Below are 84,977 nucleotides of genomic sequence, written 5' to 3'. Positions count from 1 at the left end.
CTGGCGGCTTCCGAAACGTGCTCCGCGAGCCAGACTCCTGCGCTTAGTACAAAAAGACCTCCTGGACGGCTTTGCCGACCAGAAGGTCTTTTTCCACTAATGCTCAGAGTCTTAACGGCTCGCTCCGCACTCTTACATCTTCATCCCCATCTTCTCATACGAACTCATCCCGGCCAAATGGAGGTCCTTAACGTCGATGCCGCGTTCCTTGGCAACGGCGTTCATTAAGGTGTCCATGTCCATCAGCTTATAGGTCTTAGGATGGTCTGGATCGTAGGCTTCGATTTGGGCCATCATGCCGCCATCTTCGTGTTCGATGATGTGGCAATGGTACATGTAAACACCGGTATGTTCAAACCAGACCTTGATGCGAACCGTTTCACCGGGGTTCACACCGACCGTGTCCTTGAATCCGTGTTCGTTCGGGTATGGGGCCTTGCCATTTCGCGAAATGACTAAGAATTGCGTGCCGTGCATGTGGAAGGGGTGGACCATGCCGGCGCCCATGTCGTTGGTGTTCGTGACGTCCCACAGCTCAACGTTGCCGACCTTTTGCCGGGCGTCGATCCGTTGCATTTCAAATTTCTTACCGTCGATCATGACCTGTTCGTCCATCCCGGACATGACCACTTTTCTGACGGGCGTGTCTGGAGTGACGTCAGGATTGGGAATATCCACGAGGTGTTCTGGCAAGGTCACGTCTTCGCGTTGGTAGTCGTGGATTCTGAAACGAACCAATGGCACATCATCGCTATACAGCGTGACGGTCTGACCCGGCTTAATTTTGCCAAAGTCCACGATAATTTCCGCCCGTTCCGCGCAGGTCAACATGAGGTGCGTGAACGTCACGGGTTCTGGCATAACGCCGCCATCTGAGGCAATCTGCGTAAATGGCAGGTCGTCACTAAAATGCAGCCGCCATTCACGGCGATTAGCGCCGTCTAAGATTCGCAGGCGTAGCCGTTGGGTCGTCACATCAAAGTACGGATTGATGGTCCCATTGATCATTGCCGTTGGCCCTTGCACACCATCTGGATCATAGTCGGCAGTGTAATCCCACTGATTGTCCTCATGGAAACGCCGGTCTTGCAGGACCAACGGGATGTCATCGACCCCATAATTTCTAGGGAATGGTAATTTTGCTTCTTGTTTGTCAGTCACAATGACCGTTCCCGCTAGGCCATGCCAAACTTGTTCGGCAGTTGATGGACATGGATGTGCGTGTAGCCACAGTAAAGCCGCTGGCTGGTCGACCTTAAAGTCGATGTGCCGCGTTTCTCCGGGGTAAACGGGTGCGTGACAGCCACCATCGGTATACGGTCCCGGTACGTTCAAGCCGTGCCAGTGGAACGTCGTCAACTCTGGCAAACTGTTCTTCAGGTCAATGTGCATGGTCTTCCCCTTGGCAAAAACCATGGTTTGGCTCAACAACGTGCCATTGTAGCCCCAGGTCTTGGTCTTTTTTCCGGGTAAAAGTTGGGTCTCCCCCGCTTGCGCCTCGACCGTGTAATATGTATCCGTCGCCGTTTCTTTGTCCGGCTTTAACAGCGGTGGCACCCGCAAAGGTTGTTGCGGAATATCTGGTTCCTCTAGCGGAATATAACCCCCGTCGTGCGTGTTAAATGCCGCTTTATCAAAGAAATAATCCGTGTAAATTGATTTTGTCATCCTGTAGACTCCTCCACAATTTATTTGGTCATTAATCGGCCGTGTCCCTTACATAATTATGATACCGCATTCAGCCGAACTGAGGAAATGACTCATCAAAATTTCCATCACAAATTAAAAAGTGACTGACCAACATCATGGCCAATCACAAGTTAATTTTAAACGGTCAAGCTAAAGGCTGAAAAACAACATACCCGCTTCGTTCCAGTATGGGTAAGCAGTCACACACACCGTTGAATTGGTTTAAATCGGACGCACTGCGGCTGCTAGGGATTCCGCCCTGCTATGGGGACGCTTCAGACTGGAAGAACACCAGTCTTCTCACTCGCCCCATCCCTGGCCTCCGCCAGCACCGACTGTGTTTTATCACGCCAACAGCTGTAAATCACGGTTACCTAATATTTTTCAGCCTTCTCGATAACGATAATTATGGTTAGACTCAGTGTCGTCTAAGAACACCATGTAAGCCGAGAGGTCGGCAGAGATGGGCTCAGGCGCGTCGTTCTACTAAGCCAGTAAGTGATCTGCTTACTGGCTTAGTAGAAAACCAAGCTTGGAGACTCGGCACTTTCGAGACTTCAAGTTGTGTTCGCACCGATCCAGCCCATATCTGCCGACCGGTAAGGCGACCCCAACCACCATGTTGTCCAAATCAAATTCAACCTACTGATCCTTACGGGCACGGAGCGCGTAGAGAATTGTGACCGTATCCACCACTTCTTGGAACACGGCCCCGATGATCGCCGGAATAACCCCAAAGCTGGCAATCACCATCAGCACCGTACAGATAATAATCCCGATCAAGACTGCTTGCCGGGCGATTCGCATGGTCCACTGGGCAATATCACGCGCCGCACTGACCCGGGTCAGGTCATCTTTAAGTACCACGGCATCGGCCGATTCACTGGCCGCCGTTGCTCCATGGGCGCCCATGGCAATTCCCACGTCAGCCGTCGCCAGTGATGGGGCATCGTTGATCCCATCCCCCACCATAGCAACCGGTCGTTGGTCGGCTGGCAACTCAGCCAGCACGTTAATTTTATCCGCGGGCAAGCACTCGGCATGCACTTGGTCGATTCCGACTTCAGCGGCGATCTGCTTGGCAATCGGCTTTCTGTCACCGGAGATCATAACCAAGTTGTGGACGCCTAACCGGTGCAGGTCAGCCATTGTCGTCTTCGCTTCCGGCCGTAATTTATCACTAAAACTAATGTAGCCTTGATAGATTCCCGCTGCTGACACATAGACCGCCGTCTGGTTAGCCTTGTCTATTGGCTGGTCCGTGACGAACTCCGCCTTACCGGCTCGCACCGTCTGACCGTCAATTGTCGCCTGAACCCCCTGGGCCGTCGTTTCATTGACCTCGGTCGCTACCAATAACTTTTCAGTTATCGCGGCCACTAAGGATTGCGCCAACACGTGACCGGAATGCTGTTCGGCACTCGCTGCCAGCTGCAATAGTTCCGCTTGCGGAATTGCCGTCACGGGGACAATCTGGTCGACAACCAATTTTCCTTGGGTAATCGTCCCGGTCTTATCAAACGCAAACGTCTTGACCTGCGCCAATTTTTCCAAAGTCGTCCCGGTCTTCACAATGATGCCGTTTCGACTCGCCCGACTCATCCCAGAAATCAATGCGATTGGCGCTGCCAAAATCAAAGGACACGGCGACGCCACCACGAGGACTTCCGCAAACCGAACAGGATCACCAGAGAATCCCCAGGCGATCCCCGCAATCACGTAGGCCAACAGCGTAAATGGTACCGCGTACCGGTCGGCCATGCGTACGAACTTCGCCGGCTGCGACTCCGCTTGTTTGACCAGCCGCACAATGTTTTGGTACTGACTGTTGTCAGCCGTCTGGTCCGCCTGCAGGTAAACGGAGGCTTCCCCGTTAACACTCCCGGACATGACCGTCTCGCCAGCTTGCTTGTCGATGGGGCGCGCTTCACCAGTCAGTGAGGATTCGTTGACCGTGGTTGGTCCCGTTAGCAACGTCCCATCGACGGGCATGACTTCGCCAGGCCGGACTAGCAACCGATCCCCCACCACGACCTCATTGATGGCCACGTCCGTAATCTCATCGCCCGTAGCCCGGTGCGCGGTTTGTGGTGAATTGTTCAAAAGCTCCTGTAATTCACTATTGGCACGTCGAGCTGCAAAGTCTTCCAGGGCATCGCCCCCGGTCAACATCAGTAACACAATCAGCGCCGCCCAGTATTCGCTCACGGCTAAGGTGGCAATTACCGCCGTAATTGCCAGCAAATCGACACCAAATTTACCAGAACGCAACGTCTTCACCATGTCGACAAACATCAGTAGGGCCAGGAAAACCCCCAGCACAGTCACTAAAATCTGTGCCCAACCCGCCTGATGATTAACAAACTGTAGCCATAACGCAATGGCCCCCAAAACAATCACAAACCAAAATCGTTTATACTCTCGTAATTGCTGCATGAAATCTCCTCCTCGGAAACCCCTATATTAATCGCGGGCGACCATTGCCACTCGTTCATTTTACATCGAGTATACCAAAGCTTATGACACTTTTCACATTTTCATAATCTAACTTGATTATTTATGGTCACCCTTACTGAAGGATAACCACTAAAATCCCGTCTGCACCTCCTTTATCAGGGAGAATTTGAGACCATAACGGGTCGCGATTTAAGTTTAGCCTAGCAATGTTCCTATCTAAAAAACTGATTGGCCTCTCGATAAACACATCTTGAAATTGAAAGACACTCGCTTGACCAGCGTCGGAACAAATTATGCGGAGGCTATCAGCAAAGACCTTAGCTAAATTCGACCTATTGGGTTTGGTGGGCACCACCGCACCATGGTCCTCGTAGATAAAAACGAGCACCCAACACCCGTCCCATCAAGGGTTATTGCCATTTTTCAACTTTCACCCTTGGACTACTCATCAAAAAAACGTGTGCTCACCCATTTCGGTAAGCACACGCGCGATAATTTCAATTTAAATTTTAAAAGTGACGCCGAATGACTGCTGCTGAGCCCAGAACCAGCAAGACGATGCTCCCACTCAAGACCGCCAAACTATTAAGTTGGTCACCCGTTTGTGGCAACTTCTTGTTCGTTTTAGTCGTTGTCTTGCCCGGGTGCTCCGTTGCCGTGACACCAGTAACTTTAGCCGCCTTGACCTGGGCCTTTTTAGCCTTAACTTGATTCTTTTTGGCCTGGTTCTTCTTGGCTGGCTTCTTTGTAGCCTGGTTAGTTGTACTTTCGCCCTCTTTATCTTCACGGGCCGTTTCTTCAGCATCGGTTTCAGTTCCGTCGTCAACATCGATGGTTCCCGTGGTGTCATCCTCTTCCTCTTCAGAAGTTTCGACGCCGTCCGTGTCGCCACCATTGTTTTCGTTGCCGTTATTATTCCCGTTGCCTTCGTTACCACCGTTGTTTTCGTTGTTGCCGTTGCCTTCATTACCGCCGTTGTTCTCGTTACTATTGCCTTCGTTGTTGTCACCGCCACCAATGGCGCCGTTGCCAGTTGATGAGGAAACTTTCCCGTTGGCCTCTTCGGAGTGTTTACCACCAGAGGTTCCGCCACCCCAGGTCATGATGGCCTTGTTCTTAAACTTGTAACCGGAATGGATCAAAGACGGTTCAGTTACCTTGGTATAGTAATCAATTGTCACTAAATTGCTGACCGTATCGTTAAATTTCAACGTGAAGCCCTGGTCGGTATATGTAATTTGGTAATCGGCAGACGTCATGGCTGGCTTCTCCCGCTTGTAGTTTGTTGCATCTACCCAATAGGCATTGCTGACGGTAACGCCATGAATCATTTCTTGATGGTCACCAATCGTATCGGTAATTTCCAAATTCTTCATGATAATTTCTTGCCGGTTGACCAAAATTGTCCACTTAATGGTGCCGTCGTCCTGAAGTACACCCTTCTTCGATAGGTTTGCTTCATTAGTGACGATATTGATGACCGAGGTGCTGGTCTGGTTGTCCTTCAGATCAAAAACAACATCCTTCTCACCGGAATCATCGCCCCGATACTTGGTCGCCAGGTTGACCGTCAGCTTATCGTTGGTCTTGCCTTCGAGGGCGTTGTTCATCGTCATCACAACTTGACCATCGTTAACCACGGCTTTTCCAATAACGGTGCCATCTGTATCCAGCACGTCAAACGTGTCCCCAGGCGTCTTAGCCTTTAAATTAGCGGGTAAGTCCAACGTAATCGTATCTCCATTATGAATGGGGGTACTCCCGAAATCCAACTTATACTGAATATCGATGGTATCGGCGTGCTTAAAGTCCGGTCCGTTCGTGACCTTCGCCGATGTGGTAAATTCAGCCCCCTTATGATTGGTTGCCGCCTTCACTGGGACGGTGCTAACGACCAGCAACACCACTAAACTTACTAGTCCGATTAGTAGTTGCCAGACTTGATTGTTCTTTTTCAAAAAAATCCCCTCCTGTAACCTTTTCTACTCCCGAATTATACCCGTTAGTTGTTTGACTTGGCAATCGAATTTGGCGGATTTCATTGGAAATCACAAAAAAACTGGCCACCACGAGAAAAATCTCGTCATGGTCAGCTTTAGACGCAACACTTTAGCAGATTCGGGTACCTAGCGTTTGCATTTCTTTCTTTAAGTCTAAGTCTGATTTTTCCGCGGCGGTATAGGTAATCAACCCCACCGCACTATCCAAAATACCGGTATCATCGCGTAAAGCCAACTGGTTGTAGACCCGGTCCAAAATTAGCCCGTTGCCCAAATACAATTCAGTATCCGCGTTCGTCATTAAATTCAGCCCGGCATCATTGTCAACGGGAATCGTGTAGTCCGGATCCGCCGCCGTTAGGGAAACGAACTGGAACTTATCACCAATGGCACAGCTCCCACCCAATGTCGAATACCGATTAGAACCATCGTCCAACGCCAACAGAACCGTGGCATCTGGCTGTAAGTGTTGCGTTAGGTAAGCCTTCGCAGCTTCTTTAATTGTGATTTTCATCAAGCTTTCCCTCTTTCTACCAATCAATTGTACACAAGTATTTATACCGCAATTGTCAGGCAAAGTAAACTATTTTGCTTACTAAAAGATAGTTGGAGTCCATCGGGACAACTGACTTCAGTCGCACTGCTAAAGGTTAAAAGTTGAAACCCCTGTCCCGCCCCAGTGGGTGATAAGCATTCGTGCCATTAAGTTAGACTAAATTGGTGCACTACGGCTGCCAGGGATTCCGCCTGCTGTGGGGACGCTTCAGCCTGGAAGATCACCCATCTTCTCGCTCGATTTGAAGCCACGAAAAGCACGTGTCTCCAAAGTCGCCCGTGGTGTAAGCTGGCACTTCAAAAAAGCGCCAGCTAACACCACTTTCACGGCCGGCTCCATCCCTGGCCTCCTCCGGCACTGACTGTGTTTTATCACAACAACAGTTGTAAACACCTACCGTTACTTAGTGTTTTACCCAAAGCGTTAACGACAGTTATAGATATTCTCAGAGTTGTCTGAGCGCACAATATAAGCCGAGAGGTCAGCAGATATGGGCTCAGGCGCGTCGTTCTACTTAGTCAGTAAGTAGTTTTCTTACTGGCTTAGTAGAAAACCAAGCTTGTAGACTCGTGGTTTACGAGGCTTCAAGTTGTGTTCGCACCGATCCAGCCCATATCTGCTGACCGGTAAGGCGACCTAACCACCATGTTGCCCAGTTTTTAGTGCCACTGTTATTACTAGAACAAACATGGCCCGTACATTGGAACCTTTAGTACTAAAAAGACTAGCGAGTACGCCACGTAAAAACGTGGGTGCTCGCTAGTCTTTTTTAGGACGACCCGCAATCACTGTTCGTAACTGTGTCTGACCAGGTCGATCAGCTCATCTTCAGACAAATTGAGTTTCTTAGCCTCAGTCGTGAACCCGTCAACGAAGCGTTCCGAGAACTGGGCCCGGCGTTTTTCTCTGATGGTCGTTTCGGCCGTGGCGGTGACAAACATCCCCACACCGCGGCGTTTCTCGATCACGCCTGCTGTCACCAGGCGATTAATTCCCTTCAAAACGGTCGCGGGGTTGATATGAAATTCCTTAGACATTTCTGTCGTGGACGGCACCTGCTCGCCGGCCTGATAAATGCCGGTAAAGATGGCTTCTTCCACCTGTTCCGCCACCTGCAGGTAGATGGGTTCCGGACTATCGAAATTAAATTTCATCATTCATTTCCCACATTCTTTGTGAACTCGTCTTGTCGGTTAATCCGTCGTGGTTTTTGGCAACACGATCCGCCAGTATAGCGCCAGCGTAATCAGATAGTAAATGACGTACAGGCCAATAAAGATCAGGAAGGTGCTCCCAATCCCCAGATAGGGGCTCATTGGCGCTACCATCAGGGGCTTAAACATCTGTAGACCGAACAAGACGTCGATTACCCCCATGATACCAGGAATTAAGAATAAAATCCCAATTTCTTTTGCAATCCCCCAACGCATGAGGTTTTGCCGAACCCCAACCTTGTAGAGCATCCGGTACCGGCGTTGGTCACCAGGTGCCCCGGAAAGAATCTTAAACATCAGGCAGGACGCGAGCATCGCGAGGAAGGCAATTCCCAAGAAGTAGCCCATGAACTCAAGGCCACCGAAGAACGCGTTCATCATTTCATAACCTTGGTAGCTACCGACCGTCATGTTGGTAGGTGGCGTGAATCGCTGGTTTTCCAGCTTATTCAATTGCTTCAAGGGCTTCATATCTTGCTGCAGGTCCTTGACCCGAATCGTGGTAACCGTCACCGTTTTGCCAGTTTGTTTAGCGAACTGCTCAGCCGATAAAATTTTTGGTGTATAAGCCCCCACTTTGCCTAATGCTAACGCCATGAAGTTCATGTCCTGGGTTCCAGACTTTTTAAATGCTTTCAGTGACTGAGTATACAAGTGCGCTTCTGGTTGACCAGACTTCTTATACCGTTGCTGTTCAACGGGTTGCTTCGCAAGTTCATCGGCGTTGTAGTAGACGGTCTTGCCCTGCCGCTTCTGCGTGTAGGTTGCCGTGTAAGCCACGTGTAGTTGATCCATCAGCTTTTGTTCGGCTGGTGTCTTATCATGAATCGCAATGCTGTAGGTTCCCAGCGTCTTGGCCATCATAGGCAGTTGCTTGTGGTAACCAGAACCGACCGTAATCGCCCCTAACGCCATCGCAAAGAGCAACGACACAATCGTCAGCATCCGTGTATAGTTGTGTACCCGGAAGTTGAGTTGACCCAATAGGAAGCCATTTAAATGTTTCTTGGCCCAAGCCGTGTGACGTAACCCGCGAATGATCACCAGGATCGTTGCCCGGAACAATAGATAGGTCCCTAGCGTAATCGTCACCAAGGCCAATGGGATCGCCGTCATTTGCAGTGTTTTAATGGCTGCCAACGCCCAGTAACCGATCGCCAGGAAGACAATCCCCAGTGTCCCCTGAATCAGTTGGCGGAAGGGCTTGACCTTTGGCTGGTTAGCCTGTTCGTCGCTGTGTAACAATTTCAAGACGGTTGTCCGGGTCAGACGTATCAGGTTAAACAGGGAGGCCAAAATGAATAGCCCCACGTATAACACGGCCGTCGCAATGATTGCTGGCACGTAGACTGCAGACAGGTGGGCCAAATGAAGGCCCAACATGTTCAGCAGAAAGCCAACTAAGAATTTGCTCATCAGGAGACCCAAACCGATACCAATTGCCGTGGCAATCGCCCCCAGAATCAAGGTTTCCAAGAAGACCAATTCACCGACCCGTTTGCGCGTGGCACCCAACATCATGAAGAGGCCATAGTCGTGCTGCCGCATACTAAGCAGAAAGCTGTTGGCATACATAATGTAGACCACCGTAATCAAAATCAACAACACCGCCCCAAAGCCGAAAATGAGGCTGGCTTGGGAAACGACCGCGTTGGCCTTAATGAAGGCCCGGTTGGTGGCCAAGTTGGCAAACATATAGAAGATGGCGGCTGACATGGTTAGCCCCGCCAACAAGACCAAATAGTCTCGACGCCGGTTTTTAATTCCGGCTAGCGCTAATTTTCCTAACATCATCCGTCCCCCTACTCGTTAAACGTGCCCAGTTCATTCAGAATCTGTTGGTAAAAGGCGGCGCGGTCCTGACTTCCCCGTTTGAGTTCAGAACCGATCTGACCATCCTTAATGAACAGAATTCGTTGACAGAAGCTAGCTGAAAATGGATCATGCGTGACCAGCAGCACGGACATCGCTTGCTTCTGGTTGATGGTCGTCAAGAGATCCAACAGCTCACGAGCGCTGGTTGAGTCCAATGCACCGGTTGGCTCGTCCCCCATCAGAATCGACGGATGATGAACGATGGCCCGCGCAGCAGCAACCCGTTGCTTTTGACCACCAGAAAGTTCGGCCGGATATTTCTGTAACAGATCAGCAATCGACAAGGTCTCTGCAACTTCGTGAATCGCTTGGTCCATGACCTTGGAGGCTGTCCCTTTCAGTGCCAACGGTAAGCCAATGTTTTCTTCGGCCGTTAAGCTTTCTAATAAATTGAAGTCTTGAAAGATAAAACCGACTTCTTGGGCCCGAAAATCAGCGAGTTGATTGCCGCGCATCTTGGTCACATCATGGCCGTTCACAATGACATCACCCTTGGTGGGCGTGTCCAGTGTAGACAACATGTTTAATAACGTGGTCTTCCCGGAACCAGATGCACCCATAATGCCGACGAATTCACCCTCGGCGACTGAAAAGTTAATATCTTTAAGCGCCTTGTATTGGCGTTCATTTGCTTTACCGTAAGTTTTTTCTAAGCCGTGGACATCCACGACCGTCGTTGCTGTTGTCATTTTAAAATCCCCCGTCAGTGTATTGGTTAGTTACTTGTGTAATTAACTATAGCGGTTCGTCAAAAATTGTCAACCACTTTTTGCCAAGTCGAAGGGTCAACCCGCGAAATTCCAAGGGATTCGGTGTACAATTATTTTTGTAAAGCGTCTTAACCCCACCGTAACTTTTCCCTTACGGTATGGGTAAATTTGATCAAGAAGGAGTTTTTCTGATGAAGCAATTACGCTTAGGTGGCACCGACTGGCAGGCTTCTGCCGTTGCCTTAGGTATCATGCGAATGGCCACGATTTCCGTTCCGGACGCAGCCAAGGCACTCCAAGCCGCCCACGAAGCTGGGATCACTTACATTGATTCCGCCGACATTTACGCCGATGGTCAATCCGAAAGAGTCTTCAAGGAAGCGTTGAAGGAATCCGGTCTCAGCCGCGATGACTTCTACATCCAATCCAAGGGTGGCATTGTACTAGACCCAGCGCGGAGCCACGATGGCTTAGTCTTTGGCAAACGCTACGACTTCTCTAAGCAGCACTTGTTAGACGCCGTTGATGGTATTTTGGACCGGATGGGACTGGACTACTTGGATGCCTTTCTGCTTCACCGGCCAGACCCACTGATGGAACCAGAAGAAGTTGCGGATGCCTTCAACACCCTACAACGCTCCGGTAAAGTTCGTCACTTTGGCGTATCTAACTTCAACGTGCAACAATATCAGTTGGTCCAAGAAGCCGTTGATCAGAAGCTGATGTTCAACCAACTGCAATTTAGCGCCGCCCACGCCCAAATGATCACAGAAGGCCTGCGCGTCAACATGGACGATGCCCCAGCAGTCACTGACGGTGGCTTGCTAGAATTCTCTCGGCGCAAACACGTCACGATTCAAGCTTGGTCACCTTTCCAATACGGCTTGTTTGCCGGCATGTTCATCAACGATCCGAAGTACCCCGAACTCAATGCGGAACTCCAAAAACTAGCCGATAAGTACGGTGTCTCCAAGAACGGTATCGCGACCGCTTGGATCTTACGCCACCCAGCTAACGTCCAAGTCTTGTTAGGAACCATGACCCCGGCCCACATTAAAGACAGTGCCGCTGGTGCCGATGTTAACTTGACGAAGCAGGAATGGTACGATATCTACTTTGCCGCCGGCAACTACTTGCCATAAATTGCCGCCTTACCGTTCGCCAAATTTGGCTCACTCACGGCTACGTAACTGGTAGGCCAAAACTATGGTTAAATACTGTCATACCACCGATTGATTACATCGGTATTAGGGTAATCAGCTAACGTAACCGGAGGAGGTCAGAGATGTAGCCAGCTGTGTCGACGGTGTTAGCCGATTTTCGGCTTAGGGACGTGTTTGGAGACCGGTGATTTTCCGGGCTTCAAACCGAGCCGGAGGACCGTTTCTCAGGCCGCAGGCGATTGGCTTAGGGTCTGCTACCCCTTGCCGTCTAGGCGCTGGTAAGCATTTTCGAATTTACAACCTTTAAACATTCACAATAATCCCCCGAAAACACCAGTCGTTTACTGGTCATTCGGGGGATTTTTTTCGGCCAAAATTTGCAGCAAAAAAATTTAAAAAAGGGGTTGCCCTTTTTCCATTTGGTGGTAAACTAAAGGTGTTCTTAAGGGCGAGTAAGTACTCGCTCGAAGAAATGGAAAGGGGATTTTAATCATGTTTACCACTACTTTTTGGATTCTAGCGATTTGGTTGGTCGTTAACGGTGTTTGGACTTGTGTTGCTACCGACAATCGAGAGTTGCTGAAATGGTTTGCTTGGATTAACGTGGTTGCAATCATCGTTGGGTTCTGGGTATTCTACGGTGCAGCCGCTGTCGCTGCCCTGAGCGTTTGGTTTACCGTCGTTAACTGGGTCAATGTGGTATTGGCTATCGTCCAGTTCTACCTCGTATACCGTCAAGCAGGCGCCGTTCACCATGCCTAACGATAATCCCACCTCTATTAAAAAGCGGTGATGTCCCGGACACAGACATCACCGCTTTTTGGTCTGGTAATCATTCCCGTCACTGGTAAAATGAGGATATGTACCAATACACTTATACCAGAATTTAACTGATAACGCTTCGGATAGAGCCACCGTGTAAGCCGAGAGGTCGCCGGATATGGGCTCAGGCGCGTCGTTCTACTTAGTCAGTGGGTGGTTTCCCCGCTGGCTTAGTAGAAAACCAATCTCGAAGACTCGGTACTTGCGAGGCTCAAGTTGTGTTCGCACCATTTTCCAGCCCATATCTGGTGTCCGGTAAAGCAACATCCCCACTAGGTTACCGAGAAATAGCTCAAACAATATGATATTTTACAGAAGGTGGTTTTGATCATGGCTAAGAAGAATATTCTGGACGAATTTCCCGCCATCGTCCAGGCGAATAAGGAATTAACGCAGAAACAAAAAGACGTGCTGATTGCCAGCATCCGCCTGTTTGCCGAACAGGGGTATGCCAACACCAGCACGCATCAAATTGCCGTGGCCGCCCATCAATCTGAGGGCACCATGTTTAAACATTTTAAGTCCAAAGCCAATATCTTACGTACGGCTTTGGAACCTTTGATCAAACAGATCATCCCGGATGTTGAAGCCGAATTTAAACAAGATACCTTGAATCACCCGACGGAGAGTCTCCACGAATTTCTGGACTACTTTGTCCGTAATCGCATGGCCTTTGCCGCCGAGAATCAAGACGCCATCAAGGTCTTCTTCAGCGAATTGCTATACAACGAGAGCCTACGCCAAGAGTTCATTGAAACTGCCCGCGAAGAACTCATCGCCGCATTTAAGGACACTGTTGCCGATCTCCAACACCGTCACCTGATGATCGATTGGCCGTTTACGGAAATCTTCCGCTACATCATTGCCGTCATCGTGGGATACGTCATCGACCGGTACGTCCTGTTCCCTAACCGCGACTGGGATGACGACGTCGAGGCGGGGTATTTAGTTACCGAACTAGAAAAAGTTTTACAGCCCTAGTCATTGCGAGTCCAGCAGTCAGCTGACTCGCTTTTTTTCTGTAAAGATTCACGGTGCGTCCGTCAAATGCCAACGAATCTCGCCCTCATAGTTTCCCGCGACCGCATGCCCACTGACCACTATCAGCGGCCCAGACATGTTGGTCCAGCTTTTGGAGATATCGGTGACCTCATTAGCGGCTCTGGTCTGATGCGTCATAACGGTCGTTGGCGCGCTATCAATTTCATATGAGGTATCCTCATGAACGTAGATGAGCTTCCCCGCTAAACGCCGCCCCGTTTTGTCCTGAAAGGCCTTGTCCATACTGACCTGTAGTTGCCATTTATGACCGGCTCCCCGATTATCCTGAACACTCAGTTGCCAGCCCGGACTGGGGTCACGTTGCACGATACTTTCACGTCCCGTCAGCGTTAACGGTACAAAGCCGCAATCCGTTGGAACCGTTGCAAAGGCTAACTTGCTGGCCGTCTTGGAAATTGGAATTTTCAGCGTATTTGAGGTCCGATTCTGCTGATCACTGACGCGGACCGTCACTTCATTTTCGCCTGCTCTTAGCAATCGCGGCGGCACAACCATACCAAATTCTCCTAAATCATGGGTGGTGGTCCACCCCAGCTTCAACTCTTGTGGCTGATAGGACTTGCCATTTACAGCTACCTCGAACCGGCAATTATCTCGGTCGACCGCTTCAATCGGCAGCTTGCCATTCGTCAGTTGCCCTTTGACCACCACGTCATCATCAGCCGTCGTCAACAGTTGGTCGCTGAGACGCGTTAATTTCAGCTCCAGCAATTTATCCACTTTAAAGGTCGGCGTGGGCACGGAAACGTAGTAGTTACGCCCATAGAACAGAGTCGGTGGCGTTCTGATCGTAGTCACTTGATTGCTACCGGAGAAGGTGGCCTCACGTTCAGTTGTCAGTTGCCGGTTCTGCCCCTGATGCGCTAATGCCTGAACGTGACGATCCCCAGTTATCCCAGTATCCGAATGGTCGCGCACGTTAAAAAGAGTTGTTTCCCCGTTCTTAATCGTAATGCCCGTCACAACTGCCGGCCGCGGCAGTCCTGATTCAACGGTTACGGCATTGGAAAGCTGATGATTGCCAGTCAGGACACCCGTATTGAAAAAATCAATTTGGGAACTGAACCGCACCACGTCCTGGGCCGTCAACTGTGCCACGAGGTCGCCCTCCGTAATCTCGCGCGCGTGTTCACCGATTAATTCCACCTTAGAATTGACGCGTATCTGCGGCCAGCGAGGATCTTGGTCCACAATGACCATTTGATTGTCCTGCGACGTACTCGCGCTGGTAATCCCCCAATTAACCCGCGTTGCCCCATCTTCCTGTAGCGCATCCGTCACCCCTGATTGGGCTTTCTGCGCACTTTCCGTCTTGGCGGCTGGGGTTAAAAATTTCGTTTCAATCGTCACTTTATCGGTAATCTCTGGCTTAATTGGTAAATTGGTTGCCACATCCCGATCATGATACGCATAGGTCATCTGCTTAGTCGCCGGTTTCCAACTCATGGTCACGTGTCGCCAGTGGCCATCAGCTGGACTGTTTTTCATGTATCTCAGTTGCTGGTGCTGTAACGCTGGCCGCGCTCTTCCCTGCTTATATATCAGCTTGTAGCTTTCTGTTTTTCCTGGATAGCCGCTCGCAATGTGGGGGCCCAATCTGGCCTGATAATCCAAAAAATCATTAATATTGGTCCCTTCACTACTATTCACGTGCGTATCAAACTCTAGTGCCCAGCTATTACTGAGTCCACGCAGAGCAACCGTTTCAGAACTCACGTGCACACCACTCTCTGGTGCGCTACCCCAAGCGCCGATGGATTGACCGGAAAAGGTCTTGGCGATCGGCACTATTTTCTGGTTCGCATTCTGGAGGACAAAGGCCAGCCCCTCACTTGACTTGTCTCCCTGATTGCCAAAGTACAGCCAAAATCCCCACAACGCATCTTGGGTTAAATCAACCTGATTTGACCCGACCGAATCATTTCCGTTTGCCTTAGACCATAGTGCACTGACTTGCGTGCCGGGACGCACCCCACTGGTCAGTTGCGCGATTGATTGTGCCACTCGGGGCCCGTCTTGACGACTTGCTGAAGAGTTCATGACTTGATCCACCTCATAGAGATCCGTCAGTGGGATACCATTCGGCGCCGTCCGCAAAGCCGTTGTTAACCCATCGTCTTCCATGGCTGCTGCCCGGCACTCCCCACCAATCAGTACCACCAAACAGACGACCAGCGTCCAAATCCACTTCATTCCACGCCCCCATTTTTCCAATCGACATTGCATTATACAGTGATCAGCCACTTTTACCAGCAAATAAGCAGAAATCGCGTCATTGCCACTCTAAATTCACAGTGAAAGCGGCACGCCCACCTTGTGTAATCAGGTGTGTGCCTACGTTTGACGCTACTTCTAAAATCGAAGCCTAGCCGTTAAAAAATGACTTTAGCTGGCCCCCCGGTCTCGCTGCATTCTGATTTTATCCCAGCCACGTTGATATTCTGACTGGCTAACACCGCAGCTTCCGATCCGCTCAGCAACCCCTCTTTTGCAGTGATTACTTCTTTCAATAAATTTCTCAATAGACTTTCCACGACCAAATTATACAGAGATATTTCCACAAGGCTAGTGAAAGTTGCTGATTATAATTATTTAAATAATAAAATACTTATAAAAACACTTTCCTAATATTCGCAAAAAGCGGTGAGAAGGTCGCCCTCTCACCGCTAAAGCCACTCTTTATAAGTGGAATTATTTTAAAATAGTGCTCATTAACAACTATTTTCTAGAATAACTACATCCAACTAGTCGTGATTAAATTTACGAATCAATCGCCGGGCTGGCCGAGCCAACTGGATCAGCCCCCAGGTCAGGACAAGACTAACGGCAACCATGGCTGCCCCAAAGACCGGCGTCATGCCCAATCCGAATTGACTCGTGACTTGACCACCAATGCCAGATCCCATGGCAATCCCCACGTTGAATGCCGAGATATTCAATGCCGATGCCATCGTGATGTCATTGGGCGTCTCCTTTTCCGCCAACTGCACAATGTACAGTTGCAGGCCCGGTACGTTCATAAAGGCGAAGAACCCCATGACCAGTACCGTTAACAGACCCAGCCATTGGCTATTTGCCGTAAACGTCAACACCAGTAACGTGGCAAAGAGCCCCATAAACATTTTTAATAAGGCAGCTAACGGCTTGGCATTTGCCAACCGGCCCCCCACAGTGTTACCCGCTGCCACCATCAAACCATAAACAACCAGAATGATGACGACGGCACTCGCGGACCACCCCATTTTTTGTTCCAGTAAGGGAGACAGGTAGGTATAAACGACAAACGTTCCCCCGTATCCTAAAGCCGTTACCAATAAAGCCAGCAACAATTGTGGATTTCGTAAAACACGGATGATTCCCATGGCCGTGGCCTTGCTAGGAAGTGGTAAATTGCGTGGAACCAAAATATAGTCCGCAACCAACCCAACGACACCAATCAGACTAATGAAGATAAAAGATAAACGCCAACCGCCCAGCTGACCGATCAGGGTTCCCAGCGGTACACCGGTCACAGTAGCCACCGTCAGTCCCGTAAACATCACGGCAATGGCCGACGCCCGTTTAGATGGCGCCACCACGTCCGCTGCAATAACACTCGCCACGGTCATAAAGATGCCGTGGGCCAATGCGGCAATGACCCGACCTGCGAGTAGGATAATAAATGTTGGTGCCGCCGCTGCGACCACATTCCCCGTAATAAATAGCAACATGATTACGATCATCAACGTGTGGCGATTGATCTGCCCGGTCAATAGTGTCATCAATGGCGCACCCACCATAATTCCCATGGCATAAACCGACACCGTCAAGCCGGCCTGGGCCATGCTGACGTGAAAGCTCTGAATCAGCAACGGAATCAGGCCGACGCTAATGAATTCCGTGGAGCCGATGGCAAAGGCACTAACGGCCAGTGCGAGTAATGTAAACGTTGGTGAAATAGATTTTGATTTTGTCATAATGACCTCCTCGTTCTTTCGTTTGCTAACGTGATAAGTAATGATTATACTGGTTAGGAACTTAAGAACAAGAAGCCACTTTAAAGTGCGCTACCCACCAAAAGGTAATAATTAGACAGGAGACGGTTTGATGCCTACAAAAACTTATCATATTGGCGTTGAGGCCACGATGGAAATCATTGGCGGCAAGTGGAAATCCATTATTCTTTGCCACTTACGCCACCACGCCATGCGGACCGGTGAATTGGCCCGTGCCATCCCGCAAATTTCGCAAAAGATGCTGACACAACAGCTGCGCGAATTGGAAGCCGCTAACATCGTGTCTCGCCACGTCTACAAACAAGTTCCCCCACGTGTCGATTACGCCTTAACGGACTATGGTGAGTCCTTGTCTGGCATTCTCCACGAGCTCTGTGTCTGGGGTGAAGATAATATCGACCGCCGTCAAGCCGCGGGAGAACCCATCACGCTCATGAGCAGAGATGACGTTTAAGTTTCCAACAACCAGTAGTGGTAAACATCTGCGCCATTAAATTAGGCTAAATTGGGCGCACTACGGCTGCCAGGGATTCCACCTGCTGTGAGGACGCTTCAGCCTGGAAGAACACCAGTCTTCTCGCTCGCTTTGAAGCCACGAAAACCACGTGTCTCCAAAGTCGCCAGGGTTGTAAGCTGGCTAAAAACACCAGCTAACAACCCCTTCACGGCCGGCTCCATCCCTGGCCTCCTCCGGCGCTGATGGTGTTTAGTCAAGACAACGGCTGTAGACCACTGCTACCTAGCGTTTTTGGATTCGACACGACCGTTATGGTTATTCTTAGAGTTGTCTGAGCGCAAAATGTAAGCCGAGAGGTCGGCAGATATGGGCTCAGGCGCGTCGTTCGCACCGATTCAGCCCATATCTGCCGGCCGGTAAGGCGACTTAACCTCCATGTTGCCCAGTTTTAGTCCCATTGTTGCCAGTGTTGTTAGCACCGGCATGACACCAGTGCTTGAAAACTTCAAACCTTAAAAACAACGCCAAAAGTGGACCGAGAGCATATCCTCCCGGTCCACTTTTGGCTAGACTGATTTACTAATTAAAGATTGAAAGCACCAAACAGTGAAGCCGTCACCATGTGCTTTTCTACCGCGAGCTATCTTCTTCAGCGGCACGCTTCTCATGTTCCCGCGTCCAAATCGTCTTGATAAGACTAGCTAGCGTAATGCGGGCCATTTTAGCTTCTGCAGCCTGTTGAACTTCATCATAGGCCGTCCGCAACGTTTCTTGAATATTTCTGCCCACAATACATTGCAGATTGGTCTTGTCGTCTACGTGCAATAGGCGACCATCTTCTTCGACCGCTTGGTACACATCCAATAAAGAAATTGCTGCAGGATCACGCGTTAGTCGTGGCTGTGCCGTTCCCTGCTGGGTCGTTAGCAACCCCGCTCGCCGCAACGCTACCATCAACCGTCGAACTAAGGCAGGATTCGACTCGACACTGGCCGCAATCGCCGTACTGGACAGATTACCGTCATGATAAATATCTATATAAGCCAACACATGAACTGCGTCACTTAAACGGTGCGAATAGCGCACATCAATTCCCCCTTATACTTACCAAAACAGTATACCTAATTAAGCGTTGGGTGCAAGTTTCGCCGCCAAAAAGTCTGGTAACGACTGCGCGGGCCGATCCATGATTTTGCGGAAATCATCCGTCACAGTGGCCAAAAGTCCTTGTGCACCACCGGCATACATTGAGGCTAACATGTGGCCCTCGTTGCCCTGATTGTACATTTCACCGAATTGCTTTAGCGTGACCGGGGCGTAGCCAATCGGTTGCCCAGACACGTCACTTAATACGCGTGCTAACGCTGGCATCGTGTAGGAACGTTCTTGCGTCAACGTATAGATCGGTTGCGTCCAAAGACTTGGTGTAACGGCTACCTGCGCAAACGCCGCCGCACTTTCTGCCAAGCTGATAAAGCTCAGTGAAGCATCCCCCAATGGATAGATCACATTCTTGCGTTCGATTAATTCAGGCAGATAAGGGACCAGTGGATCGGCGTACAGCGCATTCCGTAAAATCGTATAGGAAAGGTCCGTGGCGGCCAAACGTCGCGGAACGTACCCGTAAAATGCAGACAGGTCAAACGGATTGTTGGCCTGATCGGCAATAAACCCCATCACAATCAAATGGCCGACTGCCGCCTTTTCAGCCGCACCAATGACATTTTCAAACTCCGTCACCCGACTAAAGCTATCGTGACTCTTACTGGGCACGTAAATGGCCACATCCGCAGCCTGCAAGACCGTCACAATACTAGTCTGATCACGATAGTCCAGAGGTCGCACCTGCATCCCCTGCTGCTGAAATGCCGCTGCTTTAGCTGGTGTATGGACACCTAACGTGATGGCCTGTGGGCTGACGCGTTGTCCCAATTGCTTAACGATTTGTTGGCCCAGATGGCCTGTGGCGCCAGTGACTACAATTTTCATATTAAAAACTCCTTTACGATCTAATGTTACTCTATATGTTACAACTGATTCGCCAAATGTCAAAGAATGTGGTCTGGCTGCCAGCATATTAAGCGCTTTCCTTTAGGAGAAAGATTATAATAGACGGTAGAAACATTACCCAAAAACATGTTTTGATAAGGAGTGAGTAACGTGGTTCAACAATTACCAGGTAAAGTTGCAATCATTACGGGTGCCGGTTCTGGCATGGGCCGTTCTATGGCCGAACTGTTTGCCAAGGAAGGTGCCCAAGTCGTTGCCGCAGACATTAATGCCGACCGGTTAAACGAAGTCGTCGCTGCCATTAAAGATGCCGGCGGCCAAGCCGTTGCAAGTATCACCAACGTCACCAAGGAAGCTGATGTTGTCGCTATGGTGCAAACCGCTGTCGATAATTTCGGCCACCTCGATATTTTAGTCAACAATGCTGGCATCATGGATAACATGGCCCCCGTGGGTACTTTGACCAACGAGTTATGGGATAAAGTCATGACCGTCAACACCACCAGTGTGATGTTGGCCACGCGAGAAGCTTTGAAACTCTTCACGAAACAAAAGTCAGGCGTCATCTTGAATATTGCTTCCGTTGGTGGTCTAGGTGGCGGTCGTGCCGGTGCCGCCTACACGGCCTCTAAGCATGCGGTCGTTGGTCTGACGAAAAACACAGCTTACATGTACGAAAACGCTGGTATTCGCACCAACGCCATCGCTCCCGGTGGCATTAAGACCAATATCACGGAGTCCATGACTGGCGTTGACCAGCAGGGAATGGAACGCCAGAGTGTGGGTATGCCACTATCGCCAGCACCCGGGACTGGCGATGAGATCGCCCAAACCGCACTCTTCCTGTGTTCCGACGCTGCCAGTTACGTTAACGGGACAATTGTTCCGGTCGACGGCGGGTGGACGAGTTACTAGTCCAGCGATGGCGGCGGTTTAGCCGCAGGTGGCAGCTATGAGACCATTTAAGAAGTAGCAATCACTGTCAGCTGGGGTTCAATCCATGATTTCCATCTTTCAACTCTATAATCAAGAAAAAGTGCTTAAAAGTCGTTACCACTTAGCCTTCCCTTCGAGACATCAGGAGAACGGGCCAAGTCGTAACGACTTTTTTGTGATCATTTCAGTTTGTTACTTTGTCTAGGCTTGGCTGGCCGATTAACTGGCCATTGTGGCTGGTCACCTGCCAGTACCCGCACGACTTCGCTAGCGGCATCCCGGGCCATCCGCGAACGCGCTTCGAATGTATTCGACGCAATGTGGGGTGTCAGTAAGACGTTATCCAGCTGATAGAGCTCACTCGTCATGGGAAGCGGCTCTTCGTCATACACATCTAGAGCAGCTTGACTGAGCTCACCGGATTTTAGTGCCGCAATCAGCGCAGGAGTATCGATGAGGACCCCCCGTCCCAAATTGATTAGGACGGCGCTCTTCTTCATAAGGGCTAGCGACCGGGCATCAATTCCGCGTTTATTTTCCGGCGTCACCGCCATATGTAACGTGACAATGTCGGCCGCCCGCAAGAGCGTTTCGCGGTCAACCAGCGTCCCAACATCAGTCTGCTGGGCAGTAGGATCGTAAATTAATACGGTCATTCCTAAGACACTAGCCTTCTGGGCAACCAGCCGCCCGATGCGCCCATAGCCCATAATGCCCAACCGCTTACCACTCAAATCAAAACCCATGTGATTGCTGCGATAAGCAAAGTTGCCACGGCGCATCTGGATTGACGCGCGGGTCACGTTTTTAGACACATCGAGAATCTCTGCTAACGTGGTTTCAGCAACCGTCGAAGCGTTGGCATTGGGCGTATTTGTCACCCACACGCCCCTTCTTGCCAGCGCCAACGGATCAACATTATCGATTCCCACACCATGACGAGCAATAATTTTTAAGTTGGGAAGCCGGGCAGCCACGGCCGTATCAAACGGATCAGTTAACAAAATTAAGGCGTCGGCTTGCGGTACCTGAACCGCAATATCGGTTGCCTTCAAACTCGTTAATTCAACTGTTTTTAAGCCGTGCGCCGTTAAATAATCCTTACCAGCCTGCGCCAAGCTTTGGGGAATTCCCACAACGCCATTCATGTAATCGCCTCCATTGTTTTTACCTTAAGCCTACCGCAGACCAGTTGGACCGGCAATTGTCACGCAGACAAAATGTAGAACCGCAAATAGGGCAGCTGCACTGACAGCTGTCCCATTTATGTCGGATTAGGCATCACGCCGTTTAACACGAGCTGTTGCTGACTGGAACGTCGTTGTTTGAAGCCCAAGTTAAGCAGCGTCGCGCCTATCCAATAGTGATCAGTACTGATTAAGTTGACTGATCTTTGTCAGCAGCTCATCAAAGCCAAGTTGGGCACGCGTTTTCCCGGTCGCGTCCGTTGCCACAAATGACTGTGCTTCCAACTGATTAAAATCGTCGACCAGATATTTGGCCATGAGGAAGACTGTCAACCGTTCTTTGAGCTGCGCCTCATAGTCGGACCGATTCGCGGAAATGAACCGTCTGTAAGGCTTGGTAAGCAAATGTATCCGGATCAATTTTGGTCTCTACCGTTGCCATGCTGATCAGTCCTTTGCCGGGTGATTCACTGGCCATTGTGGTTGATCACCGTTTAAGACCCGTACTACTTCACTGGCCGCATCCACTGCCATTCTGGACATGCATTCCTGCGTGTTGGAAGCAATGTGGGGGGTTAATAAGACGTTGTTCAGCGTATAAAATTCACTTGACAGTGGGAGCGGTTCCTCGTCAAAGACATCTAAGGCCGCCCCACCAATTTCACCAGTTTTGAGTGCCGTCAGTAGTGCCGGTTGATCGACCAAAGCTCCCCGTCCCAGATTGATCAAAACGGCTTGCTTCTTCATCGCTGCAAATTCTTTTTGCCCAATACCGTTGGTGTTTTCCGGTGTTACTGCCATGTGTAGTGTTATCACATCCGCCGCTTTAAATAGAGTCTCCCGATCAACGAGACGACCAATATCGGTCTGTTTAACAAATGGATCATAGATGAGAATATCCATGCCAAGACCGCTGACCTTCTGGGCCACCATCCGGCCAATGCGGCCAAAGCCCATGATTCCCAATTTCTTTCCGCTTAGGTCAAATCCCATGTGTTGGCCTTTGTAGTCAAAATCACCCTGGCGCATGTGCGTCGAGATGGCGGTTAGGTTCTTGGACAAATCCAGGATTTCCGCCAAGGTCGTTTCAGCAACTGTTGACGCATTGGCATTGGGCGTAATCGTTACCCAAACACCGGCTTGTGCCATCGTGGCTGGGTCAACGTTATCGTACCCCACACCGTGGCGTGCGACGACTTTTAAATTGGGCATTTTTTTAGCCGTGGCCGCGCTGAATGGGTCCATCATTAGTACAATACCCGCCGCAGCAGGTGCTTGAGCTAAAATGTTTTCTTCACGCAAATCGGCTAACTCTATCGTTGCTAACCCGTGATTTTTCAGGTAATCTTTACCAGCCTGTGAAAGGCCCTTAGGAATGACAACTGTTTGATTCATCATTATTTTCCTCCACTTCGCTAATTTAACGTAATAAGTAACCACCATCGACCGGAATTGTGATCCCAGTCACATAATTCGACGCCGCACTAGCTAGAAAAACGACCGTCCCCATCAACTCTGCTGGATTGGCCCAATGACCGGCCGGAATGTGCGCTAAAATTTCCGTATTACGTTCCTGATCATGCTGTAAGGCCTTCGTCATCGGTGTATCAATATATCCTGGTGCAATGGCGTTCACTTGAATATTTTCCGGTGCCAACGCGTCCGCATAAGCCTTCGTCAGGCCAACAACACCGTGCTTGCTAGCCGTATAAGGGAAAATAAACTTCCCAGCACGGAAGGACTGCATCGACCCAATATTGATGATTTTGCCGCCACCCTGTTTCGCCATCTCTTGCGCAACGACATGCGACAAAAAGTAAACCGCGTTCAAGTTGATTTCAATCACTTTCCGCCAATTTTCATCCTTAAAATCTTGCCAGTTTTCTCGCAACTGGATTCCCGCGTTGTTGACCAGGATATCGATATGGTTAAAGGCGGCTAGAGCGGCCTTTACAATCTGTTGTGGTGCTTCTGGCGCGGTGACATCCATCTTCAGAAAAGCGACCTGACCTTCATTCGCTTCCGCAAAGGCCTTCGTCTCGTCCCAGCCTCGTTCGTCGTAACTAACAATGAAGACAGCCGCACCAGACCGCAGCATGGCCTTGGTATAATAAGAACCTAAGCCAGACGCACCGCCCGTGATAACGGCGACCTTGCCATCCAAGCGAAATTTAGTGGTATCAAAATCTAAGTTTTCCATATTAAAATCTCCTTCTTTACTTACTAACTAAAGTTGAAAGTTCCAAAGTACGGCCCATACCTGTTCTAGCAACAATAGTGAGACTAAAACTAGGCAACTTGGTGGTACCTTCACCTTACCGGCCGGCAGATATGGGTAAAAATGGCATGAATACCCAACAAAATTAGGATGAGGTCTGAATTTCATCTTTCACCCTTTAGTCACTAATCGCCTGACGTGAACAGTGTGGTCATATCCCGTTGAAGATCAGCGGCATTGGTTGGATATTCTAGTGCGACAGGAATTGTCGTACTGAACTTAGCGAGTAACGTTTGCCAATCCAGCGCTCCCTGAGTAAAGGACACCGTGGTGGGCGTCGTGTTCTGCAAAACATAGCTTTTAAGGTGAACAAAACGCGTATCCTTCACCAGCTTAGCCGTTGTCGTTAGTGCATCTTGATCCGTAAAGATCCAATTCCCCAAATCATTGACGAATCCCACACGGCGGTCGTACTGATCAAATAAATCGAAGAACGCCATGAGCTTAGCAACGTCACTGTTGGCACTGGTTTGGTCATTTTCGATGTTCAGCTCCATACCGTTAGGCAACAGAGCTAGCAATTCTGGAATTTGAGTTGCAGAGGTGGTCTGTTCAAAATCACCCAATGTCATTTTAAGATAGCTTGCCCCCAAGAGTTGGGCCTCGCTAATGTACTGTAATAGGTGCTGATTTAAGCGGTGATCAACAAAGAGATTGTCTGGCACGGAATAGAAGTAAATCAGCCGATTAGCCAGTCGTAATTGATTCAACCGGTGAAGCTCACTCACGCCTTGCGCATTATATTCGCGACGGAGCTCAATGTTGCGAATCCCCGTTGTTAGCAAGTCTGTGACCAACTTCAATTGGGACTGGCCTTGTTGCTGCTGTTGCTGTGAAACCAATGTATTTAACACTAAGCGATTACGATCAAACATCCGATCACTCCTTCAAAAAATGGCTTTTCAACGTTACCCCCGTTGGGTAAACGTTTTCCCAACGCATATACTATTACAAATCCTGATAATGTCAATAGCGATGGCGATTTAATATTTTTGTTTGACATTGAGCAAATTCCATGGTTTAATATAAGCGTTTTCAAAAGGTAAACGTTTTCCTAAACTTTATTTTATAAAACTTGAAACGAGGCGTTAGCTCATGGCCAACACAATTATCGGAATTCTACTTATTCTCACCTTTATTGGTTTTATCGCTTTTGTCATGCGGGGCGGCAACATCATGCTTGGCTTCCTAGTGATGGCAATTCTTTGGACCGTCATTGGTGGCATCCCCTATAAGGTCGCCATCAACGACATTTTTTCGCAGCCAGCTCTAGATTACGGGTCCACAATCATGGTCATCGTCTTTGGTTCCTGGTTTGGTCGCGTTTTAGTTGACACTGGCATTGCCGGTGAGATCAGTGAACAGACCGTTAAGATTAGTTATAAACGGCCCATTTTAGCCACTATCTTGATTTGCTTTGTGACTTCATTTATTTTTACCAGTTCCTATGGTGTTGGTGCGGTGATTGCTATCGCTGTCATCTTGCTCCCCATTCTACAATCCTTGGGCCTCTCTAAAAATGTTGCCGTGGTTGCATTTGTCATGTCAATTGGTGCACCCATGTATGTCAACATCGTCATTATTAAGCAATTGCAGTTATTCTTCCCTAAAGTTGTCTACGGTCCAAAATACTTAGTTTATGGCTTCAGCGCAATGGCCGTTCAAATGTTAGTCGTCGTTTTATTAGTTTTGCTGCATGCCAAATCGATTCACAAGAACGAGCAAGCACCCAATCAAGCGGCAACTCCTGAGGTTGACCGCCCCACAATTCCTAAAGTTGCTTACATTCTCCCTATTTTTCCAGTCTTTATGAACTTAGCCTTCAAATGGCAACCGATTCCCGCCCTCATGATCTCGATTTTTCTCGTTCTCCTCGTCACTGGGCACCTTAAGAGTTATACGGGGGCACTCGCCATCATTAACGATACCATCCAAAAGGCGGTCTCCGATATTTCTGGTCTGATTGTCATGTTGCTATTTTTAACTATGTTTAGTGCCGCAGCCGTTAAAAATACGGCCCGGTTCAGCACGCTCTTGCAAGCCATCGTTCCCCACAGTCCCATGGTACTAGCCATTGTCTTTGGCATCTTAGCACCGCTTGCCTTGTTTCGGGGGCCACTAATGGTCTGGGGTGCCGGTTCAGCAACGGCAGCCGTGCTTGCGGCAACTGGTTTCTTCAACCAGTATTTCGCTTTCGCGGCCATCCTTGTTCCCGGCGTCTCCATTGCGATTTCTACTTGTATCACACAGTCCTGGAACCTCTGGGTCGTTGAACACGTCAAGTTGAATGTGAAAAAGTTCTTAATAACTGGGGTACCCTACGGCTGGCTTGCCAGCATCATTAATCTGCTAATAGCCGCCGTCATGTTTAATTAATTTATACCTGATTTCTAGGTAGCCGTGCGTCCATCAAATTTAACGACTTGTAAGTCAGCGGGTTCATCAACGTTACTTCTATTACTAGACGGCCACTATCCGTAAAATCATAGCATGATAGCTATTTTTTCAACTTATAGCTTTTAGTTAATCATTCCTCAAATAATCATCAGCTCACCCTATACGTCAGAAAGAAGTTGTTCACATGAAAATTATCGTTAGCACTTATACTCAAGGCATCTACCAGACCGACTTAACGACGGGCAAGTTTGCAGCGGCAACCTTACTTGCAAACACCTCTCAGCCGACTTATTTTAACTATTCCCAGGATGGCGTTCTCTTTGCCGCTAATCAATCCGGAAAATCTGGGGGCATTTCGACCTTCAAGCTCACGCAAGATCAGTTGCTTCCCTGTCAGGACTACCTCTCATTCAGCCCCGCCCCCGTCCACCTCACCGTGGATAATGCCCATCATTTTCTTTTCGCTAGTAACTATCAAGGCGGATTCACCACAATCTATGCGTTTACGGCCGCCGGTTCCCTTCAACAAACGGACACCTTCGTTAACGTGGGCCAGGGACCACTACCACAACAAAACACTTCTCACGTCCACTTTACCTGCTTGACGCCAGATGGCCACTTATTGGTATTAGATCTGGGTACGGACTGCCTCTTCACCTTTGCAGTCAGTGCTAACGGACACCTGCAACGACTAATGGCAACATACCACTTTCGACCCGGATTTGGTCCCCGCCATCTCCGCTTTGATCCGGCCGGCCACTGTATCTATGTGCTAGGTGAATTGGCTAGTGCCGTTGCCGTTCTGAATTACGATTCGGCTACCGGAACCTTTCAGCAGACCCAGCTAGTCGCGACCCTTCCCGTTGATTGGACCGGGCAAAATGGTGGTGGTGCCATTCACCTCGCTCACAATGGTCACTACCTCTACGTCTCCAACCGAGGACACAACTCCCTCACCGTTTATCGAATTGACGGATTCCCACAGCATCGCCAACTCACGACCATTCAGCACGTCGCTAGTCGGGGAGACTTCCCACGTGATTTTTGTCTGAGTCCTAACGACGACTACCTAGTCGTCGCGAACCAGAAATCAAGTCGCCTCACAGCCTTTCAAATTGATGCAACTACTGGTCAACTGTCAGCCACCCCAGAATCGCTGGGGGTTCCCGAGCCCGTATGCATCAAGTTCATTTCTAACTAGTCCCACCAGACGCTGGCCATTCTGTTTCTTAGAAGCCGGCGCCTTTTTAGGTACGACAGACCGAGACAGCACCCGACGCCAATCTAAGGTATAATTGGTGGAAGACTCAAAATGAGAGAAAGTGAAGTCATGAAAAATAAACCAACCACCATCAAGGACGTGGCTAAGATTGCCGGCGTCTCCATTGCAACCGTCTCCCGTTACCTCAATGGGCACTATGGTAAAATGTCGGCCACCACTCGTCAGACCATCGAACGGGTCATTCGCGAAAATAATTATCACGTCAATACGCAGGCCAAGTCTTTGATTCAAAAACGGACTTTTATCATCGGCATGGTCGTGGCAGATATTGAAAACATCTTTTCGTCGATTCTTTTCAAGGGTGCTGATACCATTCTCGAAAACGAAAATTACCAAATTCTCCTAACGAATTCGGATAACTCACTAGAACGCGAGCGCACCGAAATTGAACGCCTATTGGGCTTACAAGTCGATGGTATTATCTTGCAGCCCATGAGCCAAAGTGCCGCAGACTACCAATTTCTTAAAGACAGTAATACCCCCACTATCATTGTCGACCGTAAGATTCAACCCCAAGTGTGGACTGAAGTGACCACGGATAACTACGCCTACTCCAAGATGATCAGCGAGTACATTTCACGCTTGGGTTACCAACGCTTGGCAGTTGTCAGTGAAGCTATCGATGGCAACTCAGCCCGTTATGAACGGTATCAGGCCGTTAAAGAAACGTGTCAAAAAAAGTCCCTCGACTTAAAATTAATCACCGTTGATAAGCAAACCACTAACGCGCAAATCTACGCGGAAATTATGCGTGCCAGTGACGACCTAGACGTAAAAACCGCTTTCTACGTGCTCAAGGGAACCCTGTTAATGCAGGTTGTTCGGACCTTGTCACAATATCACATCACGTACCCCGATCAGGTTGGTCTGGCTGCCTTTGACGATTGGGACTGGTCGACCTTGGTACAGCCCCAAATTACCACTATTCAGCAAAACCCCCAAGAGCTAGGGAAAAGGGCCGCCAAAGCCCTATTGGCCCTGCTTGCCGATACAAGCTTACCCAGCGATTCCTTAACCGTTCCCAGTGATTTTCAAGTGAAACAATCCTTAGTGAACTAGGGGGAATGATTGCCTTAAGCCCACCTGGAAAAAAGTTGACCCGATCAGGCGCGAGGATAAAGTCAGAAATTTAAAAATTGAAATCCAAGATATATCGTAAATAGCCAGTAAAGCCGGGAATTTTGTCCGCTTTACTGGCTATTCTTACGTCTGAGTGGCGATTCTTTAAATGACGGTTTAGTTTCATTTCCCGCTACCTTTTTAATGCGCATCGGTGTACGCATTTTATCTTCACGATCTTAAAACCACACAACTTATCAACCGTTGCAATCACCAGATTGGGCGTCTACTTAGTACCCAGATCAACACCGCCGTCAACGTGCAGGACCTGGCCCGTAACGAACGCATTTTGCATCAAAAAGAGATAAGCCGATGCAACCTCTTCCGTCGTCGCCACTCGGTTCAGGGGCACGCCCTGCGCAAAGGTGGTAGCTTGCTTGGCAAGCTGCGCAGGGGTCAGTTGCCGCCACAAGCCCGTTGGCGTCCAAGTTGGTGCTACCGCATTGACCCGTAACGTCGGTGCCATTTCGACAGCCAATCCGGTAACCATGGTATTGATGGCTTGATTGCCAACTATGGCCCCAGATGCATCGTATGGGTGACCACCGGCGCCAGAGGTAAAGATCAATGAGCCATGCGCATTTAGATGCGTCGCAGCAAGTTTGGCCAACTGAAGATTCTCAAAAAACTTGTCCTCGATTGCCTGGCAAATCGCCGCCACCGAATTATCCAGAAAACCGCCACCCATTGCACCGCCGAGAAACGATAGAATGTGGTCAAACGAACCGGTTTGCGTAAAAAAAGCGGTCAGTTCTTGTGTATCTTCTGCATCCAACGCCGTACCAACGACCATTGATCCCGGGGTCTTCAATTGCGTAACTGCCCGCGCAACACGTGCCTGGTTGTGGCCAATGACGTGTACATCAGCACCACTTGCTAAAACTCATGCCACGACTGTCTGACCAAATCCGAAAGTCCCACCTACAATTAAGACTCGTTTATATAACTTCAGCAGAAAACCTTTGATTTTAATCAAAGGATGAATGCGAAAGCTTAATCATTTCTGAAACATACGTTCCCCTATCGATGATTAAAATGTGCTATACTGAATCCAATCTTCAGGGGAGGTACATGATGACAACATTAGGTCGAACAGCAAAACTCAGACTCTATCCTAGCGAGATTCAAGCCATTCAACTCTCAGATGAAAGCCAAGAGTATCAGCGATTAGCCAACGTTGTTAGTGAATGGGTCTTTAACCATGGGTTTCCAATGAACTGTTTAAAAATCAATCATGCCCTGTATCAAAAGCTCCGGCAAGAATCTCCTTTGAACAGTCAATTGATCCAGTCAGTCTTCCGGACCGTTGTCGCGCGTTACAAGACCGTCTTAGAGCAGATGAGACAACATCCTTTCCGTTACCAAGATGAGACTAAGAAATGGATTCAAACTCCCAAGGACCTGACCTGGTTGTTCAAGCCTATCCATTTTTCGCGGCCCCAAGCAGATTTGGTCCGCCAAAGCAATTATTCTTTTGTCAACGGACTGACCAAAATTTCACTCACGACCTTGGGTAAAAGAACCAAGATGAGCTTTACCAGCAAAGGCTTCGAACAATACTTTCAGAACGGCTGGAAGATGGGAACGGCTAAACTGATTCATGCTCGAGGCAAGTGGTACTTACACATTGGGGTTACGAAAGAAGTCGCTGATTTTGAATCAACCAAGGCACCTAAAGTCGTCGGTATTGACCGGGGATTGCGTTTCCTAGCAACAATCCATGACCATCTTGGGAAGACGCTGTTTTTCGATGGTAAGAAAATCTTACGCAAACGCAAAAAATTTCAAGATACGCGACGACAGTTACAAAGTAAAGGGACCAAATCTGCTAAGAAAAAACTGAAGCAATTGGCACAACGAGAGAACCGCTGGATGACTGATGTGAATCATCGGTTAGCTAAGACACTCGTTAGTATCTATGGCTCACGTACGCTCTTTGTTTTAGAAGATTTAACTAATGTGACGTTCAACACGGACGATCTGTCTAAGGCTTTACGTAACAGCCACCGTTCTTGGTCCTTTTTCCAACTTGAATCTTTTCTAAGCTATAAGGCAGCAGCGGTTCAAAGTAAAGTTTTGAATGTCAGTCCAGTCTTCACCTCTCAGCGTTGTCCGCAGTGTGGCTTGATTAAGAAAGCTAATCGGCATCATGAGGTTCATGAGTATCACTGTTGCCGATGCCAATATCGCTCCAACGATGACCGGCTAGGGGCCATGAACATTAGGCTGTTAGGTGAAGAATGGTTGCGTGGGGTCAAGCGTCCCCAAATTAAAAAATAACAGCTACCGGGTAAACCTAGTAGCTAAACGGGTACCTGTCAATTACCCGATGATGTTGCCACTACGAGTAGGAGTCCCAAGTGGGATGTTGGACTACTGTGTCGCCAGACACGTGAGCGACAAGCCTCCGAATTCATTCGGAGGTCATTGACGCTCTAATCCCATCATTCATACCTCCTAATCATCTTTAACGTCCATCATACAACAAGTTTCAATCACCAATAAATATCTCACCAAACCAGGAAAAATTGACGGTCCATACTAGAAACAGTACACTAGTCAACATGATTAGACGTTAAGGAGACGACAGTATTTATGGAATGGTTAGCTTTACTTATTACCGGATTTTTAGTTGGCATCTTGGTTATTTCAACGGGAGGGGGCGGTGCCGCAATTTACCTCGGTCTATTGACCGCCGTGTTCAACCTGGCCCCAGCCGTGGCAGCCGCAACGTCGTTAGTCACGGCCTTCCCCTCATTGCTCGTGGGCGCATATGGTCACTATCGAACGGGACAAATTCACTTTAAAGTTGGTAACCAGATGTTATTGGCAGCAGTACCCGCAACCATTGTCGGGGCCCTGCTTGCCCCCTACATTCCGACAACCATCTACACGTGGCTAGTCGCCATTATTTTAACCACCCTGGGAGTTCAGATTCTTTACAAACGTTTCTTTGTCCACCAAAATAAGCCCGCTCGGCACCAAAGTGTCCAAGCTGTTCTATACGGAATTATTAGCGGAATTATGGTAGGGGTCGCCGGTTTGAGTGGCGGTGGTCCCATCATTGCTGGTCTCCTAGTCCTCGGTCTGGATATGATTCCCGCTGCCGCCACCTCCTCCTACGTTTTAGTCGGTAACACATTTGTTGGCCTACTCTTTCACTTGTCAGCGCACAATATCGATTGGTCGATTGGCCTGAGTCTCATGATTGGCGCCATGATCGGTGCATTTTGCGCGCCACGTCTACTGGCCCACATTGATCCGGAAAAATTAAATATCTACGTCAAACCCTTCATGGGAATTTTACTCATGGTCATGGGGCTCAAAATGATTCTGTAAACTATTTTTAAAGCACGTAGACCGAGGCCGATTAGTTACATGGATTAGCCCTTGGTTGCCTGCTGACCCACCTCTCGGCCATATATATGATACGCAATATGGGTAGCTTTTGCCCCAGGCCCATTTATACATAAAGTCCAGGAAACTGTTCGCGTTTAATGCGTAACAGTTTCCTGGACTTTGTTTATGAATTTAACTATCTACGTGACTTAATCTTGGCGCTTCTTTCGGTAGACAAACGTCCCCCCGAGGCCACCAGCTAATAACAAGCCGAGTGCTTGTAGCCAACCTACATGTGCTTCGCCGGTCTGTGGCAGACCAGCAGATAAGCCCATGTCCTTCAACAGTTGTGCACGAATCGCTTCAAGCTTAGCCACTAGTGCCACATTATGTTCAGCTTGCGCCTTGGCAATGGCCGTATCGATTCTGCTCAAAAGTGCTTCGCCATCCGCGTTAGCATCAACGGAATCAGCCGCTTGTTCAGCTTCGAAGTCGACAACTTCATCTTCCAACTCTGACAAGAGTTCCTCTTCGTCCGGGCTTTCGTGTCCATAATCGACATCCGGTTCTTCCGTATTCGGTTCCTCGACGTTGGGTTCTTCTGTAGTCGGTTCTTCAACGTCGGGCTTATCAGTATCTGGCTCCTCAACATCGGGTTCCTCAGTACTTGGCAATTCGACATCGGGTTTGTCGATGTTGGGCTTGTCAGGGGCTTCGGGTTCCTCAACGTTTGGTTTGTCGATATTCGGCTTATCTGGCGCTTCGGGTTCCTCAACGTTTGGCTTGTCGATATTCGGCTTGTCCGGCGCTTCGGGTTCTTCAATGTTTGGCAACTCAACGCTTGGCAATTCCGTGTTTGGCAGATCGAATTCATCTTCCTCATCGACATTCTCGTCTTCGTCCTCTTCGTTGTCCTTGTTATCTTGCAAGTCCCAACGGTGAGTTTCAGCGTTAACGACAACCTTGTCCGCGATAATGTTCCCATCAATATTCGCGTTCGCAATCACCTCAGCAGAAGGTGCTAGAATGCTACCTTGGAATGGCCGGTCAATGTGAACCGTGCCGCCGTATTGCTTATCGCTAGCCGTACTGTCATAAAAGTTCCACAGCAAATGGTTATCACCGAAGTCTTCGGTTTCCTGATTATTACGTTCGCTACCATCGCTGTAGATAATCTTGATCTGTGACTTTACGTGGTAATCTTCTTGACCACCCGTATCCACGTTGATGATGACGGTATCACCATCAGCATCTGGTGACAGTCCAGAAATGGTCAGTGGCGTATCCCCCGCCAACACATCCGGTGACAGGTTGATGACGATGTGGCCGTTAGCGTCTGGCGTCATCTCGCTCACATCAATGACCCGGTTGTTGCGGTCGTCAAAATCAGCATCGCTATAACTGGCATTGCTATTAATCGTCGTTAACTGTTCGTTAAGGGCCTTCAGTTTTGCAAATTCGGCATCGAAATCAATATACGTCTGCCCATTCTGGTCTTGGTACACTTCGGATGCCAACAAGTGATCAATATCGACACCATTCACTTTCGGCCGGTTCGGATTACTGAGGTCAATTTCGTTACCTTCACCGAAAATAACTTTGTTTTCCCGCGTGTCCCCAGCCGAAACGAAGGAACTATTCGCGATGTTCACGATGTTCTGTATGTAAGAAATATCCTTGTCCAGGAGTTCCTCAACGATATTCGTCCCAAAGTTAACGTTCCCGGTCAGATTCTGAACGGCTAAGTTCCCATTGGTATGCGCATTCAGCTCAGCATCCCGCGCAAAGATATGAAAGACCGAGGAGACTCCCAAAATGTTGTTCAGGTCTGGAAAATCATCGTAGACGCTGCCGCCGGCTTGAATACCAGTCTCGGCATACGGTTCGATTGCTGTCGTTGTCGTCGACGTGTCTTCAAGATCCTTAAAAATATCCTTGGCTGGTTGGTCCGTCGTTGCGGTATCAGTATCCGTCGTTGGTGTCGTCACAGTTGGTGTTTGTGGTGTCGTCACCGCTGGCTTCTCTGTCGTTGGCGCCATGGCTGCAAACCGGGCTAACTTTTGCCGCGACTGTAGCTTGGCTTTTGCCACATCATGATTCTCATTCTGCTGCGACTCATCATTGGTCGTTGTCGAATCAGTCGTGCTCGTCTGATTGGCGGCATCCTGCCCAGTCGTCACGTCCGCATTCGTCGCTTGCGTTGCTGGTTGGTCCACCTTGTTTTCCTTTACGGATTCAGCAGAACTGCTGGTTGTGTCATCACTACTAGACTGACTAGCCATTCCACTCAGACTTTCTGAATGGCTCTCCTGTGACTCACCACTGCTAGCTGATGACCCACTGACCGACGTGACAGTTGCATGACTACTGCTGCTATCAGCGGTATCGGCGTGAGCTGTGACCGTGGCGCCACCCAGTGCCAGCACAATAGCACAGGCGAAGACCCATTTGCGGCCATCCTTATACATCTTAAAATGTGTGCGTTTCGTTTCCATATTGAATCAATCCCTACCTTTCCTACTAATTAAAATTCCCCCTCTCCATTCTCGTACTACTAATAGAAACAATCAATATCAACAACGAAATTATTTCAAAAACAAACTACTTATGCCATGATGTTTTATCGCTTGTAACAAGTTACACAATCGTGGTAAAAATTATAAATAGCCGTTGAGATCTTCAATTCTCACGACGTTATCCCTCAGTTATATTATAAGTATGCTAAGTGGTTATAATATTGTAAGCGCTGACAAAAACGTTAAGGTTGGCATTACTCGGCGGCAATGACGATAGCCACTTAAAAAACACATTTGGAGGTCATCACATGAAAGGTTCAACGAAGATTCAGCCCCAAGACGTGGTTGCGCCCATCGACCGACGACTTTACGGCTCATTTATCGAACAACTTGGCCGAGCAGTCTACACCGGTGTCTACCAACCCGGTCATCCTGCTGCCGATGAAGAAGGGTTTCGAACTGACGTGATCGAAGCTGTTAAGGAACTTAACGTGCCACTAATTCGCTACCCCGGCGGCAATTTTCTGTCCCAATACCGGTGGGAAGACGGCATTGGACCTAAGGATCAACGCCCAGTTCGGCTAGACTTGGCTTGGCGTGAACTCGAAACCAACCAGTTTGGCCTCCATGAATTCATGCACTGGGCAGATAAGGTCAACGCTGTGCCCAACATGGCCGTTAACCTCGGGACCCGGGGTATTCAGGAAGCCGCCGATCTCGTGGAATACTGTAACTTCCCTAAGGGCACCTACCTCAGTGATCTGCGCCGCAAGAACGGTGCCGAAGACCCATTTGCCATTAAGACCTGGTGTCTGGGTAATGAAATGGATGGTCCGTGGGAAATCGGTGCCAAAACCGCTACGGAATACGCACACCTCGCCAACGAAACGGCTAAGGCCATGCGTCGAGTCGATGATTCCCTCGAACTTGTGGCCTGTGGGAGTTCTTCCATGGACAACCCGACGTTCGGTGAATGGGAAGAAACCGTCCTAGACGAATGTTATGACAACGTAGATTACCTGTCACTGCACCGCTACTACGGTTACTACAACGATGATGACCCGACTGAACTCGACAATTTCTTAGGTAAAAACCTCGACCTGGATGCCTTTATCAAGGGCGTTGTTGCCATGTGTGATGCCGTTAAGGCCCGCAAGCGCTCTACTAAGACCATCAACCTGTCCTTTGACGAATGGAACGTCTGGTACCACTCCAACGACGCCGACACCAAGGTCACCCCTTGGCAAGTTGGCCCCCATTTGCTGGAAGATGTCTACAACTTTGAAGATGCCCTCTTGGTTGGTAGCCTGTTGATGACGCTGCTACGCAATGCCGACCGGGTTAAGATTGCCTGCTTGGCTCAACTCGTCAACGTCATCGCACCAATCATGACGGACACAGATGGCGGCGTTTGGAAGCAGTCCATCTTCTACCCCTTCATGCAAGTCGCTAACCACGGCCAAGGTGAAGTCCTAGTCGACCACAGCCAGTCTGCCACCTACAACTCACGTGAATTCAAGGACATTCCTTACCTCGACACAGTGTCCACTTATGACGCCGCCAGTCAAACGTTGACGGTCTTCGCTGAGAATAAGCACCAGACGGATACGCTAGACTTCGACATCGACCTGACCGACTTTACGGTCGACCACTTGATTGAAGCCACCCAGTTCTACGGCTACGACGTTAAGGCCGACAACCGTGACGGCAAGATGCAGCTCCAAGCCTTGCCAGTCAATGCTCAGGACCACGCCGCTACAGTGACCCTTCAGCCGCTGTCATGGAATATGCTCCGGTTTAAGGTGAAATAACTAGTCGTATCTACATTCATAAATTAGTTAGCAAAAAAGGCCCGGCAAAATGTCGGACCTTTTTTAATGGTGCTATTGCTGTTATCGGCGCCAACAGACCACCTGTATACACGGAAACACTTTAACTCACGATACAAAATTCCAAAACCAATGGGATTACATTGCATGCAGGTTTCTGACCTTTGAATTTCAGTTGCGGTGGGCAAATGAGCACGAAACATTGGAGAACGTTGCAGATTTCTTTGTAAATTAACATCATCTGCAACTCGGTAATAGGAAATTAGTTGCGTCGAACGTTAGCTATGAAGACACATACTCTCAGCTTCTTAACTCACTCGGGCCTTACCTGATGGAAAGGACGATAAGTGATAACCGTAGACCACAACAAATTTCATAAGTTTACTCTGAATGAACTGAAAATAATGTAGTTTATTTAGGTTCAATAATGTAATTTTTAAATGGATAACCTTTATAGGCCTTAGCCAAATGCTTCTTGTCTGTTTTGGAGATTTGGCTATTTCGATTATTTTTACTCATAACTCCACTTTTTTGGTATGTGAGTCCCATTGCATAGCCAATTTCTCTAGTGGCTACATTTACAATTTGTTTGTCAGAGTATTGGTCACTGTTTAATTTTTCTAGGTTTAAGTAGACTGATGACTTTGAAATAAGTTCTCGACTAGCCTTTTTATTAACAATATTTGTCCATGTATAAGAGTCAACTGAGGTTGCTCCAGTAAGATTGGGTTCTAAAAATATCCCTTTCCATTGATTATTGAATTCATCGACGGTCGTTAAATGGATATCTGCTTTCTTGTTTGTTTTAGCTGAACGAAGACGAACGATTTTCGTGTTGTTCCAGTTCTTAATTGCCTTTCCCCAAATGCTTTTATAATGTCTTGATGAGCTCTTAATTTTATAGGAAATTGTCTTCTGCGTATAATTTGCCCAATAGCCCTTATTAGATGCATTCGCAGTAACACTACCGGCACATAGCAAACTTACGCCGATACCAATCATCGTAATGAACTTTATTGATTCCTTAGCTTTATTTGATAACACGATAATAGTCTCCTCGTAGTATGTAGATTTGTGATTAAAAATATTATGTAATAAGCATATATCATGGCTCTATTCGAAACACCCCCGTATACACGGAGAATACGCTAAACAAGCGCTGATACACCGGCATTTTAATTTTCACTAAGCCTCTAATTTTTTTAACTTGCTTTCTTAAGCATACACCAGCAATTGTCGCCTCACAACCGAACGCTAATCAAAAATGGGACCGTGTTAACTGCACCAGTCCCATCGTGTTTAAACTTATATTGCTGAAATATACTTAGTAGGTGATCCAGTACTGCAGGCCAGCGGCCAAGACGCCCCCAACCAGTGGTCCACACATCGGTACCCATGCATAATCCCATTCGGCACTGCCTTTGTTGGGAATTGGTAAGATGGTGTAGGCCAACCGGGGCGCCCAGTCACGTGCGGGGTTCAGGGCGAAACCAGTCGTGGTTCCTAATCCCATCCCCACGACCATAATCAGGATACCCACAATAAATGGCTTTAAGCCCTGCGTGAAGTTTCCTAAGTTGAGCAGAATGAAAACAAAGGCCCACGTGGCGATCACTTCTGATAGAAAATTGAACAGCGGGCTCTTAATCGCTGGACGCGTTGCAAAAATCCCCACCATGTTGCCGGATTCTTCATCTGGTGTCGCTTTAAAGTGTGGGTAAAATTGAACAGCGACCAAGGCTGCCCCCACGAAAGCTCCGAGAAATTGGCCCAATAAATAAGGGACCACGTCCGCCCATGGGAAATACCCAAATACGGCAAAACCAATGGTCACGGCTGGATTCAAATGGCCCTGTGAGCCTAGTAAGCCCGCAACGTAGACGCCCATGGTGACCGCCATTCCCCAAGCCACACACACAAACGTCCAATTGCCCCCCTTTGCGTAGGTTTTATTTAAGTTAATGCTAGCCCCCGTTCCCGCACCGAGAACCATCAAAATCATGGTGCCAAAAAACTCACCGATAAAGCCGCTCATACCAAACACTCCTTATGTATTAAATAAAAAATAACTGAACCCAGTTTACCATAGCTGAAACGTCAACGCTGGTTTATTTTGAACCGCTTTCAGGCAGAAAAAGAGTGGGCCATCAGGCGGTTAGTTTTCAACATTAACATGAGAACCGGGGTTATGCCTGGTTTTGGCATCATTCCGGTTCTCAGGTTAAGCGCAACAAACTGCCTGGTGACGCACGTTTCGACACGATAATGGCAAAAAAGTCAGTTTTTTCAGAAAAAGATCCGAAAAAACTGACTTTTGAGTTCTGTACCCGACTCATTTCGTTTCATCAATACACTGGTATTAACCGTGAACCCCCAATGATACCTTCGCATACCGAGTCATTTGGCCGATATCCCAGGCCGGTTCCCAGACCAGATCAATATCACAGTGTTCGACACCAGCTACCGACAACGCGGCCGCCGTAATCTGGTCATTTAACAGGTCACTTAATGGGCAACCCATCGTCGTCAACGTCATTTTAACGGTGCATTCATTGCCTTCAACGGTAACCCCATAAATGAGGCCCAAATTCACAATATCAATCGTCAATTCCGGGTCAATGACCCCTTCTAGTGCTGTCATAACGGCTTCTTCTGCCTGTTCATTTTCAGCCATCCGCGTGATCTCCTTTAATGGAAAAACCAATAGCCAGTTTACCAGCTATTGGCCTACCATCTATTCTTTTTAAGTTTTAAGTCATTGGTGCCGGGTTGAAGATGCAGATATCGTTGTACAACTTCAACCGTTCCGCAGCTGGCTTTTCACCACTAGCGACGTCCAGAATGAAGTTGAACAATTCCGTCCCCAGTTCTTCAACGGTCAGGTCACCCGTCGCAACTTTACCGGCGTTAATGTCGATCAAGTCACTCCAGAATTCCTTCAAATCCGTCCGCGTGCAGACCTTGATGACCGGTGCAGCTTGCAGGTTGTAAGGCGTGCCCCGACCCGTAACGAAGACTTCTAGGCCCATTCCAGAGGCCAATTGCATCGGTCCCGTCGTGAAGTCCCCAGCTGGCGTCGCGTTAAAGATCAAGCCGCGTTTCGTTGGAATCTCACCAGCGCTGACCACTTGAGAAATTGGCGCGGTCCCGGACTTCGCAATGGAGCCCATAGACTTCTCAACGATGGTGGACAAGCCGCCCTTCCGGTTACCCGGCGTTGGATTGGCTGAACGGTCAACGCCGCCCTTCGCCAAGTAGTTATCGAACCAAGACATTTCCTTGACCAGCTTATTACAGTTAGGTTGGTCTGGAATCCGTTGGGCGATGAAATTGACCCCGTCACGAACTTCCGTCACTTCAGAGAACATGGCGGTCCCACCACCGGCAACTAACAAGTCAGAGGCATAACCAGCAGATGGATTCCCCGTCACGCCAGAGAAGGCATCACTCCCACCACACTGGAAACCAACGGACAGTTTCGACAGCGGTTGTTCCGTTCGCCGGTGTGTTTCCAAAATGGCCAGTTTCTTGTCAGCCATTTCCATAATCGCCGCAATCATTTTCTCAAAGCCCTTGTAGTTTTGGAGGTACAAGAGGTTGTCGTCGTTGATGTCCTCAGGATCCAAGATTCGATCCGGCGTCAACTTTTCACAGCCCAGGCCGACGACCATGATTTGGCCACCGAAGTTCGGGTTCTTCACGATATTTCTAATCTCACGGATTGGCACCTTGGCTTCGGGGGCATCGATGGCGACCCCACAACCATATTGATGACTGACGACCGTGACGTCATCCACGTGCGGATACTTTGGTAAAAGTTCCTGTTTGATGCGATCCACGGCAATCTTCAAGACGCCGACCACACACTGTACCGTGGTCTGAATTCCCAAGATATTCCGGGTACCGGCGTACTTGTTGCCGGGAACGTCATACCCCATAAATGTCGTCCGCTTAGGCTTGGGCAAGTCCTTACGAATGTTCGTGCCGTATGTCAGCTTGTTCAGGTCTGGCGACGGTGGTAATTCCAGACTGTTTTCATTGATCCAGTCCCCGGCTTGAATATCACTCTTGGCGTAACCGAGCACGACACCGTAACGTAAAACAGCATCGCCTTTAGCTAAATTAACCAAGGCAATCTTGTGGGCTTGGGGAATTTCGTCATTGACGGTAATGTCGCCTTTAATCTTGTCCCCGACGTGTAAATCGTGAACCGCAATGGCAACGTTATCGTTTGGGCGCATTTTCACAACATGTTTGAGCATGGATGCAACCTCCTCAGCTTAGAAACAACTGCAAATTTCGGGATATATCCCTATGTAATCCAGTTTTAATGCGTACTTAGAGATCAGCAGCAGGCGTGCCACCACTCTAATTAAGCGCTTTCAACTTTACGACTATAATGTTAATTCTTTCACGTAGGACGTACAAGAGACAATCGGGCAAGGTTTTCGGCAAAAGTTTAGTCAAATCAACAAAATCCCACGTTGTATCCGCTGGGAACCCAGCTGTAGCCGGCTCCTTGATAAGTTACAGTTGCCGCACAGAACAGTAATGACAATGATATTGCCCCGCAACTATTCTGTAACCCCAAACGACTATCTTAGTAGATGTAGCAACACTAAAAAATACATATGAGGGATGACACTAGTCAATGAAAATTAAACAACTCAGTTTAGCCGTGGCATTTGCCGCAGCCGTCGTACCGGTCCTGAACTTAAGCACCACCGCTCAGGCCAACAGTACGAACACGATTCTCAGCACCACACCCATGACCAACACCAGTTACGTTCGCAAGAGTGCGACCGGCTGGACCTATAACCTGGGGGGCACTGCCAGCAACATGACTTTTGGCAAGAAGACCCACTACCTGAAGAATTACCCTAACACCACTTGGCATGCGACCCAGAAGCGCTATATCGTCAAGAAGAACGGTGTGAAATACCTCTATTACTATGTCACCAACGGTCGCGGCACCGCCGCTGGTTGGATCTGGCACGGTTACCTGACGCCCAAGAGCTACGCCCACACTGCCACGACGAGCACCTCGACCACGGGTAACGGCACGTACGCCGCAATCTTGAGCGCGGCCCAAGCCCAATTAGGGAAACCTTATTCGTACGGTGGCAACGGCCCCAGCGCATTTGACTGTTCCGGCTTCACCAAGTACGTCTTCAACAAAGCCCTCGGCCAAACTCTGCCGCGGACCGCGCAACAGCAGTACGACAGTTACACCCACGTCAGTGCGGCTAACGCCAAGCCTGGCGACCTCATTTTCTTCGGAACCAGTACCGCCAATATCACCCACTGTGGCATTTATCTCGGCAATCACCGAATGATCGATGCGCAACTGAACGGCGTCATCACCGAAGCCACCAATGTCTCTTGGTGGCACGCCGTTGGCTACTCACGACCAGCAAGTTTAAGCTAGGTCGCGGATAAGCATTCACCAGCAAAAAGCTCGCTAAATTTGTCTGTAATCCAGACAGTTTTAGCGAGCTTTTTTGTATTTTTAGGGTGAACCAACACCCTACTCAGCGCCGTTTCGGCTACGTACATTGGCGCACAAAAAAGGCCGAGATATTCATCTCAGACCCTTTCAATCAATACGCTTCTATTAAGCTGGTGAAACGCCCAACTTGTTGCCCCCATTTAAAATCTTGAAGAAACTAGCCAGTTCCTTCTTCCGGTAGGCAGCAGGTACGAATTCACGAATGGTTTCGAGATCAAACCCGGTTGCCAACTTATTACGGTCGACCACAATCGGGTTCTTTAAGATTCCCGGATTCTTTTGCAAGAGATCAACGAGTTCGTTCATCCCCATGTCCTGAACAGAAGCAGGAAGTGCCTTGTAAGCCTTGGACCGCGTTGAAATCAAGTCGTCGGTCCCTTCTTCAGTCAGAGACAACATGTAAAGAATCTCGTCTCTCGTTAAGGGTTGTTTTTTAATGTCACGGGCGGTGAAAATGGCATCGTGGTTGGCAAGCCACTTCATCGCTTTAGTAACCGCCGTTGTTTTAGCATGAAAGTACATTTTAATCATATAGAATCGCCCTCCATTTGTTTGTTTTCGATGAGGTACTTCAGATTAGCACTCTTTTGTTTGAGTGCTAATTATGTTAATCATTGTACACCACATTAGGAAATGATGAAACCCATAACTCTCAGTATTGCGCACCTTTTAATACTTTCTCAAGAAACTCACTGGCTTGCGATCGTCTATAAACCCTAATTCTTCGGGCTCACGCTCACTTTAACAGGTGAATGCACCGGTTTTGCGCCCTAAATTTGATTTTTTTTTGAAGATGTTAAATGCTGCTCTATTAGTATTGTAACAGCTTACATTATTTTTCAAATTGACGCAAATCAATTCACCGATTTTTCGTCAAAAAAGTTCTCCCCAAACAAACTGATGAATTCTGACCAATCGCCGCCACTCAATTCATCAGTCGCACCCAAATCATTAAAATTAACGGAGAACGCCTACTAACTAGAACTGACTTTGAATTGTCACCTACGACTAGTACTGTCAGAGGTGCAGCGTGATAGTCAATTAACGGTTAAAAGTTCCAAAGTACTAGCCATGCCGGTTCAGCAATAACAGTAGCCCCCAAGCTTGGCGGCGTGGTGGTTGGTGCACTTTACCGGCCAGCACAGGTTCTTAGACGATTTAGCCAGCGCTCAACCTTGCGCAAAAAAAAATGACCCACCACTAAATTGTGGTGAGCCATTTTTAAATAACGCTTATGAATCTAAGTCAAAAGCCAATGCCCGTGTCCAGAGACCGTTGGCCATCTGGTAGTAAGTCGTTACCTGACCATTAGAGTCGGTTCGCTTAACCCGGTGCGTAATCGTAACGCGCCGTTCTGCGATATCCGCCGTGGTCCCCTCCTGCTTTGCTAACAGGGGATCATTGAATGGTCGCGTGTAAACGGGGTAGATCTTCATCAAGTTTAAATCACGATCGTAGACTTCGTTATCAAACTCGTCAAAGTCCAAAGCTCCCGCCCGAATCCAGTACTTCGTTGTTGAATTCTTGCCGAATCGAATCCGGTACCACTTACCAGTATCGGCCGTGGCCCGCATGTCAATGTAGGCCCGCTTAGTCTTCAGCTTCTTCCAGTCAAACTTCATAATGTTCCAGTTCTTGTGACCACGAATATGGTTGTACAACGAATACGTCTTATAGGTGCTTGCCAACTGGGCGTGTTGCGTGTTCAACCCGCCCACGTATTGTTCACTCTTGTTGGTCTGCTTACGCTTCTTCAACTTTTGTGACGTTGGCTTGGGTTTTGGCTTACTGTTGCTAGCCGCCGTGTTATCAACTGACGTGTCCGTAATCGTCTGTTGTGACGTGACACTGGTTGAGACGACCTTGCCCACCGTGATCTTGTTCTTACTGATGTTCATGCCAGTTCCCGTCAATGGGAAGTTACCTTCCACAAAAGTTGCACCCTTTTGCTGCGTGGTAACGTTGTTATTCTGAATCGTCACCCCAGTCATTGGCGTGTCTGGGTCTTTCGTATCGAGATAAACGTACTGTTTGGTTGGGTTAACGTTGGTAAACGTGTTATCCGTAATATTTAAGTTCGCCATTTGGTAACCCGGTTCGGAATTGTAGAGATAAATGTAGTTCCCGGAACCCAAGACGTGTTGGTTGATGAATTTGTTCCCGGTGATCCAGAGGTTAGAAACACACTTAAAGTGAATCGTGGCTACCCCATCTGCCAATAATGGCTTAGGATCAACGACCGTGTTATTGGTAAAGTACACGTTGTGGATGATTCCGGCAGCACCGTGACCATAAACCGCATGTTCACCAATTGGATTTGGCGCGTAGGAGTCAACTTGCCCAGACTTCTTTGACACTGGCAAGAATTGGTTATTATCAACCGTCACATCATAACTTGGCAGATTATCATACTTATCGCCAGGGTTCTTATGCGACATTGCCTTTTTGTTTGAGTAGTCAACTTGAATGGCTTCCTTGAAATCTTGAGACCCATTGAATCCAGTGAAAACAGAGTTCGTCACGTTGACATCATGGCTTCCATCGATATCGATGTAGTGCCCAGTTGGTGATTCCGCGTTATCGAACACACACTTATCAAACGAAATGTTCTTCGCGTGGTGAATACTCTGCGTAAAGACACTTTGGCCAGCAGACGTGTTGTCCCCTTGGAACGTCGCGCCCTGCCAAGTCACGTTGCTAATTCCGCCATCGTAGCCCGCTTCAGGACTTGGATAGACGAAGTTCACCCGATTACCGTCCGTAATCCGGAACACAGCGCCCTTATCAAACTTAAAGGTCATATTGCCATGTAGGATAATGTTACCTGCGTCAAACACATAGGTTCCCTTGGGAACGTGCACCGTTACGGCACCATTGTTCCACTTATCAATTAACTTCTGTAGAGCGTCGTTGTTACTCGTCTTGGCATCACCAGTCATCCCTTGGTGAACGGCGTTGACCGTGGTATCAGCGTAAGCAACAGTTTCCCCAGTAGCCAGTCGTGGTGTTACTGAATTGACATTTAGTCCCAGTAACGTTGCTCCCACAGCAACTGTCACGAACAGGCCAAGTTTTGCCCTCAATTTCAAAAAATCCCCTCCAGTTCCAAATTCTTTCTATCGGTTCCATTATAAGCTAAGACATGAAAGCGTTGGGTCATCTTAACCTAATTGTTACACGATTGAAAGATTCCGGACGTAAAGGGGAATCATTTTTTAATTGTAAATTAACTTGGCTTTACATTAATTTGGCAATGTCGTCATGTAAACCGTTTAAACGCGTAACCACTTGGCCGCGCACTTGCGTGTAAACTTTAACACCATCTGGCGTCAACTTTAAATTGTGTTGACGACGGTCTACTTGTGACGCGATGCTTTCAATCAAACCAGCCCGCAGTAACCGCGAGATCTGACCGGAGATCATCGACTTGGACACACCGATTTGGCCGGCAAATTTTGTCGGCGTGAAGTCTTCACGTTGATCGGTGATGGCGTGTAGCAGATTAAATTGTTCCAGAGAAATTGTAATATCCTCCGTTTTGATTGTCGTCACTGGCCGCATAATTTTTTGGAGTTGTGAGAACCATTCCAAGGATTGGTTTAAATCGTTAGTTTGCGTCATTGAATTACTCTTCCTTTCCACATTAAAGACTAGGGCCCAGAACCTGTAGCTGTTACTATTCTGACCCGCTAACCATTCATTATAGCCCTTATTTTCAGTCTTTATGTTACCGATTCATTAATAGTTTATAACATTACGAATGAAAAAACTAGTGATTGCAATCAATTTGTTATATTTACACCAAACTACGGCATTGAATTCCCCGTAACAACCCCTTATGATTAAAGTTAACAATATTTAAACTTTAATCAACTGAGGGAGACTGGTATGACACAAATTAAAATGATTGCAACCGATGTCGACGGGACGTTTCTAAACGACCAGCGACAATATAATCACAAGCGGTTCACCGAACAGCTCAACCGTCTAGAAGCCGCCAACATTCACTTTGTGGTCGCCAGTGGGAACCACATTGGCCATTTGCGCAAGGTTTTTGCTGCCACCCCCGCCGTGCAGACGTTCGTGGCCGAAAACGGTGGCTTGATCGTTGATCAGCACCATACGTTGTTTGAGTCTCCAGTACCAACGGACGTGGCCCACGCCGTCGTGGACACCCTAATGCGTGACGCCAACTTACGACCACAGGCATTCCGTTTATCTGGTGCCCACGGAACCTACATCAGTCGCGATAGCAAGCCTCTCGATTTAGACGCGCAGAACTATTTCTTCAACAATCTGGTCCCCGTTGATGATCTGCGTGAGGTCAACGATACCATCTACAAAGTCAATGGTGAATGGCCCCACAATTCGGTTCAATTTGTTGCTGACCAACTCAACACACGGTTTGCCGGTCAAGTTCATGCGACTCCTAGCGGCTTTGGCAGTATCGACATCATCGCACCACACATGAACAAAGCTGTCGGCGTCACGCAGCTTGCCAAATCATGGGGAATTGACCCGAGTGAAGTGGCGGCCTTTGGGGACAACGGCAACGATAAGGAAATGATCGCTCACGTTGGTCTAGGTGTTGCCATGCGCAACGGGACAGCAGCCGTCCGCAATGTTGCCGATTTAGTAACTCCTACTGATAATAATCACGATGGTGTATTAGACGTTATCGATGCTATTTTAGCAGGTGAAGTTTAAAGTCACCTAAACCTTTCAGTCATTGACCTAATTTGGTCGGTGACTTTTTTAATTCACCCACAGAAGCTGGGCCACCAGCCGATACATCTGCCGTGCCGAATGTAACCGACCGTGACCCAAACCCGCAACGTGCTGTTCGTGGTAACGAACAGCACTGTCAGCGACAATCTGCCGCAGCGCCGTGACCTGTTTCACCGGCACAGAGCCATCCGTGTACCGTCCAGGGAGCGTCCCATAGACGTTAAACAGTTGGGCTTGCGCATTGGCCTGCAGTTGGTGCCGCGCGGCTCTTAGCCGTTCAAAGGTAGCATCCACCGGGTGACGTGCTGTACCCTCATCCACCGGTGCCCCCAGTAGGACTAACCGATTTAGACGGGGAATATCTGCAGCCGGTCCGTGTAAGACCAGACTATTCACGGCTGCACTGCCGCCCCAAGAATGACCTACCAGATTGTACTGACGAACCCCATACTGACGGTAAAGATCTCTGAGAATCGCCGTGATCCATTGCACCTGTGGTTGATAATCCCGCGTCAGGCTGTGATCAAATAACACCTGAATCAGGGGATTAGTTGCCTCCGGGTCCCACTTTCCAGAAAAATGTCGCCTACCAGCCCAATCAACACGTATCGTGACCACCTTATGGCCGTACCCGTGCCGCGCGAACCAGCGCAACATCCCGTTATAGGTAATCGCACCGCCACCCCAACCTGGGATGAATAAGGTCGGCGTTGCCGCATAGCGAACGTCCGCCCGCCGTGTCGTTAAAGGCTCTGGCTGTCCCGGCCGACTTGCCAACCGCAGGCCCAGCCCACTCATCAAACTCAATGCCACAGCAACATGCCATTTTTTGATCATGTTTAAAGCCCCCAGTAGCTCACTTATTATGCCAGTTATTGTGATTGTGTACAAGCGAAAATTGGTTCAGTCAACATTTATGATGGTTAACCTTTGTCAATTGAAATTTATCCGCATAAACCAACAACTGTAAAATAGCGTTATCATTAGTGATTTGACCAACTTTGCCCAAATCTAACCGTCAATTATTGATTTTTAATGGAAGTTCAGTTGACAGTTGTCCGTATAAAAATTTATAATAGAGCTAAATATGAAAACGCTTTATTACATTAGAAATCGAGGACTTACTATGCAAACTACGACGAAACATTGGGATACGTATCAAGATCAAGCTGTAACGGAGTATGCGATTGAAAACGACAATGGCGTCAAATTGGCCGTCTTAAGCTGGGGGGCAACGTTACATGCCCTCTGCGTGCCGACTGACAAGGGCGACAAGAACCTGGTCCTGTCTTACCATAAGATGGCCCACTACTTGGACAACCCCTTCTACGTTTGCATGGGTATTGGCCGAACGGGTGGCCGGATCACCCGTGGGACTTTCCCACTGAATGGCACGACCTACAACGTTGACACCAACGAAGGCCGCAACACGCTTCACGGCGGTCCTCACGGTTTCAATACGGTCAACTGGGCCGGCGAATTAGACGCCAGTGATCCGGCAATTGCCAAGATCGTACTGACCCACACGTTCAAGTCTAGCGAGGACTCATACCCTGGTGATTTGACCGCCAAGATGACATACACGCTAGACAATCACGATGAGGTCACCCTGACTTTCGAAGCCAATTCGACTGACACGACTCTGTTTAACCCAACGTCACACTGCTATTTCAACCTGAGTGACGACCAATTGATCTCCGGGCAGACGCTACAGGTCAACAGTACGGAACACTTGGACCTCGATGATGAGAAATTGCCAACCGGGAAAATGGTCGCTAACGCCGGCACCCCATTTGACTTCGCCAAGGGTCAAAACCTCGGTCAAGCCATTCGGGGTATGCAAGCCATCCCTGAAAAGGGGTTTGACGACGTCTATCACGTCACCCCAGCAGCTGATGACACCATTGCCAAATTGACCGATCCGCAATCCAACCGGTCATTGACCATCAAATCCGACCGCAACGCATTGGTCGTCTTCACCGCCAACTCCTTCACGTCAAACATGAAGCTCGCTGCCGGTGCCGGTCAACCTTACATGGGGGTTGCGCTTGAACCACAGACGTTGCCAGACTCACCGAACCATCCAGAATTTGGCGACATCACCTTACCTGCAGGCAAGACCCAACGTTACCAAATCAAATACGATATCACCTACTAAGACAACAAGTGAAGCGAGTCCGGGACAAAACTCCCGGACTCTTTTTGCGCTCCGCATGGCTATGGCTGAAACGTGGAACCCAAGGCAGTCAACTCCACTTAACCCCGATAGGCAAACAATCCCAGTCCGGGATTATTCGTCTATCGACGCATCGTTCATACTCATTGACTAACCGCCCTTTGTCCCACTCTCGCTTTGGTTATCCAGATAATTATCTCTGTTTAGGCCGTTAACCGTGACAGTGTCAACCTTATCTAACCTAAACATTAAAACTAGCTAATAGTAAAAACACAGTTCTTCAATTAGTCTATCATACGATTTTTGAGAAGTACACTAAAAATCACCCAACCCCTAAACTATTTTACCGTCTAATCGCCGAGTCGAGATGATTGACACTTTTAGGTGTGCATGATAAGTTATTAAAACGTAATTATTATCATTTAATTTGCTTGAATAGCGACTCTAAAAACCGTGCGCTACCCGTGATTGGGTGCCGCACAACCCGTTTTCGTTTCATCATATATTAGAAAAAGGAGACTTCATTACCTTGGCAAAGAAATCCAAAATTGCAAAAGCAAAGCGCATCGCTGCAACCGTTGATCGCTATGCAGAACGCCGCGCAGAACTTAAGGCGACTGGCGACTACGCCGCACTGGCGCTACTCCCACGCGACGCTTCACCGACCCGTATTCATCGGCGTGACCACCTCGATGGTCGGCCCCACGCCTACATGCGCAAGTTCGGGCTATCCCGCTTGAACTTTCGAGAATTGGCCCATGCCGGAAAGATTCCGGGTGTTAAGAAGGCCAGTTGGTAAGCGACATCATGCATGAACTCCTGAGCGCTAGTCACCTCGGACACCCCGCGGAATTCGGATTGGTGGCAGCCCTCAGCAATTAACTATGCTTCCCGTCAACCCCACCCACAGCCGCCACCAATTAGCGGTTGTGGGTGGTTTTTTTTACATAAAGTCACTTTCACCGTCATAATTGGCACGTGTATAATAGATACCATAACGTCCATGACTGGTTGCTTGGTCGTTTAAACGATCAGTACTGCACCAATTCAATCAATTTAAAGGGAGTTTTCAAATATGAGTGAAGTTTTAACGGTAATCCGTGAGTTCGACCTATTTGGCGGTGACTCATCACAGTATGGTATCGAAACACCTAAGATCAACGCCCAATTTGTCGGTGTCGAGCCGGCCATGGCTTTCGACGTTCACAACCAACCCAAGCTGGGCCGGCAGATCGAACGGCAACTGCGTACCATTGAAAATGAAATTCGCGACCAATTCCACGTTGAAATGATCGACATGGGTGGTGGCGACATCAACCAAACCTTCCAAGTCTTTCAGGCCATGATTTCAACCTTCAAGCAACGGGTTGAAAAGGAACTGCTCATCAACAATCAATTGGAATTGGAAAGCCTGACCACCAGTGGGGAATGGCTCCTCTTCTGGCACGAAGACGCGCCTCTCGTCAAAGCTAAGCAACAGCAACAAGAGAACCTCCCTAAAGACTTCTAACAAGGCTAAGATACCGATATTTCACCACCTTAATTGTTAAATGTTCACGCAACCGTGAGTGCGTCAAATCTGGACCCAGTCGTGGGATTTTTCAAGTGTTCTCCTTGAAAAATGGCGTCTTTGAGACCGTGGCCTTCGGGTTCAAAGCGAGGTCAAAGACCGCCCCTCAGGCTTTGGCCGGTCTCCCCACCGCGTTCAGTCCAAATTTATCGAACGGTAAGGCGGTCGTTTAGCCAAATTGAGTCAGAAGTTATCACAATCGACTTGTACACAAAAGAAACGCCTCACCAACCTAATCGTTGATGAGACGTTTCTTTTGCTTCTAAGCTGTGACTCAAATCGTTGTCAGCCCTGACCGATTCAAGGTTTAAATTATCGCCAGTTCTATTATCACCAGCAAAAATTAGGTAACGCAGTGATTGGCATTGGCTTACGTAGTGTACTCACGCAATACTGGACTAACTTTTTAACCGTCGCTATCACTTGACCCCTAAACGCTAAGTAACCGTGTTCTACAGCTGTTTGCCTGATAAAACACAGTCAGCGCCGGAGGAAGTCAGGGATGGAGCTGGCCGTGAAGGTGATGTTAGTTGGCGTTTTTGAAGCCAACTTACATCACGGGCGACTTTGGAGACACATGTTCTTTGTGGCTTCAAATCGAGCGAGAAGACTGGTGTTCTTCCAGTCTGAAGCGTCCCCACAGCAGGCGGAATTCCTGACAGCCGTAGTGCGCCAGATTTAAACTAATTTAAGGGTACGACTACTTACCAATACTGGGTTGAAACCTGAATTTCATCTTTCAACCTTTACTTCAAATTAACATCCGCACCGGCAACGTCGATGGTCAGGGGATCCCCGCTGATCAGCTTGAAGTGTGGACCATCAGCATGAACGCTGACTTCAATCAAGCGACCATGGAAGACCTGACGGAACGTGTAACTCGTCCAAGTCTTCGGTAGGAATGGATCAAAGTGTAGTTTACCATTGCGAACCCGCATGCCAGCGAATCCTTGAACAACGGCAATCCAGCCACCGGTCATGGCTGTGATGTGCAGGCCATCCGTCGTGTCATTGTTGTAGTTGTCCAGGTCCAACCGAGCCGTCCGTGAGTAGAGTTCCACGGCTTTGTCTTCGTAACCCAGGTCAGAAGCCAAGACCGAGTGAATCGCTGGTGACAGACTGGACTCGTGAACCGTCAGTGGTTCGTAGAAGTCAAAGTTAGCCTTCTTTTGCGCCTGCGTGTAATCATCGATGAAGTCCCAGATACCTTGGAGCACATCCCCTTGCTTGATGTAAGGTGACCGCAAGATCTTATCCCATGACCAGTGTTGATTGATTGGCCGCTGGTCAGCAGGAATGGCACTCGCTGGTTCGATGTCCTTGTCGAGGAAGCCATCGTGTTGGACAAAGATATTCAGGTCTTTGTCATACGGCAGGTACATCCGGTCAACAATATCTTGCCACTTGGCCTTTTCTTCCGCGGAAACGTTAAGCTTCTTCGCCGTTTCCTTATCGACTTGGCCCAAGATCTCCAGCGTATACTTCAACGTCCATTGTGCCAACATGTTCGTGTCCCAGTTGTTGTCCACGTTGTTTTCGTATTCGTCAGCACCCGTGACCCCATGAATCATGTACTGTTGGTTCCGCTTGCTGAAGTGAACGCGGTCGGCCCAGAAGCGAGACATTTCGCTCAGAACTTTAGCCCCTTCATGCAAGACATAGCTAGTATCACCAGTGTAACGCGTGTAGTTATAAATGGCGAACGCAATGTCCCCATTCCGGTGAATTTCTTCAAAGGTAATTTCCCATTCGTTGTGGCATTCGATCCCGTCAAATGTGACCATTGGGAACAATGCCCCTTTTAAGCCTTGTTCCTTGGCATTGATGTAAGCCCCGTCAAGTTGCTTATAACGGTACATCAACAAGTTGCGGGTAACTTCTGGATTCGTGATTCCCAGGTAAACTGGAACGGCGAAGGCTTCAGTATCCCAGTAGGTCGCACCACCATACTTTTCGCCGGTGAACCCTTTTGGTCCGATATTCAAACGCGAATCTTTCCCATAATAAGTGGAGAAGAGTTGGAACAGGTTAAACCGAATCCCCTGTTGTGATTCGTCGTCGCCTTTGATAATAACGTCGGACTTTTCCCAACGGGCAGCCCAGACATCAGTGTGGGCTTGGAGAAGATCATCGTAACTTTCCTGAGCGACCTGATCGCTAAGGTCGTGCATGGCCGCCGTGAGCTTGTCCTGCGTATCGTAGTCACGAGAAGTCACAACGATGACCCGCTTTTCTAACTGCGTTTCGGCTTGAGGGGCTAAGTTGCCGGTATAGGCCGTAACAACTTCCTTGTCATTAGGTTGCGTTATGGTCACGTTGGTAAGCGCTGTAACCATCCGCATTTCCATGCCAGACGTAAATTGAGGCGTGCCGAATGGGTTCGGCGTGGTCTTGGCAACAATACTTCCTCTGTCGGCTTGTTGGTCGGTCGCCAAGACATCCCAGAAGCGTTCGTCATAGTTGGCTTCTTCGTTCTTAACATCGGCATCGATACTTGGCTTGATGGTAATGTCAACGTTGGTGTCACTGAGGTTCTTGACACTGACTCGTTGAACGGAGAGTTGTTGTTGACTAACACTCAAGAACCGTTCGAATTTGAAGGCCACCCGGGTCGCCCCACGTTCCAGCGTAAATGATCGGGTCAACACGGCCGTCTTCATGTCAAGGTCCAGGGTGAAATCACTGATCTGGTCCTTGGCAAGGTCGATTGGTTCACCGTTGACTTCAATCGGTAATTTGATGAAATTGACGGCGTTGACCACTTTCCCAAAGTACTTTGGATAACCGTTCTTCCACCAGCCGACCCGAGTCTTGTCTGGATACCAGACGCCACCTAAGTAAATTCCTTGCAGGGAATCGCCACTGTAACCTTCTTCAAAGTCACCCCGCATCCCCATGTATTCATTACCAAGGCTGGTCATGGATTCCTGGAGGCGCTTATCCTTGGGGTCAAACGTGTGGGTAATAACGTTCCACGGTTGCACTTCAAAAATTCGTTTCATGCTATACATTCTCCTTTTCCTACGTTTTAACTATCAATCGTGACCGATGATGCCGGCCAATCTGAATTGTAAATTTTAACTGACTCAAGTAAATTCGCGTCTTTTAATCGCGGACGGCAAGCTCATCACGGGTTTAAATAAGCGTTCAATCCCCATTAGAAATGAGCTTGTGACGACCAAACGCTAACATCGACCCATACATCGCGTACCAGTTAATGTTAACGTCTGTGATTTTTTTAATTCATGCTAAGCGCGGAACGTTTCCTTAATGGTGAAGACGGACAAGGCACCAATGGCCATGATGATCCCACCTAATAAGAACATGTTCGCTTGTGCACCACCCAGTAATGGGAACAGTGCGAAGCTGGCTAAGGAAGCCACGATTTGTGGCAAGCAGATTGAGCCGTTAAACAGACCCAAGTAAGTCCCCATGTGGGCACCAGATAAGGCATTGGTGACCATCGTCAATGGGTAAGTGTTCATCGCTGCCCAAGCAATGCCGACCAAGATGAAGGAAACGATCAAGGCGTATTGGTTGTGTAGGAAGAAGACGGAGATGAATCCGAGTGCACCTAAACCTAAGCTACCCGCGTAACCCAACTTGTGGAACTTGTTAGGCAACTTAGCTAACAAGTAAGACCAAGCAACGGCAGCAATTGATTGTACGGCGGCCAAGACCCCATACCAGTTCCCAGCAGCCTGGTAACCAGCAGAAGCGGCGTTCGTGGTGTGCCAAACGTTAGAAGCAATGGCACCGGCTGAGTAAGTCCACAGGTATTGGAAAGCGACCCAGCAGAAGAATTGAACTAAGGTAACGGTCCAGAAAACCTTTGGTGCGGACTTCAGTAACGTCCACCAGTTTCCACCTTCAGCGTTATCTTCCTTGGTAATCCCATGATATTTCGCATACGTATCTGGATCATATTCCTTGACCCGGAAGATGGTGAACAGACTCGTAATGACTAAGAGAACGGCTCCAACGTAGAAGGCCACCTTAACCGTGGCTGGAACAACACCCTTGCTGGCCGTGTTGGCAATCCCAATAGCGGCGAATAAGAATGGTAGGATGGCGGCTAAAACGGCACCCGTGTTGGATAAGAAACTTTGAATCCCGTAAGCGTAACTCTTCTGGTCATCGTTGACCATGTCCCCGACCATCATCTTGAACGGCTGCATCGCAACGTTAGAAGACAAGTCCAGGAAGGCCACGGTGATGGCCCCAAAGAGCAGTGCGGCTAATGAGGCGTAACCAAAGCCCATACTTCCTGAGTTTGGTAACAGACACATGACGATGACCGCAACAATGGTTCCCAGTAACAAGTAAGGCAACCGGCGACCACCAAATTTTGGTGCCCAAGTCCGGTCGGAATAATACCCGACGATGGGTTGGACGATCAACCCAGCCAGTGGTGGCAAAATGAAGAACCACCCTAAACTGTTCGGGTCAGCCCCAATGGTCTGGAAAATCCGACTCATTTGGGAACTCTGTAATGTAAAGGCGGTTTGGACTCCCAAGTAACCAAAGTTGATCATCCAAATCGTGCTAGCAGACAGTGTTGGCAGACCACTTTTATGCTTTTCAGCTGATGTCGTGGTTGCTGTAGCTGCGTTTTCTGACATACGACTACCTCCTCAAACCTGTTCAATATCTTTTAACCTATAATGGCAAATCACTTAAGTACATGTGTTATTATGGCACCGCTTTCATTTTAATGCAACCGTTTGCGCAAATCTTTTTTTCAAAAATTGGTCTACTGCTTACAAACCGTGACAATTAAAAAAGGCCCGCCCGTTGACTTCACCGCCAATCGAACCGACCTCAAAAATTTATTTAATTTCGTATGGAATTTTAATCTGACCAGGGGTTGCCGTTTCCAATGGTTCGCGGTCGCTAAACAGCAACGCCACGGTTGCCGACCCCATCTTTTCCGGGAACAAATTGACCGAGTGCAAATCGGCATCCGTTAAACCAGCTGGCAACGACTGGTTAAAGCTGACAATGGGAAAATGGCGTACCCCAAACTGTTCACGAACCAACCGATAAAATTCAATCGCGTTGAAATCATCAGTCGCCATGATGCCGTCGATTTCCGGATGCTGTTTGATGAACCGACTGACACGGTCAAGCGGCCCCAATTTACAGGTCAACGGCTCGACGTTAAAACTAGCAGCCACCCGTTCGTAACCGGCGCGGCGTTGCTCTTCATAGGCCCAGTCATGTGTCGACTCGACGAAAACGGGATGGGTTACTCCCAACTGATTCAAGAGGAAATTAGCACCCCCGATACCAGCCTGCAAATTATCATTATCGACGTAATAATCGTTGGCATTGTCTACGGGTTGACCGATTGTGACAAACCGCAACTGATTTTGCCGCAGAAAGCTGGCGATGGGATCGTCCTTGTGCGCATAAAAGAGCACAAAGCGCTTGATTTTTCCTTGGGCGACCATCGACTTGACGTTTTTTAACAGCCCCGCGGCCGTTTTGCTGATCGCCACGGATAGCACATAATGCCGCGCCACTAATTCTGAATTGATGCCCCGAAGCAGATCAATGTAAAACGGATTTTCAGGCGAACTATGTTCAGCGGTCGGGAAAACGACGCCCACCGCGTTAGCTTCACCAGACGTTAAATTTTTAGCATTATAGTTGGGCAAATACCCCTCAGCGGCAGCCAATGCCTGAATGCGCTCACGAGTCGCCTGACTGATGCGCGGATTATTATTAAGTGCCCGCGAGGCAGTCGAGACCGACACCCCCGCCTTGGCAGCAATATCACGAATAGTTAACATTTTAATTTCGAAGCTCCTTATACGCTTAGACAGTTCCGGACGTCGACCACGAGATAACCCCTCATCCCCGTTACCATCTGGCCCGACAAACGGCTGAAACTCGGGCCATTGTGCTTAAGCCCACCGTACTCTTAATGCCTTAAATCTTACCATATAAGCGTCCCCATTGAAACTCTTTCCCATATGGGCCGAACGATTGACCCCCGTTTTGTTCGGTAAGCTTCTTTGCGTGGCCTGCGAAGTTCTAATCGCTTAAATAGATTGCAGCTTGTTCGGGGCGCATGCCGGTTGCCCGCTTCAACCTGGAAGAAGACCTGCCTTCTCGCTCGTTTTGAAGTCACGAAGCCCCCGTGTTTCCCAAGTCAGCCGTGCTGTAAGCCAGCCGCAAAAAGCGTTGCGCTTATCCGCAGTGGACAAGCGCAACGCCTGGTTTTTTGGTGGTCAGCCATCTCAGCTGAGCCACGCGTTAATCTCATTGACGTCATTTACCATGCCGCGTTGTAATCCCGGCATCCGGATTCAGCGGCAGGGTTGTCACAAATTGGCTCCCTTGAGGGTGATTTTCCTTGACCATAATCGTCCCGTGATGGAGATTGACGATCCAGTGGGCAATGGACAGTCCTAGCCCGTTACCGCCGCTCTGACGACTACGAGACGTGTCAACGCGATAGAAGCGGTCAAAGATTCGTTGCCGGTCGGCATTCTTAATGCCAATTCCCTGGTCGGCCACAATCAGTTGCCATTTTCGGCCGACTGGTTTGGCCGAAATCGTTATGGTCCTGTCGCGTGGCGAGTACTTCAGCGCATTGTCGATCAAAATGTTCATGAGCTGGTGAATCAGATTTTGATCCAGCGTTGCCTTAAAGTCAGTTACCGGGGCCAAGACCAGCGTCTTCCCCTGACTCGCGGCAATTTCGATATACGGCTCCACGGTCCGCGTCAAAAATGGGGCCACGTGGGTCACCTCAAAGTTCGTCTGCAGCGTATTGGAGTCTGACCGGGCGAGTGCCAGCAGATCCTGCGTCAACTTCTGTAATCGCTGGCTTTCGCTATTCGCAATCGCAATATTCTCCGCCTGATCAATAATTTTATCGTTTGGCTTTGTGAGGAGAATTTCCAGCTTATTTTGAATGATCGTCAGTGGTGTCCGCAACTCATGTGCCGCATTCCCCACGAACTCGGTCTGACGGCCCCACGACCGTAGAATCGGGCGCATGGTCATCCGCGACATCCAAATACTCATGATGATCGACAGGAGCCAGAAAACTCCCATCGTAATCAGCATGACCCGCACGAAGTTACTCATGGCAGCCTTTTGTGGATCGATATTTTCCATAATCAACAGGTACCGACCGGCAACTGACTTGTCCGTATTACTCTGGGGCACCTTCACCAGTAACGTTCGGAAATTGTACTTGCCACCCACCACGATGGTGTGTAACTGGCCCACCTGCGACCGATTCAAGGTAATTCCGCGTAACGTATCATAGCGGGACCCCAATTGCGACTTATTCATAATTTTCCCGCTATCATTGAAAATCAACGTGGTCGTAATAAACGGATGAATCGTCTGCTTTTGTGCTTGCATCGCCTGCTGGTTGTGCTGAGTGAATGGCTGCAGTTTATTCGTACTTGGCTTAGGTGGTCCCGCCAACCGTGCCGAACGTTCCACCCGTAATGCTTGGTCCGTACTCGTCAACATCGCCCGTCTAAACAGCACGAACACGATGATTCCTAGCAGAATAAAGATAATGGTGAACCCAATAAAACTGCTGAGAAACAAGCGTCGCCGTTGGGCTCGATTGACCTTATTGCTCATCTGGCGCCTCCACAATGTAACCGGCATTACGAATCGTCCGCAACGATAGGTCACTTCCGGCGTGCTTGAGCTCCTTTCGCAGGTTACTCATATAGACTTCGACCACGGAGAGGCTTGTCTCCGAGTCAAATCCCCAAAGGCGATTAAAAATCTGTTCCTTGGTAATGATCGTTCCGGGATTGGCGACGAGGTACGCCAACAAATCAAACTCCCGCCCCTTGAGTGTCAACGGTGCACCGTTAAACGTGGCTAAGTGCCGACTGGTATTGATTTCCAACTGTCCTAAGGTAATTGTGTCACTGTCATTCAAATGGCCGGTGCGCTTCAACAGAGCCTTCATCCGGGCTAGTAATTCTTCGCGGTGAAACGGCTTGGTCACGTAGTCGTCGGCACCATCGTTAAAGCCCCGCAATTTATCGGCAATCGTATCTTTGGCGGTCAGAATCAATACGGGCGTCTTTACCCCCTTACTGCGGATATGCAAGAGCAGGTCCAACCCACTCTCACCGGGTAACATCAGGTCCAAAATGATGGCGTCAAAAACATCTTGGCTCGCTAAAAATTCTCCCTGTTCCCCATCAAACGCAGTCGTGACTTCACAAATCGGTTTAATCAGTTCAACAATGTCCGCGGATAATTCGCGCTCATCTTCAACAACTAACACTTTCGCTGTGGTCGGCAACGGGCATTCCTCCTTTAACATCTCTTGATTTTTCAGGGTGGCCAGAAAAATCATCCTGTCTTTCCCACGAATTAGGAAAAACCGGTTACGTTTTCTGCCCCCCGAAAAGGGTACTTATTTTTACGCTGACTCATTGCATGACTAGAGAGTCGTGGCACCTCTCACGTCATAGTATACCGCTAGTCAGGACCCAATTGCTTTCGCCTAACCATTCTGAGCGTTAATGGCAACTCAACGCCGCTACTTGGCGGCAATCTCTTTGAGGTCGTGACAGTTAAATCGGCAAAACTTCCAGTTAATTTTACAGTTTACAGACCCAACGATAACGGAACCTTAAGTCGGCCCCGACACATCAAATTTCAACCCGTCCCACCTGCACTAAAATAACCCTTGCGTTGACCATGAACCGGGTTGAAAACGTCCTCCTCATTTTATAGTCAAACTTAAAAATATAAACCATTACCACGAGTTGAAATACCGCCACAACAGGCACAATCTTTGGCCGTTACAAGGTGTCAGTTGCTACCACCCGCATCACAGGTCAGCGCCTATGTTTTGTCACCTAACTAAACGCTAAGTTTTTGCCAAGATTAACCCATTGTTCACGGAACTGTTCGAAAAGTGCGGTAGACTTTTGTCAAAGCAGTCTGCATGGTATTCTATTAAGGATAGACATTTTGATTGTCATTAACGGAGGGGTTTTCATGAAGCAACAGCGAAACACCCTCGCGGCACTAAGAGTGAGCCGTTGGGTGTATTTGGGGGCATTTTTCGTACCACTTGCCATCATGGTCGTTATCTTCTGGCAACTAAAGATCACGCCATTCGGCAACCGAAATTTGATGTTTAGTGACATGGGGGCCCAGTATGTTCCGATTCTGGAATATCTGCGATCGACCGTCACAACCGGACAGTTCCATTTATTTTCGTTTTCTTTGGGGACGGGCAGCGGGATCATCCCGTTACTCACGTACTATGTCATCAGTCCGTTTAACCTGTTAATTTTTCTCTTTCCAGCGACGAAACTACCGTTGGCGGTCACCTGGATCGTTATTCTAAAGATCAGTACGATTGGGTTGACCATGGCCGTATTTATTCGCCACACCTTTCTGCGTAGTGGTTGGTCGTTGATTCTCTTCTCCACTGCATTCAGTCTGTGTGGCTTTACCGCCATGTATTTCTACGACATTATGTGGCTGGACGCCCTGATCTGGCTACCTTTAGTCGCGTTAGGGTTGCATCGCTTAGTCAGTCTGCACCATTATGGGCTGTACACGTTAAGCCTCACCGCAACGATCCTTTCCAATTACTATATGGGTTACATGACCTGTCTCTTCTCGGTGATGTACTTCATCTATCTAGTCATCGAACATCAGCCGACCGCAACGCCGTTCAAAGAAGTTTGGCGCATGCACTGGGCAGCAATTCGCCAGTTTCTGATTGGCTCGGTGCTCGCGGGTGGCATGGCGATGATCGTCTTGATTCCGACGGCACTGGGCATGCTGCTGACGGGAAAAAGCACCGTCTTCGTCAACAACTACCTCCCCACCCCACTCTTTGGGCCGGAAGTTCTGGCCCAATTTGGCCTGGGGAGTAGCAACTACGTGACCCACTTGTACCACGCACCAACCCTGTTTATGGGCACCTTGATGTTTTTACTTTTGATCGTTTACTTCGTCTCGCCCAAGATTCTAGCGGTCGAAAAACGGCGGACCATGTGGTTGCTCATCGCGATGGGACTAGGGTTACTGATTACCCTCTTCAACACCGCCTGGCACATGTTCCAACAACCAGCTGGCTTCCCGTTCCGTAACGTCTACTTCTTTACGTTCTTGGCGTTAACGGCGGCCTACCGCGCTTGGCAAACACGCCCAGCGCAGACCATGAATGATCCCCAAAAGGTCCTCGCATTGGTCTGGGGAGCGGGATTATTGACCATTGGCTACCTGTCCACACAGGTCATCCCCCGCATTTGGGAACGGGCACTGCCCAGCTACAATAACGAACTCTACCTACAGAGTCAGCCTGATTTTCATTTGCTATGGCTGTCTTTAGCCCTCTTATTGGTCAACACGATGCTTCTATTCGTGAGTGAATGGCGACCCATTCGAATTGGCCTGCTGGGAATCATTATTTCGTTTGAATTGGGCGGTAATTTTCTCGCAGCCACGCATGGCATTAATTTTGGCTCCCAGACCAAGTTTGAAAAGTATTACCAAGCGGATACTGCCATGCTCCATCAAGTGACGGCCACCCGCCGCAAGCCAAATCTGCATCGCGTTGAGTTCTTACATTCACAGATTGGTGCCGCCTACAGTGATACCTACAACCATTACAACGACCCGCTACTTTACGGGTACGCTGGCAACAGTTCGTATAGTTCCACTCTGGTTGAACAGGCCCGTGTTTTCCAACACGACCTCGGCTACTTCAGTCCTAATGTTCGCCGGATCAGTTCCCAGGGATATACGCACCTGACCGACACGCTGTTTGGGGTGAAGTACCGCCTGAACGCCAATAAGAAGCCAGTGGTTAACGCGCTCAATTCTTACGCGGGAATCGGCTTTACCGTGCCGGACAAGCTGGCTCAGCTGAACTTAGCCGACCAACAGGCACTAGTCAATCAACAGCGTGTGCTGACCGCGCTTGGCGCCCCGCGGAACACCCTCGCCCCCGTCTCTGTGCTCAAAGTAACGACTAAACGAGCCAGTGTGGCGGACCTCGCTGCCATTCCTAAACGAACACAGGTCCCAGGACCGCGGTATCTGCAAACATTTACCGTCCGCGTCAACGCGACTGGCCTGTTACATGGTTATTCGCCATCCGACACACTGATCTATTCGAGCTTGAAGGTCAATGGTAAGAAGGCCAAACCGCTGGTCAATGCCGACGGTTTCCGTTACATTATCAACTTTGGTGAACACACCCAGGGAACGGTCATGACCATCAGTTACGTCACCCGCGACCCCGCAGCGGGCCACAACAACCAATTTGCCACGCTCAATCAGGCCAAATATCTGAAGCTCGTTGCTAGTCTTAAACAGCAACGCTACAAGCTCCGTGTCAACAGTGGGGTGACTTGGCTCTCCGGTGACGTCACCGGGACGGCCAGTCGTAAACTATTGTATGTCTCGATTCCGGATACACCGGGGTGGACGGCTAAGGTCAACGGCAAACCCGTTGCCATCAAGTCCGTCATGCACGCTGAGTCATTGATTCCCGTCAAACAGTCGTATAAGGGCATGATTGGCGTTCCATTGAAGTTGGGGGCCAATCACGTCACCCTGACCTACCAGACGCCAGGGCTCAAAATTGGGGCCCTGATCAGCCTAATCAGTGCAGCGCTGTTCCTGCTCTTCTGGTTCACGGTTGAATGGTTACGACCCGTAGGTAAGCATAAAAAGAATTGAGTTTTTGTGACGCACGTTTCGACACGATAATGGCAAAAAAGCAGTTTTTTTCAGAAGAGATACCTTCTGAAAAAACTGCTTTTTGAGTTATATCCCGGACTCTTTTTAGTCTCATCTAAAGGTCGACAGTTCCAAGCCGGCGGTCATGCCTGCTCTAAGCACCATCATGGCTGGACATCCTACCAGTCGGCAGCTATGGGCTTACTGATCGGTGCGCACACGACTTGCAGCCTAGTGTCGGCCAACTAGTTGCTCGTCTCATTTACCACCCGCAGGCACCCTAAATCCGTCCCACAAAAAAATCGGCTCACCGGCCGACTTTTTATGACCTAATTTCAGTATTACGGCTTGACTATCGCGACGACCAGCAGACTATTCCAAGTTACTCAGCGGCGTCACTGATCAGACCGGTCGTTAAGAAAACCAGCCCCGCAATTAACATTACTAACGTTCCCCACCAGAAGAGGCTATGAATCTGAACCGGCCAGCCGAGTGCGGCGTTTAGGACGATTAAGATCAGCCCCAACCAAAACGACAAACTACGATAAAATCGCCGATTGAAAATCATCGAAGCCGCCCCCTTTTGACTTTATTATAAGGGATAATTAGTCAAAAGGGTAAACTTTCTCATCGGCCAAGCCACCTAAGTTCGGTGACCTAACTTAGCGGCTATTCTGCGGGACGCACCTTCGACTTGTCGACCTGCCCCTTACGGACACGATCCATGTAAAAACGGAGCAGGAATGGGGCAAGTAATGTGGCCAAGATGATGGCCGCCACGATGGCCGAGTAACGAACCGGCGACATTAATTTAGCCTGATACCCAATCTGAGCAATGATCAGCGCCATTTCACCCCGGGAGACCATCCCGGCCCCCACGGCCATCGAACTGCCCCAGTGAAAACCAGCCATTTTGGCACCCAGACCGGCACCAAATTGCTTAGTCAGTACGGCAACAATCGTCAAGACCACAATGAATCCCAGCTGATTGCCCAGTCCCTTGAAGTCCATATTGAGACCAATGCTGACAAAGAATACGGGGATGAACAGCGCGTAACCAATCGGCTCGATGTGTTGATCCACGGTCGATTTCGCCGATGTTTGCGAAATGGCGATTCCGGCGAAGAAGGCCCCCACAACATTACTCAGGCCAACTAATTCAGCCACGTAGGCCATGCCAAAACACAGGATAACCGCCATCAACGTTGCCCCCATTGGAATCATCAGGCGATTGCCAATTTTGACCAAGTACGGGGCCACCCACCGTACGACAAAGTAAATGGCCGCAAAGTAGATGATTTGTTCAAACGTGGTCAGGAGCAGGCTACTGGACGCCGCGGCACCATCAGCGACCGCTGTCCCCGTCGTACTGACCAACACACTCAAAATTACCACAGCGAGGACATCATCGACGACCGCCGCCCCCAGAATCGTGGTCCCCTCACGACTGTTCAAAGCGTTCATTTCCTTTAACACTTCCACGGAAATCGAAACGGACGTTGCGGCGAAAATCACGCTCAGAAACAGACTTTCCGTCATGTTCAACTGGTAAAAGACGCCGACTAGATACGTCCCAGCTACTGGCACCAGAACCCCCATAATGGCCACCAACACGCTAGGCTTTAGGTAGCGTTTCAACAGCTGCAGGTCGCTTTCCAACCCAGCGATGAACATGAGGACAATGACCCCAATTTCCGCAAAGCTCTCCAGGTCATGGGTCAAATGGAGCCACCCCAAAACGGCAGGACCCATCAATACACCGACGACCAATTGACCGATCACGGCTGGAATCCCAATTCGGGTACTATAATGGCCCACAACCGTTGTTGCCAATAAAATTAACGTTAAATCTCTTAATAAGTCCACGCGCTTCCTCCTTTGCAAACAAAAAGCGACCGCCAAAAATGGCCCCCCCAACCCAAGGAGGACACCGTTCTTGAAAGCAGTCGCTTCAACCATCATTAATTTAGTTAGTTTATATTATACGGGAATTTTTCTAGCAAAGCAAACTTCCCGTTCCAGTCAGTTCGTCGGTTAACTTACCCGCGACACGTAATGGTCCTACTTTAATTCGCCAAAATTTCCGACTAGTCACAAGCCCACTCACCATTTTTTGTCTAAAAGAATTCTCGCCAAAACTTAACTACCTGTTGACCGGCAATCGTGGTAAACTAATAACGATTGTGAGGTGACGCGTGTGAAGTGGCTTGAATCTAATTTAGTCGTGATTTTCTGGGCGGTTATCTTCGGAGAAGTTATTGGTTATATCGGTGGTACGTTGAAACAGATGACCTGGCAACCTATGCAAATTGGTGTCATGATGGCAATTGTTGGCGTGATCGCCGTCAATGGGTGGTTCTTACTCAGTCGTGACGACCAGACTTCGAAGAAATAAGCAGTTCATTAAGCATGACCTAAACAACCAACCTTGGCAGCTGCCAGGGTTTTTTATTTTGTGTCTAACCGCTAAAATCTAGGTCTTACTCCAGTATTAGTAAGTAGTCATACCGTTAAATTGGATTAAACTTGGCGCACTCCAGCTGTAGACTACAGCTACCTGGCATTTCTGAATTCGATTGATAACGACCGTTACGGTTATTCTCAAAGTCGTCTGAGAGTAAAATGCAAGCTGAGAGGTCGGCAAATGTGGGCTTAGTCGAAAACCAAGCTTGTAGACTCGTGTTCTTCAAGGCTTCAAGTTGTGTTCGCACCGATCCAGCCCATATCTGCCGGCCGGTAAGACAACCTAACCACCATGTTGCCTAGTTTTAGACCCACTCTGGTTAGAACCAGTCTGAATCGTGCTTTGAAGCTCTCAACTTTTCACCAAAAGGCCGGACACCCTTCAGTTAACGAAGCGTTGTCCGGCCCTTTTAAGCTTGTTAATAATTGGTACACCAACTAGCCTTAGCCAGTCTTTTTAGCTGTCCTGTGCCCGGATCTGATTCTTGATCGCGTTCATATCTTGGTCAAGCTGGTGGACCAGCTCAGCCTTGGCAATCAACTCCTGGCGCAGTTCGTCTTGATGTTGCACGTTCTTCTTATAATTCAGCTCGTGTTCCAAAGATGCCCAGAAATTCATCGCAATCGTCCGGATCTGGACCTCGACCGTGACTTCTGCGACGCCGGCATCCAGATAGACTGGTACGGCTAGAATCAAATGGAGACTCCGGTAGCCATTAGGTTTCGGATTCGTCACGTAATCCTTGCGCCGTAAAATTTTAATATCTGGCTGTTTGGCCAATCGGCGTTCCATGGCGACCATGTCGTCCTCAAAGCGCACGATGATGCGGATTCCTGCAATGTCATGCATCTGTTTGGGCAACGTGTCGAAGTTAAAATCAAAGTGCTTACGCTGGACCTTTTCCAAGATACTTTTCGGCGACTTGATGCGTGACTGCAAGCTATCGACCAGCGTGTGCCCATGTTGAATCTGGTATTCTTGGTCGAGATAGTGAATCTTAGTCGTCACGACTTGAACGGCACTGTTGTAGTTCAGCATCAACGACCGAAATCGGTCAATGGCTTCCAGCGAAGTTGGATCATTGGGAAATTGTGCCGGTAAATTCTGTGCGGGTAAATTCGTGTTCGTCATTATTCTCTCCTAATTAGCCTGCTGACTGCGCCAATGCCGAATGTCCGGCACCAACCACCACAGTAGTAGGAAATTCAGTAACAGAGTGATTGCCGTAAACGTAAAGACCCCATTATAGTTGAACCAGTTGGCCACTAAGCCACCCAGCATGGCACCAAACATACTGCCCAGTGCTTGAAACGATTGATTCCAACTAAAAACCGTCCCCGTCAATGAATGCGGCGAATTCTTAGTCAACATCGTTTGCACGGCTGGGAACAGTGCCCCATCGGACACCCCAATCATAAACCGGAAGATACCCAATAGCCAAACGCTTGTAACGAACCCTTGAGGGAAGTACATGAGGACGGCAAACACATAACCGAAGACCAAGACCCGTTGGGTACCACGGCGGTCACCATATTCCCCTAACCTGGGGGCAGCAAGCAACGTTGACAGTCCTGGCAATGCCGCAATGATTCCCGCCACCAACGTAATTGGCCCGGTATTGTTCATCAGTTGTTTAACGTACAGACTAATAATTGGCGTGATGGAGTTATTTCCCATCTGAATAATCATGGTCGAGACCAGCAACACGACAATCAGGGTCGGATTTTCCACTTGCTTTAAGAAACTACCAGCCTGTGCCTGCTTCTCCTTCGTGATCGGCGTAAAGTGTTCGTGCACTAAAGTTGCGCTCAAGAAGAACACGATAATCAGAAAAATCCCGGTGAGTAAGAAGGTCCAGCGAATGGAAAAGACCTGCGCTAAGATTCCTCCCAATACTGGCCCAATCAGATTTCCACTGACGTACCCCGTTGTCAGGATGCCTAGCGCATTACCACTCTTCTCTGGCGGCGTCTCCGCTGCAATCAGGGCGCTGGCATTGGGGATATAGCCCGCAAAGAACCCTTGTAAAAATCGCAACCCAATCAGTTGCCAAATGTTAGTGACAAAGCCCATCAGACCAATGACGATCGCCATCCCCATTGAGGAACGGAGCAGCATTAGCTTACGTCCCTTCCGATCGGCTAATTTACCCCATAGCGGTGAAACTAACGCGATAACCAGAAAAGTTGCCGCGTAAGTCACCCCACTATAGATGGTCAGTTGACCCTTGGTAAAGGTTCCCAAATCGTCCACATACAACGATAAAAACGGCATGATTTCACTAAACCCCATGCCCGCAATAAATGTTCCTAACCATAGAACAGCTAGGTTGCGCCGCCACTGTTCTGTCTTTCGTGTTCCCACGACGTAATCGCCTCTTCTTTCTCAAACCCACTCCGGATACTTTTGCAATATTACTTATTAGTTTAGCATATCCAGGCAAGTTCGTTCGGGCAAAAAAAGGCAGGCTGTCTAGGCCTCTTGAAAAAAATTTACAAAATTACTTGTCATTTTTGTAAATAAGTTGCATAATAGGCTCATACATGTGAGAGAGTTCACTTTAATTTTATGGAGGTAATTCAGATGGCTCATCGTTTAGACGGAAAAGTTGCAATCGTTACGGGTGGTACGCTTGGTATTGGTTTAGCCATTGCTACCAAGTTTGTTGAAGAAGGCGCCAAGGTTATGATTACTGGTCGCCACAGTGATGTTGGTGAAAAAGCTGCAAAGAGTGTTGGCACACCAGACGTTATCCAATTCTTCCAACACGACTCTTCAGACGAAGAAGGTTGGATCAACTTATTTGATGCCACCGAAAAAGCTTTCGGTCCCGTTTCAACTGTTGTTAACAACGCTGGTATCGCCGTTAACAAGAGTGTTGAAGAAACCACTACTGAAGAATGGCGCAAACAACTTTCCGTTAACTTGGACGGTGTCTTCTTCGGAACGCGTTTAGGAATCAAGCGGATGAAGAACAAGGGTCTGGGTGCCTCCATCATCAACATGTCTTCTATTGAAGGCTTCGTCGGCGATCCTAACTTGGGCGCTTACAACGCATCTAAGGGTGCCGTACGGATCATGTCCAAGTCAGCCGCCCTTGACTGTGCATTGAAGGACTACGATGTTCGGGTCAACACTGTGCACCCTGGTTACATCAAGACACCACTCGTTGATGACCTTCCAGGTGCTGAAGCTGCAATGTCTGACCGGACGAAGACACCAATGGGCCACATCGGTGAACCTAACGATATCGCCTACATCTGTGTTTACTTGGCTTCCAACGAATCCAAGTTCGCTACGGGTGCTGAATTCGTTGTCGATGGTGGTTACACCGCACAATAAGCGCCATTTAAATTTAAAATTGGAAGACCACTGGCGATTGCTAGTGGCCTTTTTTTCGATCCAAAGACATGAAAGATAAAATTCAGGTCTCATCTCGGCGTGGATTAGCAGTCGCACCGTTAAATTAGGCTAAATTAGGCGCACTCCGGCTGCCAGGAATTCCGCCTGCTGTGGGGACGCTTCAGACTGGCAGACCACCAGTCTTCTCGCTCGATTTGGAGCCACGAAGAACGCGTGTCTTCAAAGTCGCCCGTGGTGTAAGCTGGCTGAAAAAAACGCCAGCCAACACCACTTTCACGGCCGGCTCCATCCCTGGCCTCCTCCGACGCTGACTGTGTTTTATCACGACAACGGTTATAGACCACTGCTACCTGAAATTTTTTGATTCAGCTGATAACAACCGTTACATTGCATTTTCATTGTCGTCCGAAAGCACAATGTAAGCCGAAAGGTCGGCAGATATGAGCTCAGGCGCGTCGTTCTACTTAGTCAGTAAGTGGTTTTCTTACTGGCTTAGTAGAAAACCAAGCTTGTAGACTCGGACCTTTCGAGGCTTCAAGTTGTGTTCGCACCGATCCAGCTCATATCTGCCGGCCGGTAAGGCGACCGGACCACTAGGTTGCCTGAATTTAGTCCCACTATTGCTGTTAGAACAGGCCTAGCCGGAACTTTCAACCTTTAGTCATTTAAAATTTCAAACTAAAAAATCCTCCACAGCCAATTCGCCGCGGAGGATTTTTAATCTTCTATTCTACTAAAATTGCTTAACCATTGATTCCGATGACCAGAGCCACCAATAAGATAAATAAGACCAACGTTGTAATTGCCACGTACAGGTGGTCGCGTTCCTTGTAAAAGGCGTAAATGGAGACCACGACTCGTAAGACAGGCGTCAAGATGAGACAGTATACGCCTAGCATCATGATGGCGTACGGTCTTAGCTGCCAGGTGCCAACTAAAATCTGGCCCATACGCCGGGGCACATAACTGCCAGCATAACCCGAAAAGCCAGTTGTCAGGAACATCACGAGGCCAATCAACATGACGATGGCGGAAAAGATGACGCCGACCTGTAAGATCCGACCGATGACCGTTTCCACCTGTGCCATTTCATTTGCAGTCGATTTATTTTGTGCCATTAGAAATGAACCCCCAATCCCTTAAACAGCATCTGTAACCCAATGTATAAAATGATTGGGATGAACACGATACGAATCCATCGTGCTGGCAGGATCTGCATGATTCGCGAACCGATCACCGCTCCCACCAAGATGCCTAATGCCATTGGGACCGCGATTCCTGGCAAAATAGCACCGTTAAAGAAGTACACCGTCGCACTGGCCGCCGCCGTGACCCCCATCATCAAGTTGGATGTTGAGCTGGAAGGCTTGAGCGGCATCTTCATAAAGGTATCCATTGCCATGACCTTGAAGGCACCAGAACCAATACCTAACAAGCCACTGGCTACCCCGGCACCGAACATGACGGAGAACCCGGCCGGAACGTTTTCCACTTGATAATCGATAGTCTTCATCTCGGCCTTGTCGAAATAGCTGCCATTCAATTTCAGCTTGGATGCAATCTTATCCGGTTCGACCCGTTGTAAGACTTCCGACCCCCGCCGTAACTTGCGATACATGTTCCATCCGGAAAAGACCAACAGGCATCCGAACAAGAGGTACAAGTACTTCGGGTCCAGCACCCCCGTCAGTAAAGCACCCACGATGGCACCAGTAGTCGTTGCAATTTCCAAAAACATCGCGACCCGTAAATTCAACACGTTGTCCCGTAAATAGGCAATGGTTGAGCCCGAACTCGTTGCAATCACGGCGATGATACTGGCCCCAATTGCGTATTTAATATTTAATCCCATTCCCAGGGTCAGGATTGGCGTGATGATCATTCCCCCACCGATACCCAGGATTGACCCGGCGATACCAGCGAAGACACCCACGGCCAACATGATTAAGGCTGTTTGAATCATAGCGATTTATCCTCCTCATGAACCAAAGTACAAATCTGATTATCAACTTTTCTGCGAGCGGAGGCAACCTTGGGAGCTGACCCTGAAATAAGTCAGTCGAACTTTTATCACAAGAAATAGTCCCTGTAGAATAAGCATTAAAAAATTCAAAGCCATTCCATTGTGAATTATCACGCTTAGCATTGGTTTCGCCGGTTACCTGGAACTGAATAAGCACCATCATTGCACAGTCCCACCCTGACAACCATTAAACCGGTTACAGAAGAAAACGATTCTCCTATACTAAAAAAGTATGGGAGAATCGTCTATTTTGTATTTCAAATATGATATGGCCACAACGTTTTTTCGCGTCAATAGCTATCAATAAACCGTTGCAGCAGCGGGCTCGGCGCAAGCTGCTCTGGCCACACCAATTTCAGCGTCGTCCGCCATGGCTGATAGCGAATGGGCCGAACCACCGTGCCAACGCCACTGACCCCCTCCGCCACCGACCGGGGCACGATGGCAACGCCCATGCGGTTATTGGCCCACTGGACGGCCGTCCGCGCATCGTCACAAGTGCACGCGATGAACGGCGTCATCTTCTTTTCGGCAAAGGTCGTTTCAAAGAGGTGCTCGAAGCGCCGATAGATGATCAACGGCACCGTTGCCAAGTCCTCCACACGCAACGTGGCCCCCTGGAAGTGATCGTACTTCTGGGGCACGACCGCCGCCATCGACTCAGTGGTCAATTCCTTGCTAGCCAATCCCGGAGCTGTAAATGGTGTTCGGACAATGGCAACGTCAATGAGGCGTTTGTCCAACCGGTCGATCAATCCATACGTATTGTCCTCAAATAAGCGAATCTGAACCTTGGGGTAGTGCCGCGTCAATGTCCGTAACTTGGCGTTAGGCGTGGCCCCAATCGACGATGAAATGACCCCCACCGAGAGAACACCTGCGAGGCCCTGTCCCAGTGACCGCACCTGACTGTCTGCCCGGTCACGCAGATCCAACAACTGTTGTGCGTAATCCCGCAGTAATTTCCCGGCCGGCGTGAGCGTCGTGCCCCCAGCGGTTCGGTTCAATAGTGCCACTCCCATTTCATTTTCCAGTTGCTTCAACTGATAGCTCAACGGAGGCTGGGCCATATGCAGTTGTCGAGCGGCTGCCGTGATCTGCCCAGCATTTGCCACCGCCAGAAAATATTCTAATTGACGAAAGTTCACCGTCACCATCCACCTTTACTTCATTTTTGAGGCAACCCCGGATCATCCGTTGCATTGCGACTATCCACCTGATTCTGGGCCTGATTTTGATACCGATCCTTCGCCGGTAGCGTTTCTTGTAAGAGGTATTGCCGAATCAACAGCACAATCTGCTTGTTTTGTGGCAGGGCCGAATGGGTCGTCTCATCCCCGGTCACCGTAATCTGCGTATAGTGGGCCACCTGATTTTGAAAGACATACTTTCCCTGATTGACACTATTGGCGGGCACGGTGCCGTCACTTGAATAGTTCTCAGTTCCGGCAACGGAGTACACCGTCAGCGACTTCGGCAATTGTTTGCGGTACTTGATCAATTCTTTTAGGATAGCCGTCTGGGTCGTCGTACTGTCCGACTCCATGTTGTACGGTGTGGCAATCGTCATCAGCCGTTCAACTTTAACGTCCTTAAGTTGACTGAGGTAGCGTTCCAAAAATAGGCTCAAAATCAGTCCCCCATTGGAATGACCCAACGTCGAAAAGTGATTGAAATGATACGTCTTAACCAAATCCTTCATCGCAATGTTCAACCACTGCGCCTGCTTGACGATATTCGCGTAACCATCACGGTTATTCTCAAAAGCCACGACGATAAAGGGCTGATTGTCACCCCGCCGAATCGATCCCGTATAGGAAAGTTGCCCATTTTCTGCAACTTTGACCTTCAACACACTGTGGCCGGTCTTGGTTTCTTTACGTAGTTCCTTGATCAACGCATCAAATCGATTCTGACTAGCGCTAGACCCGGGCACCATGATGGTTGGATCCAATGGCGTTTTATAATTCGTTTTGTATTGGGTGATCTGGTGTCGCATCCAAGTCATACTGGGCAGAAAAACGGCCAGTACCAAGAGGATGCCGACTAGCCACCGCCACCAACTATGCCGCATGGTTGCCGCCCCCTTCCTGGTTGAGCAGCCGTACGAACGGCAGGTAAATCAAGACGGAAACCGTCAGGCACACCAGACTCAGTGCCAGCGCTCGCCAATCACCACCGGTTCCCAAATAGGCGATCAGTGGTCCCGGTGTCGTTCGGGGCACGGGATAGACAATTGGTGGTACTAGTTTCCAGGTCAGCGCAAACCACGCCAACGTGATGTTGACGGCCGGTGCAACCAAAAATGGCACTAACAAAATAGGATTGAACAGTAAGGGCAATCCCAATAAGGTCGGCTGGTTCAAATTGACCAAGTTTGGCAGAAATGTCTGATTTGCGACCCGTCGATAGCTGGCCTGTCGCGATCCAATCCAGATGGCGATAACCAGTGATAGGGTCATTCCGGCGCCCCCAAAGTTAGCGTATGCATCACCCAAAGTATGTAGCGTCACTAAGTTTGGTGCCCCCCAGCCGGAACCATGCTGAATGGCATAGGACAAGTTCTGCAGTGACGTAACGGAACTGTTGCCGGCAAGGCTTACGGGACCGACAAACCCAATCCACCACAAAAAGTTGCTGATGGTAGTAACGGCCACAATGACCACGCCTTGGTGCCCTGGATTGGCTACCAGACTACTCAACCCCTGATAGACGAGTCCATTAATACCATATGGTGTCAGCAGGCTCAGCCCATACCCTATAGCCACCATCATCAGTAAAATCACGGTCAGCGGCCAAATGACCCGGCCAGTCCAAGAGGGTTGGCCGAATCGCGGATGGTGCAAGCGCCACCGACTGAACCTAGTCATGAGATGACTTGCGCCCCAGCCAACGCCCAAGCCGACAACGATTGCCAGAAAGATTCCTTGTGGCCCCAAGTTCTCTTCCATAAATTGTGACATACCAGTCGTTTTACGCCCTAAAGCCTGATAATTCACATTGAGCGTTAAAAACGACAACGCACTGATAATGCCGACTGCTAACGCATCACTACGGTAGCTTCGTGCAAGCTGATTGGCCGTCATAAATGCCACCGTCACGGCCACTAATCCGTTAATAACGATACTGATCACACGGGCAGCCATCCGCCAGACCGCAATGGCCGGCAACCAACTACCAATATGATAAATTTGAAAAAAGAAGCCGTCGTTGGCCAAAATACTTTGCCCTAAAACATCGACGACCGTCATGAGTAAGATAAATGGGTAAACTACCCGTAACGCCTCTTTAATGGCGCGAATTGCTCGCCATTGACTGAGCCGTTGATTCAATCCCCATAATTTTCGCAAGGTGTTACACCCCTTCGCTTCACTTTGTTTTCATTATACCCACGCAACCCGCACAACTCGGTCTAAACGTCTTATAATTTTTACAATACTTAACTAAAGGTCGAAAGTTCCAAACTACCGTCATGGCTGATGTAACCACCCGCTTGGACCTAAATCCAGGCAATATGGTGGTTGGATCACTTTATCGACCAGCAGCCTAGCGCCCATTTAGTGGCTGTGCGTCAGCTACCACTATGTCAACACCCGATACATGCTAGTCTTCCTGCATGCCATTCATCGCACACATGCTCACTTTGCCACATTTCCGCAGACTGCCAGTGAAAATGTCTATCAAACACCCTATGTGGTATGCTTACAGTCTAGCCTCCCAAAAATAAAATCAGTTGAGTAAAACCATTTACCATTTGTATGCGTTTTCAAAACGTGTTAGTATGTTGGAGTAAACAACCAACCAACTTTGGTTGGCCGACTTAAATAATTATAGGCGGTGAAAACAGATTGGTTTCATCATCTAATTCGTTAGCATTAAACTAGCGTGTTGCTTTCATGGCGTGAAAGATTCGGTTGGGCTACTGGAGATTTTACGCACGGTTTGTTTTTATATTTCTAATGTATCTGCAATTCTTCCACGCAAAACGTGCCAAGAATTGCCAGTATTGCTATCTCGTTTCCCATTACATTCAATCCGTAATTGGCTACAAGATACCTTCTGGACAAGCTTCAGGCGTATGAGCGAGTAACTTTACTCACACGTTGGCAAATGTTAAAGGTCAGTTTGAAGGAGATTCCTTGAATTGGCTGGTTGGCAGTAATTGACGGTTTGGTTCTGGTGATGATCTTAAGTATGTATGCGGTTCCAACAATCCGTATGTCGAACTATCCGGTACTTAAACTTTCCAATTACGATGTTGTTATGGTGGTTTCATCCTCAGCGTTGCGCTAGTTGAACGTGATGTTGAACGTTAATTAAGTTATCAAATATTATGAATAGGAAGTGGCTACTTTGAAGTTTACTAATGGTTATTGGTTAACTCGTGAAGAGTACGACGTTAACTCACCGGCTGAAGCATTCGAAGCCGAAAAGGATGGCAAGACCTTAAACGTCTACGCACCTTACAAACGGATTCAAACTCGGGGGGACGAATTAAACCTCGGGATGAGCACGATTAAGCTCACCTCCCCTATCGAAAATGTTATCGGTGTTAAGTTAACCCACTTTGATCAAGATACCAAAGGTCCTTCATATCAGCTTAACAACTCAGATCCTGACGTTGACATTGACGTTACGGAAAAGAAAGCTTCATTGAAGAGTGGCGACTTAACGGTTACCCTGCCATTGCGTGAAGACTTCGATATGGAATTCACTGCTAACGGTAAGGTATTGACCGCTTCTCGGAACAAAGCACAAGGTGAAATCTTAAACCACGATACCAATGTCCACTACATGCGTGAACAACTTGCTGTTGGCGTTGAAGACAAGGTTTATGGCTTAGGTGAACGCTTTGGAAACTTTATCAAGAACGGTCAAGAAGTTAAGATCACCAACCAAGATGGTGGGACTGCTTCTGAACAATCTTACAAGAACATTCCATTCTACTTAACCGATGCTGGTTACGGTGTCTTTGTTGACGAACCACAAACGGTCGACTTTGAAGTCACCTCAGAAAATGTGGATGCCGTTCAATTTAGTTCTGAAGGTGAATCCCTACAGTACTACGTCATCTACGGACCAACTCCTCAAGAAATCTTACATCGTTACACCGAACTCACTGGTAACATGCAATTACCACCTGCATGGTCATTCGGTCTTTGGTTGACGACTTCCTTTACCACTGACTACAGTGAAAAGACCGTTTTGAAGTTTATCGACGGCATGAAGGAACGCAACATTCCACTAGATGTCTTCCATTTCGATTGCTTCTGGCAAAAGGGCTTTGAATGGAGCAACATGGAATGGGACCGCGATGAATTCCCAGACCCTGAAAGCTTGATCAAGAAGATTCATGACCGGGGTATCAAGGTTTGTGTCTGGATTAACCCTTACATCGCCCAAAAGGGTAAGATGTTTGAAGAAGGCAAGAAGAACGGTTACTTCATCAAGCGTGCAAATGGTAACCTTTGGCAATGGGACCTCTGGCAAGCTGGTAATGCCTTCGTTGACTTTACCAACCCAGATGCCGTTAAGTGGTACAAGAGCAAGTTAAAAGCCCTGTTAGACATGGGTGTTGACTGCTTCAAGACCGACTTCGGTGAACGGATTCCTGTCGAAGATGCTGTCTTCTTTGACGGTTCAGATCCTAAGCGCGAACACAACTACTACACCCTGCAATACAACAAGGCTGTCTTTGACACCATTGCTGAAAACAAGGGTAAGGATCAAGCAGTTGTCTTTGCTCGTTCCGCTACTGTCGGTTCCCAAAAGTACCCAGTTCACTGGGGTGGTGACGCCTTATCTAACTTCAAGAACATGTCCGATACGTTACACGGCGGCTTGTCCTTCTTGAGTTCCGGATTTGCATTCTGGAGCCATGATATTGGTGGGTTCGAAGATGGACCTGACACCCCTACACCAGACCTTTACAAGCGTTGGTCACAATTTGGTCTGTTGTCTTCTCACAGTCGTTACCATGGTAGTAACGTTTACCGTGTGCCATGGAACTTCGATGACGAAGCCGTTGAGAACACGCGGAAGTTCGTCAACTTGAAGTTGTCCTTGATGCCATACCTGTACACGCAGGCTGCCCACAACACCGCTTATGGTAACCCATTAATGCGGCCAATGTGGTTCGACTTTACCAAGGACTTGACGACCCACAGTTTGGACAACCAATACATGTTTGGGACCCAACTGTTAGTCGCCCCTGTCTTTAACAAGGAAGGCCACGTCAACTTCTACCTGCCAGCCGGCAAGTGGACCAGCATCATTGACGATAGTGAAACCTACAACGTGCCTGAAGGCAAGTGGATCAGCAAGACCTACGACGAATTATCTCTTCCTGTATTGGCTCGTGACAACACGATTCTCTTACGGAACCCTAAAGCCGTTCACGCTGACTACGACTTCACTAAGGATTTGGACATTCATTTGTACGATATGCATGAAGGTTCAACGTCCGTTGCCGTTGTTGACCAAAAAGGTAAGGATGCTGGCAAGGTCACTGTTGACCGTAGCGGTAACCAATTGAAGGTCACGACTACTGGTTTGACTGGCGCTGCTACCATCTACGTCCATGAAGACGGTAAAGTTACGAAGGCTGCCTTAGACGGTGCCAACGCAACGATTACACTGTAATCTAAGACGTTAACGTTATCCATTAAATGAAGAAACACGATTAGTGATCTGTGAGTCGCTAATCGTGCTTCTTTTGTTATCTGCTAAAAGTTGAAAGATGAAATTCAGACCTCATCTCAGTATTAGTAAGTAGTCGTACCATTAAATTAGCCTAAGTTGGGCGCACTACGGCTACCAGGGATTCCGCCTGCTGTGGGGACGCTTCAGACTGAAAGAACCCCAGTCTTCTCGCTCGGCCGGGGCCATCCCTGGCCTCCTCCGGCGCTGACTGTGTGTTATCACGACAACAGCTGTAAGACGTGGCTACCTAACATTTTGGGCACCCATTAATAACGATGGTCATCATTACTCAGTATCGTCTGAAAGCACAACGTAAGCCGAGAGGTCGGCAGATATGGGCTCAGGCGCATCGTTCGCACCGATTCAGCCCATATCTGCCGGCCGGTAAGGCGACGCAACTACTATGTTGCCTAGTTTTAGTAAAATCAGGTATGACTGCTAATTTTGGCACTTTCAACCTCTTTAGTTATCATCTACTCTTACTTGATGCGTTCTTTACCTGTCTAACTGCCCGCCAGACCGTACTCGTGCTAACACCGAACCGACTAGCAATCTCGCGATAAGTCTGTCCCGCCTGACGTAGCTCTTGAAAAGTTATTGAGGACTCTGAACTAGCGCTACCTGCCTTCGGTTGTGGGGTCATCACTTGTGGCGCCTCCAGAATCAATGGGGCCATCTGCTGAATCTTCGCAAGTTCTTGGACAACGTAGTGCGTCGTTTGCGCATCCCATAATGCATTATGTTGCTTGGGATTAAAGACATTCAGCAACCCTGCTACACCATTTAACGGCAAATAATGATGAACACTCTCGCGCTGATGACTACTCCGGGTAATGACCCGGTTGGTATAGGCACTCCCATCAAAAATACTGAGTGGTGCCGCCAACACCTGACGTTCCGCTACCGACAAAGCATCGTAATGAACGGCAAAAAGATGCCTTAATAAGCGTAAGTCATTCGTCCGGTCCCAAAATACCAGCGGGTAATGATGCCGCAATATTTGGGCGATAAAAGCCTGCAACACAGCTAATGGTGCCGCCTGTTGTTCATAATCTGCCAATGTTAGCCCCGTCTCCTTCAGACCACGTAACTTCATTTCAGGGGTAAAGGCTGGATTATCCACATAGCGGTTGAACCGTAGGATAGGTGTTTTGTCAGCGGCATACCCCAATGCCCCCAACTGAAAGACGCCTGCCTTTTCTCCCAGTGTCATGGTCTGTTCGCGAATAATCTGACTTCCGGTGTTCTGCGTCTGAAAAAGCATCCCAAATTCACAGTCTACGACGACATATTCTTGGGGTAATTGGTCCAGACATTTAATCGTTGGTAAGACTTGCTGGAGGCGTTGCATGACTTGTTTGTCCGCCGTGGCCGCCGCTACCGGCAACTGGTAGCCTTGGTGCTGAAGAATCAGGCTGAGATCATCGTCAGTCGCTGCCTGCTCGTAGGTGGTCACGTTCTTTTCATTCAGGACCATGTTTTTATCTGTTGAAAAACCAATGACGAACCGGCGATGCTCGTCAAACGCAATGGTCGTTACCAAGCCCCACTTTACCATCGATTTATTGTAAACCAGCGTGCCATCGCCGCCAGTCAGAAGAATCGGCTGCCCCACGACGAACATATTATGTACTTTCGGGTGTCCCTTTTCTGCATGGCGTTGCACTAAAAATGCGATTCTCATTGCCACCGTCCATCACCCCCACTTTTTGCGAGTTCTGCTACTTTCTATCTTAACGAAGCTGACCTGCAAAGGCCACCATTTTGCTTAATAAATTTAATTATATTAGGTGTTATCCATTGTACTTAAAAAAGAGACCGGGACATAACTCAAAAATCAGCTTTTTCTGCTGAAAAAGCTGATTTTATTTTTGCCATTATCATGTCGAAACGTGCGCCACCAGGCAGTTTGTTGTGCTTAACCCGAGAACAGGAATTATGCCAAGACCAGGCATAACCCCTGTTCTCACATTAATGCTCGCAAACTAATCGCCTGATGTCCCACTCTCTGACAACTTAACGCTTAAATGCCTTTCGTTGTAACTTTTCTTTCTCTTTAGTCATCCAGGTTGCTTCCGGAAACTCCTCAAGTAAGTTATCCGCAAAGGCAACCAAATCATCACCAACCACTTGCTCCACCGTTGCCCCATCCGCAACCGCCGCTTCGAACATGTCTAAAATGTTCTTTAAGACGGTGTACATGGCCGCACCGCTGGCCAAGTTCCACAGGTACTTTTCCAATGAGATCATGGCCTGTTCGTAGGGCGTTGGCAATGCCGCCACCCGTTGCTTAAATTCGCGATAGTCGCGCTTCTCCTGCCGCATTTTCTTAATATAATTCATCATGCCGGATTCTCCTTTAGTTGCGTTAGTTGGGTGCTGACGTAGGCCCATTGCTGCCAAAACTGGGCGAGCCGCTCTTCGCCAGCCGCGTTGAGTTGATAAAATTTACGAGCGGGGCCGCGGTCTGATTTCTTTTTTTCGATAGCAACCAACTGTTGTTTCTCCAGTCGCATCAAGATCGTGTAGACCGTCCCCTCAACAACGTCCTCAAACCCATGCTCATTCAGGTACTGGGTAATCTCATAACCGTACGTTTCCCCCGCACTAATCCGTTGCAGCACGATACCTTCAAGCACGCCCTTTAGCAGTTCCGTTGTAATTTTCATCAGGTTACTCCTTACTACTCTGTATTAACGAGTACTGCTATATAGTAATACATAGTAGTGAGACTGTCAACCCGTTGCTACGACGAAAAAAGACCGTCTCTATTAAAGAAACGGTCTTCACGTCATCTGTAATTTACCAATTTAGTGAGCTCCCGACCAATACTTCTGGCTGATGGTTACTCAACAGGTATGCCTGACCATCATCCCCAAATGATAGCCCCTCGAACTCGCGCTTAGAGGCAAAATGCGTCCATTTTACATCCCCACGCGTCAAACTACCATTGCCTGCCAGCTTATTGGCGGGCAGACTGGCGATCGACCCATCAGCAACTAAGTAAAGTCGATTGTTATTGGGATTGTACGCCATGCTTTGAACGCAAGTCCCGGGACCGTGCTGTAACACCTGACTGGTCAAATGGAAATGCACGTGCCGCCGCCCAATATGCCCCCGATACAGATAGACATCGGTGGCATTGGGCCGCGTCCAGAAGTAGGCATTACCCTGACGATCAAAAGCCAAAACGTGGCCCCCAGGGACGGCCAAGCTCTTAGATTTCAACCGGAAATGAATCAGTCGAACCGGTTTCAAGCTATTTGGATTCACCTGTTGAATGACGCCGGCCTGACTAACGGGAATCCGGGGTGCGGACTCACGGTCCTGCCACATATAAAGCTGATGGTCCTTTCGGTTGTAGGCTAGTGATTGCCCGTGTCCGGTGGTGAATGCTGGGCCCACCTTGATTGCGGCACGAATCGCCTTGGTCTGCGTTGTGACGGGTGTCTTCGTTCGATAAACACCTTGAATTTGTTGTGGTGTCGCCTTTAGATTCGTTAATTTTGCCATATTGAAGCGGACCAGACGCCCCCGATTATGCCAAGTCGTTGGACAGTAGACCACGTACAAATATCGCCCGACGACCGCCATACTCTGCGGATCCCCCCAGGCCTGGTGATGATAGCCGGGAATGGGTAATAAGTATTTCGTCGTAAACGTGACCGGACTACCTTGATTACTAGCAATGGTGTTACTGCCGCTCGAATTGGCTGCTGACGCGTAGTGACTTGGCACCGTGACAAAATGAACCTGGCTATCGTTCAGTGACCGTTGTTTTGATAGGCTTAGTGCGGTCTTGGTCTGATCAACCATCGTGATGGCATGTGCTGGAAGCAGCGGCGTTATTCCCAGCCCCACACTGACGAGTAACGCCCCAACAATTGCTAATTTTCGCATCATACCTAACCCCCCAATCTTTTCAGCTAGTCTATCACTAGCCCTATCAATTGAGGAGTAAAGCTCATTTTTTTAAGTTTTGAACTTACCAACTGACACGATTTCCCCGCAGAACTTCCGGATCATGATTCGTCAGCAAGTAGCCGTGACCACTAGTCGTAAATGCCAATCCTTCAAACTCCCGGCGAGATGCGAATCGTGTCCAGCGAACCTGTTTCGCCGTCAGGTGTCCCCGGCCCGCTAGCTTACGAATCGGTAAACTGGCGATCGACCCGTCAGCAACCAGGTACAGTCGATTGTTGTGTGGATTCACCGCAATTCCCTGCACGTGAGTCCCCGGACCACGCCGTAAGACCTGATGGGTCAAGCGAAAGGAGACCTTATGTCGTGAAATTCGCCCTTGATAAATATTGGCGCGGTACCCGGCCGGATTTGACCAAAAGTAAGCACGCCCCGCTTTATCAAACGCCAAAACGTGGCCCCCAGGGACCGCATAATGCCCCCGACGCAAGCGAAACCGAATCTGGTAGGCTGGTTTGAGACGACGCGCACTGATCTGCTGGATATAACCGTATTGATTGATGGGAACGCGCGGCTTCTTCTCCCGGTCACACCACATGTAAAGATGATGATTGTGCCAATCATATGCCAAGGATTGGCCGTGTCCCGTGGTAAAGACAGGGCCCACCTTGATCGCACGACGAAGCCGTTTTTCCTTTGCCGTCGCATGTTTGGCATACGTATGCTGAAATTCAGTCGCCGTAGCCTTTAACTTCGCTAATTTTTTAACATCGTAACGCACGATTCGTCCCCGATTATGCCAAGCTATCGGACAATAAACGACATATAGATACCGACCAGTCAGCGCCAAACTCTGCGGATTGCCCCAGGCCTGGTGGTGATACCCCGGTTGTGGCAACAAATATTTGGTCTTAAACGTCACAGAAGCTCCCTGTGATGACTTGATGGTGTGGGTCACCACGTGCTTCGTGTGCGCGTAATGTTTAGGCGCGTGTACAAAATGAACCCGCGTATCATTTAGCATTCGTAAGCGTCCCACTGGTTGTAACGCCGGCACTCGTTGCTTGACCATCGCATGCGCCGGTACGCCCCCAACAAAGCTGATGAAACATGCGATGACGATTAGCCATCCGCTAACCCGCTTCATCACTAACGCATCCCCCTTAACTTATTTTTCTACATCATTACATTAAGCGTACCACAACAAATAGCGCGCTAGCCTATTGGCCGGCGCGCTAGGTTTGTTTACTAACTAAACGTCCTCTAAATAACTTCGCGAGTGAACGGATCTTTAGAAATTCCCTTGTCTAAAATATCCTTGCTCCATTCCTTAGCGGAGAAGAGGCTGTGGTCTCGGTAGTTCCCACAACTGTACTTGTCAGTGCCTTGAACATCTTTCCATTCCGTATCAAAAGCGATCCGGTGAAGCGCTGCCTTCAATGCTTTGGCAACTTCTTCAGTGGATTGTTCGCCCCAGGTGATTAAATGGAAACCGGTCCGGCAGCCAAATGGTGAGCAGTCAATAACGCCACTCATTTCATCACGTAAATAGCCTGCCAATAAATGTTCGATGGTGTGTAGCCCGGCCGTTGGAATTGCGTTCGTGTTGGGTTGAACCAACCGTAAATCAAAATTCGAGATGACGTCGCCCTTAGCGCCCGTTTCCCGGGTGATCAACCGCACGTATGGTGCTTTAACAGCTGTGTGGTCCAAAGTAAAACTTTCAACTTTTGCCATTATTGCCAACTCCCTTTTTCAATTGTATGTAAAGTAGGTGTCCTTCTTTACTTTACACCAAAAGTCAGGTCGACCGCTATTAATTTAGCGGGCATTCAAGATTGCTTAGTAAATTTGCAAACTGACTTCTAAGAAATAGTAAAAGCGAAGTCCCCTCTGCCGCAATATCGGTTAAACATGGGTATACTGAGTTGCGAATTAGAGGGGGAGGAGTCACTATGAAAAACACACCATTACCACCACGTCAGCACCACTTCACCGAGAAGTCCCATCGCCCTTGGCTTCGTTGGGTGCTCATTCTTTTTTCGTTACTACTTATCGGGGGCGGTGTTTACGGTTTCCGCGCTTGGCATGCCGCAAAAAGTACCTTTTCCAAGACCTACCATACTGCGGGAGTCAAACCAAACGATACCGCATTAACCAGTGGTAAACCCTTTGCCATTCTGCTTTTAGGTACCGATACGGGCGCCTTGGGTCGGCATGACATCGGTCGTACGGACACCATGATCGTGGCCACGATTAATCCAGCCAAGCAAACGGCTAAACTCACCAGTATTCCCCGAGACACGCTGGTCAACATCTGGGGGAGCCAGCAAGATGAGGAAAAGATCAATGCTGCCTATCCTCTGTATGGCGCCAAAGCGACGATTAAAACGGTTGAACACCTCGTCAACATTCCGATTCGTTACTACGTTCTACTCAACATGGGGGGCCTGAAAAAGATGATCAATGCCGTGGGCGGTGTCACCGTCGACCCACTACTGACCTTCCACTATGAACAGGGCAACGTGACGAAGGGAGTCAAGATTCACTTGAACGGCGCCAGCGCCCTCGCCTATTCGCGGATGCGCGATGATGATCCACGCGGTGACTATGGTCGCCAAGCGCGACAACGGCAAATTATTAAGGCTCTGGTCCTCAAAGAAGCCGGCATTGGCTCACTGGCCCGTTATCAGTCGGTCTTAGACTCGCTGACCAACAACCTGCAGACCAACCTAACCTTTAACGATCTCATGTGGCTACGCACCAAGGACGGTCATACCAGTCGGCACATCGAATCGCAGACTTTGCAGGGAGAAAATGCCACCATCAACGGCATCGACTACCAGATTGCCCCACAAAATGAGATTGAACAGGTCTCTAAGAGTCTACGCAATGCATTGAACTTATCGACAACGTCTAATTTTCAAACGGACGCCATCCAACCGGCCGGATTCTAGGTGGTTAGAACCGGATTGACCGGTATTTTAAACCTTCTAGCCTTCACACTGATTTTTTGCTCACGTCTCAACATCATAATTTCAAAACAAAATCGGTTTTTTCAGAAATCTAGCCTTCTGAAAAAACCGATTTTGAGTTATGCTCCCGTCTCGTTTAGTGTCTACAGCGTGGGATATGTTGGGTAGCTAATCGCTTTTTATCAAATTCTACTTCAAATCAATGGACTGCGTCTTTTTGACACCTAAAACGAAAAAAATCTGAGACATAACTCAAGAATCATTTTTTTATCATTATCGTGTCGAAACGTGCGCCACCAGGCAGTTTGTCGCGCTTAACCCGAGAACAGGACTTATGCCAAGACCAGGCATAACCCCTGTTCTCACGTTAATGCTCGCAAACTAACCGCCTGATGTCCCACCGCTTTATTTCGTCTGATTTTTTCGTGCTTGCCAAATGTGCCACCCAATAATCAAGATGCTCAGGTCACCTAAGATGGTGCCGAGCGCAATCAACAGGTTACCGGCCGACGTGACCATCAGGCCAGACGTCGCCGGCATCCGCGCCAGTAAGGCCAACAGTGTGGTAATCCACAAACTACCTAAAATGGCGGGGAACCAGGAATTGGCGTGCCGGCGATGATGCCACCAAGTCAGGCCAGTCACAACGATAGCAAAGACGAGCAGCGTGATACTCCCACCGACCCGGGTCAGGTAGACTAAGCCTTGGGCAGGTACCGTCTGTGCAGCTACCCGCATTGCCAGCAGTAGTGCGATGATAATGACCAGCCAACTCGCAATTTGGCCACGTGGGGTGTGGATTCGTTGTGTCACTCCAATACCTAGCGCCATCGCAATGACAAAGAAACCGTATTCCAAGCCGACCAGTAAGAGTTGAAAGGGCACCGCGGGCAAGATAGCACTCGGTATAATTGTCCCTAACGTAAAGATTAAAAGGGGAACCAACA

The 84,977-nt window shown here is 48.8% G+C and carries 67 protein-coding genes and 1 pseudogene (1 of these 68 cut by a window edge); 21 read left to right on the top strand and 47 right to left on the bottom strand.

Annotated features, from left to right (window positions below; genetic code table 11):
- Positions 1–132 precede the first annotated feature (132 nt).
- The 7 genes from FAY32_RS05865 to FAY32_RS05835 form a co-directional block, all read right to left on the bottom strand.
- A complete protein-coding gene (locus tag FAY32_RS05865) occupies positions 133–1,668 on the bottom strand; it encodes a multicopper oxidase family protein (protein WP_143462520.1) in 1,536 nt (511 codons plus the stop codon).
- 663 nt (positions 1,669–2,331) lie between these two features.
- Entirely contained in the window at positions 2,332–4,125 is a 1,794-nt protein-coding gene (locus FAY32_RS05860) for a heavy metal translocating P-type ATPase (protein WP_143462519.1), read from the bottom strand.
- A 530-nt stretch (positions 4,126–4,655) separates the two neighbouring features.
- Positions 4,656–6,104, bottom strand: coding sequence for a collagen binding domain-containing protein (locus FAY32_RS05855; protein ID WP_143462518.1), 1,449 nt, complete (start codon positions 6,102–6,104; stop codon positions 4,656–4,658).
- Between the two features lie 151 nt (positions 6,105–6,255).
- Entirely contained in the window at positions 6,256–6,660 is a 405-nt protein-coding gene (locus FAY32_RS05850; RefSeq protein WP_143462517.1) for an iron-sulfur cluster biosynthesis family protein, read from the bottom strand.
- Positions 6,661–7,487: 827 nt separating this feature from the next.
- Positions 7,488–7,856, bottom strand: a complete 369-nt coding sequence (locus tag FAY32_RS05845) for a GntR family transcriptional regulator (RefSeq protein ID WP_143462577.1) — start codon at positions 7,854–7,856, stop codon at positions 7,488–7,490.
- Positions 7,857–7,895: 39 nt separating this feature from the next.
- Complete coding sequence (locus FAY32_RS05840) at positions 7,896–9,707, bottom strand: FtsX-like permease family protein (RefSeq protein ID WP_143462516.1); 1,812 nt, start codon at positions 9,705–9,707, stop codon at positions 7,896–7,898.
- Positions 9,708–9,718: 11 nt separating this feature from the next.
- Positions 9,719–10,480, bottom strand: coding sequence for an ABC transporter ATP-binding protein (locus FAY32_RS05835; RefSeq protein WP_143462515.1), 762 nt, complete (start codon positions 10,478–10,480; stop codon positions 9,719–9,721).
- Between the two features lie 212 nt (positions 10,481–10,692).
- Here FAY32_RS05835 and FAY32_RS05830 point away from each other — a divergent pair, with 212 nt between their 5' ends.
- The 3 genes from FAY32_RS05830 (at position 10,693) to FAY32_RS05820 (ending at position 13,467) form a co-directional block, all read left to right on the top strand.
- Positions 10,693–11,643, top strand: a complete 951-nt coding sequence (locus tag FAY32_RS05830) for an aldo/keto reductase (RefSeq protein ID WP_143462514.1) — start codon at positions 10,693–10,695, stop codon at positions 11,641–11,643.
- Between the two features lie 513 nt (positions 11,644–12,156).
- Positions 12,157–12,426 carry a hypothetical protein gene (locus FAY32_RS05825; RefSeq protein ID WP_143462513.1) on the top strand — a complete coding sequence of 90 codons (270 nt, stop codon included), beginning with the start codon at positions 12,157–12,159 and terminating at the stop codon, positions 12,424–12,426.
- Between the two features lie 390 nt (positions 12,427–12,816).
- Positions 12,817–13,467 carry a TetR/AcrR family transcriptional regulator gene (locus FAY32_RS05820; RefSeq protein ID WP_143462512.1) on the top strand — a complete coding sequence of 217 codons (651 nt, stop codon included), beginning with the start codon at positions 12,817–12,819 and terminating at the stop codon, positions 13,465–13,467.
- A gap of 48 nt (positions 13,468–13,515) precedes the next feature.
- Here FAY32_RS05820 and FAY32_RS05815 read toward each other — a convergent pair whose 3' ends face one another.
- Positions 13,516–15,741, bottom strand: coding sequence for a lectin-like domain-containing protein (locus tag FAY32_RS05815; protein ID WP_143462511.1), 2,226 nt, complete (start codon positions 15,739–15,741; stop codon positions 13,516–13,518).
- A 551-nt stretch (positions 15,742–16,292) separates the two neighbouring features.
- Entirely contained in the window at positions 16,293–17,504 is a 1,212-nt protein-coding gene (locus FAY32_RS05810; protein ID WP_143462510.1) for an MFS transporter, read from the bottom strand.
- A gap of 130 nt (positions 17,505–17,634) precedes the next feature.
- Here FAY32_RS05810 and FAY32_RS05805 point away from each other — a divergent pair, with 130 nt between their 5' ends.
- Positions 17,635–17,997: a winged helix-turn-helix transcriptional regulator gene (locus FAY32_RS05805; RefSeq protein WP_143462509.1), complete on the top strand. Its 363-nt coding sequence runs from the start codon at positions 17,635–17,637 to the stop codon at positions 17,995–17,997.
- A gap of 633 nt (positions 17,998–18,630) precedes the next feature.
- Here the strand turns inward: FAY32_RS05805 and FAY32_RS05800 are convergent.
- Positions 18,631–19,086: an Rrf2 family transcriptional regulator gene (locus FAY32_RS05800; protein WP_143462508.1), complete on the bottom strand. Its 456-nt coding sequence runs from the start codon at positions 19,084–19,086 to the stop codon at positions 18,631–18,633.
- A gap of 39 nt (positions 19,087–19,125) precedes the next feature.
- Positions 19,126–19,989, bottom strand: coding sequence for an SDR family oxidoreductase (locus tag FAY32_RS05795; protein ID WP_143462507.1), 864 nt, complete (start codon positions 19,987–19,989; stop codon positions 19,126–19,128).
- Between the two features lie 171 nt (positions 19,990–20,160).
- Here FAY32_RS05795 and FAY32_RS05790 point away from each other — a divergent pair, with 171 nt between their 5' ends.
- Positions 20,161–20,925, top strand: coding sequence for a glucose 1-dehydrogenase (locus FAY32_RS05790; protein ID WP_143462506.1), 765 nt, complete (start codon positions 20,161–20,163; stop codon positions 20,923–20,925).
- Between the two features lie 200 nt (positions 20,926–21,125).
- Here the strand turns inward: FAY32_RS05790 and FAY32_RS05785 are convergent, their stop codons facing one another.
- The 5 genes from FAY32_RS05785 to FAY32_RS05765 form a co-directional block, all read right to left on the bottom strand.
- The gene (locus FAY32_RS05785; protein ID WP_143462505.1) at positions 21,126–22,094 is read right to left on the bottom strand and encodes a phosphoglycerate dehydrogenase; all 969 of its coding nucleotides are present in this window, start codon (positions 22,092–22,094) and stop codon (positions 21,126–21,128) included.
- A gap of 219 nt (positions 22,095–22,313) precedes the next feature.
- The gene (locus tag FAY32_RS14875; protein WP_225428296.1) at positions 22,314–22,451 is read right to left on the bottom strand and encodes a hypothetical protein; all 138 of its coding nucleotides are present in this window, start codon (positions 22,449–22,451) and stop codon (positions 22,314–22,316) included.
- Between the two features lie 129 nt (positions 22,452–22,580).
- Positions 22,581–23,531, bottom strand: coding sequence for a phosphoglycerate dehydrogenase (locus FAY32_RS05775; RefSeq protein ID WP_143462504.1), 951 nt, complete (start codon positions 23,529–23,531; stop codon positions 22,581–22,583).
- A 22-nt stretch (positions 23,532–23,553) separates the two neighbouring features.
- On the bottom strand, positions 23,554–24,333 hold the full coding sequence (locus FAY32_RS05770) for a glucose 1-dehydrogenase (protein ID WP_143462503.1): 780 nt from the start codon (positions 24,331–24,333) through the stop codon (positions 23,554–23,556).
- A gap of 203 nt (positions 24,334–24,536) precedes the next feature.
- Complete coding sequence (locus tag FAY32_RS05765; RefSeq protein ID WP_143462502.1) at positions 24,537–25,286, bottom strand: sugar phosphate isomerase; 750 nt, start codon at positions 25,284–25,286, stop codon at positions 24,537–24,539.
- Between the two features lie 220 nt (positions 25,287–25,506).
- Here FAY32_RS05765 and FAY32_RS05760 point away from each other — a divergent pair, with 220 nt between their 5' ends.
- The 3 genes from FAY32_RS05760 to FAY32_RS05750 all read left to right on the top strand — a co-directional run bounded on the left by FAY32_RS05760 (position 25,507) and on the right by FAY32_RS05750 (position 29,149).
- Positions 25,507–26,787, top strand: a complete 1,281-nt coding sequence (locus FAY32_RS05760) for a gluconate:proton symporter (RefSeq protein ID WP_143462501.1) — start codon at positions 25,507–25,509, stop codon at positions 26,785–26,787.
- A 205-nt stretch (positions 26,788–26,992) separates the two neighbouring features.
- Positions 26,993–28,009, top strand: a complete 1,017-nt coding sequence (locus FAY32_RS05755) for a lactonase family protein (RefSeq protein ID WP_143462500.1) — start codon at positions 26,993–26,995, stop codon at positions 28,007–28,009.
- 111 nt (positions 28,010–28,120) lie between these two features.
- Positions 28,121–29,149 (top strand): LacI family DNA-binding transcriptional regulator, encoded by a 1,029-nt coding sequence (locus FAY32_RS05750; protein WP_225428295.1) that lies wholly within the window; start codon positions 28,121–28,123, stop codon positions 29,147–29,149.
- Between the two features lie 286 nt (positions 29,150–29,435).
- Here FAY32_RS05750 and FAY32_RS05745 read toward each other — a convergent pair.
- Positions 29,436–30,101, bottom strand: a pseudogene (locus FAY32_RS05745) (SDR family oxidoreductase).
- Positions 30,102–30,283: 182 nt separating this feature from the next.
- Between FAY32_RS05745 and FAY32_RS05740 the strand changes: the two are divergent.
- Entirely contained in the window at positions 30,284–31,489 is a 1,206-nt protein-coding gene (locus FAY32_RS05740; RefSeq protein ID WP_143462575.1) for an RNA-guided endonuclease TnpB family protein, read from the top strand.
- A 315-nt stretch (positions 31,490–31,804) separates the two neighbouring features.
- Positions 31,805–32,548: a sulfite exporter TauE/SafE family protein gene (locus tag FAY32_RS05735; RefSeq protein WP_143462499.1), complete on the top strand. Its 744-nt coding sequence runs from the start codon at positions 31,805–31,807 to the stop codon at positions 32,546–32,548.
- A gap of 209 nt (positions 32,549–32,757) precedes the next feature.
- Here the strand turns inward: FAY32_RS05735 and FAY32_RS05730 are convergent, their stop codons facing one another.
- A complete protein-coding gene (locus tag FAY32_RS05730; RefSeq protein ID WP_143462498.1) occupies positions 32,758–35,043 on the bottom strand; it encodes a collagen-binding domain-containing protein in 2,286 nt (761 codons plus the stop codon).
- 329 nt (positions 35,044–35,372) lie between these two features.
- Here FAY32_RS05730 and arfA point away from each other — a divergent pair, with 329 nt between their 5' ends.
- Entirely contained in the window at positions 35,373–36,875 is a 1,503-nt protein-coding gene (arfA, locus tag FAY32_RS05725) for an arabinosylfuranosidase ArfA (RefSeq protein ID WP_143462497.1), read from the top strand.
- A gap of 429 nt (positions 36,876–37,304) precedes the next feature.
- On the opposite strand, the gene FAY32_RS05720 is transcribed toward arfA, so the two are convergent.
- From FAY32_RS05720 to FAY32_RS05705, 4 genes are all read right to left on the bottom strand, one after another.
- On the bottom strand, positions 37,305–37,937 hold the full coding sequence (locus FAY32_RS05720) for a zinc metalloprotease (RefSeq protein WP_143462496.1): 633 nt from the start codon (positions 37,935–37,937) through the stop codon (positions 37,305–37,307).
- A gap of 280 nt (positions 37,938–38,217) precedes the next feature.
- Positions 38,218–38,928 carry an MIP/aquaporin family protein gene (locus FAY32_RS05715; RefSeq protein ID WP_143462495.1) on the bottom strand — a complete coding sequence of 237 codons (711 nt, stop codon included), beginning with the start codon at positions 38,926–38,928 and terminating at the stop codon, positions 38,218–38,220.
- Between the two features lie 324 nt (positions 38,929–39,252).
- Positions 39,253–39,567: a metal-sulfur cluster assembly factor gene (locus FAY32_RS05710; protein WP_143462494.1), complete on the bottom strand. Its 315-nt coding sequence runs from the start codon at positions 39,565–39,567 to the stop codon at positions 39,253–39,255.
- A 76-nt stretch (positions 39,568–39,643) separates the two neighbouring features.
- Positions 39,644–41,155: a UxaA family hydrolase gene (locus FAY32_RS05705; protein ID WP_143462493.1), complete on the bottom strand. Its 1,512-nt coding sequence runs from the start codon at positions 41,153–41,155 to the stop codon at positions 39,644–39,646.
- Positions 41,156–41,544: 389 nt separating this feature from the next.
- On the opposite strand from FAY32_RS05705, the gene FAY32_RS05700 reads away from it, so the two are divergent.
- Entirely contained in the window at positions 41,545–42,321 is a 777-nt protein-coding gene (locus tag FAY32_RS05700) for a C40 family peptidase (RefSeq protein WP_143462492.1), read from the top strand.
- A gap of 186 nt (positions 42,322–42,507) precedes the next feature.
- On the opposite strand, the gene FAY32_RS05695 is transcribed toward FAY32_RS05700, so the two are convergent.
- From FAY32_RS05695 to FAY32_RS05685, 3 genes are all read right to left on the bottom strand, one after another.
- Positions 42,508–42,933 (bottom strand): Spx/MgsR family RNA polymerase-binding regulatory protein, encoded by a 426-nt coding sequence (locus tag FAY32_RS05695; RefSeq protein ID WP_048734701.1) that lies wholly within the window; start codon positions 42,931–42,933, stop codon positions 42,508–42,510.
- A gap of 701 nt (positions 42,934–43,634) precedes the next feature.
- Positions 43,635–45,491, bottom strand: coding sequence for a glycoside hydrolase family protein (locus FAY32_RS05690; RefSeq protein WP_143462491.1), 1,857 nt, complete (start codon positions 45,489–45,491; stop codon positions 43,635–43,637).
- Positions 45,492–45,639: 148 nt separating this feature from the next.
- Complete coding sequence (locus tag FAY32_RS05685) at positions 45,640–46,023, bottom strand: MarR family winged helix-turn-helix transcriptional regulator (protein ID WP_125687562.1); 384 nt, start codon at positions 46,021–46,023, stop codon at positions 45,640–45,642.
- A 267-nt stretch (positions 46,024–46,290) separates the two neighbouring features.
- Here FAY32_RS05685 and FAY32_RS05680 point away from each other — a divergent pair, with 267 nt between their 5' ends.
- Positions 46,291–47,109, top strand: coding sequence for a Cof-type HAD-IIB family hydrolase (locus tag FAY32_RS05680; protein WP_143462490.1), 819 nt, complete (start codon positions 46,291–46,293; stop codon positions 47,107–47,109).
- Between the two features lie 48 nt (positions 47,110–47,157).
- Here FAY32_RS05680 and FAY32_RS05675 read toward each other — a convergent pair whose 3' ends face one another.
- Positions 47,158–47,967 (bottom strand): alpha/beta fold hydrolase, encoded by an 810-nt coding sequence (locus FAY32_RS05675; RefSeq protein ID WP_143462489.1) that lies wholly within the window; start codon positions 47,965–47,967, stop codon positions 47,158–47,160.
- 289 nt (positions 47,968–48,256) lie between these two features.
- On the opposite strand from FAY32_RS05675, the gene FAY32_RS05670 reads away from it, so the two are divergent.
- The 3 genes from FAY32_RS05670 to FAY32_RS05660 all read left to right on the top strand — a co-directional run bounded on the left by FAY32_RS05670 (position 48,257) and on the right by FAY32_RS05660 (position 50,816).
- Positions 48,257–49,288: an aldose epimerase family protein gene (locus FAY32_RS05670; RefSeq protein ID WP_143462488.1), complete on the top strand. Its 1,032-nt coding sequence runs from the start codon at positions 48,257–48,259 to the stop codon at positions 49,286–49,288.
- Positions 49,289–49,835: 547 nt separating this feature from the next.
- On the top strand, positions 49,836–50,105 hold the full coding sequence (gene rpsN / locus FAY32_RS05665; protein WP_143462487.1) for a 30S ribosomal protein S14: 270 nt from the start codon (positions 49,836–49,838) through the stop codon (positions 50,103–50,105).
- Between the two features lie 276 nt (positions 50,106–50,381).
- Complete coding sequence (locus FAY32_RS05660) at positions 50,382–50,816, top strand: hypothetical protein (protein WP_143462486.1); 435 nt, start codon at positions 50,382–50,384, stop codon at positions 50,814–50,816.
- An 806-nt stretch (positions 50,817–51,622) separates the two neighbouring features.
- On the opposite strand, the gene FAY32_RS05655 is transcribed toward FAY32_RS05660, so the two are convergent.
- From FAY32_RS05655 to FAY32_RS05635, 5 genes are all read right to left on the bottom strand, one after another.
- On the bottom strand, positions 51,623–53,878 hold the full coding sequence (locus FAY32_RS05655) for a glycoside hydrolase family 65 protein (RefSeq protein ID WP_143462485.1): 2,256 nt from the start codon (positions 53,876–53,878) through the stop codon (positions 51,623–51,625).
- A 246-nt stretch (positions 53,879–54,124) separates the two neighbouring features.
- Positions 54,125–55,498 carry an SLC45 family MFS transporter gene (locus tag FAY32_RS05650; protein ID WP_143462484.1) on the bottom strand — a complete coding sequence of 458 codons (1,374 nt, stop codon included), beginning with the start codon at positions 55,496–55,498 and terminating at the stop codon, positions 54,125–54,127.
- 207 nt (positions 55,499–55,705) lie between these two features.
- Positions 55,706–56,671, bottom strand: a complete 966-nt coding sequence (locus FAY32_RS05645; RefSeq protein ID WP_143462483.1) for a LacI family DNA-binding transcriptional regulator — start codon at positions 56,669–56,671, stop codon at positions 55,706–55,708.
- 481 nt (positions 56,672–57,152) lie between these two features.
- A complete protein-coding gene (locus tag FAY32_RS05640; protein ID WP_143462482.1) occupies positions 57,153–58,490 on the bottom strand; it encodes a sensor histidine kinase in 1,338 nt (445 codons plus the stop codon).
- Entirely contained in the window at positions 58,480–59,172 is a 693-nt protein-coding gene (locus tag FAY32_RS05635; protein WP_143462481.1) for a response regulator transcription factor, read from the bottom strand. The genes FAY32_RS05640 and FAY32_RS05635 overlap by 11 nt, the downstream gene beginning before the upstream one ends.
- A 704-nt stretch (positions 59,173–59,876) precedes the next feature.
- On the opposite strand from FAY32_RS05635, the gene FAY32_RS05630 reads away from it, so the two are divergent.
- On the top strand, positions 59,877–62,582 hold the full coding sequence (locus FAY32_RS05630; RefSeq protein WP_143462480.1) for a YfhO family protein: 2,706 nt from the start codon (positions 59,877–59,879) through the stop codon (positions 62,580–62,582).
- A 382-nt stretch (positions 62,583–62,964) separates the two neighbouring features.
- Here the strand turns inward: FAY32_RS05630 and FAY32_RS05625 are convergent, their stop codons facing one another.
- Both FAY32_RS05625 and FAY32_RS05620 read right to left on the bottom strand, forming a co-directional pair.
- Positions 62,965–63,150, bottom strand: coding sequence for a hypothetical protein (locus FAY32_RS05625; protein ID WP_143462479.1), 186 nt, complete (start codon positions 63,148–63,150; stop codon positions 62,965–62,967).
- Between the two features lie 101 nt (positions 63,151–63,251).
- Positions 63,252–64,448, bottom strand: a complete 1,197-nt coding sequence (locus FAY32_RS05620) for a cation:proton antiporter (protein WP_143462478.1) — start codon at positions 64,446–64,448, stop codon at positions 63,252–63,254.
- Between the two features lie 331 nt (positions 64,449–64,779).
- Between FAY32_RS05620 and FAY32_RS05615 the strand changes: the two genes are divergently transcribed.
- A complete protein-coding gene (locus tag FAY32_RS05615; protein ID WP_048734671.1) occupies positions 64,780–64,977 on the top strand; it encodes a YjzD family protein in 198 nt (65 codons plus the stop codon).
- A gap of 525 nt (positions 64,978–65,502) precedes the next feature.
- Here FAY32_RS05615 and FAY32_RS05610 read toward each other — a convergent pair.
- Positions 65,503–66,177, bottom strand: coding sequence for a GTP pyrophosphokinase (locus FAY32_RS05610; RefSeq protein ID WP_143462477.1), 675 nt, complete (start codon positions 66,175–66,177; stop codon positions 65,503–65,505).
- 9 nt (positions 66,178–66,186) lie between these two features.
- A complete protein-coding gene (locus FAY32_RS05605; protein ID WP_143462476.1) occupies positions 66,187–67,410 on the bottom strand; it encodes a multidrug efflux MFS transporter in 1,224 nt (407 codons plus the stop codon).
- A gap of 219 nt (positions 67,411–67,629) precedes the next feature.
- Here FAY32_RS05605 and FAY32_RS05600 point away from each other — a divergent pair, with 219 nt between their 5' ends.
- Positions 67,630–68,388, top strand: coding sequence for an SDR family oxidoreductase (locus FAY32_RS05600; RefSeq protein ID WP_143462475.1), 759 nt, complete (start codon positions 67,630–67,632; stop codon positions 68,386–68,388).
- 764 nt (positions 68,389–69,152) lie between these two features.
- Here the strand turns inward: FAY32_RS05600 and FAY32_RS05595 are convergent.
- The 5 genes from FAY32_RS05595 to FAY32_RS05575 all read right to left on the bottom strand — a co-directional run bounded on the left by FAY32_RS05595 (position 69,153) and on the right by FAY32_RS05575 (position 73,782).
- Positions 69,153–69,527 carry a DUF1634 domain-containing protein gene (locus tag FAY32_RS05595; protein WP_143462474.1) on the bottom strand — a complete coding sequence of 125 codons (375 nt, stop codon included), beginning with the start codon at positions 69,525–69,527 and terminating at the stop codon, positions 69,153–69,155.
- Positions 69,527–70,372 (bottom strand): sulfite exporter TauE/SafE family protein, encoded by an 846-nt coding sequence (locus tag FAY32_RS05590; protein ID WP_143462473.1) that lies wholly within the window; start codon positions 70,370–70,372, stop codon positions 69,527–69,529. The genes FAY32_RS05595 and FAY32_RS05590 overlap by 1 nt, the downstream gene beginning before the upstream one ends.
- 350 nt (positions 70,373–70,722) lie before the next feature.
- Positions 70,723–71,589 (bottom strand): LysR family transcriptional regulator, encoded by an 867-nt coding sequence (locus FAY32_RS05585; RefSeq protein ID WP_225428294.1) that lies wholly within the window; start codon positions 71,587–71,589, stop codon positions 70,723–70,725.
- 11 nt (positions 71,590–71,600) lie between these two features.
- Positions 71,601–72,506, bottom strand: a complete 906-nt coding sequence (locus FAY32_RS05580) for an alpha/beta hydrolase (RefSeq protein WP_143462471.1) — start codon at positions 72,504–72,506, stop codon at positions 71,601–71,603.
- Positions 72,496–73,782, bottom strand: coding sequence for a PTS transporter subunit EIIC (locus tag FAY32_RS05575; RefSeq protein ID WP_143462470.1), 1,287 nt, complete (start codon positions 73,780–73,782; stop codon positions 72,496–72,498). Before FAY32_RS05575 ends, FAY32_RS05580 begins: the two co-directional genes overlap by 11 nt.
- 1,003 nt (positions 73,783–74,785) lie before the next feature.
- Between FAY32_RS05575 and yicI the strand changes: the two genes are divergently transcribed.
- Positions 74,786–77,074, top strand: a complete 2,289-nt coding sequence (gene yicI / locus FAY32_RS05570; RefSeq protein ID WP_143462469.1) for an alpha-xylosidase — start codon at positions 74,786–74,788, stop codon at positions 77,072–77,074.
- A 529-nt stretch (positions 77,075–77,603) separates the two neighbouring features.
- Here the strand turns inward: yicI and FAY32_RS05565 are convergent.
- The 6 genes from FAY32_RS05565 to FAY32_RS05540 all read right to left on the bottom strand — a co-directional run bounded on the left by FAY32_RS05565 (position 77,604) and on the right by FAY32_RS05540 (position 82,792).
- Entirely contained in the window at positions 77,604–78,818 is a 1,215-nt protein-coding gene (locus FAY32_RS05565) for a helix-turn-helix domain-containing protein (RefSeq protein ID WP_225428298.1), read from the bottom strand.
- Between the two features lie 332 nt (positions 78,819–79,150).
- The gene (locus FAY32_RS05560; protein WP_143462467.1) at positions 79,151–79,480 is read right to left on the bottom strand and encodes a DUF1048 domain-containing protein; all 330 of its coding nucleotides are present in this window, start codon (positions 79,478–79,480) and stop codon (positions 79,151–79,153) included.
- On the bottom strand, positions 79,477–79,803 hold the full coding sequence (locus FAY32_RS05555) for a PadR family transcriptional regulator (RefSeq protein ID WP_143462466.1): 327 nt from the start codon (positions 79,801–79,803) through the stop codon (positions 79,477–79,479). Before FAY32_RS05555 ends, FAY32_RS05560 begins: the two co-directional genes overlap by 4 nt.
- A 133-nt stretch (positions 79,804–79,936) precedes the next feature.
- On the bottom strand, positions 79,937–81,037 hold the full coding sequence (locus FAY32_RS05550; RefSeq protein ID WP_225428293.1) for a hypothetical protein: 1,101 nt from the start codon (positions 81,035–81,037) through the stop codon (positions 79,937–79,939).
- Positions 81,038–81,119: 82 nt separating this feature from the next.
- The gene (locus FAY32_RS05545) at positions 81,120–82,202 is read right to left on the bottom strand and encodes a hypothetical protein (RefSeq protein WP_143462574.1); all 1,083 of its coding nucleotides are present in this window, start codon (positions 82,200–82,202) and stop codon (positions 81,120–81,122) included.
- A gap of 116 nt (positions 82,203–82,318) precedes the next feature.
- Positions 82,319–82,792 (bottom strand): S-ribosylhomocysteine lyase, encoded by a 474-nt coding sequence (locus FAY32_RS05540; RefSeq protein ID WP_048734637.1) that lies wholly within the window; start codon positions 82,790–82,792, stop codon positions 82,319–82,321.
- A gap of 218 nt (positions 82,793–83,010) precedes the next feature.
- Between FAY32_RS05540 and FAY32_RS05535 the strand changes: the two genes are divergently transcribed.
- Positions 83,011–84,012: an LCP family glycopolymer transferase gene (locus tag FAY32_RS05535; protein WP_143462464.1), complete on the top strand. Its 1,002-nt coding sequence runs from the start codon at positions 83,011–83,013 to the stop codon at positions 84,010–84,012.
- A 423-nt stretch (positions 84,013–84,435) separates the two neighbouring features.
- On the opposite strand, the gene FAY32_RS05530 is transcribed toward FAY32_RS05535, so the two are convergent.
- Positions 84,436–84,977: the 3' portion of a DUF1129 domain-containing protein gene (locus tag FAY32_RS05530; RefSeq protein WP_143462463.1), read on the bottom strand. The gene runs 286 nt beyond the window's last position; 542 of the gene's 828 nt are visible here — the last part of the coding sequence; the start codon falls outside the window, past its right edge; it ends in the stop codon at positions 84,436–84,438.

The sequence above is a fragment of the Levilactobacillus enshiensis genome, assembly GCF_007115095.1.
GTDB classification, from domain to species: Bacteria; Bacillota; Bacilli; order Lactobacillales; family Lactobacillaceae; genus Levilactobacillus; species Levilactobacillus enshiensis.
Note: the sequence above shows the minus strand (reverse complement) of the source record. Positions and strands in the feature narration are given on the sequence as shown.

Bases quoted from the DNA above. Each gene is read 5' to 3' on its own strand.
- FAY32_RS05715 (WP_143462495.1), bottom strand. From the start codon at position 38,928: ATGAGCGGCTTTATCGGTGAGTTTTTTGGCACCATGATTTTGATGGTT.
- FAY32_RS05730 (WP_143462498.1), bottom strand. From the start codon at position 35,043: ATGGAAACGAAACGCACACATTTTAAGATGTATAAGGATGGCCGCAAA.
- FAY32_RS14875 (WP_225428296.1), bottom strand. From the start codon at position 22,451: ATGGCCAAATATCTGGTCGACGATTTTAATCAGTTGGAAGCACAGTCA.
- FAY32_RS05550 (WP_225428293.1), bottom strand. From the start codon at position 81,037: ATGATGCGAAAATTAGCAATTGTTGGGGCGTTACTCGTCAGTGTGGGG.
- FAY32_RS05840 (WP_143462516.1), bottom strand. From the start codon at position 9,707: ATGTTAGGAAAATTAGCGCTAGCCGGAATTAAAAACCGGCGTCGAGAC.
- FAY32_RS05830 (WP_143462514.1), top strand. From the start codon at position 10,693: ATGAAGCAATTACGCTTAGGTGGCACCGACTGGCAGGCTTCTGCCGTT.
- FAY32_RS05760 (WP_143462501.1), top strand. From the start codon at position 25,507: ATGGCCAACACAATTATCGGAATTCTACTTATTCTCACCTTTATTGGT.
- FAY32_RS05785 (WP_143462505.1), bottom strand. From the start codon at position 22,094: ATGAATGGCGTTGTGGGAATTCCCCAAAGCTTGGCGCAGGCTGGTAAG.
- FAY32_RS05820 (WP_143462512.1), top strand. From the start codon at position 12,817: ATGGCTAAGAAGAATATTCTGGACGAATTTCCCGCCATCGTCCAGGCG.
- FAY32_RS05835 (WP_143462515.1), bottom strand. From the start codon at position 10,480: ATGACAACAGCAACGACGGTCGTGGATGTCCACGGCTTAGAAAAAACT.
- FAY32_RS05775 (WP_143462504.1), bottom strand. From the start codon at position 23,531: ATGATGAATCAAACAGTTGTCATTCCTAAGGGCCTTTCACAGGCTGGT.
- FAY32_RS05560 (WP_143462467.1), bottom strand. From the start codon at position 79,480: ATGATGAATTATATTAAGAAAATGCGGCAGGAGAAGCGCGACTATCGC.
- FAY32_RS05810 (WP_143462510.1), bottom strand. From the start codon at position 17,504: ATGACAAAATCAAAATCTATTTCACCAACGTTTACATTACTCGCACTG.
- FAY32_RS05580 (WP_143462471.1), bottom strand. From the start codon at position 72,506: ATGCGGCATAGTTGGTGGCGGTGGCTAGTCGGCATCCTCTTGGTACTG.
- FAY32_RS05770 (WP_143462503.1), bottom strand. From the start codon at position 24,333: ATGGAAAACTTAGATTTTGATACCACTAAATTTCGCTTGGATGGCAAG.
- FAY32_RS05860 (WP_143462519.1), bottom strand. From the start codon at position 4,125: ATGCAGCAATTACGAGAGTATAAACGATTTTGGTTTGTGATTGTTTTG.
- FAY32_RS05765 (WP_143462502.1), bottom strand. From the start codon at position 25,286: ATGTTTGATCGTAATCGCTTAGTGTTAAATACATTGGTTTCACAGCAA.
- FAY32_RS05685 (WP_125687562.1), bottom strand. From the start codon at position 46,023: ATGACGCAAACTAACGATTTAAACCAATCCTTGGAATGGTTCTCACAA.
- FAY32_RS05565 (WP_225428298.1), bottom strand. From the start codon at position 78,818: ATGAGAATCGCATTTTTAGTGCAACGCCATGCAGAAAAGGGACACCCG.
- FAY32_RS05630 (WP_143462480.1), top strand. From the start codon at position 59,877: ATGAAGCAACAGCGAAACACCCTCGCGGCACTAAGAGTGAGCCGTTGG.
- FAY32_RS05540 (WP_048734637.1), bottom strand. From the start codon at position 82,792: ATGGCAAAAGTTGAAAGTTTTACTTTGGACCACACAGCTGTTAAAGCA.
- FAY32_RS05805 (WP_143462509.1), top strand. From the start codon at position 17,635: ATGCCTACAAAAACTTATCATATTGGCGTTGAGGCCACGATGGAAATC.
- FAY32_RS05675 (WP_143462489.1), bottom strand. From the start codon at position 47,967: ATGATCAAAAAATGGCATGTTGCTGTGGCATTGAGTTTGATGAGTGGG.
- FAY32_RS05640 (WP_143462482.1), bottom strand. From the start codon at position 58,490: ATGAGCAATAAGGTCAATCGAGCCCAACGGCGACGCTTGTTTCTCAGC.
- FAY32_RS05710 (WP_143462494.1), bottom strand. From the start codon at position 39,567: ATGGCTGAAAATGAACAGGCAGAAGAAGCCGTTATGACAGCACTAGAA.
- FAY32_RS05535 (WP_143462464.1), top strand. From the start codon at position 83,011: ATGAAAAACACACCATTACCACCACGTCAGCACCACTTCACCGAGAAG.
- FAY32_RS05545 (WP_143462574.1), bottom strand. From the start codon at position 82,202: ATGAAGCGGGTTAGCGGATGGCTAATCGTCATCGCATGTTTCATCAGC.
- arfA (WP_143462497.1), top strand. From the start codon at position 35,373: ATGAAAGGTTCAACGAAGATTCAGCCCCAAGACGTGGTTGCGCCCATC.
- FAY32_RS05655 (WP_143462485.1), bottom strand. From the start codon at position 53,878: ATGAAACGAATTTTTGAAGTGCAACCGTGGAACGTTATTACCCACACG.
- FAY32_RS05625 (WP_143462479.1), bottom strand. From the start codon at position 63,150: ATGATTTTCAATCGGCGATTTTATCGTAGTTTGTCGTTTTGGTTGGGG.
- FAY32_RS05600 (WP_143462475.1), top strand. From the start codon at position 67,630: ATGGCTCATCGTTTAGACGGAAAAGTTGCAATCGTTACGGGTGGTACG.
- FAY32_RS05815 (WP_143462511.1), bottom strand. From the start codon at position 15,741: ATGAAGTGGATTTGGACGCTGGTCGTCTGTTTGGTGGTACTGATTGGT.
- FAY32_RS05750 (WP_225428295.1), top strand. From the start codon at position 28,121: ATGAGAGAAAGTGAAGTCATGAAAAATAAACCAACCACCATCAAGGAC.
- FAY32_RS05590 (WP_143462473.1), bottom strand. From the start codon at position 70,372: ATGATTCAAACAGCCTTAATCATGTTGGCCGTGGGTGTCTTCGCTGGT.
- FAY32_RS05850 (WP_143462517.1), bottom strand. From the start codon at position 6,660: ATGAAAATCACAATTAAAGAAGCTGCGAAGGCTTACCTAACGCAACAC.
- FAY32_RS05650 (WP_143462484.1), bottom strand. From the start codon at position 55,498: ATGTCAGAAAACGCAGCTACAGCAACCACGACATCAGCTGAAAAGCAT.
- FAY32_RS05660 (WP_143462486.1), top strand. From the start codon at position 50,382: ATGAGTGAAGTTTTAACGGTAATCCGTGAGTTCGACCTATTTGGCGGT.
- FAY32_RS05670 (WP_143462488.1), top strand. From the start codon at position 48,257: ATGCAAACTACGACGAAACATTGGGATACGTATCAAGATCAAGCTGTA.
- FAY32_RS05825 (WP_143462513.1), top strand. From the start codon at position 12,157: ATGTTTACCACTACTTTTTGGATTCTAGCGATTTGGTTGGTCGTTAAC.
- FAY32_RS05705 (WP_143462493.1), bottom strand. From the start codon at position 41,155: ATGCTCAAACATGTTGTGAAAATGCGCCCAAACGATAACGTTGCCATT.
- FAY32_RS05595 (WP_143462474.1), bottom strand. From the start codon at position 69,527: ATGGCACAAAATAAATCGACTGCAAATGAAATGGCACAGGTGGAAACG.
- FAY32_RS05695 (WP_048734701.1), bottom strand. From the start codon at position 42,933: ATGATTAAAATGTACTTTCATGCTAAAACAACGGCGGTTACTAAAGCG.
- FAY32_RS05865 (WP_143462520.1), bottom strand. From the start codon at position 1,668: ATGACAAAATCAATTTACACGGATTATTTCTTTGATAAAGCGGCATTT.
- FAY32_RS05845 (WP_143462577.1), bottom strand. From the start codon at position 7,856: ATGAAATTTAATTTCGATAGTCCGGAACCCATCTACCTGCAGGTGGCG.
- FAY32_RS05585 (WP_225428294.1), bottom strand. From the start codon at position 71,589: ATGGTGACGGTGAACTTTCGTCAATTAGAATATTTTCTGGCGGTGGCA.
- FAY32_RS05755 (WP_143462500.1), top strand. From the start codon at position 26,993: ATGAAAATTATCGTTAGCACTTATACTCAAGGCATCTACCAGACCGAC.
- FAY32_RS05795 (WP_143462507.1), bottom strand. From the start codon at position 19,989: ATGAAAATTGTAGTCACTGGCGCCACAGGCCATCTGGGCCAACAAATC.
- FAY32_RS05735 (WP_143462499.1), top strand. From the start codon at position 31,805: ATGGAATGGTTAGCTTTACTTATTACCGGATTTTTAGTTGGCATCTTG.
- FAY32_RS05610 (WP_143462477.1), bottom strand. From the start codon at position 66,177: ATGACGAACACGAATTTACCCGCACAGAATTTACCGGCACAATTTCCC.
- FAY32_RS05645 (WP_143462483.1), bottom strand. From the start codon at position 56,671: ATGTTAACTATTCGTGATATTGCTGCCAAGGCGGGGGTGTCGGTCTCG.
- FAY32_RS05555 (WP_143462466.1), bottom strand. From the start codon at position 79,803: ATGAAAATTACAACGGAACTGCTAAAGGGCGTGCTTGAAGGTATCGTG.
- FAY32_RS05740 (WP_143462575.1), top strand. From the start codon at position 30,284: ATGACAACATTAGGTCGAACAGCAAAACTCAGACTCTATCCTAGCGAG.
- FAY32_RS05700 (WP_143462492.1), top strand. From the start codon at position 41,545: ATGAAAATTAAACAACTCAGTTTAGCCGTGGCATTTGCCGCAGCCGTC.
- FAY32_RS05680 (WP_143462490.1), top strand. From the start codon at position 46,291: ATGACACAAATTAAAATGATTGCAACCGATGTCGACGGGACGTTTCTA.